Here is a 113730-nt window from a genome sequence, read left to right on the forward strand (position 1 = left end):
TTGATCACGGGGCGCGGTCCAGGTGCCGGGGGTGCAGAACACAGTAGTGCCCGCCAACCGTGACGGGCCGTGCAGTGGCAGCGCGATGAGATTGCCGAACTTCAGGTCCCCGTTGGCTTTGACCGGCGCGAAATCCTGCGTCGGAAACAACCGGTCATAGCTGGCCAGCGCCATCTGGCCGCGGCGGTCGATGGCGTTGCGTAGCAACACCGTTCCCAGCGCCCGCGCCTTGGCTGCGGAAACCGGTGCGGTGAAGAATGTCCACACATGCGCGCCGGCACCGGAACGAGAAATCTCAGCGTAAGCGGGCACCCCGACCTCCGCACACGTAGCGAGGTAGGCTTCCGCGTCGCGGCGCCAGTCGGCACTCTCGTCCTTGCCGTCGAAATCGCAGACCAGCAGCCAGGTTCGGTCGTCGGTGGTGAGTGGATACAGGCCTACGTGGCGGTCCTTTTCTCCTGCGGGCTGCTTTTCGAGATGCTTCTGCACGGCATCGTCGGTCAGGGGCAAGAACACCCGCGGTGCACCGTTCTGGCGCGAGTAACGATCCGTCTCGTCCGGACTCCACCCGACCTTCCCGTTCCTCTTGCTCACCCACCGGTAGGCGTAGACGTCCTCACGGCCCCGGAATAATGTCCGAAACAGCGCGATCTTCTCCGTCCCTGGCGACTGGCCGTTGACGCAGGGCAGCGAATGCTCGTCCGGCTCCGACATCGCAGGCAATATGGCGGGGACCCCGTGGCCGCCACCGACCGGGTCGGTAGTGGCGAGCAGGGCTTGCAACCGTTCGATGCGCCCCGCCAGCACACCGATGTAGGCCTCGGCGGCGCCGAGCAGTCGGCGCAGTTCGTGAGGGTCATAGCAGTCGGACCAGTCAGTCACCACACCGGAATGATCCACAGAAAGCGCCTCGACTGTTCAGCGAATCCGAAACCAAGCCATCGGTTTGAGTCGTCGGATATTCCGACTTCTCCAAGGCGGCGGCTGGTGCGAGTGGGATGCCGCCTTGATCCAGCGGCTGCCCTCCTCCGGTTGGTGTGAATGATGATCGCCGCGCAGGCGCCAGCGGCGGAGCTTTGACATCCTCCCTGTCCGCTCCCAGCGCCGGCGGACCGTCGCGTCGGTCACCGCACCGCATTCGACCTCGGAACCGGCACGGGAACGGGAAGCGCCAACTACCGGCCGACATCGTCGTAGCGACCACCACATCGAATGTCTCTGGCCAGCTCGAATCCCCGGATCGCTCCACATTGAAGTGCACGATCTGGTCGGCCCGCACCCAACCGCGGTTGCAGGTCACCACCCCCCATCCCGACATTCTTACCGACCCCACCGACATACCCCGCCGAAACCCGCTCTGCACCAGCCGATTACGCATGAGTTCGGGCCGGACGTGACCGGTGTCGGAAACGGGTGTCACGATCTGATTCCGCGTCCCGTGGGGAATCACGGCGTCCAGCCCACCGTCATCCTGTCCATCACGTCGAACAGGTACTGACCGTCCAAGGCGTTGTGAGCGTGTTCGGCGTGCTGGCGCTCAAGCGGTACTCACTGTTGCGGCAGGCCTCGGGGTCGCCGCGTGTGGGAGGGCCGACCGCGCCCGCGGCGACCCTGCCGCGGATCTCACGCTGATCAATACCCCAATTGCATACTTTGGACCGGCAGCACCTGGTCGCGAGCATGGTCGCGATTCGGGAGGGGACGATCGTCGCCGTGGATGACGAGCCAGGCCGATGGCGCGGTAATCACACCGAAATCATCGATCTGGCAAGCGGATTCGTCACTTCAGGCTTGGTCGACGGCTCCGTTCATGAGAAGTACGGCGACGTGTTCGACACCCGGTACACATAGGAAACAAGAGGGCTTCGGTGATCGGTATGGGGCAGTACCGTATTCGAAGCAGGAAGCGCGGCCCGGGAGTGTGTGCACCCGTCGGGCCGCCGACTTTTGGTCTTGGGCGAGCTGCGCTGCTCGGCCAAACCATGTACGCACGCGGTGGTCGGCCTCCAGCGCACATGGTTCACTCCTTTGACATCGAACAGTCATGCGATGTCGTGATCGGAGCGGTGCCGCTGATCTGTGTTGCGGCGGCTGGGCCGCAAGAGGGTGAGTTCGGTGGGGGAGAACGCAAGCGCATCGGTCGATCCTGCGGGTCGTACCCGCAAGTAGTCGGGTTCGGCGGGATCGGCGAGCGCAACGACCTTCCCGGATCGACCTTCGGCGATACCGACCGCGTCGGCGGTGAACCAGACGGTGGGTGCTCGGCCCGCGGTGAGTTCTGTGGCGAGTCGCTGAATCTCCTTGTCGGACAGCGAACTCGATGCGGTAGGACGAGGGGGCATGGCGCGCTCCGGGGCGGGGTGTAGCGGTCGGTTACTCCTGAGCATGCCGGAGGCCGCGGTTGCGTGCATCTCGTTGCTGGCGGCCGGGTGCGGAGTGCGAGGTGCGGCGGGACGGTTTTCCCGGCGTGATCGCCTGTAGTGCAGCGGATTCGAGATTCTTGACTCGACTACCGATTGACCGGCTGTGGCCGATGGCTCCGGCACTGTTCCTCGACTTCAGGGTTTCGCCGGATTGCTGAATCGGGCCAGTGATAGGCCACAATCCGGGTGTGACAGATGAGGGCGGCGACGAGTATGGATTCGACGAGATTCCGCTGGCTGAAACAGCACTGGCGGGACAGCGGCACGACCGGCTGACCGTCAGTGAAGCCGACGTCATCCACGCCTACACGTACAACGCGCACGACGACATCAACAAGTCGTTGTGGGGTCAGATCGAGATGACGCCGACCAACGAGCGCCGCATACGCCTGATTAGATCAGGGCTCGCGAAATATCCGCTCGAGACCGCGGTCCGCGTCACCCGCGAAGCCGAGGCCGCGGAGTACGGCATCGTCGATGAGGACTCGTTGTACTCCTTGATCGATGAGGACATCATTCACCACGGGTTCCTGTCGACCTCCGGTTCAGCCAACCCGCCGCACTCGTACACGCGTGTCAACCCGGTGATCTTGGACTTGATCGTTCAGGCCGGTGTCCCGGCCCTGCGCCTGGGGGACCTCGCCGAGGAGCCCGCGGAGCGAGAAGTCCTGGTGATCGACGCGCGCACCCTCTTCGTCGTTGGCGTCGAGTGGGACGAGGCGCGTAGCATGTGGCGAATCAAGGCAATTGTGCGAGGAGGCGAGTGATGAGTGCGTTGACGCAGGGAACAATGCGTGTCACCCGGGTGAAACTCACTCCGGAGCAGATTGCCGAGCGCCGCCGGGAGGCCGAGGCAATCTTGGGCCGCAAGCTGCCGCACCGCACCGCACCGCCCAGCGCGGCCAAGGCATAGCGTCAGCCGACAGTCCAGATGTCACCAGCGACGGCGTTGTTCGCGAACACCAGAGCGCCCACAGCGGCGCCGTCGTTGAAGTTCTGGTCAGATGCTGGCCGTGCACGAGTGCGCGGAGGGGGAGGGGGTGCACCAATTTTGCTGCACCTGAAGGTCTTTCACAGTCCCGAAGATCAACTTCGGCACGAGCGGTGGGGTGCGATGCTATGTCCCGACCGGCGGAGGACGGTCCACGAGACGACTGGCGAAAGGTGACGCTCAGCGTAGGGACACCGCGGGATGATCGAGGGCATCGGGACGTAGACGGAGACTCCGCCGTGCGCCTGCGCGCGCCGATCGGTAGCTCACTTCCGGCGCGACCAAATCCGTTGCACCGGAAGCGCATTCACTCGATCGGTGGAAACCGAGCACACTCACCCATTGCACTGAGTGGTCACAATATGGCCCTCGTCGTGCAAGCCCTGTGAGCTTCCGGCAGGCGAAATGGTCATCGTGTGCAGATCGTCGAGGGCGGCCTGCCGCAAACGGTGGATCCATACCTAAACTACGGTACCGTAGGTTAGGCCACTATGGTCGCGTTGATGTGACGGATCCTCCTGTTGCACACGCGTTCTGGGTGATGGGCTGAACGCCGCTGGCGACATCGCCGCTGGACCTGGACTGCGCCGACCCGATCCCTGGTCGGGGTCCGCCGGTGTGCGGTGGCGGGACGGGTAGTTGCACCGTGACGCGGAGGCCCCCAGCGTCCCGGGGGGTGAGGGTGGCACGTGATGTAAGCCCACCCGTGGCGTTCGAGGACCGCGGACGGGCCCGGTCAGTGTTCGGAGCCTGCCTGTATCGGCGCATCGGCCGTGCAGAGGGTGCGCAGGTCGTGGAAGGCTCGGGAGAGATGCGCGTCCAGACCGTCCGCGGGGTCAGCGATCCAGGCTTGGACCGCGTGTTGATAGGCGGCCCAGCCGGTCCGGGCGGCCAGGCCGGCCGGGCCGGCATCGATACCACGTTGTCTCAGCGCCTCCGCCACGGCATCGGTGAGCCATGCATGCTTGGCCAACTCGCGTTCGCGCAGTGCCGGGGTCACCGCGATGACTTTCCACCGCGGATCGGAGAACGGGCGGTTGCGTTCCAAATTCCGAGCGGATTCCCGGAACGCGCACAGCAGTACCTCGAACGGGCGCAGTCCCTGGGGCGCTTCGGCAACCGCCTGCATCAGCGCGGTGCGTAGGTCGGCTTCGCCGTCGAAGAGCACCTCGCGCTTGTCGGGGAAGTGCCGGAAGAAGGTGCGCTCGTTGACCCCGGCCCGGGCGGCGATCTCTGCCGCTGTGGTCCGGTCGAACCCTCGTTCCAGGTAAAGCTCCAGGGCCGCCTGTTGCAGGCGGCGACGCACCTCTGCTCCGCTTCGTGGCATTGTCCGAGCCTATCGCGATCTGTCAGTGACTGGCATCAAGTTGCGCCAGTTACTGGCGCTACGCGTAGAGTCAGTGACTGGCGCTACTTAGCGCCAGTGAATGGCGTCAAAATGGAGGTTCCATGCATGTCTTCGTCACCGGGGGCTCCGGTCAGACCGGACCTACTGTCGTCACCGAGCTCATCGCGGCCGGTCACACCGTGATCGGCCTGGCCCGGTCGGAGGTCGCGGCCGCCCGGCTGGAATCGTTGGGCGCGACACCGCATCGCGGCTCGCTGGACGACCTGGACAGCCTGCGTCGTGGCGCGGCAGCCGCCGACGGCGTCGTGCACATGGCCTACGGGGGCGACTACGCAGATCCGGATGACCTCATCCGTCGCGACTGCGCCGCGATCGAGGCGCTCGGGCAGACGCTGGCCGGGTCCGGCAAGCCGCTCGTCAGCACCTCGGGCACCTTGGTAACCAGGGCCGGGCAGGTCAGCACCGAACAGGAGGCACCGGACCCTGATTCGGTCGCCGCGTTCCGCATCGCGGGCGAGCAAGCCTGTCTGAGTCTTGCAGGGTTGGGTGTGCGAGCCAGCGTCGTGCGACTCGCGCCGACCGTGCACGGACCCGGCGACTACGGGTTCATTCCGGCTCTCATCGCGGCCGCGCGCAGGGCAGGCGTCTCGGCCTACATCGGCGACGGCACCAATCGGTGGCCGGCGGTCCACCGCACCGACGCTGCGGTCTTGTTCCGGTTGGCGCTGGAGAAGGCTCCCGCTGGCAGCGTGCTCCACGGCGTCGGCGAAAGCGCGATCACGATCAGGAGCATCGCGGAGCAGATCGCGCACGTGCTCGAGATCCCCACCGCTTCGCTGACCCTCGAACAGGCCGCAGCGCATCTCGGGAACCCGTTCCTGGCCCGATTCTTCTCCCTCGACGTCCCGGTCTCCAGCGAGCACACCCGAGCGCTGCTCGGGTGGGCACCGGAACACGCGACACTGCTCGACGACCTGCGGACCGGCGACTACTTCACTCCACAGGCCAGCATCCGGGCCGAACAGGTCTGGCTGCCGCACGGCTCGCACGAGCGCAGCCACAGCTGACCTGCTCCATGTAGGCGCTGAGCTGCCTGAGAAACGAAGCCCCGAACGCGATCCAGCCCTGACAGGCGTTGTCGACGATCACGACCCGGATCGGGTGATCCCCGTTCGGTAGGGCTCGATCCTCAGCCCGTATGGGGTAGTTCCTCGCGGGCAGTGGTCCAGGGTAGTTGTGCGTACAGCCGGAAGCCGCCGTCCGGGGTCGCACCGTATTGCAGTGTGCCGCCGATCAATTCGGTGCGCTCGGTCAGTCCGAGCAGACCGAATCCGGAGTGGGGGAAAGTTGTGGTAGCACCATCGATTCCGGTGTTCAGGACGGTAACCGTGAGCTCGATGCCTGCGGTGCCCGATAGCGTCACTCGAACCCGTTCGCCCGGAGCGTGTTTGCGTACGTTGGTCAGCCCCTCCTGCACGATGCGGTACGCGGTGCGTGCACTGGCCATCGGCACGTCCTCGGTGACAGTGTCGGTGAGAGTGATATCGAGGCCGGAGTCGCGGGCCTCGGCGATCAGGGCGGGCAGCGCTGCGAGGGTCGGTTGTGGGGGTTCCGGCGTGGTGCTGCCGCTGGCGATCATCTCCTGCGCGCGCAGCACGCCGAGGATGTCGCGGAGTTCCTCGAGCGCCTCGTGTGAGTTATCGGCGATGGCCTTGGCGGTGGCGGTGACCTCCTGCGGGGTCAGGTCGGCGCGGAAGCCGAGCACCCCGGCGTACATGGCCACCACCGATATTCGGTGTGCGAGGACATCGTGCATCTCGCGTGCGATGCGATGGCGTTCCATGATGCGGGCTTCGGCGGCGCGGGCGTGCTGTGCGTATTCGGCGGTCTCGGCTCGTTCCTGCAGCGACCGCACCAGCTCGCGGCGCGCACCGATCGCGAATCCGAAGGCGATGAGCCCGCTCATGCTCACCGCTATCAGCCCGAGGCCGTACCAGAGCGATTCGCGTCCCTGCGACGACGGGTACAGCAGGCTGGTGGCCATGCCGGTGAGCACCGCGAACACTCCGACCGGAATCGTTTCGCGGAATCGCCTGCGGGTGGCCAGGGAGCACAGCGCGAGCAGGGACGCACCCGCGGCGAACGCGGAGACCGTGGACAGCGCGATCACGATCACGGCGATGGCGATCGGGTTGCGGCGCCGCCAGGACACGAGCACCAGGCATCCGACCGCGAGGATCGGATCGCCGATCCGCATCCAAGCCAGAACCGTCGGATTCGTATCGGCGGGCAGGCCGGCGTGGGTGACCAGCCAGACGATCACCCCGATGAGCGTCGCGGACAACAGGCGCCAGCACTGCTGCCACCCGCTCAGCCGTGCGGCTGCCGTGTCCGCCTTCATGGATCCGACTGTATACAGCCGAACCCGCGATTCCGGGCCGTCGCGACCTGAGAAGGACGCAGGTCGAGACCAAAGTATGAGACGGATCGAGCCCGGTGGGTGACGCCACCGCAGACCCGTGTATCGCACTATCGAGAGGGCAATTACGAATGCAGCACGAATATAGGAGACCACCGTGAGCAGCAGCGAAGTCTATGCAAGCACTCGACCGGGCACCGGCGACATCGTAGTCAGCACGATGAACGATCTGCCCGGCTACGAGGTTGTGGAAGTCATCGGGGACATCTTCGGGCTGACCGTGCGCAGCCGGCACCTGGGCTCGCAGCTCGGCGCGGGTCTGAAGTCGATGTTCGGCGGTGAGCTCAAGGGGATGACGAAGATGCTGCAGGACAGCCGAATCGAGGCCCGCGAGCGGCTACTCGAAGCCGCCGCGCAGGAGGGCGCGAACGCGATTCTGGCGATGCGATTCGACGCCAACGACTTCGCCGATCTCGGCCAGGAGATTTGCGCATACGGGACCGCAGTGCGGGTGCGCAAGCTGTAGCAGGACCACGCCCAAGGGGTGCTCAACAGCTCAGGAATCCGGTTCGTGCCTACCATATGACAGGGGCGGGCAAGCATCACCCAGGTCGGCCACGGACCCGATCAGAACTACCGCGCCAGCGAGCACCAGAACAGCGCCACGTCTGTCGGCAGTCGCCGCGTTCGGTCGCGGAAATTCCTTCGCCAGCAGGGTGTTTCCCTTGCTGCCACTTGATCGAGTTGCCCTCGTGATCAGGATATTCAAGCGGTGCATCCGCGCCTATCGGGCGAAACCCCGATTTCCTGCAGGAGCCGGGCTTTGCCCAGTGGAGGTGTACATGGCACTGGTCGTGGTGTGCCGCAGAGCAATTCGTCATTGATGGAGGGCTTGCGACAAGCAATCGGCGAGAGGCCGAGGGCTTGGCGCGCCTGCTTTTCGGAGGTCTTGTCGGCCTGCAGTCGTGCCCGTTCCGATTGTGGCTTTCAGCACGACTTTTCGCGAAATCGGGGCAGCGGAGCCAGTTTCCCGGCAAGAAACCGGCTGCTGCACAAGGCATCTCAGAATAGAACGCGCGCTGCGGGAGCTATTACCGCACGCCACTCAGGTGTAGTACTGATTGGGTTCGGCCAGCCCACGAGTCTTATTGCTGCAGCTCGGGAATGGGTTGTTCTTCGAGGACGACGATTTCGCACTGCTCGGCCCAGTGCAGGTGGTGGTGATCGTCGACCATTTCCAGCGCCTCGTCCATGCAGGTGGCCTGGAGGATGGACATTCCGATCACTCCACTGTCGGTCTCGGTGATTCCGGTCGGCGTGATGCGGCGCGCGTTGCCGAGAGGCTTGCCCGCGTCGACGAGGCCGACGCCGATCCGCTTGCTCCAATCCGCCCACAACTGCATGCCTTTCGCGGCTTCCGCGGGTGTGGCCTGGGCGAATCGTTCGGCGACCGAGAGGGGTGCGAGGTAGAGGACTATGTAGCGTTTCATACCCTGGACAATAGGTGACCAAAAGGTCACCTGTCAACGATCATGTGACCGATCGGTCTCGTATAGAGTGGGGCGCGTGGACGAGGACGCGGTGTTCAAGGCGCTGGCAGATCACACCCGGCGGCATCTGCTGGACGCGTTGTTCGTCAAGGACGGCCAGACGCTGACCGAGCTGGAATCCGGGTTGGAGATGACCCGGTTCGGCATCAGCAAGCATCTGCGCCTGCTCGAGGAAGCGGGCTTGGTGACGGCGGTCCGCAGCGGGCGAAAGAAGTTGCACTACCTCAATCCCGTACCGATCCGGCTGATTCACGATCGATGGATCGACAAGTTCACCGAACGGCAACTCTCGGCACTGGCCGATTTGAAGAAGGACCTGGAATCGTGAGCTTCGAGGACGTCCTCTCGCGTGCGCGCCCGGAGACGACGCAGATCCATCGCGTGATCATTACCGCACCGGCCGAGCGAATCTGGGAGGCTGTCACCGATCCCGACTGGACCGTCCGCTACGGATTCGGCGGCCGCAGCGTGATCGAACCTCGGGTCGGTGGCGCGTTTACGGTGTTCGCTCCGTCCGGACCTCGTCCGATCGACAGTGAACCGGAGATCATCATCCGCGGCACGGTCACCGACTACGACCCACCGGCGCTGTGGGGCGCACGCATACGTTTCCTCGGCGACGAAAACCTTGCTGCTGAACCGGAAACCTATCTGCGCTACGAGATTCGTGATCGCGGCGACGGCACCTGCGCCCTGACCGTCATCCACGACGTGGCCGGCGCCCCGCTCATCTCGATCATCATCTCTGGTGATCTGGAACCGGAGGGCTTCGGCGGAGGCTACCCCTTCATGCTCAGCGACCTGAAATCCCTGCTGGAGACCGGGCGGTCGCTACCCGTCACCCGCCCCGCCCGGAAGAGATGATCGCCTGAGCTGCAATCGATTTGGGTCTACAATGAGCGCGCCTCCATCGAACCTCGTCCGGGAAAGGGGCATCGGCGCCGGCCCCGAGTCACCTTTGACCCTCGGCCAAGCACGCTGAGTGAGAAGTCGATGTCCTGAAATGGCGAAAGGTGCTCTTTACTACGATAATTCGACTTGCTGAGGGTCGAAGAAGGCAGTCGACGAGCACCTTTCTGATGAGGGAGTCCAGGTCGTGATACCCGTCGCTGAAAGTTGACGGGGATGGTTTGCAGGTGATGTCGCAGGCTGGAGCGGTCGCGTTGGTACCGACCGCGGCGAGGGTGGGGCTGGATCGGGCGTTGTCCCAGGTGCTGGCATCGTGGTGGTTCCGTGCCGCAGTTCGGCAAGCTCCTTGCGTTCGGTTCTGGTCAGCCCTCGGGCCGTCTTCGTCGATCTCATTGCAGGCCAGCCGGTTCCGTAGATGGGATTCGGAAAACCTCAGGCTATTGGTGAGCCGGCCGACCGGCTTGGCGCTGCCGCGGGCGAGTTCGATCACGCGCTGCCACAACTGCGGGCCCGTGAGCCATAGGCACCCAGACTCCTTCTGGCGGTGAGTATCTCGCCAGTCCTCCGGCGGGAACTTGTTCTCGGAGAGTTTTGCGATTCGCTTGCGAAGCCACGCGCATCGAGCTAATTTGGTCGCACGTCCAGGTGATCTCTGGGGCCAGCGCTCCCATTGATCTGAGAGGGGGGCCTCCTTGGTGCCAGTCCGGGTGACACCCGTGCAGTGGTGCGGCGCAGCCTCTCGGTGATTGCCGGGACGAAACATCCTCGGTACTCGAACTTGCCTGTCCCGCAGAGTAATCGAGCAGTGGGCGTAGCGGCGGAGTGGCAAGCAACCGCCGGGCCCGTGCGTCATGTTCCGCAAGAGCCACACGAGAGCAGCCTTCAATGCGTTACACCATTCTGATCACCGCTACCATCGGCATCGCACTCGCTTTAGGGGCCGGACCCGCCGCAGCCGCGCCGCTCACGGTGGAAGGTCCGGGCGTGACCCCGCCGGACGCCACTACCGCTGTGGCTCTGCCACCGGGCGCGGCCTGCGAGCAGAGTTTCCTCAGCGGCTGGGCCAAATCGGCCGCCACTGGCTCGGTCACCGGTTCCGCGACCGGTTTCCTCGCCGGATCCTCCGCCGGACCGCAGAGCGGTTCTGCTGCTGGGCTGGCCAATGGGATTCTCAGCGCCCTGACCAGTGGTTCCGGGGGTGGACTCGCCGCCTGCGGCCTCGACGAGCTGGCCAACGATGCTCCCGACAGCTTCACCGGCTCGACCAGCGGGCCGGGGCGCGGATACCTGACAGGCTCCGCCAGTGGCTTCGCGTCCGGCTCGAGCAATGGCCTGCCGAGCGGGCTGGGTAGCAGTGTGCTCTCCGGGCTGTTCGGCGCGGTGACCAGCGGCTCGAGTCATTAGCCTCAGGGATTCGTCTCAGCTGAACCGGCAGCGGCGGTGAAATGACGAAAGGTGCTCCGAGCTGCGATGATTCGACTTGTCCAAGGTTGAATCCGCAACACCCGAGGGGCACCTTTCTGGTGCTAGGTTGTGGTACCCGTTGATCATCGACCTGGACGCCACCCTGGTCGACGCACATTCGGAGAAACACGTCGCTCCAACATTCAAGCGCGGCTTCGGCTTTCACCTGCTGCTCGCTTTCGTCGGCCGTGGTGGCGAGGGCAACGGGGAACCGGCCGCCGAGCTGCTGCGCCCCGGCAAGGCCGCCGCCGACCACACGAAAGTTCTGGCCGCGGCGCTCGAACAGCTGCCACGGCGGCCGGGCTGTCGAATCGGGAAGAAAGTCTTGGTCCGCACCGATGCTGGTGGTCGGCACCCACGAGTTCGTCGGCCACTGCCACACCCGCCGGATTCAATACCCGCTCGGGTTCACTCTCACCGATACCCTCGTTGAGGCCGTCGATCACGTGCCCAAACACGGTCGGCGTGCGGCGGCTGATCCTGATCGGCAATAGCGCGAGAATCGCTGGGCCGGGCGATGATTGGTTCACCCGCTTCGTGGTGAAGCGGCCGAGTTGCTCTCGGAACTCGATGCCGACGGTGCCTACACCGAGGGCAATGTCGAGGACTACCGACGCGAGATCTCCGTGTCGAAGGACAAGCGTGCGGATCCGGCGACGATCACGATCGAGAATTCGGTGGGCAACCTCCAGGTGACAGGCCACCGCCGGCGAGCTCGACCGTCATCTCAAATGTCTTGTGGCGCTCGGCCTGCGCCGTAAGGCCAAGCAGCACAAGATCATTCTGCGCGCGATGATGCAGATCGCGGTGGGTCACGGCGCGGCGGACACCCCTGGTATCCGCGCGATGGATACCAGGGGGTGGGCAGTTTTGCCCACTGGGTGGTCAACGGTGGTGCTGAGGACCATAGTTGTGGACATCGGCCGGGAGTTCGCCGTCCGACCAACGCGCATAGGTCATTTCCGGGTTCACGGTGATGACATCGGTCACCTGCACCAGCTCGCCCGGGATATCGCCATCGAAATGCGCGGCCGACGGCGTGATCACCGCTTCGACGGTGCTCATGCGCTCGAGGATCACCTTCAGCCGATACGTCGGCTTGTCGGTGTGCTCGCTGAAGGCGACCGTCTTCCGCAGATTGTAGCCCAATCGCCTTGCCAGAGAACGAATATGGGCCTCATCCCAGTCCTGGTGAGAGCCGGACACATCCGTCCTCAGGTAGCCGATCGCGTCAATCCTCATGTCCGATTCCCCTGCCCGGTTGGTGGTTTGGGTCTGTGGTTTGGGTGGCGCTCGATGCCGGGAAAGGCGCGGGATTCGACCGGCGTCGAGTGCCTGCCTGACAGCGTCGCGCCAAGCAAGGTCGCAGAGGGACAGCGCAGGGACAGCAACAGCGATACGCTCGAATGCATGGAGCACGTGGGGCAGGCCATCGCGTCGGAACGCAAGATTGCCGGGCTCAGCCAGCGCCAACTAGCCGCCCGGTCGAACTACTCCCTGTCCTTGATCAAAGCCGTTGAGCAGGGCCGAGAGCCCGCGTCACCGGGGTTTGTCGCCGCGGTGGCGGCCGCGCTGCGCGTCGACCCGGACCGCCTGCAAGGCACTCCGTACCTCGAGACCCTGGCCGAGGACGGCCCACTCGAAGGGCTCGCGGAGCTGCGCGCTGTGCTCGCCGAAGGCTCCTACGTGCAGCCCCTCGAACCACCGAGCCGGCCAGAGCTGCGCGCGTCGCTCGCCGCAGTGGAGGCCGCGCTGCACAACGACCGCACCCGGCGCGCGATGGCGTTGCTACCCACCCTGATCCGCCAGCTCTACGGCGCTGCCGCCCAAGCGCGCACCGACAGCGAGCGCGCCGAGGCGTACGAGATCCTGTGCGCCGCCTACGTCGCCGCCGAGAACGCCTGCTGCCGGCTCGGCTATTCGTCGCTGACCGCCCTGGTCCTCGACCGCTTGGACTGGGCTGCCTCCCACATCGACGACACCTGCTACGCGGTGCGAAGCCTCATGAAGCGTTCGCGCCTGCTCATGGCCCACGGTTCGACCGAGGTCGCGCTGACACTGGTCGACCGCGGCCTCGACATGGTTCCCGGCGACAGTGAGGGCGAACGCGCGTTGCGCGGGTACGGCAACCTGCGCGGCGCGATCGTTGCCGCTCGAGGCCTGCGCCTGGACCTCGCCGAGAACTACATCGACCACGCCCGCCAGATCGCGGCCCCAATGAAACACGAATCCAACCTGTACACCACAGATTTCGGGCCGGGGAACGTCGAAGTTCATGCATGCGCGGTGGAGCTCGAGGCCGGCGACCCGAGCAAGGCCGCCAAGGACGGTGCCGCGCTGCACCTGCCCGCGGACATGGCCGCCCCGCGCGCCGGCCACCACTGGCAGGACAACGCCCGCGCCTGGCTGATGTCCGGCAAGCCCGACAAGGCCCTCGTCGCGTTGAACAAGGCCCGCGCCGTCGCACCCCAGCAGACCAGACTGCACCCGGCCGTGCGCGAGACCCTGCACGGGATCGCGGCCGCGCAGCGCCGGCAGTCCGACAGCCTGCTCGGCTTCGCGGCCTGGCTCGGCGCACCCCTGTAGACAAGCGAGGGGTACCCGAGCAGGGGACACCATGGCTACCAGTCACGATGATCAACTGTCGATGGACCTCGGCGTCGAGATCCGCCACACCGATCAGGCTTGGCGAGACTGGTCCGACCCGACCCGGCGAGCAGACACAGCAGCCCGGTTTCGCGATCGAATCGGTGTGACCGGACTTCCGGAACTGCCGTGGAGCGAAGACTCGCCCGAACTCGTCCACATCACAACCCGGATCGACGATCTGTTCCCCGACATGACGACCGCGACTGCACCCGAAAACGCCGCCATCACAGATGAATTCGCGTGTTTCCTGGTGGACTGCTATGAGCGATGGACTGGCGCCGAGGTGGCCAACTATCCCGTGGAGGCCCTCGACAAGACATTGTTCCCGAGCCAACCGGACGTGAACCCGCTGCTGACGTGGCCGTTCGAGGCCGAAACCTCCACTGTGTGGGGGCTTCTCTACGTGATGACCAATTACGGATCCGGGTTCGAGTGGCTGGCGTCGGTCCTGGATGAATACTGCACCAGCTATCTCATGTGGTGCGTGGACAATGATGTGGACTCGGCCGTTCGTCGATACGTCTACCCGGACGGTGTGCCCGACCAGTGAGGCAGTCATGCCGGATGACGACGCCGAGAGAGATCGCCGGCAACAAATCGGTGGGCCTTTGCCTCGCGGCAGCGTTGAGCTACAACGTGTCCGACGATGAGACTGATGCCCGCCCGCGATTTGGCACACTCATGTTCGACGAGGCATTCAGTAGATCCGGCGAGTACTTCTCGGCACAGGCACTGGCGGCGTTCGACCAGTTCGGGTTTCAGCTGCTCATCGCGGCGCGGTGCACGGTGCGTACGCGGCGACCACCGACCACGTCACGATCGAGCTGTGGAACGACGGCGAACAACAAAGCGCGGAACAGCTGTCCACGGCACGCATGGGACCGCACTTCAACGCGATGGTGTCGCGGATGTTCGACATCCGGCGGGCCCTGTACGCCGACGAGATCGTCTGGCTGCTACCACGATCCGACTGGGCCGACGTCCCGGACCGGTACCGACCCATCATGGTCATGGGCTGCACAGTCGCTCCCGCCGACATTGACGCGCCGATGATCGGCGTGATCGCGCGTTCTGGGCAGGACTGACGGCGTCAGCAGTTGTTGGGTTCGCCATATTTGACGACGGAAAGGACCGCGTCACCCTCACCGAAAGGTATACCCGGGGAGGGAAATTGAGCGACCACGAGCCAGTTGCGGTCGATGACCTGGTGACGGCCCTTGCCTGTGTAGTCCTTCGATCGGGAGTAGAAGACGCCAGCCGCGTGGATCTTGTTCTGTGCGTCTTGCAGATTCATGCAGACGACGGCGGGCATGACGGCCGCCGGGGACGCCGGGCCAGCTGTCGTCGTGGGAGGAGGCGTTGTCAGGGGCGATAACGTCGGGTCAGGGGTGCTCGATGGTGCGAAGGTCGTTGTTTGCGGGACGGTGGCCATCGGGAGGGATCTCGAGACTGTCGTTGTCGGATGTGCCGTATTGGCGGCGGCCCCGCAACCGGCCACGGCGCAGGCGACGCCGATCAGGACTACAAGGCGACGCGTGAACGGTCCGGCCGAAATGGCATGGTTGTACACAGAACTCCTTGTTGCCGCCGCTGGGAATGTCGGGCCTGGCAGCGAGTCGAGGACGGTACCCGACCCGTCAGGCGGGTCGAGCAGTGGACGAGTATTGCAGAGAATTCGCCTGTGGGAATCGGCTTCCGAATCGGTCAGGGAATCGGAAACCTGTGCGTCGTTCACAACCCTGGCTCAACGCGCTCTCGAGAATGGGGGGCATGCCAGTGAGGAAACTGAATCTCCCCGAAGCTGGCCGGACGGCCCGACCGACGAGGTGCTCGGCGAACTGAGGCTGGGCGCGCTCGAAGAATGCGGCGAGGACGGATCATTCATCGACGGCCGGCAGCTGCGGTCGCCTGCGTGCGCCCGGCTGGATGGCTGGTTCGACCTCCGAAAGGCTGGGGTGCTGGTGGTCCCGTACATCGCGGATCTGCTTGCGCGGAAGCACAACACCACGTCGGAGGCACGCAAGTGACCGAATCCCGCGCACACCCCGCAACGCCTACCCCAATGTTGACGCCTGGCTAGCCGACCTCGACCATGTCGCATGCGGGGCGTGACAGGTCGCGGCGGCTAGGACGCGGTGTGACCTGTTCGTGATCGGGTGCGCTGACAAGGTCACGGGCAGTACCGACTCGATCCACGACAACGGCGCAGCGGCATGGGAAATCACCATCGCTTGCGGCCGGTGCGCGGGTCGGCGTTGTGCACGGCGACGACGGTCAGGGCGGTGGGAGCGTGCGCGATCGTGGACCGTTTGAGGACAGCCTGATAGCCGCCGGCGGCCCACCATCCGTCGGCGGAAAGCCATGGGGCTCAGGAAGCCCAGTGATCCGTGGGGTCGTGTATTGGCTGGGCGGAATAGGCGGAGCCATCGAAGCCTCTCGATCGGGGCGAGTTTGACGGCGTAGAGCACAGCGCGGGCAGCGGCTGGTCGATGACCAGCGTCGGGGATGCGCCTGCCGTCCAGAATGGGCGGGAGATCGAGATGCTCGACCGGGTGCTGGTGGCGCACCGGCGTTCCGAGCATGATCCGGTCGGGGTCAACGACGAAGGCTCCGGTGACCACAACGAAGAAGACGACGAGGCCGAGGAGAAGGCGCACGGCAGGCGATATCCTCGGGCGATGTTTGCCCTTGTGGTGAGGTTCGACCTCCGCGACACCGAGGCCGCGTCAGCATTCGATCAGCTCGTCGCCGACACGGTGAAGGCGATTATCGAGCACGAGCCCGGAACGCTGCTGTACGCGACACACACCGTGGACGGCGAGCCGCTCGCGCGGATCTTCTATGACGTCTACCGCGACCGGGAGGCGTTCGAAGAGCATGAGCGGCAGCCCCACACCCGCCGTTTCCTCACCGAGCGCGACAACTTCGTTCGCGGCGCGCGCGTCGAGTTCCTGTCTCCCGCTGCGGCGAAGGGCTTGCCGGCCGATTAGGTGATGCCACACCAGGCGGCGAACGGTGAAAACTGCGGTGGAGGGAAGGGAGGGACAGAGAGGAGCGGAGTGCGTGGAAAAGGAGCAGACTCGACGACAGAAAGGTCGTCATGCGAGCGATACAGGGCCTGCTCAATGTGGTGTTGGGGATCCTGACGGCCGTGCTCGGCACGGTAGTCGGGTTGCTCGCGACCGTGGTGTGGATTCTCGGTGCGGTGTTGTGCGCGACGATCCTTCTGATCCCGCTGGGACTTCCCGTCATCAGGCTCGGCAGCCGTCTGTTCGGCGCTGCTCGACAGCTGATGCATATCCCCCGACGCACTTTCCCGACGTGAGTCGCCGTCCGAACATGCCGGGGGGTATTCAACGGGCGAGACGCTACTGACACGTTTCGCGACGAGGGACTACTGACATTTCAACGACGAGTCGCAATCGACTGGGTGCGCCGGTACCACCCGCAATCCGGCCTGTGCCGCCAGCGCATGTGGTCGCGGCGAAAGTCAAGATTCGCCCATCGCGGGCGATTCGGCGTTCCAGTTCACAGCGCCCCAGCTGCGATGACGGACACGCGATCTCCGCCTACGGACAGCACGTCTGTGCAGGTGGGAGGCTATTGTTATGACCAGTCCACAGACCAACGGGTTTCCTTCGGGTGAGTTTCGGATCGTCGAGGTGGATTCCGGACTATGCCTCACTACCAAGCCCGGCGTCACCAGCAGGACCGACGGCAACCAGGAGTACAACGAGCGTCACGGCATGGCCACTCAAACCGGGGACCCCGCCGTCGAGGTGCTCTCGGGCACCGGTGAGCCACGACAACGCTGGTACACCGACGGCGCCCTGTTGATCAACACGGTCAAAGAAGACGTCCGCGGAAACTTCGCCCTTCGCATCAGCCCCGATCTCATGAGCCTCGGCGATGGCAACAACCCGGACTACGTGGAGATGGTCGGTATCGGTTCTATCCATGCCGCTCAGCTACAGACCGACGACGGATACATCTACCTGGAGGGTCAGCCCGAGAACGTCATCACCTATGCACCGGGCAATGAAGGACTGTTCGGCAAGACCGAGCTGATCATGGCCCCTCGCGGTGGTACACACCAGCGCTGGCGTTTCGAGCCTGGGAAATAGCGCAGCACTGTCTGGGTCCACCATTGAGAAAGCCGCAGGTCAGCAACCTGCGGCTTTCACTGTCTGCAACGTGTCTGGCGCGCCGTTGCTCGGCCGGCAAACCGAGTGCGCGTCCACCAGTGGGCCGATCGCGCGGGCGGCGGCATTGGGGACTCGAACTCATCGAGGCGCTCGAGGACCAGACGAACGGCCTTCTCGCGAACCTCGGGCGGGTAACGCTTCGACATGATGGTGACCATCTTCCTCAAAGAAGGAAGCGGCCCCAAACCCACGGTTCATCTGACCGGGTGCAGCACGTTCACGCTCGCCCACGCGCACGGTGCAGGGCCGTCGAGAAGCGTCGCCGGCGGGCGGTGGTGAGGAAGGCGTAGAGCCCACCGGCGACGAGGCTGCCTGACAGCCAGGAGAAGTCGGTATCGCACAGGGCTTTGGCGAGGGGGCCTTGCATGGCGGGGACCAGGCCGTATTGCCAACCCCAACTGGCGAGCAAGCCGACCACGACGCTGACCAGGCCGGGGATATTGAGCTTGCCGTAGGCCGAGGACGCGGCATCGCGGTACAGGTCGGGGATCGACAGGGTACCGCGGTGGATCAGGAAATAATCGACGAGCAGGATGGACATCCAGGGGCTGATCCACATGAGGATGGAAACCATCCAGTTGTCGAAGGCGTGGGCGAAGCTGGACGAGTTGATGAAGATGGCCAGAACGACAGAGGCGATCGCACCGGCGAACAGAGTGATCTTCCAGCGGGCGATGCGGATGCCGATGGTCAGGGCCGCCAGCGAGCACGAGTAGAGGTTGAGGATGTTGGTGGCGACCGGGCCGTGCATGATCAGCAGGAGTACGGGGATCGCGAGGGCACCGAAAGTGCCGACGACCAGGGTGGACGGGTCCGCGCTGCCGCCGGCGCTCGCGAGACAGGCGCCGAGGGCAGCGAGCCAGACCGTCGGAATGTACATGCCGGAGGCCGAAGCCCAGAAGACGGTCCGGGCGGGCAGCTTCGGGCGGGCGAAGCGGCTGTAGTCGGCGGCATAGGGGATCCAGGTCAAGCCCCAGCCGACGCCGATGGCGGTGACGAGTTGTGTGATGGCCGTGAGCTTTTCGGCGGGGGTATCGGCCTTGGCAGGTGACCAGTCCAGGTGGGTTCGAGCGAGCGCCACTACCGTCATCACCACCATGACCGCGACGGTGAGTGGCACCGTGTACTTCTCGAAGGCGCGAATGGCGTAGAAGCCGTAGAGCGCGAGGGCGAGCTGCACAGCCATGATGACCGCCGCCACAGCGATTTTCAGCCCCAGACCACCTCGGATGCCTATCTGGTCGAGTACGGCCAGTACCAGGTCGAGCACCACCCAGCTGTTCACCCCGACCCAGGCCATGGTCAGCAGACCCTGCACGATGGCCGGCAGCGCCGCGCCGCTGATACCGAAGGCCGAGCGCCCCAGCACCATCTGATTGACGGCGGTGCGGTGACCGATCACATTGAACAGGCCGAATATCGCGCAGCCGAACAGATTTCCGACCACGACGACGATCAGGGTCTCGAACAGGCTGAGCCCGAGGGTGATGCCGAGCGCGCCGAGTACCCAGTTGATGGGAGCGATATTCGCGCCGCACCAGATCCAGAACAACTCCCAGGACGAGCAGTCGCGCTCCTGGTCGGGGATGGGTAGGACGCCGTGCTCGTCGAAGCGGACGCCGGTATCGGCGGGGGACGTGATCTCAGCGGTGCCGGGAGGTTGCGGAGAGGACATAGCGATGTTCCTTCGTAGTGAGGTACCTCATAACAGCACCGTCACCGCCGAGTAGGGGATGGATGTTCATCCACCAATTACGGGTTCTCCGTGTAAATTCCACCAGGTGTTGACTATTAGCCGACTCGTCGCGGATCCTGCGCTGGGGCTGCGGGTCGTGACGACGGAACTCACCGAATCCTTGGGGGCGGAGATCCACTGGCTGCACACGACGGAGCTCGCCGACCCGTCGCCCTACGTCCGGTCCGGCGAACTCGTGCTTACCAATGGCCTGTGGCTGTCACATGTTTCGGCGGACCGCTTCGTGGCGGCGGTCGCGCGCGCCGGTGCGGCCGGGTTGGTGTTCGGGCTCACGGCGCAAACCCCGTCGCTGCCCGAAGAGCTTGCCGCGCTGTGCCTTTCACACGGTTTGCCGCTCATCGAGCTGTGTGTCGGGGTGCCGTTCGCCGCGCTCACCCGAGCGGCCGCCCGGATCCAGAACGAGGTGTTGCAGGCGGAACTGACCGCCACTGTCCATCGTGGCGACGCCCTCGCCACCGCTCTCTCGCGCGGCAGCGGCGCGGCGGGCGTACTCGAAATCCTGCGCGGCGAAACGGAATTGCCGCTGCTGGTGGTAGACCGCAAAGGTCGCCGCCTGGCCAGTATCGGCTGTGAGCCGACCGACGAGCAGGTGCGGCTGGCCGCGGCCGCGCTCAATCGCACCCCGCCGCCGATCGAGGTCGATCTGCTCGAGCGCGGACCGGCGGTGTTGTATCTCGTGGAGGGCGCGATGGGGGAGATCGACGCCGGGCTCTATTGCCTGGAACCGGCCGCGACTCTCACCGCTGCCGATCGGGAGGCGCTGGCCCAGGCGGCGCGCTTCCTGAGCGTGGAGGTCACCAAACAGCAGGCCGTACACGCCATCGAGGCGCGTTTCGCGACAGAACTATTGGAGATGATCCTCTCCGGGCCGCGAAGCAGCAGTGAGGTGATTCGCCGGCTGCGGGCCTATGGCGTGCCACCGGACCGGCCGCTGGGAGTGCTCGTGTCCGCACCGGTCGCCGCCTCCGACGCCGATACCCTGCCCGGAGATATCGCCCATGCGGTCGGCGCATTCTTCGCCACCCACGGCATACCGGTATTCACTGCGGCGGGAAGCCGGGATGTGGTGTCCATCTGCCTGTGGGAGCGCTCGGCGGACGAGTTGGCGCGCTTCGCCCGCGACCTGGCCGCGGCGGTCGGCAGACGGGTCTCCGCCGAACGGGTCGTGATCGGCGTAGGAGATATCGCCACGGCCGGTGGACTGCGGGAATCGCTGGTGCGCGCCCGCGAGGTCTGCCAGGTCCTGCGAGTTCAGCATGGCCCGGACACCGCTGCCTTCGCCGATATCGCGACCTTCCGGATGCTGCTCGGCCTACTCGACGACCAGGTGCGGCAACGGTTCTCGGAGCAAGTGCTGGGCGTCATCCGTCACCACGACGCCCGCGCCCACACCGATCTCGAACACACCCTGCGCACCTTCCTCGCGCACGACGGCCAGTGGGCGGTCACGGCCGCTGCCCTGCACGTCCACGTCAACACCCTGCGTAATCGCATGGCCCGCATCACCGAGCTGACCGGCCGCAATGTCAATCGCCTCGAGGACACCATCGACCTGTACCTGGCCCTGGTGGCCGAACCTCTGGGCCCAGCCACCTACTGACCGGCCTCGATCCGGATGCGCTCCCACTTCGCCTCACACCCGCGTCGACGTGCGCTCACCTATGTCCGCACTCCGAGCAGAGCAGGACCGACCCGCACAGGGCATTCGCTGCGGATCACGTTCCGGCCGTGCGTTACCGCCGCCGCGGCCCATCGGCCCGTCCCGCCTCGCGCACGAGCAGGGCATCGTCTCCCGCCACGCACGCGTGCTAGTGCGGGTAGACGGCTTCGTCCACGTCGTAGGTAGGCAGGAGACGGGTCGGGGTGTGGGTGTCCTCCCGTGCCCAGGTCGCTACGTCGCGGCAGCGGGCGAAGGTGACGTCTCCGCATTTCTGGGCGTAGGCGATCAGATTGCGCAGGGCCAGCATCCGGCCCGGACGACCGGTCAGGAACGGATGCATGCACACGTTGAACAGACAGCCGTAGTGACGCATGCCGTCGAGCTCGGCCCGCCACATCTGCTCGACCTTGACCGGGGACTCGATGACCGAGCCGATGCGCGGCGCGGGCAGGTACGCGTACTGCTCCCAATCGTCCAACGACCAGTGCACGGGCAGTTCGATTATCGGGCCCTGTGGGGTGTCCACGTGGTACGGCCGATCATCACCCATCAGCGAGGAGTCATAGGCCAGGCCGTATTCCGCTATCAGGGAGAGGGTTTCGTGACTGGCACTCCACATCGCGGCGCGATGTCCGGCGATCTCGATGCCCTGGGACGTGAAGACCTTCAGGGCACGTTCGAAATCGGCGCGCTCGGCGCCGGCGGGCAGCGAGGTGGGCGGCCGGTGGCTGTAGGAGTGGTGCGCGACCTCATGCCCGCGCTCGACAATCGACGCGGCCAGTCCCGGGCGTTGTTCGGCGACCCAACCGGGTACGAAGAACGTTGCGGGAACACCCATCTCGTCGAGCAGGTCGAGAATGCGCGGCACTCCCACATCCGGTCCGTAGGCCTGGTGTGACATCACCATCGGCTGCTCGGCATAGTGCCGGCCCTCGGCCAGGATCGGCGTCTCGGCGTCCACGTCGAAGGTCAGCGTCGCCACCGCGGCCCCGCCGCGGGTCCAGGTCCGAGCGCTCATTTGCCGGCGCGCTCGCGCCATGCCGCAGCGCAGTCCAGGGTTGCCATGGGGTGCAGCATCTCATGATCGAACGAGGAGAGTTCAGCCCCGGTCTCGACCCGGCGCGGCAGGTCCGGATTGGCCAGTGCGCCCGTACCCAGCGACAGGATGTCGGCGTGCCCGCCGGTCAGCACATCGGCGGCCTGGGGCAGATTGTGCATGCCCCCATTGGCGATGACCGGGCGACCGGACACCTCCCGAGCCAGCTGGGTGACGGTCGTGCCGCTGGGGAGTTTCGCGGTCTCGAGGAAATTCCGGCCCTCGCTGGCGATGTGCAGGTAGGTCGCCTCGGTCAAGGCCGCGAAGATGGTGCGCGCGTCGGCCTCACCCGCCGGCCAGCGATAGGTGAAGTCGTTGACCTTGGTCTGCGACAGCCGGACTCCGACCGGGAAGTCTCCGAGGGCGTCACGAATCGCACGCAGCACCCGCGCGGTGAGCCGGATGCGATTCTGCACCGGCCCGCCGTACTCATCGGTGCGCTGGTTGGTGTAGTCGGTCAGGAACTGATCGAGCAGATAGCCGTTGGCCCCATGGATCTCGACGCCGTCGAAACCAGCCGCACGGGCGTTCAGAGCCGCCGCGACGAAACCGGCCACGACATCGTCGATGTCGTGCGCGGTCATCTCTCGGGGCGCGTTCCACGCTCCACCGATACCGCCGTAATCGACCATCATCTGCCCGCGCGGCGCCACCGCGGACGGCCCGATGGTCTCGAAACCGTGCGCATTGCCCTGGGAAATGGCTCCGGCGTGCATCAGCTGCGCGACGATCGGAGTCCCGGCCGCGTGCACGGCGTCGACCACCGCGCGCCAGCCCGCCACGTGCTGTTCGGTGACCAGGCCGGGCTGGTTGAAGTAACCCTGGCTGTGGGCGGCGTCCGGATAGATGCCCTCGGTGATGAGCAGGCCGAATCCGCCCATCGCGTATTCGCGGTAATACGCGGTCATCTGCTCGGTGGGAGTGCCGTCGGGGGTGGCCGAGACCCTGGTCATCGGCGCCACGGCGAATCGGTTGCGCAGTTCCAGGGTGTCCAGACCGAACGGCTCGAGTGCGGGGTGGGCGAGTTCGGTGGTAGTCATCGGTGGTTCTCCTCGCTGGTGGGGGGAAGGACGGTCAGGGCCAGTGGCGTGGGTCGCGCCCCATTGATAGGGTTGTGGTCTTGTGGACAGGCGGAAACCACCACCAGGCAGTCCATTTCGGCGCGGAAGGTGATGGCGTCCCCGGGCGCGGTGGCGGCCTCGAGCCAGGTCAGGCTCTGGTCCGCGGCTACCGGAATGCGCATGAACACATTGATCGGTTGCGGAATGAACGGCGGCGCACCATATCCCAGCTCGGTCACCGTTCGGCGCAGATTGTCGGCGCAATTGGCGTGGTGCGGATCCCCGTACGCCGCATAGCGTTCCGGGTCGCAGGCGGCGATCAGCATGTCGTGCACCCCCGGCGAGGTGTCGTCGGTATAGGTGAGGATCGGTCGCCGCCGGTTGGTCACGAATGACTCGCCGAGTGCGGGAAACAGTCGCGCGGTGTGGGTGCGCGTGTGAGAGGCGCTGTGGTGTTCGGTGAGATCGTGGGCGTTGTAGGCGAACACATCACCCACCTGGCCGCCATCGACATCGGTGATCCGCAACTGCTCACCGGCGCGCAGGGTCACCGCTCGCGCTCGCCTCGCCGGCACTGTAATCGGCTCCGGATGGCTCAACACTGTCATGGATGTCAGTCAACCGAACGACAGGGCGCTGTCGAAATGGATAATCACACAGCATCATTGGCATTCAGTGGATCTTCCTACATGTCGAAGCGGAAATACTTCTCGGTAGCGTCCTGTCCATGACCACCGCCACCGCCATGGCTCAGGCGCTCGCAACGGGCGATACGACCTCGGCCCAACTGGCCGCCGTCGCCGTCGACCGGGCCCAGCAATCGGATTCGACCGCGGTACTCGTCACCGTCACCGCCGAGCGCGCCGGATACCAGGCCCGGGCCGCCGATCGCCGCCGCCTGCGGGGCACCCAACGCGATCGGCTCGACGGAGTCCCGATTGTGTGGAAGGACGTCTTCGATATCCAGGGCACGGTCACGACCAGCGGTTCGGCCAGCCACCTACACGACGAACCCGCCGCCGTGGACAGCCGCCTCGTCCGGCGCGCCCATGACAGCGGGCTGGTCACCATCGGCAAGACCAACCTCAGCGAGTTCGCCTTCTCCGGTCTCGGGATCAACCTCCGCTTCGGCACCCCCGCGAATCCCGTCGACTCGGAACGGGTCCCGGGCGGGTCCTCATCCGGATCTGCGGTGGCGGTTGCGCGTGGCATCGTCCCGCTGGCGGTCGGCACCGATACCTCGGGATCGGTGCGGGTGCCCGCCGCCTACTGCGGAATCATCGGGTATCGCGCCAGCCCGGGGCGCTACGGTGCGAACGACTTCGCGCCGCTGTCCATCACGCTCGACAGCACCGGCATACTCGCCACCAGCGTGAACGACATCATCGCTCTCGACCGGATTTTCGCGCCGAATCGACGCGGCGAGTACGCGCCGACTCGGCGATTCGTCGTTCCCGCCGGCGAGTGGACAGAAGACGTCACGCCCGAGATCGCCGCCGGATTCGAGGCCGCACTTGCCGAAATCCGGTGCGCCGGAGCTGACGTCCGCACACGCGACATGGCATCGCTGAGTGCCGCACAGGAATTGATGGACCGCGTCGGCACCATCGTGGGCGTGGAGGCATACCGCCTGCACCGCCACCGTCTCGACTCCAGCCTTCCGATCGAGCCGGCCACTCGGCGAAGGCTCGAAAGCAACTCGCACACAGCGGATTCCATCGCCCTGGTATACGACGGGATGAGCGCCTTGCGCGCGGAGTTCGCCGCCGAACTCGACGGTGCGACACTGCTGTGCCCTACCGTGCGTCACCCACCGCCGCGCCTGGCCGATCTCCGCGACCCGGCCGACTACGACAGCGCGAATGCCACCACTCTGCGCACCACTATGGTCCTCAGCTACCTTGGCACCTGCGGAATTACGCTACCTGTCGCGACTTCGGCGAGCGGGCCCGCGGGTGGGCTGCTGCTGTCGCTGCCGTCCGGGCGCGACGGCGACCTGCTAGCGCACGCCGAGTGGGCGCGGCGCATCGTGTGAATGCGGAGACATCGCGACGGCCGAGCCGAACTGATCGGGCGATCTGCCAGAAACCCTACGGGCGCTACAACTATGGGGACAGGATGCGGGGATGACGCCCGGACAGAAGATTTCGGCGGCCACTGTTGCGGCGACCCTGTGGGCCGGAGGGGTGGCCGCCTACCTCTGTCCCGTGTCGGTGCACGGCTCTGGTCCACCCCTCGAGTAGCGTTCGCGGTGGCCAAGTCGACACTGTCCCAGCTGATCGAGTACGTCGGCTCAGCCGATCCGCACCGCACGGTGCCGCAGCGGCCGGATACCGCGGCGGTGGCGCGAATCGAGAGTGCCCAGGCACGCGAGGTCGCAGGTATCTCCGAATCAGTTGCGTGAGAATGCCGGACACAACCGGCCCGGCCGGTCGGTGAACCTTCATGGGGTGGAAGTGACCGATCTGATGACCGATTTGATCGGATGGGGTCCCGGACTGCGCGTGAAAGACAACGATAATGGCTTGGCCAGCGGCGTATCTCTGCTGCTCGAGCACGTGCGCGACCGCCGGCGCCGTCTCCTGGGTGGCCTCCCGGCAACACTGCCTCGATGGTGTGCCGATGCCGAGCGTCGTGCCGACCGACGGACACGGTGGTCGGCTGCTCGTCGAATGGCAATGCCAGGCTCCGAGGTACGGGGCCTGGCATTGCTGGGATTCGCCGGTGTCAGGGTGCGATGTGCACAGCCGGTGGGTTCCAGATCCCGTCGAGGGCCTCGATGCCGGGCCAGTACAGACGCAACATGAGATTGAACGTGCCTGTCGCGGGTGCGGGCAGCCAGTTGGATTCCTGCTCCGGGCCGGGGTTCTGGCTTTGAATGTAGATCTCGACCGACCCGTCGGCGTTCACCTGCAGGTCTTCGCCGCGCACCGCGTAGCGGTTCAGATCGTTGGCGATGAAGAAGCCGGCTTCGTTGTACATGGTCAATGACCAGAACCCACCGACCTGCGGCACCTGATCGGCGTCGAACCGCAGAATGTAGTTGTTGTCGCCGGACAGCGGTGCCGATCGGCCGTCGACGTAGGCGGCGGGATAGATCGCATCCTCGGGCAGGTTCGCGCCCAGACCGCCGTAGGCGACCGTCGAGCGGAACAGGTACTCGGTTCCGTAGAAGCCTATCCCGGACCGGATGACCTCCCAGCCGTTCACGGGTGCGGCGTCGAAGGGCACTTCGATCTTGGAAAGCGCTTCTGGCCAGGCCGACTCCCATACCGCACGATCGGCGGCGGGCAGTTCGTCCAGGTTCAGTTTCTGGTCCGGTGTCCAGCCTGCGTCGGCCAGTTGCGTGAGTATTTCCTTGTCCTCGGGGAGGGTCTGTCGGTGCGACAGACTGGAGTAGTACAGGTCCCAGTACTGCTGCGGGGTGAGGCCGGCGATATAAGCGGCGACCTCCTGTCCTGTGGGCCAGTCCGGGTGCAGGTGGGTGTTCTCCGGCGGAACATAGGCGGTCCCGTAAGCGCTGAGCGGCACCGCCGTGAGCCGATCCTGGAGGTCGTTCACGATCGCGACATCCGCAGGCCCGTTGATCTGGATGCGGCCGATGATCCAGCCGCTGTCGGTGGGCATCCGGTACTCGAGCACCCCCTCGGGCAAGCTGCCATGCCAGTCCGGCCCGATGATGGCGAATTCGTAGCCGCCTCGGTCACCGAGCGTGCGGGTGCCGGGCGAGTCCTGCACATTGGTCCACATGTCCATGATCGGGAACAGGTAGTAGCGACCCAGCATGTCCGGCACGCCGATGATCAGCGGTTCGGCGGAGACGTCGTAGAACATCGACGAGTACAAGGTGTCGACGTTCGGGCGCACCACGCTGGTGAACGACGCGTCCGGAACGGTGCGCATGTTGGCGAACTGGTTCATCGGCGCGCATCCGTACTCGTCGGGATAGGGCACGTTCGTCGACTGCCGTCGCGTCACCTCGATAGAAACCAGTGGATATGTGTACACGTAGGCGCTGATCGCCGCGCCCATGCTGACGTCCGACTTATTACTCATCGAAGCCCCCTGCTCGGGATGAATATGGTCGAAATCGATTGCTGCGGTGTCGGTTTCGACTTCGATGCTAGCCCTGGCCGGCTCCCTTTCGGGTGGGAATCCCACGAGCCCGAGGCTCGATTTCGAGTCGGGCGGTCCCGCCGTCCGCTTTCAGCAGCGTGGTCAACGTGTTCACCGTTGTGGTCCTGCCGCGGTTCGGCCCGAGCAGCGAGAAGAGCGTTCCCGCACCGATATTCAGATCAATGCCGTCGCCGATCGTCTTGTCCCCGTATGCCTTCCGCGGCCCCGAGGCCGAGATTGCTGCGCTGTTCATAGCGGCCGAAATGGCCGTGTCAGTAAGGGTTCCGGTGACCTGCTGGTACGCGGTGCGGGGGAGGCCGCAGCCCGGGAACGAGCCGAGAAACCGACGCGAACCGACCCCGCGGTTTCTATTACTGTCATGAAATCGACTGTACTGCTGCGTGTTTCGACATACTCTGACAAGGGCGAGGTGTTGCGCTCCCGGATTCGGAAGGCGCATAACTGCTTTCGTCGCCGGTGGCGCGGGCCTCGCCCGGGCTACCGCACTTCGTTCCGAAGGGGTCAGGCTCATGCCGGTCACGCTCAGTTCCACCATGAAACAGATTTCGCTGATTTCCTATCCCCGAGGAGGCCAGCCCAATCTCTGGGGAGTCGACGACTCGCAGAGCATCTACCGCTACACCGGAGGCAGCTGGACGTAGATCCCCGGCGCACTCTCCCAGGTCAGCACCTCCAAAAGCGGAGCGGTGTGGGGAGTCAACTCATGGGGCGGCGTGTACCGCTATGACACAACCAGTCCCTGGTCCTGGACTCAGATGCCCGGGACGCTGGCCCAGGTCGAGGTGGCGGACAACAACGGGGTCTGGGGACTCGACGCCGCGGGCAAGGTTTTTCGCTACGACGCGACCGCGAACTCGTGGAGCCCGATCGCCGGGACGATGAAGCAACTCAGCGCCTGCTACAACCCCGGTGGCCGAAATTGGTACCTGTGGGGCATCGATACCACCGGGCACGTGTGCGCATACCAATTCAACGACAACACCTGGTACGAGTGCCCGAACAACAACACCAGCGGGACCTTGGTCGGGGTGTCCACGACGGCCGCCATGTATACCTATGCCCTCGATTCGGCGGGCAAGACGTTTGGATATGAAGGAACACCGAACTGGTGGTCAGAAACGATACTTCCGCCGGCGAAATACATGAGCTCGGGTCATGACTATTCCATGGCGGTGATCGACACCTCGGGAAATACGATCGTCTACGACAACTACGGTAACTGACTCGTTCACCGAGCAGGGTTGACCGCTCGGCGTCCCATCGGCCCGGGACCCACTCACTCCAGTGGCGACACCCGGGCCGATGCGCGCCGTTCACGAGGCCGATTGAATTCCGAGCGACAGCGCGTACACCTAGCCTGGACGAGTCGTGTTCGGCCAGGGAGGGGTGCGCGAAATGCGAAGCCTGGAAGAGGAATTCGCCGAATTCATCGCCCAGATGAAGCGAATCGACTGGGGCGCACTGGCCGCCCGGCGTGATGAACTGCGCGAGGAGCTGGCCCTCTTCGACCAGGCGGTCGCCGCCGTCCCCGCCGGCGCCCGCCGGGGTTCCGGTAGTAGTCGCCGAAAGTCCAGCGAAGTTCGCGTAGCGCCTGGGCTGGCCCGGATGAGCTGAACCGCTAGGCCTTCCCGGCGCCGAGTTGGCTTCGGCCCGTGCCGATCTCGGGCACGTACTTGTAGATCGTGGAGCGGGAGACACCCAGCATGCGGGCGATCGAGGACACCGATTCGTCGGGGAGGGTGAGCATCGCGCGGGCCTGGCGGATCTGCTCGGGGTTCATGGCCGGCGGGCGGCCCAGGCGTTGCCCGCGAGCGCGGGCGGCGGCCAGGCCCTCGTGGGTGCCGTCGACGATCAGCTCGCGGATGAATTCTGCCAGCGCGGCGAAGACGTGGAAGACCAGGCGCCCGCCGGGGGTGGTGGTGTCGAGTGCTTCGTGCAGGGACCGGAATCCGATGCCGCGCTTACGGAGTCCGGCGACGATCGTGATCAGGTTTCGCAGGGAGCGGCCGAGCCGATCCAGGGCGGCCGCGACCAGGGTGTCGCCGGGCCGCAGGTACTCGAGGCACTTGTGTGTTCCTCGCGTTCGACGTTCTTGCCGGACTTCTTGTCGGAGAACACTTTCTGGCATCCGGCCTCGCGCAGGGCGAGCAGCCATGACCGAGCCGCAGGCGGCCGGCGCGTCTCGAACCGAGACCCGGGACGGGGCTATCGCAGGCCGCGGACCTCGGGCCAGGCATGCAGGGGGTCGCGGGAGTACCAGTGCCCGTCCACCACACCGAAAGTTCTTCACGGACAGTGAAATCAAGCAGGCGTGGGTCGGCTCTCCAGCGGCCGTTCGGGACCTGCAGGTCCCGAACGGCCGCTAGAGGAGAAGCTAGATCGTGACGACGATCTTCCCGGCGTGGAGCCCCTTCTCGAGGTGGCGGTGTGCCTCGACGACGTCGTCGAGGGCGAACACCTTGTCGATGGCGGGCCACAGTGCGCCGAGGCGTATACCGGCGTTCAAGAAGGCCGCCATGCGCTTCACCACCACGGCGTCGAGGGTGTGCTCGAAGCTGCGGTAGCCGAAGATCGTGAGCGGCGTGCTTGTTGGGAAGGGTGTGGGCCGAGGGTCCAGGAAGCCCGCGGCGACCAGTGTTCCGCCGGGGCGGGCCGCCTTCAGCAGATCCTGCTGGCCGGGGCCCATGACAAGGTCGAGGACAATGTCGGCGCCGGTCCCGCCGGTGTGGTGGCGGACAGCTTCGACCACGTCCATGTGGTCGGTGGCGATGACGGCGGCGGCGCCGGCGGCGATCAGCTCCTGCTTCTTCGCGGTGTGCCGGGTGATGGCGATGGGCACGGCGCCGATCTGATTGGCGATCTGCATTGCCGCCCGGCCGACACCGCCGGACGCGGCAGTGATGAGGACGTGGTCGCCGGGACGCATCCCAGCCTTCTCGACGAGCGCGCCGTAGGCGGTGGAGTACGCGACCCATATGGCCGCCGCTTGCGTGATTCCGAGCCCGGCAGGCCGGGCGACGACCCGGCTGGCGGGGATCGTGGTGTATTCGGCGTAGCTACCCCTGACACTCGCGTCCGGAATGGCCGTGAGGATGACCGGATCGCCGATCTCCAGCCCGGCGACCTCGGGTCCCACCGCGTCGATGCGGCCGGTTCCCTCGACGCCGAGGCGAGCGTGCGGCAAGGCGACGATCGCGGGCGAGGTGCCCGAACGCATCATCTGGTCGAGCGGGTTGACGGCGAACGCTTCGATCCTGACCCGCACTTCGCCGGCCGCGGGCTCGACGACCGGCTCCTCGACGACGTGCATGACATCGGGCCCGCCGAACTCGTCGAACACGACGACTCGTGGCATGGTGATTCCTCCGCATCTGATGTTGGATTCGTTACTCGCGGAAGACGTTACGGAGCCCTCGGTTACCTCCTGGTACCTTCGACTTTCATGCAGAACACGGCTGGACCGGTCTTCCTCGCCGACTGCCCCACACGACTGGCGGTCGAAATCATCTCCGACAAATGGGCCGTGCTCGTGCTCTTCGGACTCAGCCATCAGCCTCGCCGGCACGGTGATCTGGTCGACCTTATCGGCGGTATCTCGCGCAAGGTCCTCACCCAGACACTGCGCCGACTCCAGCAGTTCGGTCTGGTCGAACGCCATGCCGAAGCGCCACGGCGGGTCGAGTACAGCCTTACCGACCTCGGCCAGACCCTCGTCGAGCCCATCGAGGTCCTGACGAACTGGGCGAGGGACTACGGCGGGGCCATCGCCGACTTCCAGGAGGCGGCGCAAGCCGCTAGTTCTACTCATGGTCGCCCGGTGAGTTGATCTCGACGACGGGCGAATTCGCCAACGCGGCGGTGACCTCCGATTTGCGCCGCGGCTCTTCGGCCTGCGGCTCGCCGCGCCACCACCGGAAACCGCGAACCCCTGTAACCGACACCGCTCAGGGGTGGGGAAATTCAGCGAGCACAGCTGGGGAACTTCGGCGAGCGCCGTCACGTCGGCGGGATCCGCATCTCGGCTCGCGACCACCCCGGTCCTGTGCGCCTACCCGTAAGTTGCTCGGCGACTTCCTCGGTGCCGAGCCACACGTCGTCATACGGCATGGTGACCGGTGTCCAAATCTTCTGTTCAGGTACTGATTACGGTCGTCATTCTCGGGAACCTCGCTCACGACTGACGCCTGTTCGTGCCGAACCCCTGGACCACACGGTATCGGTCCTCGGCTCCGATTCCGGGACAGTGACCACCTCGTTGGATCTGGGAGGGACACCGACCGCGCGGCAGCCCTCTCGACGACTCCGCTTACCTCACGTTTCATCATCAGCTGCGCCGACCGGACCGTCTCGGTCAGCGATACGCGGGAACCTGCGCGGACATCCACTGCCGCAACCGGATACAACCCGGCCCAATGGGTCGTCGACACCGACACTCCTGTCCTCTACGTCACCAATCGCGCCGATGAGACCGTGTCGGTGATCGGACGGAGCGGTGTCGAGGCTTCGAGCCCGGCGATCACCCCGACGCCATTCCCCTGACGCTGGGCTTGCGGCGCCGCTGCAGGAGTTGCCCGTCGAGGGAGCGATCTTCTCTACCTACCCCCGCACGACAGTGCTGACCTGCGACACCGTGCCCCAGGGTGTTCATGATGACCAGGGAACGCCTGACGCTGTTGGCGCAGCAGCATGACGCCCGCAACAACTCGAGCGACTCGCGGTCGAATTTTGTCTTCCATCAGGAGAGTTCGTGTAACACGCACGCGACCGACTGCGTGACCAGCGTACAGGCCGGGACTTCCCGCTGGGGCGACCGTAGTTCGGCGTGCCCGTGGGCGGAGCTGGAATCGGTTGAGGGCGAGTTAAACTCACGCTGATTTCCATATCGTGGAAACCGCATTGCGGGCGGTGTTCCTTCGTCACACCATTGATTTCGTTGCCGGAGCAACTGGTTCCACACAAGAAAAATGCGCGATGACGCGCGGTGATGGAACCCGTTGCGATTCTACATGTTCGCACCGGATCGGCCGAAACGCGCTGAGCGAATAATCGAAGAAGGAAGTGGAGATCATGACGAACGTCATCACCGATTCCGTGACGGCAGAAGCCGCGGAGTCGAATTCGCCGGAAATCTCGGTACGCCGGCTCGCCGGTCATATCGGCGCGGAGATATCCGGCGTCGACCTTTCGCAGCCGCTCGATGATGCCGTGATCGCGAAGATTCGCCGAAAGCTGTTGAAGTACAAGGTGGTGTTCTTCCGCGACCAGGAGATCGGGCACGCCGAGCAGATCGCCTTCGCGCGCCGCTTCGGTGAGCTCACCCACGCGCACCCGCACGAGGACGCGCCCCCGGCGGAGTTCCCGGAGATCTTGACGATCGACCCGCGCCGGTACGAGCAGAAGTACGGTGAGAATTTCCGCGAGCAGTACACCAAGCGCCGCTACACCTATTACGCGGGCTGGCACACCGATGTCACCGCGGCGGTGAACCCGCCCGCCGCCTCGCTGCTGCGCGCGGAGACGGTTCCCTCCTACGGAGGCGACACCACCTGGACCAACCAGGTTGCAGCCTACGAGGGACTGTCCGAACCGCTGCGCAAGCTGGTGGACGGGTTGCGGGCCGAGCACCGGTTCCGGGCCGGTCAGGAGCGCGGTGACGAGGACGACGAGCTGTCGCGCCGGATCCAGGCGAACCTGCTGGTGTCCGTGCACCCCGTGGTCCGCGTCCACCCGGAGACCGGGGAGAAGGCGCTGTTCGTCAATCCCGGCTTCACCACCCGCATCCTGGACCTGTCCGCGGTGGAGAGCCGCAAGCTGCTGGAACTGCTCTTCGAGCACCTGACCCGCCCGGAATACACCGTCCGATTCAAGTGGGAGCCGGGCAGTCTCGCGTTCTGGGACAACCGGGCCACCGCGCACCTGGGCCCGCAGGATCTCGACCACCTCGACGTGGAGCGGGTGCTGCACCGCGTGACCCTGATCGGTGACCGGCCGGTCGGGCCGACCGGCTTCACCTCGGAAATCGTTGCGGGCGAGGAATTCCGCGCCACCGCCAACGTGAAGATCGCCTGACGGGCAGCGAGGGCTCGACCCAGATATCCGAGAAAGACCGAAAAACAGTGAGCACGATAATCATTCGGCGTCGAGCCCTCGCCGCCCTCGCGGTCGCGGCCGCCGCGACCGTACTGGTCGCCTGCGGTTCGAGCGGTCCGAAAGGCCCTGTCCTGGCCGCCGACGCACCGCTGCCGACGACTGTGCCGACCGGCACCTCGTTGTCCATCGCCTCGTCCACGGGCCTGCAGGAACTGCAGTTGAAGCTCGCCGGACTCACCTCCGCCCTGCCGTTCACCGTGTCGGCGTGGCCGAACATCGGTGCGGGACCCGATGTGATCAACGCCTTCCGCGCCAACTCCCTCGAGGTCGCCAACAACGCCGGAATCCCACCCATCCAAGCGCATTTCCAGGGTCTGGACGCCAAGATCGTCGCCGTCGACCTGACCCGGAAACCGGGGTACGTCTTCGCCACCAAACCACACAGCGACATCGCCTCGGTCGCGGACTTCAAGGGCAAGAAGCTGGCCTTCTCGCAAGGGCAGGCCCAGGGCGTGGTCCTGTTGCGCGCGCTGAAGCAGGCGGGACTGGACTCGAAGAAGGACGTCACGCTCGTGCCGTTGACGAGCAATCAGTTCCTGACCGCATTGCAGGCCGGGCAGGTGGACATCGCACCGCTGGGAATCCAACAGGTGCCCGCCTACCTCGGGCAGTACGGCAAGGACGGCGCGCACACGGTCGACACCGAGGTGATCGACCGCTTGAACATCCTGTGGGCGCCGCAATCGGTGCTCGCCGACGCCGGCAAGGCCGCGGCCATCGCGGCCTACATCCCGGTATGGGCCAAGGGCCTGGCCTGGAAGTACGAGCATCCCGACCAGTGGATCGACGAGTACTACGTCAAATCCCAAGGGCTGACCGCCGACGCCGGACGCAAGATCACCGAACTCGACAGCAAGCCGCTGCTGCCCGCGAGCTGGGACGAAGCGATCACGTGGGAGCAGGAGACCATCGACTTGCTCGCTGCCGGCGGATTCGTCAAGTCGTTCAAGGCCGATGAGATCTTCGACCGCCGATTCGAGGGCTTGGCCTCGACGGCGGTCCCGAGCGAATACCGGAGCTGATCATGGCGATTGCGCTCAGCACCCCCACCCTGCCGGCCCTGCGCCGCAGCAAGGCCCTGACCGTCGATCGCCGGGCGGCCCGCCGTCTGGGCCCCGGCCGCCGCATCCCCGGCAGCCGGCTCGTCGGCCCGATCGCCGTGGTGGCGATCTGGTCGCTGGCCTCGGCGAGCGGCGCGCTGGACCCGCGCATCCTGCCCGGCCCCTGGGCCGTGCTCGAGACCGCCGGGCATCTGTGGGCCAGCGGCACCCTCGCGACCGACATCCAGACCTCGCTGTGGCGCGCCGCCCAGGGATTCACCCTCGGCCTGGTGATCGGCGTGAGCCTCGCGCTGATCGCCGGACTGTCCCGCTGGGGCGAGGCGTTCATCGACGGCACGGTGCAGATCAACCGATCCATCCCCACCCTGGGCCTGATCCCGCTGTTCATCCTGTGGCTGGGCATCGGCGAGAGCTTCAAGGTGGCCGTCATCGCCATCGTGGTCTACATCCCCATCTATCTGAATCTGCAGGCGGCGCTGACCGGAATCGACGCCCGCTTCGTCGAATTGGCGGAGGTGCTCGGCCAGAACCGCCTGCAGTTCATCCGCCACGTCGTCATACCCGGCGCCCTGCCCGGATTCTTCGTGGGCCTGCGGCTGGCGGTCACCGGCTCCTGGCTCGGCCTGGTCGTGCTGGAGCAGATCAATGCCACGAATGGCCTGGGCTACATGATGTTCCAAGCCCAGAACTACGGCCGCACCGACATCATCGCCGTCGGCCTGCTCATCTACGGAACCTTCGGCTTCCTGTCCGACAACGCGATTCGACTGGTCGAACGGAGGGCACTGTCATGGCGACGCGCACTGAGCAGCTGACCCGTGCGGCGATCCGGGTCGCGGGCCTCACCCGCGCCTACGGCGACCGGGTGATCCTCGAAGGCATCGATCTCGAGATCCCGGCCGGACAGTTCGTCGCACTGCTGGGCCGCAGCGGCTCCGGGAAGAGCACGCTGCTGCGCGCCCTGGCCGGGCTGGACCACGGGGTGCGGGGGACCGGCACGATCACGATTCCCGACCGGGTGTCGGTGGCCTTCCAGGACTCGCGCCTGCTCCCATGGAAACGGCTGTCCGACAACGTGATCCTCGGCGCGAAGGGCAGCCCGGACGCGGGACCGCGCTCACTCACCGCGATTGCCGAGGTCGGGCTGGCGGGCCGGGAACGCGCTTGGCCCCATCAGCTCTCCGGCGGCGAACAGCAACGGGCGGCACTGGCCCGCGCGCTGGTCAACGATCCCGAACTGCTACTGGCCGACGAACCGTTCGGCGCCCTCGACGCCCTGACCCGGATCAAGATGCACGAACTGCTGCGCGATCTCGTGCAGCGGCACCGGCCCGCCGTCCTGCTGGTGACCCACGACGTCGATGAGGCCATCGTCCTGGCCGATCGCGTGATCGTGCTCGACAACGGTGCGGTCGGCGAGGACATCACCATCGACCTGCCGCACCCCAGAGCGTACGGCGATCACCACCTGGCCGAGTACCGCGGGCGGCTGTTGGCCGCGCTGGGCGTCGTACCGGCCGAAGTCTGAAAAGGAACACCCTTGTCACCGAAACACTTGCACCTCAACGCGTTTCTCATGTCGACCGGACACCACGAGGCCTCGTGGCGGCTGCCGGAATCCGATCCGTACGCCAACACCAAGATCGATCACTATGTGGCGCTGGCCCGTATCGCCGAACGCGGGAAGCTGGATTCGATCTTCTTCGCCGACAGCCCGGTGCTCTACGGCGATACCGGCCGCCGCCCCGCCGGCACGCTGGAGCCGACGGTCCTGCTCACGGCCATCGCGGTGCAGACCTCGCGGATCGGTCTCATCGCGACCGCGTCCACCAGTTACAACTCGCCGTTCAACCTGGCGCGCCGGTTCGCCTCGGTGGACTGGGTTTCGGGTGGGCGCGTCGGCTGGAACATCGTGACCACCGCCGGCGCCGACGCCGCACGCAACTTCGGACTCGACGACGTCCCCGACCACAGGCTGCGCTACGAGAAGGCCGCCGAATTCGTCGATGTGGCAACGAAGCTGTGGGACAGCTGGCGCGACGACGCCGTGCTGGCGGACAAGGCATCGGGTATCCACACCGATCCCGACCGGGTCCGCGGGATCGACCACGAGGGCCGGTTCTTCAAGGTCGCGGGTCCGCTGAACGTGCCGCGCCCGCCGCAGGGGTATCCGGTGCTGGTGCAGGCCGGATCCTCCGAGGACGGCAAGGACTTCGCCGCTCGCTACGCCGAGGCGGTGTTCACCGCGCAGCAGACCATCGAGGACGGACTCGCGTTCTACACCGACCTGAAGGGCCGCGCGATCGCTCTGGGTCGCGACCCGGAGACCATCAAGATCCTGCCGGGCATCGTGCCCGTCATCGGCGATACCGAGGAGCACGCCAGGGAATTGGACGCCGAACTGGAGCGGCTGATCTCACCCGAGTACGCCAAGCGGCAGCTGGCCCGTACCTGGGGCATCCCGGTGGAGGACCTCGACCTGGACAGCGAACTTCCCGACGACCTGCCCACCGAGGACGAGATCCAGGGCGCCAAGAGTCGCTTCACCCTCATCGTGAATCTCGCTCGGCGCGAACGGCTCACGCTGCGCCAGCTCATCGCGCGGCTCGGCGGCGGACGCGGTCACCACACCTTCGCCGGCACCGCCGACCAGGTCGCCGACACCATCGAGGAGTGGTTCACCCGCGGTGCCGCGGACGGATTCAACATCATGCCCGCCGTGCTGCCCTCGGGGCTGGAGCGTTTCGTGGACGAGGTGGTGCCGATCCTGCAGCGGCGCGGGCTGTTCCGCACCGAGTACACCGAGACGACGCTGCGCGGGCACTACGGTCTGCGCCGCCCCGCCAACCAGTTCGACGAGGCCGCCGCGCTCGTGGTCGCCGGATGAGTTCGGGCTCGGGCTGTTCCGGCGCGGTGAGTTCGAATACCGGCTCCGACGGGTGGATTCGTTACCTGCTGCGCCGGTGCGCGCGGCATCGGCGGACAGTGGTCCTCGCCTGCGTCGGCGCGTTGGTCTCCAATGTCCTCACCGCCGTGCTGCCGCTGCTGGTGCGGCACGTGGTCGACACCCTGACCACGACGGCGGCCCCGGTGCTGCCGTGGGTGCTGGTGCTGCTCGCCGTGGGACTGGTCCGGTTCGTCGCCGGGTACGGCCGCCGCACCGGCGCGTCCCGGCTGTCGCTGGACGTCCAGCACGACCTGCGCCGCGACCTGTTCGCGGCGCTGCTGCGCCTGGACGGGCGGCAGCGGTCGAGGCTCTACACCGGACAGGTCGTCAGCCGTGCCATCACCGACGTGACGCTGATTCAGATGCTGCTGCAACTGCTTCCGCTGGTCGCGGGCAACGTGGTGCTGCTGGCGGCGTCACTGGTGCTGATGGCGTCGATGTCGCCGCTGCTGAGCGGTATCGCGCTGCTGGTGATCCCGGCGCTGTGGCTGATCACCTCGCGCAGTCAGCGAAAACTGTTCCCGGCCAACTGGGATGCGCAGGCCCGGGCCGCCGACGTCGCGATGCGGGTGGAGGCCGCGGTGACCGGGGTGCGGGTGGTCAAGGGTTTCGGGCAGGAGGCCCACGAGCTCGGGGAACTGGCCGGTTCCGCCCGGGGTCTGTACCGGTCGCGACTGCGGATCGCCCACATCACCAGCCGATTCACGCCGGTGCTGCAGGCGGTTCCGGCGGCGGGGCAGGCGCTGATTCTCATCGTGGGCGGGTTGCTGGCGCTGCGGGGGTCCATCACACTCGGCACTTTCCTGGCGTTCATGACCTATCTCGGATCCTTCGTCACGCCGGTCCGCATGTTCTCCATGCTGCTGACGGTGAGCCAGCAGGGGAAAGCCTCGCTCGAACGGGTCCGCGAAGTGATCGAGACGCCGCCCGCCACGGCGAGCGCCGCACCCCGGCCCGCCGAGTCGCCGATCGCCCCGAACAGCGCACCGCGCATCGAATTCCGTGGTGTGCGTTTCACCTTCGATGATCAGCCACCGGTACTGAACGGGCTGGAGTTGACCGTCGAGCCGGGGGACACCCTCGCCGTCGCCGGTGCGGCGGGGTCGGGAAAATCGGTGCTGGTGCAGCTGCTGCCTCGATTGTTCGACCCCGACGCGGGCCGGATCCTGGTGGACGACATCGATATTCGCGACCTGCCGGACCTGCGCGACCGGGTCGCGATGGTGTTCGAGGACACCGCGCTGATGGCCGATACGGTGCGGGCCAATGTGTCCTACGGCCGCCCGGACGCCACTGACGACCAGGTCCGTCACGCCCTGTGGCTGGCCGCCGCGGATCGATTCGTGGCCGCGCTCCCCGACGGCCTGGACACCCACATCGGGGAACGGGGACAGCGGCTCTCCGGCGGCCAGCGGCAGCGGCTGGCGCTCGCGCGCGCCCTGATCACCGACGCCCCGATCCTCGTGCTCGACGACGCTACCTCCGCCATCGACGCGCAAGTCGAGGAAGAGATCTTCGCCCGCATCGCCGCCGAGGTACGACAGCGCACGACCATCGTGGTGGCGCACCGGATCTCGACACTGGCGCTGGCCGACCGGGTGGCCGTGCTCGACGGCGGCCGCGTCGCCGAACTCGGCACCCTCGACGAGCTGCAGAGCTCCGGTGAACTGTTCCACACCCTGTTCACCCCGCCCGACCCGGTGAGCATCGCCGCCGACCTCGGCGCGGTGACCGACACCGTGCCCACCGCCGGGCTGTGGCTGCACGCCGATGCCGATGCTGACGAGTCCCGCGCCCTCGAACAGATGGCGAAGGCGTTCTCCCAGCGCGCCGCCGGCTCGCCCGGGGCCATGGGCGCTCACCTGGGCGGCGGCATGATCTCGGGCGCCCCGCCCAGCGGCGATGTGCGCGCCATGATCGACCGGCTACCGGCCGCGACCGGGGAACCCGAAGTGCCCGAGAGCTTTTCACACACCCCGGACCCGGGCTTCACACTGGCGCGGTTACTGCGCCCGTTCGCACTGCCACTCGTGGCGGGGCTGGGACTGGTGGCGCTCGATGCCCTGGCGCAGATCCTGATTCCGTTCCTGGTGCGCTACGGCATCGACCGTGGCGTACTGGCGGGTGCGCGTGAGGTACTACTGCTCGCGGCCGCCGGCGCGCTGACGGTCGTGGCCGTGGACTGGGCGATCACCGTCGCGCAGGTCCGGGTCACCGGACGGGCCGGGGAACGGCTGCTCTACGGCCTGCGGGTCAAGGTCTTCGCGCAGCTGCAACGGCTGGGGCTGCAGTTCTACGAGCGAGAACTGGCCGGGCGCATCATGACTCGCATGATCACCGACGTGGACGGGCTGTCCACGTTCCTGCAATCCGGCCTGGCCGTCGCCCTGACCAGCACCCTGACCATCGGCGGAGTGGTCGTTGCGCTGGTGGTGATCGACAGCCGGCTCGCGCTGGTGGTCCTGACGCTGCTGCCCGTGCTGGTGTTGGCCACCGTCGTCTTCCGGCGTGCCTGCGTGCCCGCCTATAACCTGGCGCGCGAACAGGTCAGCGCCGCCAACGCCTATCTGCAGGAGAACGTCGACACGATCGCGGTGACACAGGCCTACCGGCGTGAAGCGATCAATCAGCGCGAATTCGAGCGCCGCTCCTGGGGATACCGCGACGCGCGGTTGCGCAGTCAGACGCTGATGGCGTTGTTCTTCCCGTTCATCGAGATCCTGTCGCTGGTCGCGACCGCCGCGGTGCTCGCCGTCGGCGTCCACCAGATCCGCGAGAGCGTGCTGACCGTCGGCACGCTGATCGCCTTCCTGCTCTACATCGATCTGCTGTTCGCGCCCATTCAGCAGTTGTCGCAGGTCTTCGACAGCTACCAGCAGGCGGTGATCGGCGTGGAACGCCTCGGCGTGCTGATGCGGGAAACCGTCGCCACGCCGGAGGCGCTCGACGCGCGGCCGATCGACCGGCTTGCGGGGGAGATCGAATTCCGCGGTGTCGGGTTCGCCTACGACAACGCCGGAGCGCGGGTGCTGTCCGGAATCGACCTGCGGATCGCGCCCGGACAGCAGGTGGCCGTTGTCGGCGAAACCGGCGCCGGCAAATCCACCCTGGTGAAACTCCTTGCCCGCCTGTACGACCCGACCGTCGGCGCCGTCCTCGTCGACGGCGTCGACATCCGCCGCTATCGGCTGCGCGACTATCGCAAGCGACTCGGCGTCGTGCCACAGGAGCCTTTCCTGTTCGGCGAAACCGTGCACGCGGCCATCGCCTACGGCAAACCCGACGCCATGCCCGCCGACATCGAATGGGCGGCCCGCGCTGTCGGGGCACACGAGATGATCGCCGCGCTCGAGCACGGCTACCGGCAGCCGATCGGGGCACACGGCACCGGCTTGTCCGCCGGCCAGCGTCAGCTGCTGGCGCTGGCCCGAGCTCAACTCGTGGATCCCGACATCCTCATCCTCGACGAGGCCACCGCATCCCTGGATCTGGCGACCGACGCCCGGGTCCGCGCGGCGGTCGAGGTGCTCACCGCAGGCCGCACGACCATCGTCGTGGCCCATCGCCTCGCGACAGCCGCCGCGGCCGACCTCATCGTCGTGCTCGGTGAGGGCCGACTGCTCCAAACCGGCCGCCACACCGAGCTTCTCGCCATCGACGGACCCTACCGGAGGCTCTGGTCGGCCTATGTCGGCCAGACCGTGCCGGTGCGCGGCTGAGAATCGCGTGGAAACAGCAGACCACATTCGCGGGATCAAGGTGGTTTTAAATATCCCGAAAGCTTCGGACATATCCAATGCTGTTCCTGTTCCAACATTTCGACGAAGAGGATAGGACGCACCATCACATGCGTGCACGAAAATTTACCGGTATGGCAGTACTGGTGACCGCTGCAATGGCCCTGACAGCCGGGACGGCCGCGACAGCCGGAGCGAGTCCGGGAAATTCGAGCGAGGGCGTCGTGAACTATACGGCGACCAATACCGCCACGACCGCTGTCATTTCGACCGACGCCGGATCGCTCGAGGTCGACAACGGCGTATTCAAGATAAAGGCCCCGAACGGCGCCACACTGGCCGGAACCGAATTATCCTTCCGGGTCGACGATTTCGTGTTCCCGATCACCGCGGAAATCAAGGACCACACCGCGACATTGACTCCCCGATTCGATCAGGCCCACGCGGTCTACCGGCCGGTGGCCTTGCCGTATCAGGATCAGGCGCCCTGGAAGACACAGTACGACCGCGAACAGGCCGCCTGGAACCGCCTCGTGTCCACCGTCAGTCTGGGCGCCACCATCGGCACGGCGGTCGGCGGCCTGGCAGGCGCGGCGATCGGTTGCGTGCTCGGCGGCGGTGCGGGAGCGGTGCTGACCGGCGCCCTGACCGCGCTGTTCGGCGCCCTTCCCGCCGGCGTCGCGGGCTGCATCGCGGGTGTCGCCGCGGTCGGCTTCCTGGGCACGCTGGTGGGGCAGCTGTTCATCACGGCACCGATCGCGATTCTCGCTGCGGCGCAATACTTCACGACCATCAACGAGCCGCTCACCCCGGCCAAGTAGTCACCGGCGCCCGTCGTGGGACCTCCGGCGGGCGCCGTCCGCGCGCGATCGTTGTTCGACCGCCGCGAACACCTGATCGATCTCGTCGCAGCTGCGCCCGCCGTGGCGAACGTCTGTGCTGCCGATATCGAAACGGCATTCATCGGTGCGAGGAACGGCTGCATATTCTGTCGGCCATCACGATGTTCTGATACACCTTCTCGCCCAGCGGGCGACGCACCCCGATGAGATCGATCGAAACGAGCCGGTTGTGGATGTGGTGGGCCGGCGCGGTGCGTGTGCGACTCGACGCGATGGTCAGTACCGGCCCAATACCGAGAACTGGCTGTCGTCGGCGATCTGCTCGAGGGCCATCAGTGTGCCCTCTGCGGGGACCATGGTTTCGGTGGCACCGAGCACGTTTCGTCGGACGTCGCCTACCTTGCGGGCCGACCGGCAGATCGGGTATCCGGCGCAACCGACTGGGCTTGTGTTGCATGTCGGTACCGACGACGGTGTCGCCAGCACACCGTGCCTGTCGGTGACGCGGGTGCTTCGATCGGCGCATTCTGATCGTCGTGGATACACAGGTATAGGGCGTGGCCTCCTACGGCGCTGATCGATCCGGCCGGCGCGCGGCGCCGGCGGCCGAAATCTGGTGTGGTGCAGAACGTCCGCTTCTGCCGAATCGAGGGCCGTTGTTGCCGAGAAATCCGTTGCCATCGCATAGGTCTGTGGTCACTGTTCGGTATGGCTCCTGATCTGACACAGCACTATTCGGACCTCGCGGAGAACGATCGTCTGGCCAGGACGCCGCACGGCCGTCTGGAGTTCCTGCGTACACAAGAACTGGTCCGTCGCGTCCTGCGACGACCGCTGTCGGTGCTCGATGTCGGTGGCGGGACCGGAGTACATGCCCGATGGCTGGCCGGAGATGGGCATGCTGTCCACCTCATCGACCCCGTGCCCCGCCATATCGAGGCCGCCGCGACTGTGCCCGGGGTGACAGCGCAACTGGGAGACGCGTGCCGGCTACCGGTCACCGACGACAGCGTCGATGCCGTCCTGATGCTCGGACCGCTGTATCACCTCACCGAATCCGTGGACCGGGCAACGGCATTGAATGAAGCCAGGCGCGTGCTCCGGCCCGGAGGCGTCCTGGTCGCAGCGGCCATCAGCCGCTACCTGTCGATCCTGGAAACGGGGACGACCGGACGCCTCGACCAACACCTCGTGCCGTCGCTACAGACGGTGATCGCCACCGGTGACTACGACGGCCACGTCGGCTTTGTGCACACGCATTGGCACACCGCCGAAGAACTGCGCGCCGAGGTTCGCGCCGGCGGCTTCGGTGAGGTCGAGATCTACGGTGTCGAAGGGCCCAGCTGGCCCACGCTCGATCATGCCGGACTCCGCAGCCTTCCCTGCTTGCTCAACGCCGCACTGGACTGTGCGCGACTGCTGGAGCAGGACCCACTGCTGGTCAACGCAAGTGCACACCTGCTCGCGATCGCCCGAACCGATCGCTGAGGAATGCCTTCAACGCGCTCTTCTGTGGCCATAGTGCCAATCCGAACATATTGGTTCACAACAGTTTTCAGTAGCCGTGCTTTTTGTTCCAGTCGATCACGTACCACGCGTAAATGATGTTTCCGAGGCCGGCGGTCAGGAGCAGCAGGGTGAGATGCACGATGAACGACTGCCGCCTGCGACGGCCGTACCCCCCTGCGATTGCAGTGGCCGCCGCCGACGCGACGTTGTTGATCACGATGGGCGGCATGCCGGGCTGTGGCGCGTACTGCGGTGCATATGCGGGATGCAGTGCATATCCGGGATGCGGTGCATACCCCTGCGGCGGTGCGTATCCGGGCTGTTGGCCGTATCCGGGCTGCGGCCGATAACCCGGTGCGGGCTGCTGGAATTCGGTTGTGGTGTGATTCGGCCACAAATGGTTCGAATCCTGCTGTCCTGGCTTGCCGTACGGGTCTGACATCTGCGGTGTTGTTCCCTTCGATTCGATGCCTGGAAGAAGCAGGGACGCTGACATAACCAGGTTGCTCACAGTATGCGCAAGACCATGCGCTGCCCTCTTTGTGACCTTCTGTGCCAACTGTACTGCCAGCTTGAAGCGACGAAGTCGCTCCGGCCGAAACGGCTGGGGGTGATTTGCCATTGCTGTGCGGCGTTCACGCCTCACGACCGATCCAGCTGTCGATGCCATACCCGCGGGTCGGGGTGCCGATTGTGTCCTTTGAAGAACCGTCGCTGGACCGTTCACCATGTCCCTGCTACAAGGCATCGCCCAGAAGCCCAACGGATCCACCGGAAGCCAAGTGCTGGTGGAGAACACCTCGAACGACTTCACCGGCGTGGCCCGACCCGAAGTCCAATACACCCAGGGCAAAGACGTACTCGGCCCGTACGTGAACACCAACGACGGGCTCAAACCCGGACAGCAACAGACAAATTGGATCGATGTAGTCGCCAACAAGAACTCGCCGGGCAGTGGGTTGACGCACAATTGATCAATATGTGGTACAGCGCCGACCCGAGCTCGCCATGCGCCGAACTCGGAGCTCGCTGGGCCCGGAAAAGCAGTGCTCGACAGCAGATCCAGGAGTAACACCATGTTCCGCAAGATCGCAGCCACCACCATCATCGCCGCAGGCCTTGCCGGAGCCGGTACCGGCATCGCGTCCGCCGCAACCAGCCCCGACCCCACACAGCCTGTCGCTACCCCCGTCGCCGCGGGGCAAACCCAGGCAATCCCGGGCGGCCAAATCGGTGCCACCGTCGGAACCGTCGCCGGCGCGGTCATCGGCGTTCTCGCTGGCGGCGCGATCGGATGCGTTGTCGTCGTACCGGTATGCCCCGTCAGCACCGTGATCGGCGCCGGAATCGGTGGTGTCGCTGGCGGTGTCATCGGCGGCTTGATCGGCGCCGGCGTGGGAAGCGCTATCGGCGCGCAGATCCCCGGCTGACCCCGGACACAACGAAAGCTGCCTCGGACCGAAATGGTCCAAGGCAGCTTCGTGTTTCGTCGGCGGACTACAGGGCGTTGATCGCGGCGGCGAGCCGATCGAAGTAGCCCTGCTGTTCATGAACGAGGTTGTGCTGCCCGGAGAGATGGCCGTTGATGTCGTTCGCGGCTTCGTCGTATGGGTTCCACGTCTTCACCGGATGTCGCCACCAAACCCATGACACCGGCTGCCAACGGTACGCCAGTAACCGACCAGCCGAATCCTGTGTCCAGCCACCGAGTTGAGCGAGATTGAACGCCGACACGACGTCGGCCGAGGCATGCAGGCGGTGAGTCCGCAGGGCACGAGGTGATCGCATCCCCGGGTTCGCGCACTCCAGATGCGGGTGTGTGGGGGTGTTGGACCACTCGGAGTCTTCGCGCCGGAAGGTGTTGCGCTGCAGCATGATCCCCCCGGTCGCTTCCTGAGCCGGTCGAATTCCATGCGAGGAGCACTTCGGTGACTGGTTGGCGAATGTCAACGGCACGCCACTTCTGGATCTGGCACGAATTTCGTGATCTCAGTTGTGCGGCTGCGGATTTGGCTCGCTCGTCGATGAAGGAGTTCAGTTTTCTGGTGCCCATCCGGAGGCTTGCGCCCATGTCTGTGCTCGCTGCGTGATTTCGGCGATCAGTGGGCCTTTGGCGTCGGCGTATACGTTCATGTCGGGCCAGTCGCGTTGCGCAAGGCGATGTTTGAGTTCTTCGTATGCGATTCGATCGGGAGTGTCGTGCCTCAACCAATCCCGGAAGAGCAGGTGACGGCGTTCCCATGGACTGCCGAGGGAGCAGATATGGACATGCACGTCGCGGCGCGGGGTCCGGACCATGCGGTGTCCAGGCTCCCGGACCCGGAGCTGGTAGCCCGCCGTGAGCAGCGCATCGAGATACGCTGCTTCGTCCTCGACGTCCGCGACGCTGAGGTCGATGTCGATGATCGGCTTCGCGGACAGGCCGGGTACCGAGGTCGAACCGATGTGGTCGATGCGCCGCGCAGTAGCACCGAGAGCGTCGGAGATGCGGGAACGCTCTTGGAGGAAGCGGTGCGGCCAGGATGGGTCGTATTCGACGATCCGGATGTCGCGCTTCTCTATGCCACCGATCAGTTCTGGTCGATCGCTCACGTTGCCCATCCTTTGGCCGCACCCGTCTGTCGTGCTGTCGTGTTGTTCAGTTGCTCAGCAGGATTCGCTTGTGCAGCAGGTCGGGTTTCGCGCGGCCGAACAGCTGCCTTTTGATCATCTTGATTCGATTGACGTGTCCTTCAACGGTTCCGCTGTTCCAAGGCAGGGCGAGGCCAGCGGTGACTGCGTCTTGGTCGCGGCGTATGCCGCGGACGAAGGAGTGCGGCGCAGGCTGATCATCGGCGTCGACGGCGGCCATCCCTCTTTCCAGATCTCGGCCGCGCAACTCGTTCATGATCGAGGCGAATGCGCGGACGTGACCGATGAGTGAGTCGAGTGTGGGGCTGGCTGCTCGAATGGCGTCAAGGCTGCGCTGGTCGTCGGGGTCGAAGTGGGCGGGATCGGTCATGACCCAGCCCACGACTCGGCAGACGGCTGGCGGCGCGGGTGGCATTGTCGGAATGTGTGCAGCCGTCCGGAACGGATGCAAATAAGCGTGAACGAGATTCGGTCGGCCTCGATAGCCGCGTGCGCTGATCTCCTCGAACAACCGGGCGGCGTTGGTACAGCCCTCGTTGATGAACGATTCGCCGGCCCGCCACCGGCGCCACAACTCCTCCTGGAGACGCGGTAGAAGAACATCTCGTCGGCCGGCCGAGCCGGCCCACCGGGGAATCCGCCCCGCCACTGCGAGAAGTTCAACGGTGTGGCGGGTGGCATCACGATGAAGCCCTGCGGACCATAGAACGCGGCCAAACCTTTGTCTTCGGTGAGGAATTGGCCGTACAGGATCTCCACCCCGCCCGGATATCGGCCCGCAGACAGCGGGCGCAGGTGACCTCCGCACGGGTCGGTTCCGGTGCGGTCGGGGACCATCCGGCGACCCCGGTGTGGCGCAACAACTCCGGCGCTTCCTGCTCTCCGACCCGTTGGCCGAGACTGCCCGCGTCACGACCATCGGATCGGTGACTTTGCGTCATCACGTGTTCATCTTGGGGTGCTAGCCCATTCGTATGGCACGTCCGTCGCCGCTCACGCGGGAGGTCGCTCCTGCGTTACTCAATGTGATTGTGGGACAGGGAACTTTGTTCCGGGTCGCTTATCCGGCGACGATTGTCGATCTCGCGGCGCGCGGGTACTTCGTGATCGAGGAAGACACGTCTGCGCCTCGGGTGCAGTACTGGTGCGCGATGCCGGAGGTGGTTGCGCCTGTCGATGGGCTGACCGAGTTCGAACGGGTGGTGTTCGACGAGATATCCGGGCAGTTGTCGGGCGCTGACCGGGTGCCGTTCGATGCGCTGACAGACGTCGACGACGCGGTATGGGATCGGTTCCGGCGCACGGTCATCGTCTCGGCGCAGCGACTCGGTGTCTGTGGGCACCGTCTGTCCATCCTGGTCATGGTGGGGCTGGAGTTGTGCGCGCTGCCCGCCGCGGGCTTGGTCTTCTGGGTGATGAGCCGAGTGGAAAGAATAATCGACGGGCTGGTATTCGCAGGACTCACGCTCGGATTCTTCGGCGCCGCAATCTGGAATTGGGGTACTGCGAATCGGCCGACGGCGCTGGGGCGCGCGATCGTTGATGCGGCGATGGCGCAGTCGGACCTCGGCGCGGCCGATCTGTGCGATCCCGGGGTGCTCGCGGCGGCGGTGGCGCTGGGCTTTCCGCACCCGATCGTGGACAACGTCGTCGACGTGGGCGCGCCACCGAAATCGGTGTGGTCGGGTCAGGGCGGGCGATGGCGCAGGGTGGAGATCGCCGAGCCGGGTACGCCGATCGGCCAGATGCCGTTGCTGCTGTTGGGTTGCGGCGCGTTGTTCGCCGTGCTGGCGGGTGTGGCGGCGTTCAAGGGCGGCTGGCATCTGCTGTTGACCCTGGGGTGGGGCGTGGTCGCGGTGTCCGAGCTGGTGTGGGGGACAAGGGCGGCGAAGAACGTGTCGGCCATGCCCACTTCGCTCGAGTTCATCGGGGTGGTACTGGCACGCTGGGAAGATCGAGATCCGGAGCAGCCGAGCTTCTACGCCTCGTTCGACGATGGCGCACGCTCCTGGTCGTTCAAGATCGATCCGCGCCATCACGCCGCCCTGCGGATCGGGACGCAGGTTCGGGTCCAGACGAATCCGCGCAATCGCAAGCTGCTCGATCTCGAATGTCTGTGAGCGATATCCATACCCGGTGCCGCCGCTAACCCGATGCCGTCACCGAGGCGATCGTGGCGCGATACAGCGACCCAGGTGAACGCCATCGCGACACGCTGCTGCTGATCACCACCCGCCCGGCACTGCGAGAGGCGTTCCTGGTGCGCTGGAACCCTTGTGGGCTCGGCGGCGGTGAACACCTGGAACGCTCGCCGCAGTCGGCAAGTGGCTGAGCTGATGCCGCGAACAGGGCTCGGACTCGTCCGCGGTCGCGACATCAGTGGGCCGGTCCACCCCATCAGACTCCGACACCCCGGTGCGCTCCCGCGTAGCAGTCGAACCGGCTGATCGGCCGCCGTGACATCCATGTGCGGGAGAAGACGCTGTGGCGGACGCTGTACGAGGCCTGCGCCCGCGCCGAGCAATTGCTGTGGGCCGATTTCGGCGAAATGGGTAGCGCGGCTATGTCATAAGAACACCGGCGATCCGTTGATCCCGATGAGGACGGGACAACGAGTCGTGCCTGCACGAGCCGTGGTCGCCCGAGTCGTACTGAACCCGGTCGCGCAGGACCACGTCAGCGCGGGTCCTGTCGACGTGGAGCGGGCGCCGGGAGCGGCGGAGTTCATGGGCCGACTTCCCGGCACTCTCGACGGGCCTGCCCGAGACGGCGGATCAGCTCGCCGAGTAGTTGCTCGTCCGAACCGAACGTGAGGCGGACATGGGTGTCGGGGGCGTGCATGTCGCCGCCGCGGACCGTCGCGATGCCATGCCGCAGTAGCACGCGGTCGATGTCGGCCGGCGTGTCGCCGAGGTGGGAGCAGTCGACGAGCACGAAGGCGCCAGCCCCGGGTCGCACGGGCTCGGGGAGGCCGACCGCGGCGATGCCCTCGCAGATCAGGTCGCGCTTCGCCTGGTACGTGGACAGCGTCCGGTCGAGCCAGTCGCGAGGCCCGGTGAGGGTGGCGACCGCGGCCCGCTGCGAAACCACTCCGCAGCACACGGCCTCCCATTGGAAGCGCCGCTCGAGCGCGTCGATGATCGGCGGCGGAGCCAGGACGTAGCCGACCCGCCAACTCGCGAGCGCGTAGTACTTGCTGAGGCTGGTGACGGTCACGATGTGTGGCCAGCGATCGGCAAACGCCTCCACCGGCTGGTACCGACGACCGTCGAACGTGAAGTGCTGCCACGAATCGTCGGAAATAACGAGGAGCCCGTGGCGCGCCGCGATGTCGACCACGGCCGCAATGGTCGCAGCGTCGGGGAGATGGCCAGTCGGATTGTTCGGATTGCACAAGAGCACCGCCCGGCTGCGGGGCGTGACGGCGGCCTCCAGTCCGTCGAGGTCGAGTGCCCATCCATCGGTCTCGCGGGACGGGACGTAGGCGGGTGTCGCGCCGGCCTCGCGGATGGCCCCGTCGAAGAAGAAGGTCGGGGTCGGAACGATCACCTCGTCGCCCGGAGCGAGCACCGTGCGCATCACGAGGGAGAGGCCTTGCATAGCTCCGTGGGTGATCAGCACGCGACGCTCGGGGTCGATGCGCAGGCCGTGCTCGCGCTCCAGCTCGGCGGCGATCGCCGCCCGGAGTTCGGGCAGGCCGCGGGTGTCACGGGGGTCGGGCTGGTCCATCGCCTGCACGACCGCCTGTCGCACGTGCTCCGGCATGGGAAGGATGGGTGCTCCTATGAGCGGGAGGACCCGTATGCCGTCGCGCGCGGCCCGCGCCGCGCGGTCATTGGTGCTCATCGCGCCCATTACCGGGAGATCGCTCGCCACATGGAGACGCCAGGAATCCGAGGTGCTTCGCCGCATGGGCACAATATATCACTGAGATATCAATATTGTATTTAGATATCTCTGGACTCCAACAAGTTGGGCCTCTGCTATACCAACGCACCGTGGTAGTACGCTAACTACGTGCGCGATATCTACCCCGTGACCGTGGGAACGCCTCATATCCCCGCTCTGCTGCTGGTCGGCAGGGAAGAGACCGGCCTCGACCGCACCGCCGAGGCGTACCGGGCGATCAGGCGCCAGATCATCGACCTGACGTTGCCGCCAGGCAGCCGCTTCACCGAGACGTCGCTCGCGCAGCAATGGCGCATCAGCAAGACGCCGGTACGCGAAGCGCTCGCACGGTTGCGGCGCGACGGGCTCGTCACTGCGCTTCCACGCGCGGGCTACGTCGTCAGCCCCGTCACACTCGAGGACACCGACGATCTCTGCGCCTTGCGGTCGCTGCTATCGAGCGAGGCGGCCGCCGCCGCAGCGCGCCTGGGAGTCGCGGCGCCGGCGCTCGAACGACTCGAAGAGCTGTCCAAGGTGCCTTTCGCGCTCGCAGCGGGCGAAGCGGAACTGGAGGAGTCGTTGCAGGCCGGGATCGAGTTCGAGGGCATAATCGCCAACTTCAGCGGGAACAACCGTCTCGGCAAGGCGATCGTCGACGTCCTCGACGAGCTCGAACGAGTCCTGCGGATGGCCTCGTTGATCGCTCCCGACATCGCGAGTCCGCCCGGCGAACTGGAAGCCATCTTCGAGCGACTGCGCGAGCAGGATGCCGATGGCGCTCACGATGCGATGCGTCATCGATGCGAGCGCGTGCGTCGCGACGTGCTTCAGGTTCTGGCGAGGAGTACGTCGGTGAGCAGAGCCAACATTGAGCTGCCTACGCCGTTGCTGCCGCGGGCCTGATGCCGTGACCGCACGGTCTGCCCTCATCCCGGCGGTCGTCGGTCCGCGAGCCCGGTGTCGCCGATTGTCTTCCGGGTCCGTCGGCGGGGCCGGGAGTCGCGGCGGGCTCGGGCCGGCGGCCGAGGAGGTCGTGGGGGTGGGGTTCGCACGAGCTGGGGCGCCGGTAGCAGCGATGGCGGCGGTCGGTGTCACCGCCGCGCAGAGGAATCGCGGCGATGGCGATCCGGATACGCATCGAGGGTCCCCGATGGGACACATGGTCTGAGCGGCCCGAACTCGTCGGCCCGCAACACTCGGTCCGGGCGCGTCGGGTCAGCACGAAGACGACCGGCCCCCCGGTCCGGCACGAAGCCGATCCGGGGGCACCGATCCGGTCAGACGGCCGTCGGGAAGTGGAGGTGGCCGCGGTGGTTGCCCGCCTTCGTCTCCTCGGGCCAGCGGGTGGTGACGGCCTTCGCGTGCGTGTAGAACGCGACGCCCTCTGGGCCGTGGATGTGGTGAGCGCCGAACAGTGACTGCTTCCAGCCGCCGAACGAGTAGAACGCCATGGGCACCGGGACCGGGACGTTGACGCCGATCATCCCGACCTGCACCGAGCGCTGGAACAGACGCGCCGCCTGACCGCTGGCGGTGAAGATCGCCGTGCCGTTGGCCCAATTGTTGTCGTTGATGAGGTCGATCGCCTCCTCGAGCGAGTTGACGCGCACGACGACGAGCACAGGGCCGAAGATCTCGTCGCGGTAGAGGTCCATCTCGGGTGTCACGCGGTCGAACAACGTCGGGCCGACGAAGAAGCCATCGCCGTGAACGTCGAGTTCGCGCCCGTCGACCACGAGGTCGGCGCCCGCGGCGATGCCGGAACCGATGTAGCCCCTGATCCGCTCGAGCGCCTCCGGCGACACGACAGGGCCCATCTCGGACCCGGCCTCCAGCCCTGGCCCGACCTTGATCGCCCGCGCCTTCGCGCGCATGAGCTCGACGAGAGGTTCGGCCACGTCGCCGACCGCGAGGGCGACCGAGATCGCCATACAACGCTGGCCCGCCGAGCCGTACCCGCCCGCGATCAGTTGCTCGGCCGCGTAATCGAGGTCGGCATCGGGTAGCACGACGGCGTGGTTCTTGGCACCGCCGAGCGCCTGCACGCGCTTGCCGCTCGCCGTCGCACGTTCGTGTACATACCGCGCGATCGGCGTCGAGCCGACGAACGACACCGCCGCGATGTCCGGGTGGTCGAGGATCGCGTCGACCGCGACCTTGTCGCCGTGGACGACGTTGAACACGCCGTCCGGCAGGCCGGCTTCGGCGTAGAGCTCGGCGACGAAGTTGGACGCCGACGGGGCGCGCTCCGAGGGCTTGAGCACGAACGTGTTGCCGGTCGCGATCGCGATCGGGTGCATCCACATCGGGACCATCGCAGGGAAGTTGAACGGCGCGATCCCGGCGCAGACCCCGAGTGGCTGGCGGAACGAGAACAGGTCGACGTCGGTCGAGACCTGGTCGGAGTACTCGCCTTTGAGCAGGTGCGGGATCCCGCAGGCGAAGTCGATCACCTCCAAGCCGCGGATGAGCTCGCCTCTGGCGTCGTCGAGGACCTTGCCGTGCTCGGCCGAGACGATCCGGGCGAGGTCGTCGAGGTGTTTCTCGACGAGGTTGCGGAAGGAGAACATCAACCGCGACCGGCGCATGACCGAGGTGTCCGCCCAGCCGGGCAGGGCGGCGCGCGCCGCCTGCACTGCGGCGTCGATGTCGGCGGGTTCCGCCAGCACCACGTTGGCCTGGCGCTCGCCGGTTGCGGGGTTCCACACCGGGGCGGTGCGATTCGACCGGCCCGTGGTCTCGCGGCCATCGATCCGATGCTGGACTGTTCTGACTATCCCTGTGCTCATAGAAGAGCTCGCCTTTCTCGTCGGGGTGCTCGGTAGGGGTGGTGGCTGTGTTCCGCGTGCTCGCACGTCTGATCTCCGGGCTGTCGCCTCAGACGATGAGGTCACCGCCGTTGATGTCGACGGCCGCGCCCGTGATGTAGGCCGCGCGGTCGGAGGCGAGGAACGCGACCAGCTCAGCGACTTCCCAGGGGCGCCCGACGCGGGGCACCGGGAACGACCGAGTGACGGCTTCGAGCGCCTCTTCGGGGAGCAGGGCGCGGGCCATCGGTGTGTCGATCAGGCCCGGGCAGACCGCGTTCACCGTGACCCCATCGGCTCCGTAGACCTTTGCCAGGTGCCGGGTGAGCCCGAGGACACCGTGCTTGGCCGTCGTGTAGTGAGCGCCCCCGGCAGTGCTGACGGTCTTGCCGGCAGTGGAGGAGAAGTTGACGATCCTTCCCCAGCGGCCGCTGCGCATCGCGGGAAGTGCTTGCCGGCAGCACAGGAAGGTCCCGTGAACGCTGACGGCCAGCACGCGGTTCCACTCGGCCTCGGTGATGTCCTCGAATGCGGTCGGCGGTGCGATGCCCGCGGCGTTGACCAGGATGTCGAGCCGTGAACGCTCCGCCAGCAGCGCGGCGAACGCGCGGTGTACCTGGTCGCCGTCGGTGATATCCACTGTGGCCGCCACGACGCGATCGGCGGCTACCTCCAGCATCGACGCCAGCTCGACGCGGCTGGGCGCGGCGAGATCGAAGACGGCAACGATCGCACCGCGACGGGCCAGGGCGTGCGCGGTCGCCAGGCCCATGCCGCTCGCGCCGCCGGTCACGACCGCGACCCGCCCCTCGAGCTCGTGACTGTCCGCGGTGATGGGCGCGCGGAACCCCTCGCCGGCGGTCATGAGCCGGCCAGGACTGCGCGTGCCCGACCGAAGGCGGTTGCCGCGAGTTCGAGCTGATCTGCCGTGTGCGACGCCGAGACCTGCACCCGGATCCGCTCCTCGCCGGCCGGGACCACCGGATGCGACAGCGCGAAGACCAGGACGCCCTCGTGACGCAGCGCCGCAGCCACGTCGCGGGCCAGCGAGCCGCCCCGCAGCATGACGGGAATGATCGGGTGATCCCCCGGCAGCACCTCGTAGCCGAGATCACCCAACGCCATACGCAGCCACGCGGTGTTGGCGGCCAGGCGCTCTCGCAGCTCGGGGCGACCCCGCGCGATCCGGACCGCCGCCAGCGCCCCAACGGCCAGCGGAGGGGCCATCGCGTTGGTGAAGATGTACGGCCGCGAGACCTGCCGCAGCGTCTCCACGATCGCCCGATCACCGGCGACGAAGCCCCCGGCCCCGGCGCCGAGCGCCTTGCCGAGCGTCCCCGTCAGCACGTCGACACTGCCCTCCAGGCCGAAGTGCTCGGCCGTGCCCGCGCCGGTCGCGCCCAGCACACCCGTGGCATGCGAGTCGTCGACCATCAGCACCGCGTCATAGCGCTGCGCCAGCGCGCAGAGCTGGGACAGCGCGGCGATGTCGCCGTCCATGCTGAAGACGCCGTCGGTGACGATGAGCCGGTGGCGTGCGTCGGCGGACTCGGCGAGGTGGCGCTCGAGCTCGTCGAGGTTGGCGTGCGCGAAGACGCGTCGTCGCGCCGACGCCAGCCGGATGCCGTCGATCAGGCTCGCATGGTTGAGCCCATCGCTGAGTACGACGTCGTCCGGGCCGAGCAGGGCGTCGAAGACGCCGAGGTTCGCATCGAAACACGAGCTGTAGAGCAGCGCATCCTCGGCTCCGACCAGCTCGGCGATGCCGGCCTCGAGCTGGCCGTGGATCTCCCGTGTGCCGCAGAGCACGCGTCCAGCCGTGAGCCCGAGCCCCATCTCGCGCAGCGCGCGCTGTACCGCATCGAGGATCTCGGAGTCCCCGGCGAGCCCGAGATAGTCGTTGGAGGCGAGATTCACGAGCGTCTCGCCGCTCACGCCGACCGTCGGCCCCTGGGCTCCCGAGACTACGAGATCGCTGCGCAGCCCCGGGCCCCTTCGGCGTTCGTCGAGCTCCGTGCGGAGCCGATGCAACAAAGTGGCGTTCATGCTTGCTGTCCTCGTGTTGTCCAGATGATCGCGCATGCCATCAGGCGGCTTGCCATGTCAAAATTCCTGTCTGATATCTCAGCGTTTGGAGAGGCCTCGCCCTGACGGAGGCGAAGCAGAAGTACGGGCGAGGCCACTTGTTTCCCACGAGTTCCCGTGGGGCGGAGCCCGAGCCCTACTGCCCCTACTTGGCAGGCGGGAAAGGCTGGTTGATGGTGGTGAAGTATTGGACCGCCGCCATGACCGTGATCGGGGCGGTGACCAGCAACTGTCCGGCCAGGGTGCCCAGCGCGCCGACGGCGATGATGCCGCCGAGGCAGCCGACGGCGGCGGCGGGCAGGAACGGGCCGAACAGCCCGATGATCGCCGCGGAAGCCACCGTCGCACCTGCGATTCCGCCGATCACACAGCCGACAGCGCCGCCGGCCAAGCCACCGACGAGAGTGCCGATCGTGGCGCCCGCACTGATGGTGCTGGTCATGCGGTTCCAGGCCGCGACTTCACGGTCGTAGGGGGTCTTGAACGGTGCCTGATCCTCGAATGGCAGCGCCACCGGCCGATAGGTGGCATGCGCGAGATCGAACCGGGGAGTCAGGACCGCGGTGCGATCGTGGATGTCGGCCGCGATCGGAAACAGGAAATCATCGACACGGAACGACAGCTCCGTGCCGGCGAGTACGGTCCCGTCGACTGCTTTTATCTTGAACACACCGTTGTCGTTCACCAGAGAGCCCGCGTCGCTGTTGACGATTGTCGACGTCGGCGTAGTGGTGGCGGTGTAGTTGACGACCCCGGCAGCGTCGGCGGGATCGGCAACCGAGACGGCGGCCGACAGCGATACCGCCGCTGTGGCCAATGCCGTGCAGGTGGAAACTTTTCTGAGCATTGTTCTTGACTTTCTTGCGCGTTCTCTGGTTCGGGGAAATATCGAACTATTTTCGGGAATGGCGGACCATGACCTGTATTCGATACAGCAGGTGAAATCAATGTGCGCAGGGCTTCCCGCTCCTACGATTCAGCCCATTTCCGTCCATACGAAACGGTCAGGACTGTCCCTTCGGTGCAAATACGCGATGGGTCATCGCTTTTCGCCGTGCCATTCAGCGCAGTCCACGACCTCGAATCCCCGGCTGGGGAAGACGGTGTCCATGAAGAAGTCGTGCATCGCCTGATCACCGTCGGCGCAACCGTCGCGTAGCACGGTCACGCGGTAACCACGGTCGGCCGCGTCGTAGCACGTCGCTGCCACCATTGCGCCGGTCGCGACTCCGGCGATCACGACGGTGTCGACGCCACCGGCGCGCAGCACCAGGTCGAGATCCGTGCCGGCGAACGCGCTGGCGCGGCGTTTCAGCACCACGACGTCCTCGTCGGCCACCGGCAGATCGATCTCGGTTCCGGACGACCCCTCGTGAAAGCCCTCCCCGGCTTCGTAGAACGTCCGAAACAAAGCGTTACCCGGCGGCAAATCTGCCCCATTGGCCCGGAAGGCGAAGTGCACGAACGCAACCAGCACACCGGCCGCGCGGGCACGCGGAAGCAGTTCGGTGAGCGGCGGCACGACTTGCCTGGCGAACGCATAGCTACTCGTGATGCTCCGCTGGATATCGCCGATGATCAGTGCGGTGGTCATGACAGGCTCCCGTCCAGCCGCTCCATCCGGCGTCCCACAGTGAGCAGGACAGCCAGTCCGGCGGCCATGATGATCGCGATGGCCAACAGTGCATAGGTGAAGCTACCGGTCGCGTTCGCGATGAATCCGGTGAAATAAGGGCCGATGAAGCCGCTGAGGTTGCTGACGGAGTTGATGAGACCGATTCCGGAGGCCGCGGCGGCGCCGGTCAGGCCGATCGCCGGTATCCGCCAGAACTGGGGCATCGCGGTGATGATCCCGGCGACACTCATACAGACCGCGAGGATGAACGGGACACCACTGTGGGTCGATGTCGCCAGCAGCAGCCCTGTCACCCCGAGGGCCATCGGCACGGCTGTAGCCGTGACGGCCGTGCGGCGGGCGGCGAAGCGAGCCCAGCCCAGCATGACGAGCGCAGCCACCGCGTACGGGATCGCCGACAGCAGGACGCTGCTGACATCGCCGGCGCCGCCGACGCTGTGCGTGATGGACTTGATCATCGTGGGCAGGAAGAACGCCATCGGATAGAGCCCGAACGCGATCGCGAACCACGACACGGCCATCGCCCATACCCGTCGGCTGTGCAGCGCCTCGCGCAACCCCGTCAGCGCACCATGGGCACGCTGTTCGGCGGCCTCGGCGGCGAGGGTGTTCTCGATCGCGGTCTTCTCCTCGTCGGTGAGCCAGCGCGCATCGCGCGGTCGATTGGGCAGGAACGAGAAGATCAAGATGCCGACGAGCACCGTCAGGACGCCCTCGACGAGGAACAGCGACCGCCAGCCCGCGATGCCGAGCAATCGCTGACCCCACGCGAGCAGCGCTGCGGCCAAGGGTGAGCCGATGATCGAGGACACCGGGATCATCAGGATGAAGGTCGTCAATGCCCAGGAGCGCTGCCGGCGCGGGAACCAGAACGTCAGGTAGAGCAGGATCCCGGCGGCCAGCCCGGCTTCGGCGAACCCGAGCAACAGCCGCGCGAGGTACAGCGTGGCCGCCGAATTCACGGCTGCGGTGGCAGCGGTGACCAGTCCCCAGGTGACCATGATCCGGGTGATCCAGGTTCGCGCGCCGAAACGGGTCAGCATCATGTTGCTCGGCACCTCGACCAGGACGTAGCCGATGAAGAACAGCCCCGCGGCCAGGCCGAGCTGGCTGCTGTTCAGGTGGAGCTCACGTGACATCGGTGCGGCGATGTAGCCGACGTTGGCACGGTCGATGTAGCTCGCCACGTAGGCGAGCCCCACCAGTGGGATGATCCGAATGCCAACCTTGCGCCAGGTGCGGGGCGTAACGGCGTCGTGGGTGGTAGCGACGGTCGAACTCATCGCAGTGTCCAATCGGTGAAAAGGGATGGAATCTCTGTGGTGTCAGAGCGCCCGGCCGCGTAATTCGGCGGTGGCGCTCGCGTCGATCACACCGTCTTCGGTGATCACGACGCCGTAGTCGCGTTCTGCTCCCGCACGGCTCACCTTGCCGTCGAGGACGTCTTCGCAGACCCGTTCCGGGGCGCGCTCGAAGGGGCTGCCGTGCCCGCCCCCGCCCGCGGTCACATGTCGGTGACGGGTTCCGGCGGTCATCACGAAATGTGGTTTGGAGTCGAGCACGCGTTCGCCGGGCCCACCGGGGTCGAGGACATTGAGCGAGGGCGTCCCGTGCGCACCGCCGGCCAGCCCGTAGGGCAGGAACTTCCGCCGGTCGGACCTGATCTGGACGCTGGCTTGGGGCGACAACAGCGTCATGTCCCGGAAGGTCGCCAGGCCACCGCGCCAGCGGCCCGCTCCACCGCTGTCGGGGAGATAGCCATATCCGTCGATGCGGATGTGTCCGGAACGTTCGAGCTCCTCGATCGGGGTATTGGTCAGATTGGCGCCCAGTGAGCTGATCCCGTCCACGCCATCGCGGTCGGGACGGGCGCCCCACGCTCCGGCCAGGGGATCCCACAGCACGACGGACTCCCCGTCGGCCCCGACGACGCCGATCGCGATCCCGTCCGGCCCGCCCTCCCCGGCGGCGGGAACCCGATCGGGGAACACCGGGGCGAGGGCCCCGAGCACCGCATCGATGATCCGGAAACCCACGAGGCCGCGGGCACCGCGCGCGGAGGGGCGCCGCCCGTTGAGGATCGAGGCCTGCGGGATGACGAAGGTGAACGGACGGTAGAAGCCACTGTTGGCGGGGACGTCCGAGGCGAGGACACCCTGCAGAGCGGCGTAGGCGGCGGAGCGGGTGAACGAGGCCGTCGCGTTCAGCGCCGAGTCGACCTGCGGGGACGAGCCGGTGAAGTCGAGCTCGATTCCGGACTCGGACAGCGTGACCCGTACGCGGATCGGGATCGGCCCGGAACCGAGGCCGTCGTCGTCGATGTGGTCGGTGAACTCGTACGTGCCCGGGACCGCCTCGGCGAGCGCGGCGCGTAGCAGGGTTTCGGAGTAGTCGAGCAGCTCGTCGTTGAGCGACGCGAGTCGTGCGACGCCGTGCCGCGCTGCGAGGGCCCGCAGGCCCTCGGCCCCGGTGTGGCAGGCCGCCAGCTGGGACTCCAGGTCACCGCGCAGCAGCTCGGGTTCGCGGACGTTGCGCAGGATCAGCTGAAGGAACGTCTCGTTGATCACCCCGGCCTCGGCCAGACGCGACGGCGGGATCTGCACCCCTTCGGCGAAGATGCTCGTCGACTGCACGGCCATGGAGCCGGCCGCCCAGCCACCGACGTCGGTGTGGTTGACGACCGTGACCGCGAATCCCACGAGCGCTTCTCCGGCGAACACCGGGGCGACGGCGAAGATATCGGGCAGGTGCATGCCGCCCCGGGACGGGTCGTTGAGCAGGTAGATGTCTCCTGGTCGGATCCCGTCGCCGAACTCGTCGAGGATTTCCTCCATCGCGTCCGGAACAGACCCCAGGTGCACCGGCAAGGTGTTGGCCTGGGCGATCACCCTGCCATGGGCGTCGCACAGAGCGGCGGAGAAGTCCATGCTGGACGCGACGAGCTCCGAGTGCGCGGTGCGCACGATCGTGATCGCCATCTCGTCGGCGATCCCGGTGACGGCATTACGGAAGACCTCGAAGGTCACGGCGTCGCGGATCATTCGGCACTCCAGGTGATGACGATGTTGTTGAACCGATCGCGGTGTACTCCGGCGCCGGGTGGGACGAGGGTGGTGGCGTCCATGTCCTCGATGACCATCGGTCCGGCGGCCGGCTCGGTGCCGAGGTCGAACCGGCTCACGACGGGCGCGGACACGGTCTCGGCGAACCGGCATTCCCGGGTGGTGGGTTCACGGCCCGCGGCGATGGGGAGGCCCAGCACGTTCGCGATCGACACGGAGGTGGGCAGCCGACCACGTACCCGAAGGTTGACCAGTTCGACGAGCTCGTCCGTGCCGGCTCGGCCGTAGGTGCGCTTGTGCTCGGCATGGAACCGCTCCCACACCTCGGCGAGCAGGTCCTCGGTGAGGGCGCCATCGGGCACCTGGATGCGCAGCTCGAATCGCTGGCCCCGGTAGCGCATGTCCAACAGCCGATCCACGACGGCATCGGCCCCCAGCTCTGTCGTCACCATCGCGGCGAGCCGGTCGAACTCCGCGGCCAGCGCGCTCACCTCGGCGAATTCGGGCCGGTAGGGGGCGAGCTCGTGGCGTTCGGTGTCGGCGACGAGCAGGCCGAGGCTGCTGAACAGACCCGGGTGCACGGGCACGATGACGGTCGAGATACCCAGCTCGCGCGCCAGCTCGGCAGCGTAGAGCGGACCGGCGCCACCGAAGGCGACCATCGTGGCCTCGCGCGGGTCACGGCCCCGTTCGCTCGTCACCGCCTTGACCGCGGTCGTCATGTTCGAGACCGCCACCTGGTATGTGCCGCGCGCGGTAGCCGGAACATCGGCACCGAGTCGCTCGGCGACCGGCGACAGCGCCTTCGCGGCCAGATCGGGGTAAATCGGTACGCGGCCACCGGCGATGGCGTGTGGACTCAGATATCCGAGCGTCACGTTGGCGTCGGTCAAGGTCGGCAGCTCGCCGCCGAAGCCGTAGCAGGCAGGGCCGGGGCTCGCCCCGGCACTGGCGGGCCCCACATGGAGCGCGCCCGCCGCGTCGACGGAGATGATGCTGCCGCCTCCGGAACCGACCTCGGCGATGTCGATCGACGGTGCCCGCACCGGATACCCGGCGCCGGAGCTGAGGCCACGGGCGACGTTCATGCCGCCACCGACCTCATAATCGACCGAGACGAACGGCTCGCCGTGCTCGATCAGAGACGCCTTCGCCGTGGTACCGCCCATATCGAACGCGACCACGCTGGACAGGCCGATCAGCTGTGCCAGCTTCTGGACGGCGGTGACACCGGCCGCCGGACCGGACTCGATGATCTGCACCGGCCGCTGCGCGACGGCGGCCGCATCGAGCAGTCCTCCGCTGGACTGCATGACCAGCAGCGGAGCGCTCACCCGCTCCGCTCGCAACCCGGCTTCCAAACGGGTGAGGTACCCGTGCACTGCCGGACCGACATAGGCGTTGACCGTGGCGGTGCTCGTTCGCTCGAACTCCTGCGGCTGCGGAGAAACATCGACCGACGCCGTGACATAGACATCCGGCAGCTCAGCTCGCAGCAGCTCGGCCACGCGCCGCTCCTCATCGGGGCGGACGTAGGAGTTGATCAGGCACACGGCGACCGCTTCGATCCCGTCCGCGCGGAGCCGCGCGGCCACGGCGCGAACCTCGTCGTCGTCGGCCGGTGGTTCGAGACGCCCGTCGGCGGTGATCCGCTGGTCGAGTTCGTACCGATTCCGGCGCCGGGCGAGGGGCTCGGGCTTGGTCCACGAGAGGTCGTAGAGCACCGGCCGCCGCAGCCGTCCGAGCTCCAGCACGTCGCGGAAGCCGCGAGTCGTGACCACCGCCGTGCGGACGCCGGTCATCGACAAGATCGCATTGGTGGCCACGGTCGTGCCGTGCAGCATCGCGGTCACGGCTTCCGGCTCGGCCCCGGCCAGGGAGAGCACCTGGGTGGTTGCCGCTACCACGCCCGCACCGTAGTCGGGCGGTGTGGACGGAATCTTCATCGGGACGACTTCTCCGGCCGGGCCGAGTGCGATGACGTCGGTGAAGGTGCCGCCGATATCGGCACCGACTCGCCACCCGGCCGGTCGAGGATCGTGACTGGACGCCACTGGGATCTCCTTCGTTGCAAGTAACTGAGATCACAGTAGAAGTGAATTGAGATATCAGCAAGAGCCGTTGATGTTTTTATGGAGGGTGTGATCCAGCAGAACGGTGGTGGGTGCACGCGGCCGGCCGCCACCTGCTCATGCACGGGCCCGCGAATGCATCGAGTCCGATCAGTCGGAGACGACAGCTCCCACAGTCGGGGCTCGATCGGGATCGGTGGCCGGCCGCCGACCCAGCCGATCATCTCGGCGCTGCCGGTGGGTTCGATGCCGCAGTCCCCGCAGGACACTGCCGATGCCCATCGATCGGAGGGAACGCCTGATCGGTTGTGCGGCAACGATATCGGCTCGGCGCCGGGTCGCGGTACGGCGCGTGGTCACAAACGGAAACCGTTGGCTCGCACCATCTTCCAGTTGCACAGGCACGATCGGTCCGAAGATGTCGTCGACGTGGTCGAGGAGCTGATCGAGTTCGTCGAGCACGGCGCACGTCGGAGTGTGGCGCTGGGATGGACCCGAGACCGACATCACCAGGAACCAGCTGATGGTCGCCTACGGAGTAACCGCATCAGGGCGCCGGATCCGTGCGTCGAAGGCCGGGGAAGGCGGCGGGGGTTGCCCAGCCGCGCAGCACGGCATCGATCGTTGACCGGAACGCGGTCTCGGCTGCGGTGCCATCGAGGCTGCCGGCGAGTTCGAGGGTCACAAGCCCGTGCAGGGCGACCCACAACGAGACGGCGATCAGTGTGGTGTCGCCCGCGAGGATATGGTCCGCCACGGCGCGGCCGATCGCCGCGACGAGCGGCCGCACCGGGTCGCGGTCGCCGACCGAGGTCGACGGGGTGAAGGACTGCGCACCACCGAACAACACCGTGTACAGGTGGCGGTGCGCGCGTCCCCAACAGCGATACGCCGCGGCCAGCGCGTACAGATCCTCGAGGGCGGCCTCCGAGCTGGGCACAGCCGTCAGGTCCTGGAACAGGCCGGCGACCGCTTGGTCGCGCACCTCGCGGATCAGTCCGTCCTTCCCCTGGAACAACGTGTACACCGCCGCCGTCGACGTTTCGGCGGCGGCGGCCAGCGCGCGGACTGTGACCGACTCCTGGGGGCGGGTGGCGAACATCTCGGTCGCGCATGCCACGAGCCGTTCTCTGACGGCGGCGTCGTTCGTTCTCGGCCTTCCCACGAGGACCAGTTTACCCACGCTGATAACATTGTTTCAAAACGATGTTTCAAAAAGCCGGAAGAGATCGCCTATGCCACCCTCCGTCATCCGTCCGTGGGGCTTCGTCCGCCGCTCGACCGCGGCTACCGCCGCGGTGGTGGGGCTGGTCGCCTACTTCCTGGCGCTCATCGTCGCAACCGACGGCGCTGGATCGGGGTTCGCCGCGTGGTCCGCGACTGTCGGGGTCGCGGTCGTCGCGGCGCTGTGGCGGGGACGGCGCCGCTCCTGGCGGGGACGGCTGGTGCCGTTGCTGCCAGTGCTCGTCGCAGCGGCCCTGACACTGTCGGTGTGCGTCCCCACCGTCCCCACGACGCGCCGCTACCCGCCCGACCTGGCGTTCGTGACCACCGAACACTGGCGCCTGCCCACCGGCAGCCAGGTCGCGGTCTACCACTACCCGCCCACTGGCGACAGCCCCCGGCATCGCGTTCCGCTCGTCTACCTCAATGGCGGACCGGTGCGCGGCATCTCGCTGCTCGACCACCACTTCCTGCAGCGGCTCGCGGGGCAGGGCTACGACGTGTACGCCTACGAGCAGGCCGGCGGTGGACGCAGCGGCCTGCTGCCCATGGACCAGTACTCGATCACCCGGTCCGTCCGTGACCTCGGCGCCTTCGTCGGCGAGCTCGGCGAGGGCCCCGTCGACGTGCTGGGATTCTCCTCGGGCGCGGCCGTGCTCACCCGCGCACTGGCCGACCCGACCACGGCCGCCCACCTACGCCGCGCGGTCATCGCCGAACCAGGCCCGATGGACGGCCCCACCGCCGCGATCGCGGGGCAGAAGGGCCGACCATCGGCCGGCGGCATCGCACCGGCCACGGCCGGACCCCGCTCCACACACGCCCCGCGATACGCGGTCGCGTTCGGCCTCATGCGGCTCGGGCTGCTCAGCCCGGACAACGGGCTGATAGAACAGGCGGAGGGCGACAATGCCTTCACCGCCGCCGATCTCGGCAGCGACACCGCATCCGCCTACTGCGCGCAAGACGCGCACCGCATCCCGGTCGAGGACACGGCAGGCAACTTCTCCTTCAGTGCTGCCGCCAGCCTCCGCATCCAGCAAACGGTCAGAGATTCCCCCTCCATCGCCTCTGAGCTGAGGCACTCCCGGACACCCGCGATGCTGATGATCGCCGAGTGCTCCTCCCAGGTCCGGCAGTGGGAGACAACCATCCTCGCGAACGACCCCGCCATCCAGCGCACCCAGTACATGCCCGGCGTCGGCCACCACATGTGGAATGGCCTGGATGACAACGACCAACGAGCAGCAGCCGTCATCACCGCATTCCTCCAAGACGAGCCCGCACCGCTGCCCGACTACCCGACCCCGGCCGACATCCCGGCCTTCCTCCGCGACCACAAGTAAGTGGGCGGCCCCTGGGCGACACACCCAAGTTGCACGGATGAGACCGGTTGACCTTGTTCGTGAATCCGGGTGCTGTTGTCGCGCTGGTGGTTTCATGTTCGGCTGTACGTGATGAGACGGTCGTGCGATGCAGGAGACACGCCTCCACGGGGCCAGCCAGTGGCTCACACTGGTCACGGACAACTTCCGCGCGCTGGGCAGTGCAAGCACGCGATAGCCGGATTGTGTTCCGAGGCAATAGAACACGAAGTGTGTCCCAAGCGAAGGACGCTCTCACCGGGCGGCACGATCTCCAGTTCGCGGCGGTCGCCGCGGCCGCGGGCGAACAGTCGTTCGTCGTCTGCGGTGACGATGCCGAGCGACGCGCCGGTTGCCTTCGTCGGGTCGATGGCCGTGATGGTCATGAGGCCGGGAGAGGAGCGGTGATCGCAACCGTCGTGACATGAAGTTCAGCAACACGGCCCCGAAGAACCGAGGGAGGGGGAGATCTCGGTGGTTCGGTTTTGGATCGGCGGGTGCCTGTGTGTGGCACCCGCCATGAGGAATCAGGCGGTGGCGAGGATTGCTCGCAATGCCGCGCGGCCGGATTCGTCGAGTGGCAGCAGCGGAGGTCGGGGATCTCCGGCGTTGGTCCCGAGGATGTCGAGTCCGGCTTTGACGGTGGTCGGAAGTCCGCCGGCGACGATGAACTGCAGCAGCGGTTTCAGCTGGTCGCAGAGGGCCGGCCTGCTCGACCGTGCACAGGCACCACACTGACATGTAATTCACCTCCTCGGCTATCCTCTTTCGAGGTTCTCGTGGGGATCGGAACCGCTGTCCTGGTTCGCGATTCGTCTCCGTTCGGCGGGCGGGTCCCGTTCGTCTGAACCCACGGTGTGGGGCCCGAAGTTCGGGGTTGTTGCCCGTTGGCCTTTTGCCTGACTCAAATGTCCCGCAGGTCGGGGGCACGTTTGTCCGGTCCGGATCGGACAAACGGACCCGGACAAGATCCGCTCTACTTGAGAGACCACGAGGTCGTTTGCAAGGTGATGGTTGTAAGCCTTACTCCTGCTGGACGGGCGCTAGCCTCGCCGAAAGGACCCGCGACCGGGAGACTGACCCTGGAGTCCAGGTCGTCGTCGTTCAGATCCAACCGATTTGGGGTTCCTGCCAGTCACCCAATGACCGCCGACGACTGCCTACGCTTAGAACGCACCGACAACCGTGTCCTGCAGAAGGTTCCGGCCACTACAAGCCCGACTACTGATCGACTGAGCCGAGGGCGGGGGACATGCGGGATACGCGTTATTCCGGGAATCTACGCCACCGTCCAGCCGAGCATCGGGGTTGTTGATCTCCGCCGATCAAGAATCCCCGATCGGGTGGATAGCAACGACTTTCGGGGGTACAGGTCGTCGATGGCGTGGCCACGGCACATGCCACCGCGGAGCGCCTCACGTCGGTCATGACTTGCCGCTGGGGGCGTTGAGCAATCGAGCTTGGAGTGCCAAGTAAAGCACCGCCGCCTTGGCGGGCACTGTGAACGTGGAGCCGGTGAGCTGCTCTATGCGCTTGAGACGGTGCAATACCGTGTTGCGGTTCAGATGAAGCCGCTCTCCGACAGCGGAGGTCGAGCCGCCGAGTTCGTACCAAGCCAGGGCTGTCTGTACCAGTGCATCGGCGTCGTCGGTATCGAGCTGGTCGAATGCGCCGAGCCAATCGGAAAGGACGTCCGCGGCGAGTTCGGGATGGGCCGCGATCAAGGCACGTGCTGGGGACGAGGCGTAGATGTGGATTCCGGTGTCTGTCGCGCTGAGACACCGGAACGCCAGGCGCGCCTGCTCGAGCGCGGCGGGAGCGGACATGAGGTCGGCGAAGGGTTTGCTGGCGCCGGCTGGCGTGCTGACTGCGCGTAGGGCGTGGTCGAGCGTTACGGGGGAGGTCGCAGCGGCGAGGCTCACCCAGTCGTCGACATAAAAGGTACGTAGCGTGGTCACTCCGGTCGCAGCGAGGTGGACGTCGCCGACCATGACGGCGAAGATGCCTCGGGCGGGTAGGCGCATCTTTCTGGACAAGTCCGCGCGCTGCGTCTCTGGAATATCGCGATCGAGCAGTGCCCGCAACAGCCGCTGGTCGGGTTGCTCGTCAGCGGTGACGCCTGCGCTCCGGTAGGCGTCGGCCGCTGCGACGGAATACTCGTCGATGGTGGCCCACACCAGTGTGGACAGCTGCGGTAGGGCCGGGTGGGCGTCGTGTTCCGCGCGTTCGACGATGACCTGCCAGAATGCCCGTCCCGCGACGCGGAAGGCGTGCAGCAGGCTGTCGAGCGGTATGCCTCGCTCGGCCTTGAGGCGTCCCGCTCTGCGAGCGGGCTCGAGCGAAAAAGGGGCGTCGGAAATGGCGTCCATCAACGCGGCGAGGCTGTCGGTGACGAGAGTAATCAATTCGTCGTGACCGAGTGCAGCGTCGCCGTAATCCTTCTCGTCGTGCTCGATTCTGGCGGTCACGATCTTGGTGATTGCAGCCATGTCGGTGCGCAGCTCCACCAGCAGGCGGGAGCGCTCGATGTGCGTGTCCTGGGTCACCGTCATGAACCGAGTTTCCGTTGTGCGTGCGCACAACGGAGGTGCCCGAAGTGGTTGCGCACGCCTGTCGCCACGAAAGACGGTCCACCGCGACACTTGATTTCTCTGATCAATGCGGATGGAGACGTCGTGACCACAGCCCCAGACCACATTCACCCCGACGGGGTGCTGAGCGAGGCCGACCTCGCCGCGTTGGATCGCGCAGTCGGGCAGTTACAGCAAGGAGCCCAGCGTTGGGCGCGACTCGGGCTCTCCGAGCGCGCCGACCTGATAGAACGCACTCATGTCTCGATCCTGGCGAACGCCAGCCGCTGGGTGCGGGCAGTTGCGGCAGCCAAGGGCATGCCGGCAGGGTCCTGGGAGGGCGAGGAATGGATGTCGGGCCCCTATGTCGTGCTGGCGAATTTCGGTGCGGTAGCCCGAGAACTCGACCTGCTTGCGACCGGTCGGTCGTCGCTGGATGGCCTCGAGATCGGAACAGCGCCGGGCGGGCGGATCACGTGGAAGGTCCTGCCCGCCGATATGAGGGAGTCGATACTGCTGCACGGATTCTCGGCCGAGGTCTGGATGCCGCCGGGGATCACCGCAGAGCAGGTGCGTGCGACGGCGGGTCTCGGTGCGAAACGAGCCGGCGCGGACGTCGGATTAGTCCTGGGCGCGGGCAATGTCAGTTCCATCGGACCACTGGATACTTTGTATGAATTGGTGGCCCACAATCGGGTCAGCATTCTCAAGCTCAACCCGACTTTTGCAGGACTGCGCCCGGTACTCGAGGACGCGTTCGCGCCGCTCATCGAGTTCGGTGCCCTGCGTATCGTGAATGGTGGCGCAGCAGTCGGCGGATACTTGACTCATCACCCCGCGATCGTGCACGTGCATATCACGGGCAGTGATGTCACCCACGACGCAATCGTTTGGGGTGTCGGTTCGGATGCACAGGCTCGGCGGGCTGCGGGCACACCACACCTGACCAAGGAGATCACCAGCGAACTGGGCGGGGTCTCGCCGATCATCGTGGTTCCTGGCCGGTGGTCGAAGGCTGATCTGCGCTATCAAGCCGAGCACGTCGCGACCCAGCGGCTGCACAACGGGGGCCATAATTGCATCTCTGGTCAAGCCTTGATTCTCAGCAGCGACTGGGATCAGCGCACGGAATTCCTCGACGCGCTCCGCGACGTGCTCGACACGCTCCCCGACCGTGCGCCGTGGTATCCCGGCAGCGAGCGCAAAATGGCACTCGCCGAGGATGCGTACCCTGCCGCCGAACACCGTTCGGGGCGGCTCCTGGTCGAGGTCGACGAGTCGACGTCGCAGGAATTGCTCACCACCGAATACTTCGCTCCGGTACTGGGACACACGGCCCTACCCGGCACCGGCGCGGCCTTCTTGCGTGCCGCGGTGACCTTCGCGAACGACCGGCTGTGCGGCACCCTGGGCGCCAGCCTCATCGTCGCCCCCGCCGACCGCGCAGCCATGGGGCGAGATTTCGACAGCGCCATCGCGGAACTCCGCTACGGCACGATCGGCATCAACGTCTGGAGCGCCCTGGGATTCCTCGTACCTGGCCTTCCGTGGGGTGCCTACCCCGGCCACACGCTCAATGCGGTTGGCAGCGGTATCGGTGTGGTCCACAACGCGCATCTGATCGACGGTCCCGAACGGGCCGTCCTCAGCGGCCCATTCCGGCCCTTCCCTCGCTCGATCGCCAACGGCGAGTTCGCACTCTCGCCGAAACCGTCCTGGTTCGTCACCGCCGAAAGCGCTGTGCAGACCTCCCGGAGACTCACTGCCTACTCGGGCCGGCCGAGTTGGCTACGTGTCCCCGGGATCATCGCCGCCGCTTTCCGCGCTTGATTGCCGGGAGGCTTCGGCTGCCCACCAACGAAGGGAGACGACCAGCGACGTAGCCAGTCACCTCATTCAGAGTGATTCCCGCACAATATCTTTCAGGTCGAATTGCGGACAACTACATGTACAACGATCGGAGCTTCCCATCATGACCACTGAAACTCGCGAACTGTTCGAGCGCTATCACGCGTGCTGGGTGGACCGCGACCCGGACCGAATCGTCGAACTCCACACCGCCGACTCGATATTCCACCTACATTCGGGCCAGGAACCTGCACGTGGCCGGGCAGCCATCCGAGAGGCCGCGGTGGGCACCTTCGCCCTGCTTCCCGACCTCGCCTTCCACCAGATCTCGTGGCGCGGTGGAGAGGATTTCTGGGCGGTGCAGTTCCAGATGATCTGGACCTCGGCAACCGGCAATCGTGTGTGCGTCGACCTCGCGGATTATGTTCTGATCGAGAACGGCGCAGTCAAGGAGAAGCACTCCTACGTCGACGGGGTCGCCATGCAGGCCGCTCTGGGCTGAACCCCCGGGCGGATTCGGCGTGCCTGTGGTCGACGACATAACAGTCGATGCAGGCCACGCCAGATGCGTCGCTGCCGGCGCTGAGCGGCCGGCCATCGGTCGATAGCCCGGACAAGCCCGTACCGCGAGCGACATGAATACCATGTTTCGAGACTCCTATGTCCGTCGCAACCGTGGTGCTGCGATGGACGTAGGAGTTTTCTCGATTGGTAGAGCTGGTACTGCGCACAAGATCCACGGCGTCCAGATCGCCGAGCCTGCGCGCATGTGCGCCGTCATCCGATACAGGAACGTTCGCGAAGTTCGTCGTCCTGAAAATGCGTGGTCCGCCCGGCCAAGCGTGAGCGACGTCAATTTCCGTCAATGAAGAATCTCCCACCGGGTGGATAGCGACGACATTCGGGGGTACCGATTTTCGGTGGCCTGACCGCAGCGTGTTGGAGTCACTACGGATAAAGGAGTCCATATGCCGAAAACAGAAACACCCGGTGCGGCAACCGATCTGCCTTACCTGAACAGCGCGCGGACGGTGTGCGATCTTCTGCTGGCTACTGCGGCGGTCAATAAGGACAGGATTGCATTGCGATCCTATGAAGATGGCGTCCAGTGGACATACGGAGAGGTGATGGCTCGCATTGGGGCGATTGCCTCGCGGCTACAAGCTGTCGGTGTGACACACGGCGTGCCGGTTGCTCTCATGCTGCGGAACCGACCTGAGTTTCACGTCGTCGACGCTGCCGCGATGCTGCTGGGTGCCGTGCCATTCAGCATCTACAACACCTTGGCTCCCGACCAGATTCGTCATGTGTTATCCGATGCCGGACCGGACATCGTAGTCACGGAGTCGGTCTTCGTTCCCGCCCTGCAGGCTGCACGAGAGTTGGGGGCCCCGTTCGGCCGCTTGTTGGTCATCGACAAGGCGGTCGACGGCTGCGTGGATCTGACTGCGGAACTCGAGGCCGAGGAGACAGATTTCGACTTCGGCATAGCCGCGGACGTCGAGCCCGACGACCTGCTGACTCTGATCTACACGTCAGGTACGACCGGCCCGTCGAAGGGCGTCGAACTGACACATGCAGGAATGCTCGCGCAGCTTCGAGGTGTCCATATGGCTATGCCATTGCCCAGTCGCGGACGGCAGGTCAGCTTCCTTCCCGCTGCTCATGTGGCGGATCGATGGACATCTCACTACTCAGCGTTCATGACATACGCCAACACCGTCACCTGCGTCGCGGACTTGGACAATCTGCCGACCGCTGTCGGCAAGACCAAGCCGACAGTGTTCCTGGCAGTACCCCGCGTTTGGGAGAAGTTCAAAGCGTCGATCGAGGCGGCCTATCCAGATGACCTCACGGCGGACGCCGTGGAACCGGACCTCGCGGCCAGCATGCGACAGAAACTGGGACTTGCCGACGCCGCTTGGCTGATCACCGGGGCTGCCCCGACACCTCGCGCGGTGATTGACTTTTTCGTTCGTCTCGGCCTTCCTCTGTGTGAAGGACTGGGGATGTCCGAGACATCGTGCGTCGTCACCGCGAACACGCCCGGATCGCTGCGCCCCGGAAGTGTGGGCCGGCCGATCGAGACCGTCGAGGTGTCGCTGACCGAGGATGGCGAACTCCTGATTCGAGGCCCGCAGTTGATGCGTGCCTACCGCGGCCGGCCCGAGCAGACCGCTGAGGCGATCGATGCCGATGGATGGCTCCACACCGGCGATATAGCGCGCATCGATGCGGACCGATTCGTATGGATCGTGGATCGGAAGAAGGAGCTCATCATCAATGCGGCGGGCAAGAACATGTCGCCGGCGAACGTCGAGATGGCGATCCGTTCGGCCGGCAACATGATTGCCCACGTTTGTGTAGTCGGTGACGCGCGCCCGTACAATGTTGCCTTGATCGTATTGGATCCTACGACCACCGGTCCGCTGAATGCCGGCGATCCGTCGCTCCACCCCCACGTCCGTGAGCAGATCGAGCGCGCCAACATTACGCTGGCCCGGGTCGAGCAGATCAAGAAGTTCCTAATTCTGCCGCGGGAGTGGAGGAATGGTATCGAGCTCACTCCTACGGGGAAGCTCAGACGCCGTGTCATCACCGAGATGTACGCATCCGAAATCGAGGACCTCTACAGTTCAGCGATCGAGTTTTCCTGGCCCAAATATCGCGCCGCACCAACGAAATCTCAAGGGGCGGAACTCCCGTAACACCGACGCAAAGGCGGACAAAATCTCGCCCTGAGGGGCCGGAAGGATTTCGGACAGCGGATCTTTGGTTTCTCTACGCTGCCTGGTTCCGTTCGAACCACTCGGACTCTACTTCGTTGGGTGTCCGATAGTCAATTGCCGAGTGGAGCCGAATCTGGTTGTAGCGCAACTCGATATAGCGTGTAATGTCGCGTCGAGCGTGTTCACGGGTCGGATACTCGGTGCGGTTCACCCGCTCGTTCTTCAGGGTCCCGTTGAACGATTCCGCCCAGGCGTTGGTGTGTCCTGATAGGTGATAGGGAGGTCGTGATGTAGAAGCGCGAATCTTGTTGTTGCCGTGCTGTTGTGGAGATGAAGGTAGGTCCTTCGGCATCGGTATGCAGGTGCAGGTGTCAAACCGCCCCGAGCTGCTGCGGTGAATGAGTCGTGGTGGTGAGCGTCGTGGGAAAAGCCTTGCAAGACAGGGCAGGTAGGGGCCGAGAAGGCGAACGCGAGTGAACCACTGATGACGTGTCGTTAGGCCAAGTGACATCGAAACCGGGGCCTTAATGCTGTTCCGGGATGAGCCAGACGGGTGCCTGCTGATTGGTCTGGTGGTGTCCGGCATGAAGGTGGCGCGAGCTCGGTCCGGGCTTCACAACGGAACAGGAGAACTCCTCGACATGAAATGGTGTCCGCTGGTTGAGGTGGACGCGAGACGGGTGCAGAACCCGGTGGCCTGTCAGGAGGGCGGAACGCCCCGTAGTAGTGATGAAGCTCCTGTAATGGGGGCGGAGCGAAGGGGGCGTGTTGTTGGGTTTCGATCGATGATCAACCAGTAATGGGAGGAATCTGATGACCGAGACGAGATCGGTAGGCAAGCCGTTCGATATCCCGAAAACTCTGGTGTGGAACGCATATCAGAGGGTCAAGGCCAACAAGGGAGCGGCTGGTGTGGATGGGCAGTCGTTGGCGGAGTTCGAGCAGGACGAGAAGAACAACCTGTATCGGCTCTGGAATCGGCTGTCTTCGGGAAGCTATTTTCCGCCGCCTGTTCGGGCGGTGGAGATCCCGAAGCATGGTGGTGTTCGGACCCTTGGGGTTCCGACCGTCGCCGATCGAATCGCTCAGACTGCGGTGGCCATGGTGCTGAATTCCGAGGTGGAGAAGGTGTTTCATCGGGATTCGTATGGTTATCGCCCGGGCCGGTCGGCGTGGGAGGCGGTGGAAACATGCAAGCAACGGTGTTGGCGACAGCCTTGGATTGTCGACCTCGATATCCAGGGATTCTTCGACAACGTTCCGCATGATCCCATCGTCGCCGCTGTCGAGAAACACACCGATCTGCCGTGGGTTCTGCTGTATGTGAAACGGTGGCTGATCGCGCCGATGCAGCAGGCCGACGGGACGCTTCTATGGCGGGACAAGGGGACTCCGCAGGGATCCGCGATTTCGCCGTTGTTGTCGAATCTGTTCATGCACTACGCTTTCGATGCCTGGCTGGATCGGGAGTTTCCGTCGATCAGGTTCGAGCGGTATTGCGACGACGCTGTAATCCATTGCGCCAGTGAGAAGCAAGCGGAGTTCGTCCGTGATGCGATCGGGCGCAGGTTGGGTCAGTTCGGTTTGAGTCTGCACCCGGAGAAGACCCGGATCGTGTATTGCAAGCAGGAGGGTCGTGATCTGGATTTCCCGGTCACGGAATTCACCTTTCTGGGGTTCACGTTCCGGTGCCGGGCCGCTCGCTTGCGGGACGGGAGGCTGAAGTCAGGCTTCCTGCCCTCGGTGAGCAAGCAGGCGAGGAAGAACATGGCCGCGGCCATCCGGAACTGGCAGTTGGGTCGCTGGACCGCGCTGAGTTTCAAGGAAATCGCCGCGATGATCAACCCCGTTGTGGCTGGCTGGATCAACTACTACGGGCGCTTCTACAAGTCCGATCTGATCCGGTTCCTGGAGCGACAGATCAACCCGTTTCTGGTGAAATGGGCAGTAAGGAAGTACAAACGGTTCCGCCGCGCACCCAGGAAAGCTCGGAAGCAACTCGCCGAGATAGCGTCGGTTTATCCGGGCATGTTCGCGCACTGGAAGCACGGCGCATTGCCTACCGGTTCAGCAGCGGGAGCCGTGTAACGGGAGACTGTTAAGCACGGTTCTGAGAGCGGCGGTGGGTGCGATTCCCGCCGCCGACTCACCTCAAAGCACGTACCGGTACGGCCTACAGAACGCAGCACGCCGAGTTCCTTTGCCGCGGTGGCGAATTCGGAGGAAAGATATTGACTGCCGCGGTCACTGTGGAAGATTGTCATCCCTGGGGTGAAGGTCGAATTCTTCGCGGCCATATGCAAGGCGTCGGTGACGAGTTCGGTGCGCATGTGATCGGCCATCGCGTAACCGACCACTTTCTTGGAGAAGCAATCGAGCACCGTCGCCAGGTACAACCATCCTTCCCAGGTGCGGATATAGGTGATGTCGCCGACCAATTTCGTCCCGGGAGCATCGGCGGTGAAGTCGCGGCGCACCAGGTCCGGCAGCTCGGCCGCATCGCCGGCGAGGGTGGTGACCGGCCGGAACGGGCGTGGCTGGCACGGCACCAAGCCCAGCTCCCGCATGATCGCGCGGACCGTGCCCGGGTCCACGACCGTGCCCCACCGGGTCAGTTGGGCGTGGATGCGCCGATAGCCGTAGGTGCCGTCGGAATGTTCGAAACAGAACTGGATTTCGGCGGCGAGGATTTCGCGGCGCTGCGCGGTGGCCGAGGGCTCGCGCCGATACCAGTCGTAGTAGCCCGATCGCGAGACCTTCGCCCACCGGCACATGTCCACGACGGAATAATTGCCTTCTTCGGAGGCGATGAACGCGTACTTGACACTCACCGGTGCTTCTTCGCGAAGAAGGCCACCGATTTTCCCAAGAAGCGGTTCTCCTCCTCCAACTCCCGCACCCGCCGCTCCAGCTCCTTCAACCGGGCACGCTCGGAGATCGACAACTCCGAATCGGTGACATGCGCACGCCGGAAATCGCGCACCCAGTTCCGGATCGTCTGATCGGTCACCCGCAATCGCGAGCGACATCGGCGACCGCCCGCGACTTCTCCACCACTTCCCGGGCCGCAGTCTCCCGAAACTCGGGACTGAACTGCCGCGACTTCGGCGACTTCTTCTGTGCCACAAACAACTCCGTTCAGTTCCCCAGATTCTACTTTGGGGGCACTGTCCGAAGATCTTCAGGCACCTCACCCATCGTCTCCCGCGTGATCACCAGCCGCGACAACAGCTGCCCTTCGACGGCCAATTGCTCGGACAGCTATCCGATCCGTTCTCGCGGCTGCTCGGCCCGATCCCGGGTCGTGGCCTCCCGCCGCTACAGCTCCTCCAGCCACGACGTCGGCGACTCGTTCTAGCTCTTGCCGCGGCTTTCCGCTCGGCTCGAGAGCCGTTCGGGTACCTAGCCTCGATCTTTCTCGGGGTGTCCGGCCTGGTCTGATCGGTTTCGGATTGGTCTTGGGCCGCTGATCAGCGACCGGTGGGCAACGCAGGGTAGCCCGGTCAGCGGGTGGCTGCCGGGTTCCACGGGCCCGGGAGGAAGTCCTTTCGGTGATCGTAGGGATGGTTTGTGCTGGTCATCCTGGTTGCAGGCGGTTGAGGGCGGTCAGTAGCAGGCCGGTGCCGCGGTGATGCTTGGACAGGCGCAGGTGAACGCGGCGGGCGTGGCGGGCGAGCCGGGCGGGGATCGAGAACAGTTGCAAGCGAAGTGTTTTCGGTTCCCAGCGCCGGGCAGCGTGGTCGTGCAGACCGATGGTCTGCAGCCAGGCCGTCAGATCGAGGGCGAGTGCGACGATCGCGACCCAGATCCGATTCGCGTCGAAGGATTTGAACGGCAGGTTGCGTAGCCCGGTGGCTTTCGCGCCGCGGATGCGGTCCTCGCAGCGGGCGCGGCGGCGGTGTCGTAACTCCAGGTCGGGGAGCTGGCCGCGGCGGGTGTTGGTAACGAACGCGGTCAGTCGCAGCCCGTCGACGTCGGTGAACCGCAGCTGCGCGCCGGGGTGCGGACGCTCTTTGCGGACGATCAGTCGCATGTCGTCGGGCCAACCGTCGAGGTCGAGCATGTCGGTGACCTCGGCGACCCAGGCGCCGTCGCGGACGTCGCCGTCGGCGTCGTAGGCTGGGGTCCAGACATCAGCGGGGATCTCGTTGACCGCTTCGACGATGGTGTCGGTGAGGGTGAATCCCAGCGAGTACTGGACTCTGCGGGCGGTGCAGTAGTCGACGAAGTCGTGGGTGCCGCCGCCGGAATCGGTGTGCACCAGCACTTTCCGGCCGACACGGTAGTCCGGCCGCCAGGGTAGTTGCGCGATCGCGGCGGCGAGGACCCGTTTGTGGTCGGCGGCGGTGTTGGCGCCGGCGTTGCCCGGTCGCAGCAGCTCCGCGAGGGGCTCGCCGGTGCCGTCGAGTCCGTGATCGGCGAACGCCAGCAGCGGGTGGAAGCCATAGCCCTTCTTGTATGTCGGTGCCGCGCATTCCTTTTCCGAATGCGAGTCGAGCAGGGTGGCATCCAGATCGATGGACAGCGGGTCGCTGGCGGTGATCGCATGATCCGGCGCCCGATCACCGGCGGCCTGCCAAGCCGCCGCGCGCGCGGCGGCGCGAGCAGAAGCGATGGCGGCCAACGCTTTCGGCGCATCGGCGGCCAGTGTGCTGATCAGCCGGTGCACGGTCGGGTCCGAGGCGACGTGCCCGAACACCTCCGGCTCGCCGCGCAACAACGCCACATCGGCGCCACAGTCGCCGCCGATCGCGACCATCACCGCCAGGTCCAGCAGGATCTTCCCCGGATCATGGACGGACAACGGCTTCCGCCACGGCACCAGGACCTGCGACAACGCCCGATCGAGGCCCACTTTCACCGCGGTCCGCAGCAGCGCCACCGCTCCCGCCTGCGACACCACACCTGTCCCGTTCCCGCCAATTTTCAGCGACGGGTACCACGACGTAGACTCCCTCACCAGAAGGGTGCTCCTCAAACTGCGTATTCGGTCCTAAGCAAATCGAATTATCGCAGCTCAGAGCACCTTTCGCCATTTCAGAAGACCATCCGAGCAGAACAGCATGATCGGTCGAGGCTAGTAGGACTTTGTTAGGTCGAAGTATGTGTGGTGGCAGAGCGGGCAGGTTCCGATCCAGATGGCAAGTGCGCGTTGGAGTTTGCGGAGCATGCCGTAGAGGGTCAGTCCTGCCCGCCTGCTTTTGGGGCGGTGAGCCGCAGGGTGGTGAGGAACAGGTGGGCGGCGGTGGTGAGGGTGGCGTGATGATGCCAGCCGAGCCAGGAACGGCCTTCGAAGTGGTCGAGACCGAGGGCGTCTTTGAGTTCGCGGTAGTCGTGCTCGATGCGCCAGCGGATTTTGGCGAGTCGGACGAGGTCGGTGATGGGTGTGTCGGGTGGCAGGGTGGACAGCCAGTAGTCGGTGGGTTCGCTTGCGCCGGTGGGCCATTCGGTCAGCAGCCAGAGCTCGGGGAGGGTGCCGTCGGGGTCAGCGGTGATGGTGCGTCCCGGACCCCGATGGTCAACGGTGTAAGAGCCTGGTGACAAAGGGTTTGGTCGGTAAGGGCCGGCTCGCCGAGATGCCTTGAGCGGGAGCGTGTTCGGAAGAATCCGGGCGATCAACCCGTGAACGAGGCGGGCTCCTGGTAAGCGAGGTGTTGTCTACGCACAACGCCGCCCAGGAGCCCGCCTGTCTGTCTACACGCCAACGCCCCCAAGCGCCAGCGGTTGTGCCTCACCGGGCTGTCGATGCCACGCCCGGACACGGTCGTATCCATCGGATCTCACCGACACCGAATGGGCGGTCCTCGAGCGCGAGGCGCGGGCGGTGATGACCGAACTCGTTCGCGTGTCGGGTCGCCCGATGGTCCACGATCTGCGAGCCACACTCGACGCGATCGGCTATGTCGCCCGCTACGGCATCGAGTGGCGCGCCCTGCCGGTCGATTTCCCGCCGTACCCGGCGGTGTACGCGTTCTTCACCCGCTGGTCCGATCGTGGCCTGCCCGAACGCCTGGCCGGACGGCTCCGCGGCCGGATACGTGCCGCCCTCGGCCGCGGTGAACTGCCCACCGCCGCATGCATCGATTCCCAGACCGTGCGCGCCGCCGAGACCGTGTCCGCCGGGGCGTGCGGGTACGACGCGGGCAAGAAGACCAAGGGGCAGAAACGGCATATCGCGGTCGACACCCTCGGGCTGCTGCTGACGGTCATCGTCACCGCGGCCTCGGTACAGGACCGCGACGGCGCCCACCCGCTGCTGGCGCGGCTGCGGGAGAAGTTCTCCGCCCTCACCCTGGTGTGGGCAGACGGCGGCTACGGCGGTCGGCTCGGAGTATGGGCGAATTCCGTACTGTCACTGACGGTGTCGATCGTGAAACGTACCGACGACGTGGCAGGGTTCGTGGTGCTGCCGCGCCGGTGGGTGGTCGAGCGGAGTTTCGCGTGGCTGACCCGATACCGGCGGCTGGTGCGGGTCTACGAGCGTGACCCGGCCCATCACGAGGCGATGATCTGGTGGGCCACAGTGCATCACATGACACGGAGGTTGACCCGGGAACTGGCCGGCATCCCACCAGCGCGCCGGTGGGGTGCCGGTCCACCGCTACCGGAGCTGGTCAGTGCCGACGCGCGGGGCAAGGTGGTGGAACTGATCGCCGCGCAACCGTGGCGGGCGTGGAAGGGCACGGAACTGGCCGCGATTGTGGGTGTCGACAACGTCAACAGTTTCCGGGTCCGGTTGTCGCAGTGGTCACATCAGGGCCATATCAGAAAGCTCGGGCCGGCCCTCTACGGGCCAGCCCTGGCCACCATTTAACCCTTTGTCACCAGGCTCTGAGAGTTGGGGTGCATGCGCATGTTCATTGCCTCAGGTTGTGGTGGCTGATTGCAGAAGTCGGCGTCGCGAAGCCCAGGCTGATCATGAGAGATGTTGCAGAGCAGAGGTTTTGCGCGCATTCCGGCGTGATTGCAGGGCGAGAGGTGTCGTAGATCAAGGGTGTGAGCAATGATGTCGACACCCTCGCCACTGCACTGTATGTCACTACCGACGACCTGTTGACCGTCACCACTCGGGCGCGTCACGGCTTGCTATAGTTGTTTGCTATAAATTGGTATCGGCGTAAGCGGGCGGCCGTGGCCGGTACCGGCAACCGGTCTGGTAAGGGAGATTCCTTGGCCTGCAACGACTTCGACCGATGTCTCTGCCGAGGAAGCCGCGAACGTCCTCATCGATATCTGGTACCCGGCCCTGCAGACCCCCGGAAACTGGGGGCACACCTATCTGAAGCGGTGTCATTTCAAATGATGTGACCGGCAGATAGGCTGCCGACACCCCGCGACGATCCGGAACAGGCAAGGAGATCTACCCCCGATGAACGTGAAAAGGTTGTCCCGCAATGGATTCAGCATCGCTGCCGTAGCGGCCGCCGCCACGGCCGGGCTTGCGATGGGAGCAGCCCCCGCCTCGGCCACCCTCGTCTCCACCCGGACGGATTGCCAAGGTGGTGCGATCGACGGATGCTCCGGAGCATTCATCATCGTGCAAGCGACGACTTCGGCTCCCGTAACGATCGTGGTCAACGGAGTCACGCTGGGAGGCAGCCCCTTTGCGTTGACGCCGTGCTGCAACGGCGTCAACGGCGCCAACTACGGTGTCGTCGTCCAAATCGCGGCCGTGAACGGAGACCAGCACGTTGTCGTCACGCAGAAGGACTCCGATGGCACAACCAGTCAGGAGTCGGCCGACTACGACTACATTCGCAACATCCACATCGCCGGAAGCTCCGCCATAAATGGAATCGACACGTTCCTGAATGGGTTTCAGACCGGCAGCAGCGGTGGCCACGTCGTTCCCTGGCAGATGTAGTTCACAGCTCGACCGAGCCGCTCGTGCGGGCAGCGTTGTCCGAGGATCCGCCGGCAGTTGCAGACGCGCTACGGCAGCAGGCGGGAGATGGAGCGGCCGGGCCTGCCGCCGCCGATGTATCCGGACGCCCGTGTTCGGAAAACGATGCGCGACACCTCCGGTGCCGGGATGCGAATCGGCAGGTTGTGGCCCGAGTCCGGGTGTCGAGAAACGTGTTTCGCGGTGGGCTGTCGTTTTTCGGTACCTCGGCACCACACTCCGACGTGACGCCGAAAAGTGTGACTCGCAGCGGTAGATGGCAATGTTGTCAAACCCTCAGGTGGCGCCGGCACCCGGAACCTGGTGCGGCGCAGAACGTCCGCTATTGCCTAATGCCGCGTGCCGAATCGTGCGCAGGCGAGCTGATCGTGGTGCACGTAGCCGCTCGACTCCGATCATGGAGGGCCACAGTGGAATCGGCTGTCACGCACCTCCAGGCCGTGTCAGAGGCAAGTGCTACGGTCTGGTCCGGTTACTGAACGGATGGGGAAATCGTGGGTGCCAGCATGCAGGCCTACAGCGTCGACGCGAAGGCGTTAGGTCGGATGATCGGCAGTGCCAACCGGGAGTTGTTGGAAAACTTGCTGAATGAACTCGCAGGTGAACTCGACTATCTGGATGATGCAGCCAAGGCGTGGGGGGAGCTGGTCGCCGCCCGGCAAGCATTGACGAAGATGATCCTCGAGCCCAACTACTTGAATGACATCCCCGATCTTTCCGACGACGCCGCGATATACATCTACGTCTTCAAGATGTTGTGTGATCGCTACGGCACATCGCTGGACAGCGGCGCATACACCATGAGCTCCGACTGGCTCGGCACAGTGGAGGAAGAGCTCGGCGCCGTAGGTGTGTGCTGCGAACCTAACGAATACTTTGCGGGCGGAGCGGATTTGCCGCTGCCCCGCGCGTTCCCCTTCCCGATCGCCGGATGCATCGAGTTCGATGCAATGGCCGAGATGCGCGAGGAGATGGAACGGGCACTGTCCGCAGACGTCGATTCCGACGTGCTCGAAACCGTTGCTGAACTATCCGAGTGGGCATACGAGTGCCTGAAGGAGCGCCGGGATCTCGTCTGGTTCTTCTTCTGACCTTCACATCCCCGGGCTGCCTCACTGGCAACGTACTCATCTGCCGCATACCGCGCTGACCGAACCGGCCAGCGCGGGGCGCCGGCGGCCGGAACCTGGTGCGGTGCAGGACGTCCGCTATTGCCGAAGAGGGCGTGTCGCATGGCGGGGCTTTGCGATTGCGTGATCAGGCGGGTCGCTCGGCGGCGAGGAAGGGCGTCATGAGGTTGAGCAGTTGCTGGGGCCGGTCCAGCGGGATGATGTGACCGCAATCGGGAATGACGTGCGCGGTGAGGTTTTCGGCGATGGGGCGTAGCTGTCGCGCGAGCGCGTCGCCGACCGGGTGGGCGCCGAGCGCCAGGGTGGGTGTGGTGAGCCGGCCGGTCGCCGCGGCGTGGTCGATCTGGTGGGCGCTGGTCGGTAGCGCACGGTAATAGGAGAAGGCGCAGCGTAGGGATTCGTGTCCGGTGTAGGCGTCGACGAACGCGTCGCGGATATCGGCCCGCACGCCCCGGCCGCAGGTGCCGGTGGTGAGAAACCATTCGATATACCGTGCCTCTTGGCCGAGTAGGACCGTTTCGGCGAGGCCTGGGACGGCATGGAATCCGAACCACCACGGCGGGCCCGCGGCGAGGAAGTCCTGGGCGCCGGGGAGTGCGCCCAGCAGTGCTTCCATGACCACCAACCGTCGTACTCGGTCGGGGTGGCGCAGGGCAAGCAGGACCGCGACCGGGGTGCCGGCATCGATCGCGATCACGGCCGCGGTGGGTTCGCCGAGGGCATCGAGGATCCCGGCTGTATCGGCGGCCAGTGTGCCGACGTCGTAGCCGTCCGGCGCACGGCTGGTGTCGCCGAATCCGCGGAGGTCCGGGGCGATGACCCGGTAATGCGCGGACAACGGCCCGATGATCTCGCTCCACAGTCGCCAGGTGTGCGGAAAGCCGTGCAGCAGAACGACCGCGGGACCGGTGCCGGCAACGGCGACATTGGCGCAGATGCCGTTGGTCTCGATCCGGCGCAGCTCGATCGGCGCGGCATGAGGCGGCGTGCGGGACATGGAACCTCCTAGCAGTTACCATCTGTTACCAGCGAACGGTAGGTAACCGCAGTTGTGCTGCCAAGACGGCACTTTGGCTACAGGTGGTGAGGTCCAGGTGACTACTCGATCAGTGCACGCGAGCGCCACCTATCGCGGTGATCTGTTCGATTGCCGATGCCCGACACGTCAATTGCTGGACCGCATCGGCACGAAATGGACGTCGATGGCGGTCAGGGTCCTCGCACAGGCTGCCCCGGACGAGGTTCGGTTCGCCGAGCTGCGACGGCGAATGCCCGGTGTGTCCCAGAAGATGCTGTCAGTGACTCTGCGCAACCTGGTCCGGGACGGTCTGGTCGTCCGCCGAGTGGAGCCGACCGTGCCACCACGAGTGCATTACCGTCTCACCGAACTGGGCTTGTCCCTGGAGGTTCCGTTGGCGGCACTGCGGACCTGGGCGGAGGACCACATGGCCGAGATCGACCACGCCAACGCCGTCCACGACGCACAAGCCGACCTCGTCGCCAGCGAATAACGCTGCCTGTTTTCCAACGCACGCTCATGCCGTATCGCGCTGACCGATCCGGCCAGCGCGGGGCGCCGGCGCCCGGAACCTGGTGCGGCGCAGAACGTCCGCTATCGCCGATGACAGCGCATCTGTCGTACGCCGCGAACTTGGACTGATCAGCCGCACTCATCGTCGTCAGGCAGTTCTGGCGTGAACGCAAGCGACGTGCCACGGCCTGCTCTCCGACCAGGTCGCCATCACCGCCAGACCCGATCGGCGATGTCCGGTCTCCTCGTCGACTCGGCAAACTGCACCGTCGCAGTGATGAAAACCCTGGCCGACCATCGGAGCTCATGGGCCCCGATCACCACCATTCACATCGCTGACGGGAAGGTCGTCAATATCCGAGAGCACGGATAGCTGACTCGCGGACACAACGAACCACCCGACACGAGTAGGGGTTCCTCCATCAGCCAGTGTGGCATCTGCAGCACTTGGCCTACAGTCAGCACTGTCCCGGGCCTTGCAGACGACGGTGAACAATTCGGGTCAACCGTGGGCGGCCTCGATCATGGCCCGGCCCGCGATGAACCACCACACGATAGACAGTGCGGCAGTTCCCAGGGTTGCGGCCAGGATTCGCCAGAGCGGACCTGGTTCTATGACGGGCCGGTCGTCTGGAATCCCACGGAGTTGGTTCCACCGCCACCGTCGGTGCGCCCGTGCGGAATTCACCGCCGTCTCGGGAAACAGGCCGAGCGTCAACCCGAATCCGCGGGTCGCGCCGATCCCGCCGCCCCCGACCCACGCGACGCCGATCGCAACCTGGCCTATCGTCGCCACGCCGATCGCCCACTGTCCCACGGCAATTCCGCCCCGAGCGAGTTGCCCTATCGCGACAACCCCGGTCGATGCCTGACCGAATGCGATGAAGCCGGTCGCGATCTGGCCGATCGCGATAACGCCGGTACCCTGCCGGCCCACCGCCACCACTCCGAACGCCATCGGCCCCGAAGCGAGAAACCCATACGCACCAGGGGCAACCGCGAACAATTGCACGACCGGAGAATACGAGGCCAGACGCGCCGTCGCGCGTCGTCGCCCTGGGCCCGCGGGCCGTTGCCCGACATCGCGGTGCAGAAAAGGTTCCGGTAGTAATCGTCGAGAATCCAACGAAGTTCGGTATATCCACTGGTAGAGGCGATCTAGCGCTGGGCCTCCTCGGACCCGGCGTCACAACCGATAGCGCCCCCAGCTGCGGTTACTCCGCATATCCGCCCGATTTTCGGCGAGTACTATGGCGACTACGAGTGGCGACGGCAACCTCGAAGTTGACATCGATCCTGTCCGGTGGGCTACGGTGTGAGGCGATGACTACCGGGACGGCGTTGCGCCACACACGGATTGGTTACCCGGTGCTGTTCTGAGCGCCGCGCGGGCCGGTGTCGGCCCGCTTGTCGATCGAGGATTCTGCGGTATTGCGCGGGCTCCGCCTTCGTCGTGTTGATCACAGGACATCAACTACGACAGAAGGATTCAACGATGACTGCAACGCACGGTATCTCGGTAGACGTGCAGACACCCGATGGTGTCGCCGATGCGTATGTCGCCTACCCCGACGACGGCGCCGCCCATCCGGGAGTACTGGTGATTCAGGACGGTTTCGGACTGCGGCCCAGCCTGCGGTCGCTGGCCGATCGTATTGCCGCCCACGGCTACACCGTCCTGCTTCCGAACGCCTATTACCGGCACGGGCGGGCGCCGGTGATCGAGCTACCGGACTTCATCGATCCGGTACAGCGGCCGGAGATCTTCCAACAGGTCTTCCCGATGATCCGCGAACTGACACCGGAGCTCCTGCGTTCGGATACCGGCGCCTATCTCGGATGGCTGGCGGCGTCGCCGCAGGTCTCCGAGGGGAAGGTCGGCCTTACCGGCTACTGCATGGGTGCGCGGCTGGCGGTGCTGGCCGCCGCCATGTTCCCCGATCGGGTTGCGGCGGTGGCCGGATTCCATGGCGGACCGCTCGTCACCGACACCCCGGACAGTCCGCACCTGACCGTTGGAAACATCACGGGGGAGCTGTATTTCGCACACGGCGGTGAGGATCACCACATGACTGCGGAGCACATTGCCCAGTTCGACAAGGCACTCGGTGCCGCCGGCGTCCGCTATCGCACCGAGGTCTACGAAGGTGCCCAACACGGTTACACCCAGGCCGATACTTCCGCCCACGACCCCGCGGCCGCCGAACGGCACTACCACGAGTTGCTGGCCCTGTTCGACCGCAATCTGCGCCAGTAGCCGAGGAAATGGGGGAGCGATGTAAGCGCCGGATCCTCGAGCAGTTGCACCACTACGCCCGAAGTGAACCCGCGGCCGCGAAACCGTCTACAGCTGGATCTCGTAACCAGCGCTTACACAGGACTCTGAGCGACTCGTGTGCGAGCTGTCCGCTGACGTTCCGTTTCGCCACCCAACTCGATCGCGCGGCGTAGGTCGTCGACGTAAGCTGCGGGCTGTTCCCAGGCGGCGAAGTGGCCGCCGGCTGGGTGTTGCACGTAGTCGGCAATGTTCAGGAAGGCTTCGGCGTAGCTGCGTGGCTCCGGTTTGAGGTCGTGCGGGAACACGGAGAGCACGGTCGGTGTGTCGATCCGGACGGGAAGCGTGCCCGGTTCGGTGTAGGTGGCGAACGACGTGCCGATCATGCCGGTGATCCAGTATGCGTTGACCCAGGTGAGCAGTTCGTCGGTGGTGAAGGCGGATGCGTCGGACCAGGATTCGAGTTTCTCGATGATCCACGCCGCGAGCCCGGCGGGTGAGTCGCCGAGGGCGACGGCGAGGGTGTTCGGACGCGTCGACTGTGTCGAGATGTATCCACCCTCGGTCCGGAACCATTGCGCCGCACGGTCGAGGTAGGCGACCGCGTCGGGCGAGAGCTTCGCCCGGTCGGCGGTGAGCGCACGCAGCGGGGCAATGTTGGTCAGGTGCAGGGCGGCCACTCGATCCGGATGTTCGCCGGCCAGGATTTCCGCGACCGTACCGCCCACGTCGCCGCCGGACACCGTGTATCGCGAATAGCCGAGCCCATCCAGAGCGTTCGCGACGATCGCGGCAATGCGATTGACCGACATACCGGCTGTGGTGAGCGGGGTGGCGAACGGGAACCCCGGCAACGCGGGAACCACCACGTGCATGTCCGCGAGCAACGGCAGGACGCGCTCGAACCGCAACACCGAATCCGGCCAACCGTGCAGTAGCACGACAGCAGGGGCATCGGCGTCCGCGGACCGCTGGTGGATCACCCGCAGTTCGGTATCGTCCACTTGCACTGTCACCCAAGGGAACTCGCCGATGCGGCGTTCGTGGGTATCCCAGTCGTACCCATTCGCCCAGCGGTCGAGCAGTTCATCGAGTCGAGTGCCGGTGATGCCGCGCGTTCCGTCGTCATTCCACGGCGTCGTGACCCGCCGCGTCCACCGGAGTCGTTCCCGCGCCTCATCGATCATGTGTATCAGTGTACACATAATGTGTATCCTCGTACACATGACTCTTCGCAATGCGGCCGCTACCAGGCAGCGGATCTTGGAGCACGCGCAACGCCAGTTCGCCGAGCACGGGTTCACGGCGGTCACGGTCAAGGGCGTGGCCGACGCGGCGGGTGTGTCACCCAACCTCATCACCCGCTATTTCGGCGGCAAGGACGGCCTTTTCCTTGCGGCAACCCAGGTGGAGATCCCGGTCTCGGACTCGTTCGACGGCGACCGCGCCACCCTGGGTTCGCGCCTCGCGGCGAGCATCGTCCAGCGCTGGTGCGATGCACCAGGGCAGGACCCGCTGCTTGTGCTGCAACGCGCGTCCGGCGAACGCCCCGAGGCGGCAGAAGCATTGGCCGCGTTCCTCGATTGCAACTCGCTGGAGCCGCTGCACCGCTACCTGCGCAACAGCGGCCTGGACGACGCGGACGCCCGCAACCGCGCCGCCGCGATCGATGCCTTTGTGCTCGGCGTCTCGACCCGCCGCCGAGTCCTGCGAGCCGAACTCGGCGACCCCGCCGATCTCCAGGCTTGGCTCGGCTCAACCATTCAACGCCTCGCTGACGGGTGATGCTGCACAACAGTCGGATTCACGCGCCCGATAACCCCGGTCAGCCGTCGGCTGGACTCCTCCGACAACTCGCGACAGTTGAATACGAGATCTCACCGGTCCGGAACCCCGCCCTGTCACGGCGAGGGCCGCCACGCCCCGCGCGACCCCGAGCGACGTTGACCGTTCAACCAACCGTCCGTGCTGCGATGTGACCGTGCGTGCCCGGTCATCGAGACCGGCTGTTGCTCGGGGTGGCCACCGACATCTCAGTCATCGTGTGGGTGTCCGGATCGCGCAGGAGCCTGGTGAGCACCAACAAGCTCAGAAGCAGTACGGGAATGTGCACTTGGATGGATCATTGGGGCCGAAGATCGCTGTGATCAGCCCGTTGATCACAGCGTCGGCCACTCCTGATCCCGTACTGAGTGCGACGTTCCGTGCGCCGACAACGGTCTCGGTAGCAACCTCGGGCTGTGCGGCGGCCCCGGCGGTTGCGGTCGTCGGGGCGGCGATCACGATCCCTGCCGTGATGACCAGTATTGTCTTTCGAATCATTGTGCGCCCTTTCGTTTTTCACTCGGTATATCCGCTGAGGCCGATGGTGCGGTCAGGGCAGTGACCTGAACAGGGCGGCTCCGACCCGATTCGCATCGGCGCAAGGGTCGCCCACGTCGGTCTGCACGCGCGTGTTGTGCACCAGGAACTCGATGCTGCCGAATGCGGCCGGTGTTCCGACATAGCAGCCCTGCTTGTGGGTGTCCTGCGCCGCTCGGTATTGGATCACCTGCCGGCCGTAGTATTCGGTCCTGCGCACATCCTGGTATCGCGCGGGTTCGAGCTCGACCGGCAGCGGCCTGTCGTAGGCGGTGATGAACAACTCGAAGGTCCGGTCGGCGGATTGCCACTTGCAGCTCCGCCCGGATGCACGCTCCTTGGTCGCCGTGTCCAATCCTGCTGCGGCGAGCGCAGATTCCGACAGCGAGCAAGCGTCCCACACGGTACTTGTCGCGGAAGCCGTAGTGGTGGACGGACTTTCAGCCGCAGTGGTGACGGGCGCGGGCGTGCCGGGTGCGGCGTTCGCGGGTTTGGTGGCGCCATCGTCGCCCGGACCGGGTTGCGGCGCAGCCGATGCCCCGTCGGTACGGGTCGTGGTGGTGGCAGCGGCACCGGTCGCCGACGTAGATCCGCCAGGGCTGTGCGAGTTGTCCACGGAGGTGGTGCCGCAGCCCGCGAGCAGCACGACCGCACCACATGCCAGGGCTGCGAGATAGCTCCCGACAGACTTGCTTGTCATCGCGGATTCCTCCACCGCCGGGGTTGTCGGCACTCTGCGGGGCCTTGATTCGGCATGATCAGCCGCAGGATGGTGCACACGCGAAACTCGATTCAACGTGAAAATGCCTTTCGTGCAATGGTTGACGGTCGGCCGATTTCTCGGCCTGGGACACTGCTCAACAACGTGGTGTATCGGTCCCGCAGACTGCCTCTGGGCCAACGGGCCAGCGATCAGGCATCAACCTCGGATCTGCCTGCGTCACCCTCCAATTCGCTACACCACTGACTCGCGGCAGCCGGGTACCTCCGGCGTGACCAGCGTCGGTCCCGCAACCGCGAACATGACACCAGCGCGCACCGAGAACTGTTGAAAACTCAGACTTTTCGGACCCACGGTCGATTCGTCGGATGAACCGCGGCAACCGTTAGCAACATGTGCTGCCCCCAAAACTCGGGGCATGCGGCGGGAATCGCGGACGAGAGATCACCGTGTCCCGGTGGAGCTTTCGGCACGGGTACCAGTATTCGCACCGCGAAGAGGGCGGGGTTCCGGTAGTAATCGCCGAGAATCCAACGAAGTTCGGCATATCCCCTGGTAGGGGTGATCCAGCGGTGGTGCCTCTCTAGACCCGGCATCACGACCGATGGCACCCTGAGCTGCGGTTACACACCTGGTCATCCGACTCGCGAGATCTGTCGAGGTTTCGTAACTAGGACAGGGCAGCCCCGGCATCCGTGACGGTAGAGCGATGGTCGGTGGAGTCGGCGGAGCCGTCATCGGCTGCCCGATCGGAGCGGTCACGGGTGGTTTGGCCGCTGTGCCGACCACAGCGGCGACGCTGTCGCTGCCGGCCGCGGCGCTCGGCTGCCTGATCGGTGCCGGAACGATCGGTGGCGTCGGTGCCATCGTCGGAGGTGCGGTCCTCGGACACTGCCCGAACCGGGCCCCGCGCCACCGACCGTGGCGCCTTACTTCACGGCAGGGGCCAGGGGCCTCTCGCCGGGTCCCGGTTCTGCTGGGCCGCAAACAGTTCCGCGGCACCTGCCGGGAAAGGGGTAGCGGCCTGGCCGGAGCGCACCCTGAACCGAACCCCAAAGGGTTTATCGCAGGCCGTGGACCCCGGGCCAGGCTCACCGGCTACCGCGAGGAAGTGGCAGACACGGTCACCCCCAAGGGGGGTTCCGGTCCAGTTCGCGGTGCGTGTGGTCGTCGATTCCCTCGGCGGGCCGCAGCCAGTGCACCGGGACACGCAGGGGCTCGGGTAACCCCACGGGTCGGTCGTGGTCGTCGAGCAACCGTCCGCGCACGCGGTAGTCGCCAGAGGGCAGGCCCAGCGCAGTGAGCGCGGTGACCTGCTCGTCGGTCAGCGCGACCTCGATGCTCGGGCTTTCGGTGATCGGTCGCCCCGCCACCATGGCCGGGCTGCTGGTCGAGTCCACTTCGGTGACGGTGAGCCGGAAACGGGTACCGGTCATCCACCACCACGCCGACGCCGGCGTGCCGGGTTGTTCACGGTCGGGATCGCGCCCCTGCGAAATCCGGTGCGGAATCAGCACCACATAGGTTTGCCCGACCACGACGTCGCGGGCCCGCATGCATTCAGCCTGCGCGTCCACATCACTGCTGGTCAAGCCATTGTCGTTGGTTTGCGCGCGATGACTACCGGGAGCCTCGTCACACCGGCGCGATGCCCGCCACCGTCGGCGGCGGGGAAACCGTGATCGGTGTGGCGGCCGGAAGGCCGGGTCGTTCGGCCGGCCGGCCGGCCGGCCCCTCGAGTTCGTCGGCGCCGGGTGTCCAGTGGCCGCGGCGGGCGTCGATGCCGTCGAGGCGGCGGTGGGTGCCGTCCTTGCTCGGGTTGAGACCGACATCCCTGCACGGCACGCGGGTGCTGGTCCAACTCGCCGATGCTCTGGATGGGCCCGCCCGTCCGGAGCATCGGCCGGAGACTCAATTGCTCGGCGGGAACTGCCCCTTCGCCACCACCTTGCCACCCGAGAGGGTGAAGGTTACCACGCTGGGGCCGCCGCTCGGGCAGCACAGGGCGTCACTGGGTTTCGCCCACTTGTACTGCACCGAGACGGTATTCGCGGTCTTGCCGATGACTTCGGTGTAGCCGTAGGGGTTGGATGTCGCGGTGCCCAGGTAGGTGCCGTTGGTGAAGAACAGGACATGGGTGTAGGGGTGAATGTTGCCTGATTCCACCGTCATCCACGACAGCACGCCATCGCAGCCCGCCGAGATCGGGTCATTGCTCGCCGACGGATTGCCCCATCCGCCGTTCGTGGTCGGGGCGAGACTCTTGATCGCCGAGTTGGCGAGCCCGGAATTGAGGTCGAAGCACAGTCCGTGGCCGCTGCCGTTGGGTGCCGGATCTGTGGTCGCCGGCACGATCGTGGGCTGCGGCGTGTCGGTCGCGGCACTGGTGGCAGGGGCGGGCTGCGGCGAATTGGCGTCGCCCGCAGGCGGATTGCCGTCCTGGCCGCCCGGGGCCTGGGCGGGCGGCGGAGCCGACTGGTTGCCCTGCGCCGGTACGGTCGTCGCCTGGGATGCGGCGACTGTCGTGCTCGCTGTTCCCGCCTGGGTCGACGAGCTGCCCGAGCATCCGCTCGCGGCCGCCATCAGGGCGGTGGCGAACGCGGCGAACAGCACTGATCTGGCCTTCATATTTCTCCTCGCATCGATACGCCATCCCCGACTTCCATCCACACGGAAGGACAAACTGGTCATCGGGTCCAGTCGGGCAGGCGTTATCTGCGCTGTGCGGGCGGGATGCCCCAAAAGCCAGGGGCACGAACACAATTCACCCACACCGCTGGGCCGGGCCCAATCTCCCGTCCTGACTCGATCGTCTCTCGGTACCACACCTTCCAGCCGCCCGCGGGGCTGGCCGGCCAGGTATCGCAGTTCGGCGTCGGTGAAAACGATGGTGTCGCTTCGGTGCGGGTGCGGGTGAGGATCGGCGCCGTTGCCGCCGATCCTGCGGTGTCATTGCCGGGGTGTGAGGCGGATGATGGGCAGTTGCCGGTCGGTTTTGCGTTGGTATTCGGCGAATCGCGGCGCGGCGGTGACGATTTGTTGCCAGGCGTGTTCGCGTTGCGCGCCGTGGAGTTGTTCCGCGGTGACATCGTGGGTGTGCCCGGCCAGTTCGATGCGGACTCTGTCGGGGTTGGCGGCGATGTTGTAGTACCAGGCGGGGTTCTTCGGCGCGCCCGCGGCGGAGGCGACGATCAGCCAGGTGTCGTCCTCCCCGGGGAACCACCCGACGGGGGTGTGGCGTTCGGCGCCAGTTTTGCGGCCGACGGTGGTCAGCACCAGGGCGTTCATGCCGCCGAAGAACATGCCGCTTCTGCGGATGCGTTTCTCGGCGAACCGGTTCAGCCATCGCATCAGCGGCCCGGCGCCGGGCTGGCGGGCACCGGTGGTGCCGTTGTGGGTATCGAAACTCATTGCGGCCCTGCCTTTCTTCCTGGGTCGTATGGGTCTGTCGAGTCCCGGCGGCCCCGGGGAACCGGGTGTGGCTTTCCGTTGCGCTGCCGGTCGCGGCTCGGGACGCTTGGCCGCAGTGACCAGACTCAACCCTCTGTCCAGCCTGATCAGAGGCTGTGCCGAGCATGCCGAGGAGCCGAATACCTGCCAGCTCCATCACTCGCAGGGTCGATGCGCCTGCCCGCGCCCATCCTTCGGACACCGCAATCCGGACACGTGTGCAAGCCCATCGCAACACCACACGGTGTGACATCACAAGATGTGACAGAGGGGTGTCATTGCTCGGATGTGAGGCCGACCGCCACCGGCATCGACCCAGTTCCACTAAGCGAACCTTTAGCAATCTATCGGGAAGGGCTGATATCCGCCTATATCCTCCATTTTCGTCGAATTAGAGAAGGTATGGTCCATGCGGCGGGTAATCAGCTATCTTTCAGTGCATGGATGTTCTGCTCAAGGTGCCGGTTCTGGCCTCGGGGGAGGACACGGGTTTGACGGTGGACGTGGCCGAGGTCGGTATCGAGCGCCCGGCCATCACCGGCAGGGTGTATGTACGTCTGCTCGATGGGTCGTCCTACCACTTGCCCGACGCGCTCACCGGTTGGGCTATGGCCCTTCTCAGTGTTCAACACGACCAGCACGCGCACACCACGTCGTTGTTTCCCTGCAAGGTCGAATTCGGTGTCCGCGAGGGTCGCATGTATGCCCAGATCCTCGGACAGACCTGAAGGCCGCCGGCTGCGCCGCAGCGGCAGGGCCGCTGGCAGGGAGTCCGGTTGCTCTCGAGCCTTTTGCCCACGCCCACGCCGTCAAGCGCCAGGCGGTGCCGATCTTACGAGGTGCCACGGTGAACACGGCGCCGGTCTGCGTCACCCACCCGCCGCGAAGGGTGTAGGAGAAGGTCGCCACAACAACGACATACCCGTAGTCGACCGTGACATCGACCTGCCGTGGTCGACGAAGATCGATGCGATGGTCGCAAGCCCCGACGCGCTCGCGTTCTGCGAACGCACCAGCCACCAGTCCTCACCGGCTGGTGCCCCCAGTGCGGCGGCGGCGCCTGGAAGCAGGCGGCCAACCCGTGGTGCCCCTGTCGCTCACACTCACCAGAGCCGGGGGGCTGCTGATCGGAACCGTGGACGGACGGATCCTCGACTGTTCGGTCGAGTAGGGCTTCCCGCAGCCATCGCAGGTTCCTCCTCCGGCGAACAATCCGTGCCGCTACCGACCCTGTCTCCACACATGCTGGCCGACAGTCAATCTCACGAACGCACGCTAGCCGCATACCGCGCTGACCGAACCGGCCGGCGAGGGGCATCGGAAGATCAACTGGCCGTATCGATCCGAGGCCGGCGGAACGTCCGCTATTGCCGAATTGAGTGTTTTTCGGGAGGTCGGGCGTCGGTCCCGTCTCATCTGGTGGAGGTCGCCGCCGTGGTGAGTACCTTGCCGGCGGTGTGCAGAAACCGTGTGCTCAGCCGACTTCCGGCTCCGACTCCAACAGCAGGAGTGCGAGTGTGTTCGTGAGCCATTGCTCGTACTCGGCGGGCTTCCAGCCTGCCTCGGTCACCAAGCTGTGATAGACGTCGTCGGTCATCAACGCGACAGCCACGTCGGTGCCGTGGGCTCCGACGTGCTGGCCGGTTTCCCGGATCTTCACGATCATCACGTCGATCGCGATGCGGTTGCGCTGCATGGCATCAGCCCTGGCGTTCGCGATTTCAGCGTCGATACTCGCACCGGAGTGCAGCAGGGCAAGGATGTCGCCGCACCGCTCGCGAACTTGACGGCTTCCTCTGGCCATCAGTTCGATCAACTCCATGGCGTCGTCGAGGTTTTCGGACTCGGCACGCAAGTCGAGCAGTCCCGCTTCCTCCTCGAGCAGGTCGATCAGCCCGCGCAACACTCCGGCCTTGGAACCGAAGTGCGAGTAGATGGTTTGCGGCACGACCCCGGCCTCGCGAGCGATGCTGCGAACGGACGTGCCGGTGTATCCGCCTTCCGCGAAGAGTCGGCGCGCGGTGGTCAAGATGGTCCGTAGCGTCAGCTGTTCACGCCGCTCACGCAAGGGGACCACGCCGGACTGCTCCGCTGACATCTCCGCACCTTCCTGTTGACCAACCTCACCTGCGACGTGTCAGCGTATCGAGCCCCTCGGTGCCGACCTGCTCGTACCGCGCCGACCACAGGCGAACGTTGGTCTATTTATTAGATCATTGTTCCATTTGGCTGTCATCTGTTCTAGTGTGATCGGCATGGTGGCCGACCGGCCGGAAGGATCGGACCGGGCTGCCTACGGATGGACCACTCCGACAAGGACCTCGATGAAGCAGCTCTACTACGCAGTGACCCTCTACACCGCGCTCGGACTGGTATCCGGGTTGTTCTATCGCGATTTCACCAAGGCCCACAATTTCACAGGAAAGACCGAACTCGCGATCACGCACACTCACCTCCTGGCGCTCGGCACTTTATTCTTCTTGATTGTGCTGGCACTGGAGAAGCAGTTCACGCTTTCTGCGGAGCGACTCTATGGCTGGTTTTTCTGGACATACAATGTCGGCGTCCTGTGGTCGGTGGCATGCATGACCGCAATTGGCATTCGTACCGTACAGGGTCATTCGCCCGAGAGCGGGCTGCTGGCCCACATGGCCGGTGGCGGTCACATCCTCTTGACCGTGGGATTCGTTGTCTTCTTCATCTGCCTGTACAGGCCGGTGACGGCTCGCCAGGAAAAACCGGCCCACGTGTAGACGATCGATCCCAACGCGGTGCAGATGCCCCAAGCTTGCGAACGAAGCAGAAATGAAAGGTTGAAGGAAGATGATTCAGTTCGGAGCGCTCGATACTGCGGTTCCGCTCCCCGTCCAGCTGCAGGAGAACGTCGGGCCGATTACGGTGATCAACACATTTTTCGTACCGGCCGAGTTGGCCGCTGACTTCTTGAAGATTTGGGCCGAGGACGCTGCCTTCATGAAATCGCAGCCGGGGTTCGTCTCCACCCAACTCCATCGTGGATTCGGTGGCAGCCGGCTGTTCGCCAGCATTGCCGTGTGGGAATCCTCCGCGGCGCTGTTGGCCGCCTTGTCCAACCCCGAGTTCCAGCAGGGTGCGGCGAAGTATCCCGACGGAATCGTGACCTACCCCTCCGCCTTCCAGAAGGTCGCCATGGAGGGGATCTGCGGCGCCTGACGAGGGAGCTCGCCTCTGGGGCAGACCGTGTCAACGGTCCGCCCCAGAGTTGTCAAGCCTTCGCCGACCTCGCCACCCCGGCTCCCCGCGACCCGAGGAGGCCGCGTGAAGACGCTCTTCGTCTCCTGCCGCGTCACCGACCTGGACCGCTGCCTCGGTGTCTACACCACCCTGGGCGACGTCGAGCTGGGCAGGGCCGACAGCGGCGACGGGAGTCAGCTCGTGATCCTCGAGTTCCGTTCAAGAAACGCGTGATTCTGTTTCTTGACCTGCCGGGTTGCCCCGGCGGGGTTGGCCCGCGACCGTGGTTTCGGGTCTTCCCGTGGCGATACCACCGCCGCGCGAGCGCGGTCTTACACGGTTTCCGGCGGGCATGTTTACCGTCCCGACGCAACTCGCCGTGGACACCGACGCCGCCAGATTGCGGGCGGCGTTCAGATCGCGATCCAGCACGAAACCGCACTGGTCGCAACGGAATACACGCGTGGGGCCATCGGGCACGGCCGGATCGGTAGAGCAGCACGTTGGCCGACCCGGGCCAACAACACGATCCGCGGGTGTCACCACTGCTCGCCGAGGATCTGCGCGGGCTGCCACCCGCCTACATCGCGACCGCGGGCTTCGACGTCCTGCGCGACAAGGACGAGGCCTACACACACAGACTCGCCGCCGCCGGAGTACCGGTCGCACTGCGCCGCCACAGCAGCATGGCCCACGGAATGATCGGTGCCACCGGCACCTCCCGGTCCGCCCGAGACGCCCTCCACGAAGCCGCCGGCGCCATCCGGGTCAGCCTCGCCTTCCACACGAGCCCGAGGACGGACACCGCGAAAACGACATCGGCCCGATAGCCCGCGACCGCGGGCAACATTGAGCCCCGCAGCAGCCCAGGATCATCATGGACCGTTGGTGTCTGCCGAACCTGCTCTACTGGCACATACCGCGCTGACCGAACTGGCCAGCGCGAGGCGCCGGCGCCCGTAACCTGGTGCGGCGCAGAACGTCCGCTATTGCCGATTATGTGATGTGGCAGGTGTCAGGATTGCTTCCTGCAGGATGCGCGACTCCACCGTTCGAATCTGCTGGCCATGCGGCCACGTGATACCACAAGTCGGGCACGACGACGACCCAGCAACACGCGAGAATGAATTCCCGGTACACCAATTGATTTCAGCAATCACTGCTGTACCTGGGTTCATTCAGATCTCGAGCGTCACGCACCCAACACCGGAGTTCTCAGGCGTTCACTCAGATGCACCAGACGACACTGCCGAGGGGGATGCACCACGTAGCTGATCCGAACGATCCGTCGACCGGAGTGGCGGAGGGCGACGGAGGTGCTGCGGTAGTCGAATCGGCAGTGGCCGCGGGCGCGACGAGGACGAGCAGGGGCGCGGCAATAACAGTCGCGACTAGGGTTTTGATGATCTTGCTAGACATTTTGCTTCCTTACAACGAGCTTTGCGACGTCCGGGTACTGGGCTGCGCTGCCGAGTTACCGGACTGGGTCTGCGGGTGCGTCGCGTACCGAATCAACTTTGCGGCACCCGATTCGCTCCTTGGTGAAGTTCATGATGCGTTCCGAGGGGAACGCACGTTCGGGCTGGCCGACAGCTGCAGCATCGACTGGACCGGACAAGACGTCGTTTGGTTTCGCGGAAGACGTCACCAATAGTTTACCGCTGGCTACCAAGCGATTCGGCCGAGGGAGGCTGCTGCACGACCGGGTGACAGCGTCTAGCCATGCAGCAGCCCCGGATGACTGCATAGCCCCTCGCTGCTTCGTCGACGCCGTTGCACCGACGCCGACCGGGCACTTACCTGAACCTCGTTGGATTTTCGGCTGGTCCGGAACCCCCAGACTCATCAGTCTTATTCGAATGCGCATTCGAGTGTTGCCGGGCTTCGAAACGGCTGTAGAGGGCATTGAAGAAGTGGTCGTCGGGGTCGCCGAACCAGGGCAGGTCGGTCCACGTGCCATCGGGGGACTGGCTGGCTATTTCGGTGGCAGGCCAAGCACCAGTGAGTACTTCCTCGAGCAGGATGTGCAGCAGTGTCGTGTAATCGGGTGCACAGAGGAAGTGGCGCTTCTCGTCGCGGCCGAAGTTGATGATCTGGCCGTAGGTTCCGTTGCGGTCGGGGTCCAGGTCCAGGCCGATGCCATCGTTTCTGACCGGATCGGACCACAGTGGGATCCAGCCGGGCGAGAAGTACAACGGTTTCACCTTGCCCGCCGCTGCGGGAAAGACATCGCCCATGTCCTGGAGTTCATCGGCGTCGGGGGCATCGAGAAGATCGTTCCAGAAGTCCCAGAGTTCCTGGATCAGGGTGGTCGACAGGAACGACAATGTGTGCAGACATGGTGTGGCGTACTCGATTCGCGAAGCGGTATCGGTCGACTTCTGGCCGTTGTGAACGGCCAGGATTGCCTTCGCCTCGACCGGTAGTTCCCGCCCGATATGGGACTCCAACGCATCCAGTTCGAGGGAAGGTTCTCCAGTCGGAAGGGGCCAGCTGGAACGCACTATTCTGCCGCATAACGCGCTGACCGAACCGGCCAGCGCGAGGCGCCGACGGCCCAAACCTGGTGCGGTGCAGAACATCCGCTATTAGCCGATTTGAGTGTTGGTGGGCTGATCCGTCGTAAAGACACTCGGCGACCGGTCAGGGCTATGGCAACGACACCGCCGAGACAGCGGGCACGCCGGAACCGCGTGTATTACGCCCTGCAGTAGTAGACGGTTACTCTGGCCGACGTGCTGTACAACTAGCCCCTGAGTGTCCGCCCAATGGAGACCAGTGGACCGCGCGCTGCGGGTATGGTCGCAGGTGGTGGCCATCTGGGGCGAGAGGCGCGACCATGAACGACATTCCCGTCAACGAGGTTGGCCGACGGCTGCGCGAGATTCGCGCGTGGCGAGGGCTGAGCCTGGAGACAGCCGCCGGATTGGCAGGTTTCTCCTTCGGCTACCTGGGCCGCCTCGAGCGTGGAGAGCAAACCCTCACCAACCGTCGCACCCTCGAAGCGTTGGCGCAGGCGCTGCGGGTCGCGCCGTCGGAATTCACCGGCCGCCCTTGGGAAGTACCCGACGGATTGGGCGCCGACGTCTACGCCGGTGTCGTCGCGGTCGAGGAAGCCCTCGACATCTGCGAACTCGGCGACGATCCCGGCACGCCTGTCCGCGAGTGGGCGCTGATACATGCGGATCTGTTGCAGCTGGAGCATTTCCGGGGCACGGGGGACTATCAGGCCATCGGCCGGCAGGCGCCGGCACTGCTGATGGAACTTCACACCCTGTACGTGCGTAGCCCCGAGCGGCGCCGGCCCATCCTCACCGGCATGATCGGCTGCTACTTCGCGGTCATGGTGATGGCCAAGCATCTCGGCGTCCGAGGCCTGCCACTGCTGGCAGCCAAGGACGCGCAGACCTGCGCCGAAGAGCTCGATTCGCCCGAGTGGCGAGGTGCCGCGATGTGGATGCGCGGCAACGTGACTGGTTCGCTGTCGCGGCAGCGGCAGTACAGCCGCGCCGTGGGCCTGGCCGACGAACTCACCGGCAGCTTGGACAATCAGCGGGTGTTGCAGGCGTACGGGATGCTGCACCTGTCGGCATCGCTGGCGGCCGCCGTGCAATCCGACCGCTCGACCGCGGAAACCCAACTCGACGAAGCTGCGGCCGTCGCCGGGCGCATGCACGAAGACGTCGGGGAGTTTGCCCGGATGTGGTTCGGACGCATCAACGTCGGCATCTGGCGGGCCTCGATCGGACTGGAGCTCGGCGACGGACCGAAGGCGATCGAGGCGGTACAGGGCCTCGACGTCTAAGCGATCCCGGATCCTGCCCGGCTGGCCGGCTTCTATGCCGAGGCCGGCCGGGTGATGTTGGCCGAACCGACGTCGCGTGAGGATGGTTTGGCGCTGCTGCTGAAAGCTGAGATCCTTGCCCCGCAACGGGTTCGCAGTGACCTGTTCGTCCGGGAGGCCGTCGCTGACCAGCTGCGCAGCGCGCGACGCGATGCCGGCGGCCGCAATCTGCCTGGCCTGGCCTGGCGGTTGGGCGTGGCGCCGGAGGCGGGTTCATCATCGAACTGATGCGTTTGTCCTTCTTGGACAGGACGCGTCTTGCCGCCTCCTTAACGTCGGAGACGGGCCACCGCTGCCGGGTGGAGTCCTTGCCCGTTTTTGGACTCCCCGGTGGTAGGAGCCTCCTCGACTACGAGAAGGGGCATACCGTGACGAAACCGCCGACTGCCATCGGCTTCCTGCGCCGGGATATCTCCGGCACCCGCCAACAGTGGGACGAGACCCAGATCCGTAGCCTTGCAGCACGATTCGGGTATGACCTGGCCAAGATCCTGGTGTTCGGGCCTGATACCGATCGACCGGTCCATCGGTTGCGAGTGGCTGTGAGCCGGACAGGGGCTGCGGCGGTGTTCGTACCGGGCCCCCGCCATTTCGATGATGCCCGGGTGCCGGCCGCTCTGGTGGCCGCCGCTGACGTGGTCACGGTGGACACCGAGCAGACCTACGCCCGCACGTCTGCCCCGACGCTGGGGGAGCAGCGATGAACAGCGTGAAGCGCAACTCGGGGCGGGAGGAGGCCCGATGGGGTTCGGGCAGTTCACCGGGATGTGTGACCGTGATGTGCTGTGTGAAAATGGGTATGTGAAGTTGGCGGAATGGGCGCGGGGGCAGGGGGTGTCGTTTCGGACGGCGCTGAACTGGTTCCACGCGGGCATCTTGCCCGTCGCGGCTCGTCAATTGCCCAGCGGCACAATCCTGGTCGACCCGCCTGCGGTCCCGGCTGGAAGGACCGTCGCTTACTGCCGTGTTTCCTGCGCCGACCGACGTGGCGACCTCGAACGGCAAGCCGGACGTGTCGCCGAACAATGCGGGCAGCGCGGCATCGGCTTGGACGCGAGGGTCACCGAGATCGGATCGGGACTCGACGCTCACCGTCGGAAACTTCTCGCCGATCCGACCGTCACCGTTGTCGTTGTCGAACACCGATCGCTGGTCGTGCTGAACCCTGACCAGGTGAAAGACGACCTCGTTGAGGACATGGTTCAGGACATGATCGACGTTGTTGCCTGTATGTGCGCGCGTCTCTGTGGTCGTCGCTGGGCTCGGCGTCGGGCTGAGGTGGCGGTCAGGGCTGCCGCCGGGGCTGGCGAGTGACCCCCGCTGTTCAGGGGTATCGGTTCGCGTTGGATCCGACCTATGATCAGGAACAGGCGTTGCGATCTCATTGTGGTGCACAACGATTCGCCTACAACTGGGGTCTGGCCCGGGTGAGGGCGAATCTCGAGCAGCGCCGCGCCGAAGCCAGCTACGGTCTCACCGGCGAGGACCTCACCCCGTCGCTGGACTGGTCGGCATATGGCCTGCGCAATGCCTGGAACCAGGCGAAGGGCGAGGTCGCACCGTGGTGGGGTGAGAACAGTAAAGAGGCGTATGCGTCCGGGGCGGGCAACCTCGCTGCTGCCCTGAAGAATTGGATCGACTCCCGCACAGGCGAACGCGGCGGACCCGGAATCGGGTTTCCCCGGTTCAAGGGGAAGCGGGCGCGGGTGTCGTGCCGGTTCAGTACCGGCGCGTTCGGTCTTACCGATGATCGTCGGCATGTGCGGCTTCCGCGGATCGGGGCTGTGCGGACGTGCGAGTCGACGCGCAAGCTTGCACGGCGCGTGGAGGCCGGGCGCGCCCGGATTCGCTCGGCGACGCTGTCGCGGCGGGGCCGCCGCTGGTTCGTGTCGTTGTCGGTGGAGGTCGAACGCGCCGACCCCGGCCCGGCCCGGCCCGAGGCAGTGGTCGGGGTGGATGTCGGGGTGAAGTTCCTCGCTGTCGTGTCGACCGGCGAGGTGATCGCGAACCCGAAGCGCTACCAGAAGGCGCACAAGCTCCGGCGTCGGTTGGCGCGGGCGCGGTCCCGCCGCCGCGGCCCCGACCGGGAGCGTGGCGTCGTGCCGTCGCGGCGGTGGGAGCAAGCGAACCGCACAGCGAACCGTCTGGAGAATCGCACGGCCGCGATGCGTCTCGATGGCCTGCACAAGCTGACCACCCGCCTGGCCCGCGAGTACGGCACTGTCGTGGTCGAGGATCTGAACGTGGCCGCCATGGTGCGGAATCGATGCCTCGCGACATCGATCTGGTCGGCCGGATTCGGTGAGTTGCGGCGTCAGCTCACCTACAAGACCAGCTGGCGCGGCGCGACCCTCGTGACGGCGGACCGCTTTTTCCCTAGTTCCAAGACATGCTCGTCCTGTCAGGCAGTGAAAGCCAAGCTGCATCTCGAGGGGGCGTGTATTCCGTTGCGACCAGTGCGGTTTCGTGCTGGATCGCGATCTGAACGCCGCCCGCAATCTGGCGGCGTCGGTGTCCACGGCGAGTTGCGTCGGGACGGTAAACATGCCCGCCGGAAACCGTGTAAGACCGCGCTCGCGCGGCGGTGGTATCGCCACGGGAAGACCCGAAACCACGGTCGCGGGCCAACCCCGCCGGGGCAACCCGGCAGGTCAAGAAACAGAATCACGCGTTTCTTGAACGGTACCCGAACTCGGTACCCCCAAACGATGTTCGGGGAGGGCTGAGCCGCCTCGGACGAGTGGGCAGCGGCGCTCGTGTCCATACGTCCCTGCCCACTTTCTGCCCACAATTCCGCGAGAAATCGTCATCCCGATCCACGACAGGGATCTCAACGAATCTCCCAACTCCTGGCAGGCGCTGCATCTCATCTGCGAGCGCAAAGGTGCCGGTAAGGGGTCCCGGAGTTGAGCAAATGACCGAAAAGCCGGATCGCGCGTGCGGGGTTGGCAGCGTCGTTGAGATGAGCTCCACGAGCAACCCGCCAGATATCGATTCCCCACCGATCCGGATGTCCCAGCAAACTTTCCGCGTACGCTTATGCGCTGGATCGATGACGAACGAAGGCATTGCTGTTCGGCGGTAACCAACCGGTAGAGGAGACGGGTATGGACCAGCGGCAGTTCATCGCCACCCGGCGGGAGTTCGACGAGATCGATACCGACCACGACGGTTTCATCACCTTCGACGATGCAGTCCAGTGGGGTATGGCCCAGGACCCGGAAGCGCGGGAGATCGTTGGGCGCCGTATTCAGGAAGAGCGCATGTGGACGGATGGTCAGGTCTCCTTCGAGGCGTTCCTGCGCTACAAGGAGCTGATCGACCACTCCTAGCCCGCGTGTGGAACGTCGCCCAGCGCCCCCGATTCGGCCCGAAAGCACACGGTTGGCGGCACCCCGCTGCGGAACTGGACCGCCGCGAGGGCCGCTACGGCCTGGGGTCCCTGTGCATTTGTGCAGTTCGCGTGTCGGGCACGTGCTCGAGACCGGCGAACCGATTGCGGTCGGGCTGACCGGGTATGTTGGGCGCATGAGCGGCGTCTCCAGGCGATCGCTGGGCCGAGCGGCGGCCACGACGGTGGTCGCGGGGGCAATGGCCGCGTGTGGCGGGCCTTCCCCGTCGAGGGGGCCCGTCGTCGGGCCAAATGTCGGAATGGTGCTGTCGCACGAGCAATTTCCGACGTCTGTGCTGGTCGATCAAGCACAGCGGGCAGAGGCAGCAGGGTTTCGATACGTGTGGGCCAGTGATCATCTGCAGCCGTGGCAGGATAACCAGGGCCACGCGATGTCGCCGTGGCTGACGCTGGCGCTGGTCGGCGAGCGCACCACGCGACTGTCCTTCGGAACCGGCGTCACCTGTCCGATATATCGGCACCATCCCACCGATGTCGCACAGGCGTTCGCCTCGTTGGCTGTGCTGTCGCCCGGGCGGGTGTTTCTCGGGGTGGGTACGGGGGAGCGGCTCAACGAACAGGCCGCGACAGGAGAATTCGGTGTCTATCGCGAGCGGCACGACCGCCTGGTGGAAGCCATTGAATTGATGCGACAGCTGTGGGCCGGTGGACGGATCTCCTTCCGCGGCACATACTTTCGGACTGAAAAGCTGAAGCTCTACGATCTGCCGGCGGCGCCGCCACCGATCTATGTCGCGGCGAGCGGTCCGCGCAGTGCGCGCCTGGCCGGACAGTACGGTGACGGCTGGATCAGCCAGCCTGCCGGGGTGACCGACCCGACATTGTCGGCCGCCTTCGCTGCGGGTGCGCAGGCCTCGGGCCGTGACCCGGCGCGATTGGGCAAGCGGGTCGAATTGTTTGCGGTGGTCGGCGACCGCGACGAGGTGGACCGGGCCGCACAGCTGTGGCGGTTCGGGCCGTCCGGGTCGGTTATCGACCAACCCGATCCGGTCGCGATCGAGCGAGCCGCCGCGGCAACGCCGCTCGAGGAGGTCACCTCCGCGTGGGCCACCGGTAGCGATCCGGCGCCGCACGTGGCGGCGGCACAGCGTGTTCTGGATTCCGGCGCGACGCCGTTTCTGCACTTCCCGCAGCACGATCCGGTTGCCGCGATCGACTTCTATCGCGATCACGTACTACACGCACTGCACTGATTCGCATCATCGGTGACCGTCGTCGTCGGGTTCGTGAACCCGGCGCTGTGCCGCCGCTCGTCCCGAGCCTGTGGTCACGGGCCGGTAGCTCGTGAGTTCTCGCCGAGGTCGGCCGACGTCGAGGGCCCGGTGGAGGCCGCGGCGATCGCGGCGCACTGATACCGCAGGTAGGCGCCCGGGAGTAGGTCGTCGGCGGTGGCGCGCCAGCGCCGGCGGATCCGATCGGGGATGGTCGTGAAATCGGCGGTGCGGCCGACGATTTCGGCGTCGCAGAGTTGGCGGCGGTTCCCGATATCGGCCTGGATCAGATCGGCGCCACCGTCCAGACCGGTCAGCGACGGCCACAGTTCGGGGTAGCGGTCATACAGCTCATCACAGATGGCGATCATGGACTGCCACCGATGAATTTGGGCATACAGCACGTACACGTCTACGAGGCGGTCCATGCGGTCACCGCCACCGGAACCCGGCGCCCTCGCCCGGCGGCGCGCATCCGCCGGGCATTCATAGCTGCTCATAGCACATGACCACTTCCACCGTGACAGTCGGAATTGCTGCTCAGGCCGGATGGATCACAAGAGTCTGCGGGCCGATCCACCCGGCCGCCGAACACGATGCACCGTCCGAGTCGGCGAGCGGTGCATCGATTCCGGAGCCGTCCGACTATGACCCCGGCCGGATGATCCGACGTGAGAGTGCGGCGCGGTAACCGCACCCGGATCCCCGCCACGCCCCACGATCAGCTCAACCACCTCGCACGGTACGGAGATCGGGTGCCGCAGCGGCCGGATATCGCGCTGGTGGCACGAATCGAGAGTGCCCAGGCACGTAAGGTCGCAGAGATCTCCGAATCAGTTGGGATTCGATGGATCGAAGACCTGGGGTCGCGACGAAGCGGTGGCGGTGTTCGCGGAGGAAGTCGGTGAATGTCTGCGGCGTGCGGCCGATAGCCTCGGTGAGTGCGGTGGCATCGATCGGCGGGGTGGAGGGAAGCGGGGAGAAGATCGTACCGATGGTCGAAATATGCTGTGCCATCGCAAGGTTGACCGATGATTCGGTCGAGTTCCGAAGCGGATCAGCCTCTGCGAAGAAGTAGAGCAGCGCGCGTATCGCTGCTGGTAGAGACTCTACTGAGCCCCCATCCGGTATCCGGGTGGTGGCTCAGTCGTTTTGCCGGCGCCGAGCGTTGACCGATTCGGCCAGCGCGGTATGCGGCTGATATGTGGGGCGGCCGACGTCAAGGCCGTGGCCCCGGGTGGCCGTCTGGAAGGCTTTACCGTCCAGCGCAAGGCCGCCAGCGGCTCCGGCTGCGTCTACAGTGCTGGAACCTACATCCCGCCCACAGCGTAGCCCGCCGCAGTAAGAACCCCTGGTTCAATTCCCTTGAGCCGGGGGTCTTTTGTGTCGTGCGGACTGGAACCCGATTACGCCGACACATCAGCCGCAAGAAGACCGAGGTTAGTGATCGCTCTTGCCGTGAATGATATCGGCGCTCACTCGTCGAGCGGCCTGCAACCATAACTTTGGGGCATCCGGTACCAAACGGGCCTCGGGCATTTTTCGGCGCATACCGAACATCTGATGCGCCGCGGCTCGTTCACAACAAACTTATTTCCGATGAACGTATGTACTATCAACGACTTCGAGTGGCTCGCATCCACCAGGGCGGTGAATACGAAATCGTACATGGTAAGGATACGCCCACATCTGGATACAACCCTTTCAAGGTAGTACTCATCATTGGCCAGAACGCCCTCCTTCAAGTCGAGAAGGCGCTCCATCTTCGCTATATCCTCATCATCTGATTTCGTGAACTTCGTTTGATCTCTGAGCTCCGCTATGCTCGGCCCTAAACGTTCGAATTCCTCGCGGGATAATGAAACGACATTGTTGTAGTCAGCCATTGTTGCCTCCAGGTTCGGATTGTGGTCTCTCCGGCTACATCAACCCCTGAGGAGGGGGTGAAACATTATGCGTCACCCTGCTACGAATTGATTGTGCCGTAGGATGAGTTGTCCGGTCTACCGGTTGTGCGGACGCCCTCTACAGCCGCGACTTCCCGGAGCTGTTCGAGAGCGTCCAGACCTTCAAGACCCGGACCTGCGCCGACATTGGGGCGGCCTGCTCTCGTCTTCGGCCTCAGAGTTGATCTCGTAGAAGTCGCCGTCGAGCAGTTCGGCCGGCCTTGTAGTCCGCTCTGGCGCGCACGATCCGGTCGCGCTGTCCTCGCAGTTGCGCTGTGATCCGACCGATTCGCTCATCGTCTGTCGCCGACAGGGCGGATCACAGGCACGGCGCCCGAAAGCGCAGCGGCAATCGCTCACAGTGATGAACCGTTCGCGAAGGCGGTGAACATCGCGAGGACGGCTTCCACCTCGGTGGCAGTGATCTCGCCGTTGAGGGTGTATCCAGTGACCCCGCCTGGTGGGGCGGGCGTCTGCTCAGCCAGGCGATGCAGCCGGAGGGGCGGTCCCGAGGCGGTGCCGGTGGCGGTTGGAGCGCCGAGTCGTGTACAGAGGTTATTCGGCTTCGGAACGTGAGTTGAGCTCTGAAAAGGACCTTTGACGTGCGGACATTGGATGTCGAGGGGTTGAATTCCGAAGCGGATTAGCCTCAGCGAAGAAGTAGGGCAGCGCATGAATCGCTGCTGGTGTCCGGGTGGGGGCTCAGTCGTTCCGCCAGCGCCGCTGGCCCGTTCAGCTTCACCGGGTGTCGGCACGTCCTAAGGTTTGGTGACCGTTCAGGGTTTGTGTGCGAGCCACCAAGTGAGGACAGCGACTTCGAACGGGGCGAGGGCCACCACGGCGTTGGAAAGCCGTGTTGGGAGTCCGACGTCGAGACCGATGAGCTGCATCATGCGTGCTCGCCCCTCGATCCAGCCCTCATCCGGCTTACCTGTTTGCGGCGTCGGGTATACCGCGTCGACGAGCTGGCGCGCTCGGCTGCGCCAAGCCAGAAACGTGGGTATGTACACCGCAACGAAGACAGCAGCGAGGAGCGCGCCAATCAGGACGACGTCCTGACTCTGAAAGCCAAGGAATTTCGACAATCCGGCGACCACGACCACCGCGGCAGACAGTGCGAGGCTCAGTGCGCCAAGCGTGGCCATGGAACACCCCCACAGCGTGCGCAGCTCGTCAAATCGTTGCCCTGCCGAATCGGAGGTGTTGATCTGGAGCAGGTCTTGGGTCCACTGCAGCGCCTCGGCTATCAGCCATAGAGCGACCACGGACGGCACAGTAGCGATGACTCCGACAAAGACGACCACCTTGACACGTGCGTCGAAGTGGGCCTCGAGGGGGCCATAGTAGGGGTTAGTGAGCGATCCGCATGCGGCGACCAAGATGCTCCCGATCGCCACGGCGTACACCGCGGCGAGCGCGAACATCACGGGCTGGGGGATAGCGGGAACAGCCGTCGGAAAAAGCGCCCGGACGGTCCCGACCAGGCTGAGGCTCCGCACGCCGAGGGCGATCCATATCGCAAAGGTGCATCCGACCCAGACACTCCACGCGTTGAAGCTATCCAAATTAGCCAGTAACAACGGGTTGTTGCCTTTCCCGACCTGAAACAAAGCAAACCCTGCGACAATCGGAAGTAGCACCAGCAACGAGCGCGCAGCTGGTGACCGCAGCCACGACGCAATCAGCGAGGGCCAGCCTTCCCGGTGCCAGCCACCTGGAGTCGCAGGGTGCTTCGCCACGTCGCCACTGTGCCATCGACTCAACCCGGTTGCCCGACAACACGCACATCCCGCACCCTCGGGTTTTGGGAGGTGCAAAGCACTGGCGTGATCGGTTCACCAGAGCCAGCCTGGCGGTGCGGCCGGAGGGTCGGATCTCACGAGGTGACCCCACCGGTTGGATTGGGGTGCGAGGCGCAGAGGTTATTCGGCTTCGGAACGCGTCGAGGTGCGAGCAGGGCGTTTGACGTGCAGATATTGGACGTCAAGAGAGTCGAGTTCGGATCAGCGTCTGCGAAGAAGTAGTGCTGCGCGCGTATCGCTGCTGGTAGAGACTCTATGAGCCCCCATCCGGTACTTGAGTTCTAGTGGTCGTCGCAACACCCCAGCTCGAGGGGTGCGCCAGCGGGGACGATGTGGCCGGGGGATCGATCTCGCGGCGGCGCCGGCGCGCCTCGGGCTCGAGCAGGCCGACCGGTTCGAGATCTCGTATGGCCGGTGTCCGCGCCTATGCTTGTTGAGAGGTTTCTGTTGCCGGTGCGGGTACCCGAATGGAGGGCTGGGTGTTTGCTGGTCGGGTGTCGGTTTGAGGGTGTTCCCGGAAGGGAGGGGTCCTCAGCGATGGGTGCTGCGTTGGAGTCGGGGGGAGTGTTCGCCGGTTATCGGATCGTGCGTCGGCTCGGTGCGGGCGGTATGGGCACGGTGTATCTGGCTGAGCATCCGAATCTGCCGCGCCTGGTCGCTTTGAAGCTGCTCAATCGTGCTCTGACCGATGACGAGGATGTGCGTGCCCGGTTCCTGCGGGAGGCCGATACCGCTGCCCGGCTGGACCATCGCAATATCGTCGCCGTCTACGACCGCGGCAACGAGGGTGGTCAGCTGTGGATCGCGATGCAGTATGTCGACGGCAGTGACGCGGCCGAGCTGCTGCGGGGTGGGGCTTTGCCGGTCGGGCGGGCGGTGTGGATCATCACCGAGACCGCGGCTGCGCTCGATTACGCCCACGGGCACGGGGTGTTGCATCGTGATGTGAAGCCGGCCAACATCTTGCTGACCGACGCGTCGCGCGGTGAGCCCGAGCGGGTGTTGCTCGCGGACTTCGGTATCGCCAAGGCTCTGGATGAAACCGGCGGTTTTACTCGCAGCGGGATGTTGCTGGCGAGTCTGCAGTATGCCGCGCCCGAACAGTTCGATATCGGCGCGGCGATCGATCACCGTGTCGACGTGTATGCCCTGGGTGCGACTCTGTACCGGATGCTGACCGGGGCTCTGCCGTATCCCGGGAGCACTCCCGCGCAGCTGATGTACGGGCATGTGAGCCTGCCGGTCCCGAAGCCCAGCAGGCACGGCGGAGTGCGTGTGCCCGAAGGTTTCGATGCGATCGTCGAACGCGCCCTGGCCAAGGACCGTGAAAGCCGATACTCCAGTTGTGGTGAGCTGGCCGCGGCCGCCAACGACACGCTGGCAGCGGCATCGAAGGAGGTCACCGCGACCGTCTCATCGTCGCCCGTACCGCCGAAATCCGAACTGGTGACGCAGGGCGTCGCGGCAGTCGGAGGCGCCGAGCATGCGCACACGATGGAGCCGGCGGTGGTGCCGGGGGCTCCGGTCCGAAAGCGCCGCGTCCGCCGCCGGTTGCTTGCGGTTGTCGCGGCGGCGGTCGCGATCATCGCTGCGGTCGCCGTGGTCCTGATGTGGCCGAAACCGCCACCGCACGGCTCGCCGGCCTTCACCGTCAGCCCCGTCGCCGTCGGGAAGAACCCGCAGGGCGTCGCGGTCGATGCCACGACACACACCGTGTACGTCGCGAACTATGACAGCGGTACCGTTTCCGTTCTCGACGGCACCACCCGCGCTGTCACCGCCACCATTGAAAACATTCCGCACGCGATAGGTGTGGCGGTCGACCCGCAAACCCGCACCGTGTACGTGACCGACTACGGAGACGCCGGCAAGGTGTTCATGATCGACGCGCACACCAACACCGTCGCCGCGACCATCGACGTCGGGGCCAACCCGGACAACATGGCGGTCGACCCCCGCACCCATTTGGTGTATGTCACCAACGCCACCGTCGATCCGCTCGCGGAGGGCCAGACCGGTGCACGCACTGGGTCGAAGCCGGGTTCGGTGTCGGTGATCGACCCCCGCGCCCGCGCCGTGACCGCCACCGTCGGGGTGGGTATCCGGCCAATAGGGGTCGTGGTCGATGTCGATCGCTCGCGGCTCTATGTCGGCAACGACGGCGACAACTCGGTGTCGGTGATCGACCTGTCGACCAACACCGTGGCCGCGACCGTCGCGGCGGGCCGGGGGATAGAGGGTCTCGCGCTCGACCATCGCTCCGGCACCCTCTACGTCGCGAACAACTTGGGTGACTCGGTATGGACGATCGACACCCACACGAACCGGGTCACCGGCATCATCCCCGTCCACCGCCCGAGCATGATTGCCATCGACGAGGATCGCCGCATCCTCTACGTCGGGGTGCTGCTGGCGAATGGTGACCCGACCACGCTCGACCTGACGCCGATGGCGATCGACGCCGACACCAACAAGGTCACCCCCATCCCCGGGTCCGGCGGGGCTACAGCGGCGGCCGCGGTGGACCCCGGCACCGGTGCCGCCTACCTCGTCGACAACGCCGACAATACGGTCTACGTGGTCAGACCCTGACCGATTACCTTGTGGCACGGGCGGACTCGCAGTCATGACCGTCTCGCGCTGGGGGCGACCCTAAGTGGTCCCGCCCCTATCGAGCGGTTCCGTAATTGGTCGAGGGGGAGTGCTGGAGTGCAGATGTTCATCAGCGGCCGGGTCAGCCGCTGCGCTGGTGAGGCCCATGTCTCATCAGTGCAGCCTGGCCGGTCGCCGCTTGTGCGGAGTTTTCCACCCGAGTGTCTTGCGCGGTCGGCTGTTGAGGGCGGTGGCGACGGCGTTGATGGCCTCGTCCGAAACCCTTGACCAACACCTACTCTCACTCCAACAAACCGGTGTTGCGACGACCCCTTGAACCCACGCCGGCGATGACGGTCATCATCGGGATGGATCCGCACAAACTCGGCCACCATCGAAGCCGTCGACCCGACCGGGAAGGTTCTGGCCACCGGCCGATACGGCACCGACACTGCCGGATACGCGGAAATTATCACCGCCACACAACGATTCACCGACCGGATCTGGGCGGTGGAAGGATGCAACGGAATCGGCCGCCACCTCGCGCACCGCCTGGTTGTGGGGCCCAGGGCGTCGCGGGCCTGGAATGGCCTGTCCAGCGCAGGTTATTCGGCTCCGGAACGCGAGTCGCACGCTGACCACCGCGTTCGACGTGCACCGATTGGATGTCAATTGGGTGCCGTTGTGCGCGTATCCGAGGGTGCAGGGGAAGGCTTGACCCTGACGCTGCGTCGGGGTTGCAACCTTGCTTCATGACGAAGAACATCGCTTCCGCTGCTCGGCCCGCTCCGCCGATCGGAGGGTTCCAGGAGGTCGACGGCCGCCGGGTTTTCATGCATCGGTTGGGCAGTGGCGGGCCGACCGTCGTGTTCCTGCCGGGCGCGGGCGCGGCCGGTCTGGACTATTTCGCTGTTCAGCAAGGGGTTTCGCAGTTCGGCACCGCAATGGTGTACGACCGTGGCGGCAGCGGCTACAGCGATCCGGTCCCGCTGCCGCGCACCGCCGCCGCAGTCGCGACGGAACTGCACGAGTTGCTGCACGCCCAGGGCCTCGCCGGCCCGTACGTCCTGGTCGCGCACTCCCTCGGCGGCGCCTACGCGCATCGGTTCACGCAGTTGTACCCGCGGGAGGTGGCCGGGCTGGTCTGGTTGGACGGCTTCCACCGCGACTGGGAGGACTTCATGCCCGCTGCGGCAAGCCCGGCTGCCGACCAGCAGATGGCACCCGGTCCCGAGCAGATCCGGCAGATGCGTCCAGCCCTGCGCGGGATGTTCGCCGAACTGGTGGCGGACTACCCGCAACCCATGCGGCAGCCGCTGATCGAAGCCCATGTCAGCGACGAATGGCTCCGGGTCGGCATCGCTGAGCGGGGCAGCTTGGTCGCACTCGCCGACGAACTGCGTGCCGGGTCGGACATTCCCGATGTCCCGGTGGTCGCGCTCACCGCCGAGGGCACCGACTCAGGCCCGCAGGCGGCGATGCCGGAGCACACGGAACGTGCGATACACGAGGGCATGAGGAGGATGGCCGCGGCCGTGGTGAGCACGGTGTCGTTCGGGGAACATCGCGTCGTCCCCGACGTCGGCCATAACCAGTTGTGTTTCACGCGTCCCGATGTCGTGGTCCAGGCGATCCGCGATGTCGTCGACCGGGCGGCTCGCGCATAAACTCGGCTTGGCCACGTTTCCTGAAAACCGGAGGCAGACGGTGCTCACGATCGGCCAGTTGGCCGCGACCGCCCGCGTGACTGTGCGCACTATCCGCCATTACCACCAGGTCGGCCTGTTGCCCGAGCCCGCGCGTGATGCCTCCGGATACCGCCGCTACAACGCGCAGACGGCGGTGGATCTGGTCCGGATCAGGACTCTTGCCGATGCTGGAGTGCCACTGGCCCGCATAGACGCGTTGCTGCACGCACAACCAACCGAATTCGCAGCTGCCATCACCGATATCGACACCGCATTGCAGGCCAAGATCGACCGGCTCACCGAGCATCGCCGCCGGATCGCCGAATTGGCAAGCGGCGAAGAGCTTGTCCTGCCCCCCCGAGATGGTCGCCATACTGAACCGGCTGCGCAGTCTCGGAGTCAGCGAACGGACGGTCCGACTCGAGCGCGACTGGTCGATCCTGATGCAGGCATCGGACCCGCACGCGGTGCCGCAGTGGATACAGGACAAGAACGCCGGCTTCGAGGACCCGGAGAAGATGCGCCTGTATCTCGCATGTGATCGATCGGTCGACTGGGATCCGCACGATCCGCGCGTGGATCGGCTCATCAACGACCTCGAAACATGGGAGATCGAACACGAAGGCAACACCAGCAGGCCACAGAACCCGACGCCGGTCTTTTCCCTGATCCTCAGGGAATCACCGGCATGGCAGCGAATCATCGATACACTCACCCGCCGCGCCGAACGGCGCCGAGCCACCATGCCCGACAGCTGACCGTCGCCCGCATCAGGCCCCCGGTGTCACAAAGCTGTGGGCCGATCATGCACCTCCTATTCCGCCAGGTCCGACAACGTCGAAGTTGATCCGGGTGGTGGATATGGCTCCGCATCCACCGAATACGGCAGACCCGAGACCGAGGACGATCAATCCGTGGCCCCTGGACATGGACACACTCAACTTGGCAATAGCGGACGTTCTGCGCCGCACCGGGTTCCGGGTGCCGGCGCCATCTGAGGGTGCGACAACACCGCCATCTACCGCTACGAGTCATATTCTTCGGCTTATTCAGAGGGGTCGCGCTGGCCGGTTCGGTCAGCACGGGTGTATCGGCGGATGTCCACTGCAGCCCCAGCTCCCTGCGTGAATACGCCGAATACTTCCGCGCCGCGCAGCGAGATCAGTTGCTGGACAAATACTTTGCCGAAATCGGGTCGCGCTCGGCTATCCCGCTGGGGTATCGCGGGATAGCACCTGCCCGATCCCTCCCAGCGAACTGCGCGGTTCCGGCCGACGGCAACGGCGGGTCCAGGAACGCGCCGACCACCGCACTCGTGCCCGACAGCCGTTGCTTCCGGCGTTGGTCGAGCACGCCGAGAAGTCATACGAGCAGGCCCGCGCTCTGCTTGCCGCCGAGGAGAAGGTCACGATCGGTTCAGAGGTCCTCCACGGGCGCGGCGATACGAGCGGGTCGGATCCCGCTACGACTCGCAACAGCCCGACCACATTCCGGCCAGACTCCATGACCTGCACACCGGCGAGACCACGAATATCACTGTCCTCGAGGATCTCTGCTTGTGGCGGTGGGCCGTCATCGAGATTCTGCTCCTTCCGGGCGCTCCTCGACGCACCGCCGTCGTGTGCAGGACAGGGAGTTCGAAGGGCTTACCCCCGGCTTTGCCAGCCGGCGGTGTCCCATAGGCGGACCAGACCACTGGCCTCATCCGCAGTCGCCAGGAAGGCACCGTCAGGACTGAAGGCGATCGCGTTGGCGGGTGTGTCCAGCTCTCCGATCAGGGACCCCGTTGTCGGGTTCCACACTCGTACTCCGGCATTGAACCAGTAGTGGCGCCGGGCAGTCGCTACTAGGTGGCCGTCGGGGTGGAAAGCGACCGCGTCCGCGCCGCCGCGATCGCCCAGGCGTTGGACGCGCTCCCCGACGATGTCCATCAACCACGCCCCGGAGTCGCCGGCGACGGCAACGAGACTGCCATCGGGAATGAAGGCGAGGCTTCGGACGGGTGGATGGCCTTCGATGTGGAGATCGCGGAGGTGCTCGCCCGTGGCCGGATTCCACAGCTGGACAGTCGGATTCCATTCCCGGGTCCAATCGCTGTGCACGGTCTCGGTGCTGATTGCCAGCATCTGATCGTCCGGGCCGAGCGCGACGGCCACGACCCGGACGCCGTAACCGACGGCTGGTTCGTCGGCTGCCTGTTGGCCCGATGTCTGCCCAGCGCGTCTCTCGGCGTCGGCGGAACCACCGCCCAGCGCGAGTAGGCGCTCGCCTGCGGTGATGTCCCACAACGTACATCCGTCGACGAGCGTGCGATCGGCGATGAAAGCAACGCCGCTGCCGTGGCGGATGTGCGAGCCCAGATCTCGCAGGTGCTCGCCAGTGGCCGCGTTCCATACCGCTGCTTGACCCCAACCGTTGGCGGCCAGCAGCGTGCCGTCGTTACTGAACGCGATGGCGCCTATCCAGGCGGACGTGCGCAGCGTGTACGAGGGTCGGCCGGTCTCGAGGTTCCAGACGATGATCGTGTGGTTGTTCCCGTCGCACGTGGCGAGCATGCCGCCGTCCGGGCTGAACGCGACCGCACGGAAGTCGCCGGCGCAGTGCTCGAATGCTCGCAACTCCAGGGCAGGTCGCTCACGGCGTAGCACCGCGCTCAATATTCCTTCGGCGGCGCGGTCTCCGTTGACGGTCAGCGACCGGAGTTCTGCCGCCGCCTCGTCATAGCGTCCTTGTGCAAGCAGCAGCCTCGCCCGCACCCGCCGGAGCGTCGGGTGGGCGACAGCGCCCAGCAGCTCGATGGCTTCATCACGAAGGTGGAGCC

109 protein-coding genes and 6 pseudogenes (2 of these 115 only partly in view) are annotated in these 113730 nt (G+C 65.6%); 63 read left to right on the forward strand and 52 right to left on the reverse strand.

Features of this window, described 5'->3' with window-relative positions; translation table 11 throughout:
• Positions 1–885, reverse strand: partial view of a TOTE conflict system archaeo-eukaryotic primase domain-containing protein gene (locus ACQP1O_RS18045; RefSeq protein WP_433566914.1) — the beginning only. Its footprint begins 1770 nt before the window's first position; only the first 885 of its 2655 coding nucleotides appear in the window; it begins with the start codon at positions 883–885; its stop codon lies off the left edge, out of view.
• A gap of 768 nt (positions 886–1653) precedes the next feature.
• Here ACQP1O_RS18045 and ACQP1O_RS18050 point away from each other — a divergent pair.
• A complete protein-coding gene (locus ACQP1O_RS18050) occupies positions 1654–1851 on the forward strand; it encodes a hypothetical protein (RefSeq protein ID WP_433566915.1) in 198 nt (65 codons plus the stop codon).
• A gap of 191 nt (positions 1852–2042) precedes the next feature.
• Here ACQP1O_RS18050 and ACQP1O_RS18055 read toward each other — a convergent pair whose 3' ends face one another.
• Positions 2043–2342: a hypothetical protein gene (locus ACQP1O_RS18055; RefSeq protein WP_433566916.1), complete on the reverse strand. Its 300-nt coding sequence runs from the start codon at positions 2340–2342 to the stop codon at positions 2043–2045.
• A 269-nt stretch (positions 2343–2611) separates the two neighbouring features.
• Between ACQP1O_RS18055 and ACQP1O_RS18060 the strand changes: the two genes are divergently transcribed.
• Both ACQP1O_RS18060 and ACQP1O_RS18065 read left to right on the forward strand, forming a co-directional pair.
• A complete protein-coding gene (locus tag ACQP1O_RS18060) occupies positions 2612–3190 on the forward strand; it encodes an ADP-ribosyltransferase (RefSeq protein WP_433566917.1) in 579 nt (192 codons plus the stop codon).
• Complete coding sequence (locus ACQP1O_RS18065; protein WP_433566918.1) at positions 3190–3336, forward strand: hypothetical protein; 147 nt, start codon at positions 3190–3192, stop codon at positions 3334–3336. The genes ACQP1O_RS18060 and ACQP1O_RS18065 overlap by 1 nt, the downstream gene beginning before the upstream one ends.
• 814 nt (positions 3337–4150) lie before the next feature.
• Here the strand turns inward: ACQP1O_RS18065 and ACQP1O_RS18070 are convergent.
• The gene (locus ACQP1O_RS18070; protein ID WP_433566919.1) at positions 4151–4741 is read right to left on the reverse strand and encodes a TetR/AcrR family transcriptional regulator; all 591 of its coding nucleotides are present in this window, start codon (positions 4739–4741) and stop codon (positions 4151–4153) included.
• Positions 4742–4863: 122 nt separating this feature from the next.
• Between ACQP1O_RS18070 and ACQP1O_RS18075 the strand changes: the two genes are divergently transcribed.
• On the forward strand, positions 4864–5829 hold the full coding sequence (locus ACQP1O_RS18075) for an SDR family oxidoreductase (RefSeq protein WP_433566920.1): 966 nt from the start codon (positions 4864–4866) through the stop codon (positions 5827–5829).
• A 122-nt stretch (positions 5830–5951) separates the two neighbouring features.
• On the opposite strand, the gene ACQP1O_RS18080 is transcribed toward ACQP1O_RS18075, so the two are convergent.
• Positions 5952–7163 (reverse strand): sensor histidine kinase, encoded by a 1212-nt coding sequence (locus tag ACQP1O_RS18080; protein ID WP_433566921.1) that lies wholly within the window; start codon positions 7161–7163, stop codon positions 5952–5954.
• A gap of 223 nt (positions 7164–7386) precedes the next feature.
• On the opposite strand from ACQP1O_RS18080, the gene ACQP1O_RS18085 reads away from it, so the two are divergent.
• A complete protein-coding gene (locus tag ACQP1O_RS18085; protein WP_433567720.1) occupies positions 7387–7707 on the forward strand; it encodes a YbjQ family protein in 321 nt (106 codons plus the stop codon).
• A gap of 619 nt (positions 7708–8326) precedes the next feature.
• Here ACQP1O_RS18085 and ACQP1O_RS18090 read toward each other — a convergent pair.
• Positions 8327–8671: a hypothetical protein gene (locus ACQP1O_RS18090; RefSeq protein ID WP_433566922.1), complete on the reverse strand. Its 345-nt coding sequence runs from the start codon at positions 8669–8671 to the stop codon at positions 8327–8329.
• 76 nt (positions 8672–8747) lie between these two features.
• On the opposite strand from ACQP1O_RS18090, the gene ACQP1O_RS18095 reads away from it, so the two are divergent.
• The 4 genes and pseudogenes from ACQP1O_RS18095 to ACQP1O_RS18110 form a co-directional block, all read left to right on the forward strand.
• Positions 8748–9059, forward strand: coding sequence for an ArsR/SmtB family transcription factor (locus ACQP1O_RS18095; protein ID WP_433566923.1), 312 nt, complete (start codon positions 8748–8750; stop codon positions 9057–9059).
• Entirely contained in the window at positions 9056–9595 is a 540-nt protein-coding gene (locus tag ACQP1O_RS18100; RefSeq protein ID WP_433566924.1) for an SRPBCC domain-containing protein, read from the forward strand. The genes ACQP1O_RS18095 and ACQP1O_RS18100 overlap by 4 nt, the downstream gene beginning before the upstream one ends.
• A 930-nt stretch (positions 9596–10525) precedes the next feature.
• On the forward strand, positions 10526–11044 hold the full coding sequence (locus ACQP1O_RS18105; protein WP_433566925.1) for a hypothetical protein: 519 nt from the start codon (positions 10526–10528) through the stop codon (positions 11042–11044).
• A gap of 136 nt (positions 11045–11180) precedes the next feature.
• Positions 11181–11544, forward strand: a pseudogene (locus ACQP1O_RS18110) (transposase); the annotation flags it as partial.
• A gap of 445 nt (positions 11545–11989) precedes the next feature.
• On the opposite strand, the gene ACQP1O_RS18115 reads toward ACQP1O_RS18110, so the two are convergent.
• Complete coding sequence (locus ACQP1O_RS18115) at positions 11990–12346, reverse strand: hypothetical protein (protein ID WP_433566926.1); 357 nt, start codon at positions 12344–12346, stop codon at positions 11990–11992.
• A gap of 168 nt (positions 12347–12514) precedes the next feature.
• On the opposite strand from ACQP1O_RS18115, the gene ACQP1O_RS18120 reads away from it, so the two are divergent.
• From ACQP1O_RS18120 to ACQP1O_RS18135, 4 genes and pseudogenes are all read left to right on the forward strand, one after another.
• Positions 12515–13690: a helix-turn-helix domain-containing protein gene (locus ACQP1O_RS18120; protein ID WP_433566927.1), complete on the forward strand. Its 1176-nt coding sequence runs from the start codon at positions 12515–12517 to the stop codon at positions 13688–13690.
• Positions 13691–13721: 31 nt separating this feature from the next.
• Positions 13722–14303 carry a hypothetical protein gene (locus tag ACQP1O_RS18125; protein ID WP_433566928.1) on the forward strand — a complete coding sequence of 194 codons (582 nt, stop codon included), beginning with the start codon at positions 13722–13724 and terminating at the stop codon, positions 14301–14303.
• Positions 14304–14317: 14 nt separating this feature from the next.
• Positions 14318–14488: pseudogene (locus ACQP1O_RS18130) on the forward strand (SbcC/MukB-like Walker B domain-containing protein); the annotation flags it as partial.
• Between the two features lie 44 nt (positions 14489–14532).
• Positions 14533–14838 carry a hypothetical protein gene (locus tag ACQP1O_RS18135; protein WP_433568030.1) on the forward strand — a complete coding sequence of 102 codons (306 nt, stop codon included), beginning with the start codon at positions 14533–14535 and terminating at the stop codon, positions 14836–14838.
• A gap of 5 nt (positions 14839–14843) precedes the next feature.
• Here the strand turns inward: ACQP1O_RS18135 and ACQP1O_RS18140 are convergent, their stop codons facing one another.
• A complete protein-coding gene (locus ACQP1O_RS18140; RefSeq protein WP_433566929.1) occupies positions 14844–15065 on the reverse strand; it encodes a calcium-binding protein in 222 nt (73 codons plus the stop codon).
• Between the two features lie 223 nt (positions 15066–15288).
• On the opposite strand from ACQP1O_RS18140, the gene ACQP1O_RS18145 reads away from it, so the two are divergent.
• From ACQP1O_RS18145 to ACQP1O_RS18160, 4 genes are all read left to right on the forward strand, one after another.
• Complete coding sequence (locus ACQP1O_RS18145) at positions 15289–15780, forward strand: hypothetical protein (RefSeq protein WP_433566930.1); 492 nt, start codon at positions 15289–15291, stop codon at positions 15778–15780.
• A gap of 462 nt (positions 15781–16242) precedes the next feature.
• On the forward strand, positions 16243–16743 hold the full coding sequence (locus tag ACQP1O_RS18150; RefSeq protein WP_433566931.1) for a putative quinol monooxygenase: 501 nt from the start codon (positions 16243–16245) through the stop codon (positions 16741–16743).
• Positions 16744–16853: 110 nt separating this feature from the next.
• Entirely contained in the window at positions 16854–17078 is a 225-nt protein-coding gene (locus ACQP1O_RS18155) for a hypothetical protein (protein WP_433566932.1), read from the forward strand.
• Between the two features lie 283 nt (positions 17079–17361).
• The gene (locus tag ACQP1O_RS18160; RefSeq protein ID WP_433566933.1) at positions 17362–17877 is read left to right on the forward strand and encodes a hypothetical protein; all 516 of its coding nucleotides are present in this window, start codon (positions 17362–17364) and stop codon (positions 17875–17877) included.
• Positions 17878–18175: 298 nt separating this feature from the next.
• Here the strand turns inward: ACQP1O_RS18160 and ACQP1O_RS18165 are convergent, their stop codons facing one another.
• Positions 18176–19633, reverse strand: coding sequence for a purine-cytosine permease family protein (locus ACQP1O_RS18165; protein WP_433566934.1), 1458 nt, complete (start codon positions 19631–19633; stop codon positions 18176–18178).
• 106 nt (positions 19634–19739) lie between these two features.
• Between ACQP1O_RS18165 and ACQP1O_RS18170 the strand changes: the two genes are divergently transcribed.
• Positions 19740–21314 carry a PucR family transcriptional regulator ligand-binding domain-containing protein gene (locus ACQP1O_RS18170; protein ID WP_433566935.1) on the forward strand — a complete coding sequence of 525 codons (1575 nt, stop codon included), beginning with the start codon at positions 19740–19742 and terminating at the stop codon, positions 21312–21314.
• A 208-nt stretch (positions 21315–21522) separates the two neighbouring features.
• On the opposite strand, the gene ACQP1O_RS18175 is transcribed toward ACQP1O_RS18170, so the two are convergent.
• Genes ACQP1O_RS18175 through ACQP1O_RS18185 form a run of 3 tightly spaced genes read right to left on the reverse strand, consistent with a single transcriptional unit; the run spans position 21523 to position 24139 of the window.
• On the reverse strand, positions 21523–22392 hold the full coding sequence (locus tag ACQP1O_RS18175) for a polysaccharide deacetylase family protein (protein WP_433566936.1): 870 nt from the start codon (positions 22390–22392) through the stop codon (positions 21523–21525).
• Positions 22389–23510 (reverse strand): NADH:flavin oxidoreductase, encoded by a 1122-nt coding sequence (locus ACQP1O_RS18180; RefSeq protein ID WP_433566937.1) that lies wholly within the window; start codon positions 23508–23510, stop codon positions 22389–22391. The genes ACQP1O_RS18175 and ACQP1O_RS18180 overlap by 4 nt, the downstream gene beginning before the upstream one ends.
• Entirely contained in the window at positions 23507–24139 is a 633-nt protein-coding gene (locus ACQP1O_RS18185; protein WP_433566938.1) for a DUF1989 domain-containing protein, read from the reverse strand. Before ACQP1O_RS18185 ends, ACQP1O_RS18180 begins: the two co-directional genes overlap by 4 nt.
• A 119-nt stretch (positions 24140–24258) precedes the next feature.
• On the opposite strand from ACQP1O_RS18185, the gene ACQP1O_RS18190 reads away from it, so the two are divergent.
• Together ACQP1O_RS18190 and ACQP1O_RS18195 are read left to right on the forward strand one after the other, a co-directional pair.
• The gene (locus tag ACQP1O_RS18190; RefSeq protein WP_433566939.1) at positions 24259–25566 is read left to right on the forward strand and encodes an amidase family protein; all 1308 of its coding nucleotides are present in this window, start codon (positions 24259–24261) and stop codon (positions 25564–25566) included.
• 216 nt (positions 25567–25782) lie between these two features.
• Positions 25783–25935, forward strand: a complete 153-nt coding sequence (locus tag ACQP1O_RS18195) for a hypothetical protein (RefSeq protein WP_433566940.1) — start codon at positions 25783–25785, stop codon at positions 25933–25935.
• A 323-nt stretch (positions 25936–26258) separates the two neighbouring features.
• On the opposite strand, the gene ACQP1O_RS18200 is transcribed toward ACQP1O_RS18195, so the two are convergent.
• A complete protein-coding gene (locus ACQP1O_RS18200; RefSeq protein ID WP_433566941.1) occupies positions 26259–27587 on the reverse strand; it encodes a DUF1254 domain-containing protein in 1329 nt (442 codons plus the stop codon).
• A 722-nt stretch (positions 27588–28309) separates the two neighbouring features.
• Here ACQP1O_RS18200 and ACQP1O_RS18205 point away from each other — a divergent pair.
• Together ACQP1O_RS18205 and ACQP1O_RS18210 are read left to right on the forward strand one after the other, a co-directional pair.
• Complete coding sequence (locus ACQP1O_RS18205; protein WP_433567721.1) at positions 28310–28891, forward strand: tectonin domain-containing protein; 582 nt, start codon at positions 28310–28312, stop codon at positions 28889–28891.
• A gap of 172 nt (positions 28892–29063) precedes the next feature.
• Positions 29064–29282: a hypothetical protein gene (locus ACQP1O_RS18210; RefSeq protein ID WP_433566942.1), complete on the forward strand. Its 219-nt coding sequence runs from the start codon at positions 29064–29066 to the stop codon at positions 29280–29282.
• A 4-nt stretch (positions 29283–29286) separates the two neighbouring features.
• On the opposite strand, the gene ACQP1O_RS18215 is transcribed toward ACQP1O_RS18210, so the two are convergent.
• Both ACQP1O_RS18215 and ACQP1O_RS18220 read right to left on the reverse strand, forming a co-directional pair.
• Positions 29287–29796: a recombinase family protein gene (locus tag ACQP1O_RS18215; protein ID WP_433566943.1), complete on the reverse strand. Its 510-nt coding sequence runs from the start codon at positions 29794–29796 to the stop codon at positions 29287–29289.
• Between the two features lie 246 nt (positions 29797–30042).
• A complete protein-coding gene (locus ACQP1O_RS18220; RefSeq protein ID WP_433566944.1) occupies positions 30043–31023 on the reverse strand; it encodes a zinc-dependent alcohol dehydrogenase family protein in 981 nt (326 codons plus the stop codon).
• Positions 31024–31110: 87 nt separating this feature from the next.
• On the opposite strand from ACQP1O_RS18220, the gene ACQP1O_RS18225 reads away from it, so the two are divergent.
• The 9 genes from ACQP1O_RS18225 (at position 31111) to ACQP1O_RS18265 (ending at position 43893) form a co-directional block, all read left to right on the forward strand.
• A complete protein-coding gene (locus tag ACQP1O_RS18225) occupies positions 31111–31494 on the forward strand; it encodes a winged helix-turn-helix transcriptional regulator (RefSeq protein WP_433566945.1) in 384 nt (127 codons plus the stop codon).
• Between the two features lie 1241 nt (positions 31495–32735).
• The gene (locus tag ACQP1O_RS18230; protein WP_433566946.1) at positions 32736–33737 is read left to right on the forward strand and encodes a TauD/TfdA dioxygenase family protein; all 1002 of its coding nucleotides are present in this window, start codon (positions 32736–32738) and stop codon (positions 33735–33737) included.
• 47 nt (positions 33738–33784) lie between these two features.
• Positions 33785–34840, forward strand: a complete 1056-nt coding sequence (locus ACQP1O_RS18235; RefSeq protein WP_433566947.1) for an ABC transporter substrate-binding protein — start codon at positions 33785–33787, stop codon at positions 34838–34840.
• A 2-nt stretch (positions 34841–34842) separates the two neighbouring features.
• Positions 34843–35694: an ABC transporter permease gene (locus ACQP1O_RS18240; protein ID WP_433566948.1), complete on the forward strand. Its 852-nt coding sequence runs from the start codon at positions 34843–34845 to the stop codon at positions 35692–35694.
• A complete protein-coding gene (locus ACQP1O_RS18245) occupies positions 35670–36407 on the forward strand; it encodes an ABC transporter ATP-binding protein (protein ID WP_433566949.1) in 738 nt (245 codons plus the stop codon). Before ACQP1O_RS18240 ends, ACQP1O_RS18245 begins: the two co-directional genes overlap by 25 nt.
• Positions 36408–36419: 12 nt before the next feature.
• Positions 36420–37766 carry an LLM class flavin-dependent oxidoreductase gene (locus ACQP1O_RS18250; RefSeq protein ID WP_433566950.1) on the forward strand — a complete coding sequence of 449 codons (1347 nt, stop codon included), beginning with the start codon at positions 36420–36422 and terminating at the stop codon, positions 37764–37766.
• Positions 37763–41545, forward strand: a complete 3783-nt coding sequence (locus ACQP1O_RS18255; protein ID WP_433566951.1) for an ABC transporter ATP-binding protein — start codon at positions 37763–37765, stop codon at positions 41543–41545. The genes ACQP1O_RS18250 and ACQP1O_RS18255 overlap by 4 nt, the downstream gene beginning before the upstream one ends.
• A 77-nt stretch (positions 41546–41622) precedes the next feature.
• Positions 41623–42384 (forward strand): hypothetical protein, encoded by a 762-nt coding sequence (locus ACQP1O_RS18260; RefSeq protein ID WP_433566952.1) that lies wholly within the window; start codon positions 41623–41625, stop codon positions 42382–42384.
• Positions 42385–43113: 729 nt separating this feature from the next.
• Positions 43114–43893 carry a class I SAM-dependent methyltransferase gene (locus tag ACQP1O_RS18265; protein ID WP_433566953.1) on the forward strand — a complete coding sequence of 260 codons (780 nt, stop codon included), beginning with the start codon at positions 43114–43116 and terminating at the stop codon, positions 43891–43893.
• 67 nt (positions 43894–43960) lie between these two features.
• Here the strand turns inward: ACQP1O_RS18265 and ACQP1O_RS18270 are convergent, their stop codons facing one another.
• Positions 43961–44425, reverse strand: a complete 465-nt coding sequence (locus tag ACQP1O_RS18270) for a hypothetical protein (RefSeq protein ID WP_433566954.1) — start codon at positions 44423–44425, stop codon at positions 43961–43963.
• A gap of 217 nt (positions 44426–44642) precedes the next feature.
• On the opposite strand from ACQP1O_RS18270, the gene ACQP1O_RS18275 reads away from it, so the two are divergent.
• Positions 44643–44888, forward strand: a complete 246-nt coding sequence (locus ACQP1O_RS18275) for a hypothetical protein (protein ID WP_433566955.1) — start codon at positions 44643–44645, stop codon at positions 44886–44888.
• 102 nt (positions 44889–44990) lie between these two features.
• The gene (locus ACQP1O_RS18280) at positions 44991–45344 is read left to right on the forward strand and encodes a hypothetical protein (protein WP_433566956.1); all 354 of its coding nucleotides are present in this window, start codon (positions 44991–44993) and stop codon (positions 45342–45344) included.
• Positions 45345–45411: 67 nt separating this feature from the next.
• Here ACQP1O_RS18280 and ACQP1O_RS18285 read toward each other — a convergent pair whose 3' ends face one another.
• The 3 genes and pseudogenes from ACQP1O_RS18285 to ACQP1O_RS18295 form a co-directional block, all read right to left on the reverse strand.
• Positions 45412–45789, reverse strand: coding sequence for a hypothetical protein (locus ACQP1O_RS18285; RefSeq protein ID WP_433566957.1), 378 nt, complete (start codon positions 45787–45789; stop codon positions 45412–45414).
• A gap of 159 nt (positions 45790–45948) precedes the next feature.
• Entirely contained in the window at positions 45949–46506 is a 558-nt protein-coding gene (locus tag ACQP1O_RS18290) for a GrpB family protein (protein ID WP_433566958.1), read from the reverse strand.
• Positions 46507–46552: 46 nt separating this feature from the next.
• Positions 46553–46723, reverse strand: a pseudogene (locus ACQP1O_RS18295) (ISL3 family transposase); the annotation flags it as partial.
• Positions 46724–47576: 853 nt separating this feature from the next.
• Here ACQP1O_RS18295 and ACQP1O_RS18300 point away from each other — a divergent pair.
• Both ACQP1O_RS18300 and ACQP1O_RS18305 read left to right on the forward strand, forming a co-directional pair.
• On the forward strand, positions 47577–48665 hold the full coding sequence (locus tag ACQP1O_RS18300; protein WP_433566959.1) for a hypothetical protein: 1089 nt from the start codon (positions 47577–47579) through the stop codon (positions 48663–48665).
• Positions 48666–48718: 53 nt separating this feature from the next.
• The gene (locus ACQP1O_RS18305) at positions 48719–48877 is read left to right on the forward strand and encodes a hypothetical protein (protein WP_433566960.1); all 159 of its coding nucleotides are present in this window, start codon (positions 48719–48721) and stop codon (positions 48875–48877) included.
• A gap of 392 nt (positions 48878–49269) precedes the next feature.
• Here the strand turns inward: ACQP1O_RS18305 and ACQP1O_RS18310 are convergent, their stop codons facing one another.
• Positions 49270–50391 carry a pyridoxal phosphate-dependent aminotransferase gene (locus ACQP1O_RS18310; RefSeq protein WP_433566961.1) on the reverse strand — a complete coding sequence of 374 codons (1122 nt, stop codon included), beginning with the start codon at positions 50389–50391 and terminating at the stop codon, positions 49270–49272.
• A 171-nt stretch (positions 50392–50562) separates the two neighbouring features.
• Between ACQP1O_RS18310 and ACQP1O_RS18315 the strand changes: the two genes are divergently transcribed.
• Positions 50563–51336 (forward strand): GntR family transcriptional regulator, encoded by a 774-nt coding sequence (locus ACQP1O_RS18315; RefSeq protein ID WP_433566962.1) that lies wholly within the window; start codon positions 50563–50565, stop codon positions 51334–51336.
• Positions 51337–51710: 374 nt separating this feature from the next.
• Here the strand turns inward: ACQP1O_RS18315 and ACQP1O_RS18320 are convergent, their stop codons facing one another.
• From ACQP1O_RS18320 to ACQP1O_RS18360, 9 genes are all read right to left on the reverse strand, one after another.
• Positions 51711–53222, reverse strand: coding sequence for a CoA-acylating methylmalonate-semialdehyde dehydrogenase (locus tag ACQP1O_RS18320; RefSeq protein ID WP_433566963.1), 1512 nt, complete (start codon positions 53220–53222; stop codon positions 51711–51713).
• A gap of 88 nt (positions 53223–53310) precedes the next feature.
• On the reverse strand, positions 53311–54105 hold the full coding sequence (locus ACQP1O_RS18325; protein ID WP_433566964.1) for an SDR family NAD(P)-dependent oxidoreductase: 795 nt from the start codon (positions 54103–54105) through the stop codon (positions 53311–53313).
• Positions 54102–55286 (reverse strand): glycine C-acetyltransferase, encoded by a 1185-nt coding sequence (locus ACQP1O_RS18330; RefSeq protein ID WP_433566965.1) that lies wholly within the window; start codon positions 55284–55286, stop codon positions 54102–54104. Before ACQP1O_RS18330 ends, ACQP1O_RS18325 begins: the two co-directional genes overlap by 4 nt.
• Positions 55287–55470: 184 nt before the next feature.
• Positions 55471–56172, reverse strand: a complete 702-nt coding sequence (locus ACQP1O_RS18335) for a hypothetical protein (protein WP_433566966.1) — start codon at positions 56170–56172, stop codon at positions 55471–55473.
• Between the two features lie 192 nt (positions 56173–56364).
• Positions 56365–56919, reverse strand: coding sequence for a cysteine hydrolase family protein (locus ACQP1O_RS18340; RefSeq protein WP_433566967.1), 555 nt, complete (start codon positions 56917–56919; stop codon positions 56365–56367).
• The gene (locus ACQP1O_RS18345; RefSeq protein WP_433566968.1) at positions 56916–58244 is read right to left on the reverse strand and encodes an MFS transporter; all 1329 of its coding nucleotides are present in this window, start codon (positions 58242–58244) and stop codon (positions 56916–56918) included. The genes ACQP1O_RS18340 and ACQP1O_RS18345 overlap by 4 nt, the downstream gene beginning before the upstream one ends.
• A 42-nt stretch (positions 58245–58286) precedes the next feature.
• Entirely contained in the window at positions 58287–60002 is a 1716-nt protein-coding gene (locus ACQP1O_RS18350; protein ID WP_433566969.1) for a hydantoinase B/oxoprolinase family protein, read from the reverse strand.
• Positions 59999–62077: a hydantoinase/oxoprolinase family protein gene (locus ACQP1O_RS18355; RefSeq protein ID WP_433566970.1), complete on the reverse strand. Its 2079-nt coding sequence runs from the start codon at positions 62075–62077 to the stop codon at positions 59999–60001. The genes ACQP1O_RS18350 and ACQP1O_RS18355 overlap by 4 nt, the downstream gene beginning before the upstream one ends.
• A gap of 565 nt (positions 62078–62642) precedes the next feature.
• Positions 62643–63215, reverse strand: coding sequence for a TetR-like C-terminal domain-containing protein (locus ACQP1O_RS18360; RefSeq protein WP_433566971.1), 573 nt, complete (start codon positions 63213–63215; stop codon positions 62643–62645).
• A 115-nt stretch (positions 63216–63330) separates the two neighbouring features.
• Here ACQP1O_RS18360 and ACQP1O_RS18365 point away from each other — a divergent pair, with 115 nt between their 5' ends.
• Positions 63331–64665, forward strand: a complete 1335-nt coding sequence (locus ACQP1O_RS18365; protein WP_433566972.1) for an alpha/beta hydrolase — start codon at positions 63331–63333, stop codon at positions 64663–64665.
• 173 nt (positions 64666–64838) lie between these two features.
• Here ACQP1O_RS18365 and ACQP1O_RS18370 read toward each other — a convergent pair whose 3' ends face one another.
• The 3 genes and pseudogenes from ACQP1O_RS18370 to ACQP1O_RS18380 form a co-directional block, all read right to left on the reverse strand.
• Positions 64839–65069 (reverse strand): hypothetical protein, encoded by a 231-nt coding sequence (locus ACQP1O_RS18370; protein ID WP_433566973.1) that lies wholly within the window; start codon positions 65067–65069, stop codon positions 64839–64841.
• A 141-nt stretch (positions 65070–65210) separates the two neighbouring features.
• Positions 65211–65384: pseudogene (locus ACQP1O_RS18375) on the reverse strand (dihydrodipicolinate synthase family protein); the annotation flags it as partial.
• Between the two features lie 723 nt (positions 65385–66107).
• A complete protein-coding gene (locus tag ACQP1O_RS18380) occupies positions 66108–67235 on the reverse strand; it encodes a PucR family transcriptional regulator (RefSeq protein ID WP_433566974.1) in 1128 nt (375 codons plus the stop codon).
• 48 nt (positions 67236–67283) lie between these two features.
• Here ACQP1O_RS18380 and ACQP1O_RS18385 point away from each other — a divergent pair, with 48 nt between their 5' ends.
• From ACQP1O_RS18385 to ACQP1O_RS18395, 3 genes are all read left to right on the forward strand, one after another.
• Positions 67284–69083 carry an aldehyde dehydrogenase family protein gene (locus ACQP1O_RS18385; protein WP_433566975.1) on the forward strand — a complete coding sequence of 600 codons (1800 nt, stop codon included), beginning with the start codon at positions 67284–67286 and terminating at the stop codon, positions 69081–69083.
• 142 nt (positions 69084–69225) lie between these two features.
• Positions 69226–69603 (forward strand): nuclear transport factor 2 family protein, encoded by a 378-nt coding sequence (locus ACQP1O_RS18390; RefSeq protein WP_433566976.1) that lies wholly within the window; start codon positions 69226–69228, stop codon positions 69601–69603.
• A 466-nt stretch (positions 69604–70069) separates the two neighbouring features.
• Complete coding sequence (locus ACQP1O_RS18395; RefSeq protein ID WP_433566977.1) at positions 70070–71809, forward strand: AMP-dependent synthetase/ligase; 1740 nt, start codon at positions 70070–70072, stop codon at positions 71807–71809.
• A gap of 73 nt (positions 71810–71882) precedes the next feature.
• On the opposite strand, the gene ACQP1O_RS18400 is transcribed toward ACQP1O_RS18395, so the two are convergent.
• A complete protein-coding gene (locus ACQP1O_RS18400; protein WP_433566978.1) occupies positions 71883–72416 on the reverse strand; it encodes an integrase core domain-containing protein in 534 nt (177 codons plus the stop codon).
• Between the two features lie 227 nt (positions 72417–72643).
• On the opposite strand from ACQP1O_RS18400, the gene ltrA reads away from it, so the two are divergent.
• The gene (ltrA, locus tag ACQP1O_RS18405) at positions 72644–73918 is read left to right on the forward strand and encodes a group II intron reverse transcriptase/maturase (protein WP_433560408.1); all 1275 of its coding nucleotides are present in this window, start codon (positions 72644–72646) and stop codon (positions 73916–73918) included.
• Here ltrA and ACQP1O_RS18410 read toward each other — a convergent pair.
• The 5 genes and pseudogenes from ACQP1O_RS18410 to ACQP1O_RS18430 all read right to left on the reverse strand — a co-directional run.
• Positions 73849–74661, reverse strand: a complete 813-nt coding sequence (locus tag ACQP1O_RS18410; RefSeq protein ID WP_433560407.1) for an IS3 family transposase — start codon at positions 74659–74661, stop codon at positions 73849–73851. The two genes, ltrA and ACQP1O_RS18410, sit on opposite strands and share 70 nt — an antisense overlap.
• A complete protein-coding gene (locus tag ACQP1O_RS18415; protein WP_433560406.1) occupies positions 74658–74840 on the reverse strand; it encodes a hypothetical protein in 183 nt (60 codons plus the stop codon). The genes ACQP1O_RS18410 and ACQP1O_RS18415 overlap by 4 nt, the downstream gene beginning before the upstream one ends.
• Positions 74837–74956, reverse strand: a complete 120-nt coding sequence (locus tag ACQP1O_RS18420) for a transposase (protein ID WP_433560405.1) — start codon at positions 74954–74956, stop codon at positions 74837–74839. Before ACQP1O_RS18420 ends, ACQP1O_RS18415 begins: the two co-directional genes overlap by 4 nt.
• Positions 74957–75407: 451 nt before the next feature.
• Positions 75408–76790 (reverse strand): IS1380 family transposase, encoded by a 1383-nt coding sequence (locus tag ACQP1O_RS18425; RefSeq protein WP_433566979.1) that lies wholly within the window; start codon positions 76788–76790, stop codon positions 75408–75410.
• A 181-nt stretch (positions 76791–76971) separates the two neighbouring features.
• Positions 76972–77311, reverse strand: a pseudogene (locus ACQP1O_RS18430) (transposase); the annotation flags it as partial.
• Between the two features lie 205 nt (positions 77312–77516).
• On the opposite strand from ACQP1O_RS18430, the pseudogene ACQP1O_RS18435 reads away from it, so the two are divergent.
• The 3 genes and pseudogenes from ACQP1O_RS18435 to ACQP1O_RS18445 form a co-directional block, all read left to right on the forward strand.
• Positions 77517–78377: pseudogene (locus ACQP1O_RS18435) on the forward strand (IS5 family transposase); the annotation flags it as partial.
• Positions 78378–79199: 822 nt separating this feature from the next.
• Positions 79200–79694: a hypothetical protein gene (locus ACQP1O_RS18440; protein WP_433566980.1), complete on the forward strand. Its 495-nt coding sequence runs from the start codon at positions 79200–79202 to the stop codon at positions 79692–79694.
• A 545-nt stretch (positions 79695–80239) separates the two neighbouring features.
• Entirely contained in the window at positions 80240–80824 is a 585-nt protein-coding gene (locus ACQP1O_RS18445) for a DUF7691 family protein (RefSeq protein WP_433566981.1), read from the forward strand.
• A 166-nt stretch (positions 80825–80990) separates the two neighbouring features.
• Here the strand turns inward: ACQP1O_RS18445 and ACQP1O_RS18450 are convergent, their stop codons facing one another.
• On the reverse strand, positions 80991–81860 hold the full coding sequence (locus ACQP1O_RS18450) for an alpha/beta fold hydrolase (RefSeq protein ID WP_433566982.1): 870 nt from the start codon (positions 81858–81860) through the stop codon (positions 80991–80993).
• A 112-nt stretch (positions 81861–81972) separates the two neighbouring features.
• Here ACQP1O_RS18450 and ACQP1O_RS18455 point away from each other — a divergent pair, with 112 nt between their 5' ends.
• Positions 81973–82374, forward strand: coding sequence for a winged helix-turn-helix transcriptional regulator (locus ACQP1O_RS18455; RefSeq protein ID WP_433567722.1), 402 nt, complete (start codon positions 81973–81975; stop codon positions 82372–82374).
• A gap of 1515 nt (positions 82375–83889) precedes the next feature.
• Positions 83890–84651 carry a dienelactone hydrolase family protein gene (locus ACQP1O_RS18460; RefSeq protein WP_433566983.1) on the forward strand — a complete coding sequence of 254 codons (762 nt, stop codon included), beginning with the start codon at positions 83890–83892 and terminating at the stop codon, positions 84649–84651.
• Positions 84652–84764: 113 nt separating this feature from the next.
• On the opposite strand, the gene ACQP1O_RS18465 is transcribed toward ACQP1O_RS18460, so the two are convergent.
• Positions 84765–85856: an epoxide hydrolase family protein gene (locus ACQP1O_RS18465; protein WP_433566984.1), complete on the reverse strand. Its 1092-nt coding sequence runs from the start codon at positions 85854–85856 to the stop codon at positions 84765–84767.
• A 37-nt stretch (positions 85857–85893) separates the two neighbouring features.
• Here ACQP1O_RS18465 and ACQP1O_RS18470 point away from each other — a divergent pair, with 37 nt between their 5' ends.
• On the forward strand, positions 85894–86454 hold the full coding sequence (locus ACQP1O_RS18470) for a TetR/AcrR family transcriptional regulator (RefSeq protein WP_433566985.1): 561 nt from the start codon (positions 85894–85896) through the stop codon (positions 86452–86454).
• Positions 86455–87043: 589 nt separating this feature from the next.
• Here the strand turns inward: ACQP1O_RS18470 and ACQP1O_RS18475 are convergent.
• From ACQP1O_RS18475 to ACQP1O_RS18500, 6 genes are all read right to left on the reverse strand, one after another.
• The gene (locus ACQP1O_RS18475; RefSeq protein ID WP_433566986.1) at positions 87044–87730 is read right to left on the reverse strand and encodes a DUF3558 family protein; all 687 of its coding nucleotides are present in this window, start codon (positions 87728–87730) and stop codon (positions 87044–87046) included.
• Positions 87731–88421: 691 nt separating this feature from the next.
• Positions 88422–88643 carry a hypothetical protein gene (locus ACQP1O_RS18480; RefSeq protein WP_433566987.1) on the reverse strand — a complete coding sequence of 74 codons (222 nt, stop codon included), beginning with the start codon at positions 88641–88643 and terminating at the stop codon, positions 88422–88424.
• A 232-nt stretch (positions 88644–88875) separates the two neighbouring features.
• Entirely contained in the window at positions 88876–89343 is a 468-nt protein-coding gene (locus tag ACQP1O_RS18485; RefSeq protein ID WP_433566988.1) for a hypothetical protein, read from the reverse strand.
• A gap of 43 nt (positions 89344–89386) precedes the next feature.
• Positions 89387–89596 carry a hypothetical protein gene (locus ACQP1O_RS18490; protein ID WP_433566989.1) on the reverse strand — a complete coding sequence of 70 codons (210 nt, stop codon included), beginning with the start codon at positions 89594–89596 and terminating at the stop codon, positions 89387–89389.
• Positions 89597–89662: 66 nt separating this feature from the next.
• Positions 89663–90379, reverse strand: a complete 717-nt coding sequence (locus ACQP1O_RS18495; protein WP_433566990.1) for an LppP/LprE family lipoprotein — start codon at positions 90377–90379, stop codon at positions 89663–89665.
• Between the two features lie 321 nt (positions 90380–90700).
• On the reverse strand, positions 90701–91162 hold the full coding sequence (locus ACQP1O_RS18500; RefSeq protein WP_433566991.1) for a nitroreductase/quinone reductase family protein: 462 nt from the start codon (positions 91160–91162) through the stop codon (positions 90701–90703).
• Positions 91163–91641: 479 nt separating this feature from the next.
• Between ACQP1O_RS18500 and ACQP1O_RS18505 the strand changes: the two genes are divergently transcribed.
• Complete coding sequence (locus tag ACQP1O_RS18505) at positions 91642–91929, forward strand: hypothetical protein (protein WP_433566992.1); 288 nt, start codon at positions 91642–91644, stop codon at positions 91927–91929.
• Positions 91930–92675: 746 nt separating this feature from the next.
• On the opposite strand, the gene ACQP1O_RS18510 is transcribed toward ACQP1O_RS18505, so the two are convergent.
• Positions 92676–93299, reverse strand: coding sequence for a TetR/AcrR family transcriptional regulator (locus tag ACQP1O_RS18510; RefSeq protein WP_433566993.1), 624 nt, complete (start codon positions 93297–93299; stop codon positions 92676–92678).
• Between the two features lie 226 nt (positions 93300–93525).
• Between ACQP1O_RS18510 and ACQP1O_RS18515 the strand changes: the two genes are divergently transcribed.
• The 3 genes from ACQP1O_RS18515 (at position 93526) to ACQP1O_RS18525 (ending at position 94648) form a co-directional block, all read left to right on the forward strand.
• Positions 93526–93954 (forward strand): DUF2871 domain-containing protein, encoded by a 429-nt coding sequence (locus ACQP1O_RS18515; protein WP_433566994.1) that lies wholly within the window; start codon positions 93526–93528, stop codon positions 93952–93954.
• A gap of 70 nt (positions 93955–94024) precedes the next feature.
• Entirely contained in the window at positions 94025–94393 is a 369-nt protein-coding gene (locus ACQP1O_RS18520; RefSeq protein ID WP_433566995.1) for an antibiotic biosynthesis monooxygenase family protein, read from the forward strand.
• A gap of 105 nt (positions 94394–94498) precedes the next feature.
• A complete protein-coding gene (locus ACQP1O_RS18525) occupies positions 94499–94648 on the forward strand; it encodes a hypothetical protein (protein ID WP_433566996.1) in 150 nt (49 codons plus the stop codon).
• Here ACQP1O_RS18525 and ACQP1O_RS18530 read toward each other — a convergent pair.
• Entirely contained in the window at positions 94634–95050 is a 417-nt protein-coding gene (locus ACQP1O_RS18530) for a zinc ribbon domain-containing protein (RefSeq protein WP_433566997.1), read from the reverse strand. The genes ACQP1O_RS18525 and ACQP1O_RS18530 overlap by 15 nt on opposite strands.
• Here ACQP1O_RS18530 and ACQP1O_RS18535 point away from each other — a divergent pair.
• Complete coding sequence (locus ACQP1O_RS18535) at positions 94951–95244, forward strand: alpha/beta hydrolase fold domain-containing protein (protein WP_433566998.1); 294 nt, start codon at positions 94951–94953, stop codon at positions 95242–95244. The two genes, ACQP1O_RS18530 and ACQP1O_RS18535, sit on opposite strands and share 100 nt — an antisense overlap.
• A 966-nt stretch (positions 95245–96210) precedes the next feature.
• Here ACQP1O_RS18535 and ACQP1O_RS18540 read toward each other — a convergent pair.
• Positions 96211–96996, reverse strand: a complete 786-nt coding sequence (locus ACQP1O_RS18540; protein ID WP_433566999.1) for an SMI1/KNR4 family protein — start codon at positions 96994–96996, stop codon at positions 96211–96213.
• 257 nt (positions 96997–97253) lie between these two features.
• Between ACQP1O_RS18540 and ACQP1O_RS18545 the strand changes: the two genes are divergently transcribed.
• The 7 genes from ACQP1O_RS18545 (at position 97254) to ACQP1O_RS18575 (ending at position 102863) form a co-directional block, all read left to right on the forward strand.
• Entirely contained in the window at positions 97254–98219 is a 966-nt protein-coding gene (locus tag ACQP1O_RS18545; RefSeq protein ID WP_433567000.1) for a helix-turn-helix domain-containing protein, read from the forward strand.
• Between the two features lie 51 nt (positions 98220–98270).
• On the forward strand, positions 98271–98486 hold the full coding sequence (locus ACQP1O_RS18550) for a hypothetical protein (protein ID WP_433567001.1): 216 nt from the start codon (positions 98271–98273) through the stop codon (positions 98484–98486).
• A gap of 140 nt (positions 98487–98626) precedes the next feature.
• Positions 98627–98962 (forward strand): hypothetical protein, encoded by a 336-nt coding sequence (locus tag ACQP1O_RS18555; protein WP_433567002.1) that lies wholly within the window; start codon positions 98627–98629, stop codon positions 98960–98962.
• 37 nt (positions 98963–98999) lie between these two features.
• On the forward strand, positions 99000–99572 hold the full coding sequence (locus ACQP1O_RS18560; RefSeq protein WP_433567003.1) for a hypothetical protein: 573 nt from the start codon (positions 99000–99002) through the stop codon (positions 99570–99572).
• Positions 99569–100984, forward strand: a complete 1416-nt coding sequence (gene tnpB, locus ACQP1O_RS18565) for an IS607 family element RNA-guided endonuclease TnpB (protein WP_433567004.1) — start codon at positions 99569–99571, stop codon at positions 100982–100984. The genes ACQP1O_RS18560 and tnpB overlap by 4 nt, the downstream gene beginning before the upstream one ends.
• Positions 100985–101365: 381 nt before the next feature.
• On the forward strand, positions 101366–101590 hold the full coding sequence (locus tag ACQP1O_RS18570; RefSeq protein WP_433567005.1) for a hypothetical protein: 225 nt from the start codon (positions 101366–101368) through the stop codon (positions 101588–101590).
• A 196-nt stretch (positions 101591–101786) separates the two neighbouring features.
• On the forward strand, positions 101787–102863 hold the full coding sequence (locus ACQP1O_RS18575) for a F420-dependent hydroxymycolic acid dehydrogenase (protein ID WP_433567006.1): 1077 nt from the start codon (positions 101787–101789) through the stop codon (positions 102861–102863).
• Between the two features lie 74 nt (positions 102864–102937).
• On the opposite strand, the gene ACQP1O_RS18580 is transcribed toward ACQP1O_RS18575, so the two are convergent.
• The 3 genes from ACQP1O_RS18580 to ACQP1O_RS18590 all read right to left on the reverse strand — a co-directional run bounded on the left by ACQP1O_RS18580 (position 102938) and on the right by ACQP1O_RS18590 (position 106566).
• A complete protein-coding gene (locus ACQP1O_RS18580) occupies positions 102938–103309 on the reverse strand; it encodes a hypothetical protein (RefSeq protein ID WP_433567007.1) in 372 nt (123 codons plus the stop codon).
• Positions 103310–104356: 1047 nt separating this feature from the next.
• Positions 104357–104767 carry a hypothetical protein gene (locus ACQP1O_RS18585; RefSeq protein WP_433567008.1) on the reverse strand — a complete coding sequence of 137 codons (411 nt, stop codon included), beginning with the start codon at positions 104765–104767 and terminating at the stop codon, positions 104357–104359.
• Between the two features lie 836 nt (positions 104768–105603).
• The gene (locus ACQP1O_RS18590; RefSeq protein WP_433567009.1) at positions 105604–106566 is read right to left on the reverse strand and encodes a hypothetical protein; all 963 of its coding nucleotides are present in this window, start codon (positions 106564–106566) and stop codon (positions 105604–105606) included.
• Positions 106567–107166: 600 nt separating this feature from the next.
• On the opposite strand from ACQP1O_RS18590, the gene ACQP1O_RS18595 reads away from it, so the two are divergent.
• The 4 genes from ACQP1O_RS18595 (at position 107167) to ACQP1O_RS18610 (ending at position 111667) form a co-directional block, all read left to right on the forward strand.
• Positions 107167–109221, forward strand: a complete 2055-nt coding sequence (locus tag ACQP1O_RS18595) for a protein kinase domain-containing protein (protein ID WP_433567010.1) — start codon at positions 107167–107169, stop codon at positions 109219–109221.
• 752 nt (positions 109222–109973) lie between these two features.
• Positions 109974–110888 (forward strand): alpha/beta fold hydrolase, encoded by a 915-nt coding sequence (locus tag ACQP1O_RS18600; RefSeq protein ID WP_433567011.1) that lies wholly within the window; start codon positions 109974–109976, stop codon positions 110886–110888.
• On the forward strand, positions 110860–111450 hold the full coding sequence (locus tag ACQP1O_RS18605) for a MerR family transcriptional regulator (protein WP_433567012.1): 591 nt from the start codon (positions 110860–110862) through the stop codon (positions 111448–111450). The genes ACQP1O_RS18600 and ACQP1O_RS18605 overlap by 29 nt, the downstream gene beginning before the upstream one ends.
• A gap of 34 nt (positions 111451–111484) precedes the next feature.
• Entirely contained in the window at positions 111485–111667 is a 183-nt protein-coding gene (locus tag ACQP1O_RS18610) for a hypothetical protein (protein ID WP_433567013.1), read from the forward strand.
• An 888-nt stretch (positions 111668–112555) separates the two neighbouring features.
• Here ACQP1O_RS18610 and ACQP1O_RS18615 read toward each other — a convergent pair.
• Positions 112556–113730 carry the 3' portion of a tetratricopeptide repeat protein gene (locus ACQP1O_RS18615; protein WP_433567014.1) on the reverse strand. 541 nt of this gene lie beyond the right edge of the window, so the window shows 1175 of its 1716 coding nt (coding positions 542–1716); the start codon falls outside the window, past its right edge; the stop codon is at positions 112556–112558.

Origin of the sequence: Nocardia sp. CA-151230 (assembly GCF_050942175.1) — a bacterium.
Lineage (GTDB): Bacteria > Actinomycetota > Actinomycetes > Mycobacteriales > Mycobacteriaceae > Nocardia.

Excerpts from the sequence above, each read along its gene's own strand:
- ACQP1O_RS18055 (WP_433566916.1), bottom strand. The coding sequence starts at position 2,342 with ATGCCCCCTCGTCCTACCGCATCGAGTTCGCTGTCCGACAAGGAGATT.
- ACQP1O_RS18065 (WP_433566918.1), top strand. The coding sequence starts at position 3,190 with ATGAGTGCGTTGACGCAGGGAACAATGCGTGTCACCCGGGTGAAACTC.
- ACQP1O_RS18070 (WP_433566919.1), bottom strand. The coding sequence starts at position 4,741 with ATGCCACGAAGCGGAGCAGAGGTGCGTCGCCGCCTGCAACAGGCGGCC.
- ACQP1O_RS18075 (WP_433566920.1), top strand. The coding sequence starts at position 4,864 with ATGCATGTCTTCGTCACCGGGGGCTCCGGTCAGACCGGACCTACTGTC.
- ACQP1O_RS18080 (WP_433566921.1), bottom strand. The coding sequence starts at position 7,163 with ATGAAGGCGGACACGGCAGCCGCACGGCTGAGCGGGTGGCAGCAGTGC.
- ACQP1O_RS18090 (WP_433566922.1), bottom strand. The coding sequence starts at position 8,671 with ATGAAACGCTACATAGTCCTCTACCTCGCACCCCTCTCGGTCGCCGAA.
- ACQP1O_RS18105 (WP_433566925.1), top strand. The coding sequence starts at position 10,526 with ATGCGTTACACCATTCTGATCACCGCTACCATCGGCATCGCACTCGCT.
- ACQP1O_RS18115 (WP_433566926.1), bottom strand. The coding sequence starts at position 12,346 with ATGAGGATTGACGCGATCGGCTACCTGAGGACGGATGTGTCCGGCTCT.
- ACQP1O_RS18120 (WP_433566927.1), top strand. The coding sequence starts at position 12,515 with ATGGAGCACGTGGGGCAGGCCATCGCGTCGGAACGCAAGATTGCCGGG.
- ACQP1O_RS18125 (WP_433566928.1), top strand. The coding sequence starts at position 13,722 with ATGGCTACCAGTCACGATGATCAACTGTCGATGGACCTCGGCGTCGAG.
- ACQP1O_RS18140 (WP_433566929.1), bottom strand. The coding sequence starts at position 15,065 with ATGCCCGCCGTCGTCTGCATGAATCTGCAAGACGCACAGAACAAGATC.
- ACQP1O_RS18150 (WP_433566931.1), top strand. The coding sequence starts at position 16,243 with ATGACCAGCGTCGGGGATGCGCCTGCCGTCCAGAATGGGCGGGAGATC.
- ACQP1O_RS18155 (WP_433566932.1), top strand. The coding sequence starts at position 16,854 with ATGCGAGCGATACAGGGCCTGCTCAATGTGGTGTTGGGGATCCTGACG.
- ACQP1O_RS18160 (WP_433566933.1), top strand. The coding sequence starts at position 17,362 with ATGACCAGTCCACAGACCAACGGGTTTCCTTCGGGTGAGTTTCGGATC.
- ACQP1O_RS18165 (WP_433566934.1), bottom strand. The coding sequence starts at position 19,633 with ATGTCCTCTCCGCAACCTCCCGGCACCGCTGAGATCACGTCCCCCGCC.
- ACQP1O_RS18175 (WP_433566936.1), bottom strand. The coding sequence starts at position 22,392 with ATGAGCGCTCGGACCTGGACCCGCGGCGGGGCCGCGGTGGCGACGCTG.
- ACQP1O_RS18180 (WP_433566937.1), bottom strand. The coding sequence starts at position 23,510 with ATGACTACCACCGAACTCGCCCACCCCGCACTCGAGCCGTTCGGTCTG.
- ACQP1O_RS18185 (WP_433566938.1), bottom strand. The coding sequence starts at position 24,139 with ATGACAGTGTTGAGCCATCCGGAGCCGATTACAGTGCCGGCGAGGCGA.
- ACQP1O_RS18190 (WP_433566939.1), top strand. The coding sequence starts at position 24,259 with ATGACCACCGCCACCGCCATGGCTCAGGCGCTCGCAACGGGCGATACG.
- ACQP1O_RS18200 (WP_433566941.1), bottom strand. The coding sequence starts at position 27,587 with ATGAGTAATAAGTCGGACGTCAGCATGGGCGCGGCGATCAGCGCCTAC.
- ACQP1O_RS18210 (WP_433566942.1), top strand. The coding sequence starts at position 29,064 with ATGCGAAGCCTGGAAGAGGAATTCGCCGAATTCATCGCCCAGATGAAG.
- ACQP1O_RS18215 (WP_433566943.1), bottom strand. The coding sequence starts at position 29,796 with ATGCCAGAAAGTGTTCTCCGACAAGAAGTCCGGCAAGAACGTCGAACG.
- ACQP1O_RS18220 (WP_433566944.1), bottom strand. The coding sequence starts at position 31,023 with ATGCCACGAGTCGTCGTGTTCGACGAGTTCGGCGGGCCCGATGTCATG.
- ACQP1O_RS18225 (WP_433566945.1), top strand. The coding sequence starts at position 31,111 with ATGCAGAACACGGCTGGACCGGTCTTCCTCGCCGACTGCCCCACACGA.
- ACQP1O_RS18230 (WP_433566946.1), top strand. The coding sequence starts at position 32,736 with ATGACGAACGTCATCACCGATTCCGTGACGGCAGAAGCCGCGGAGTCG.
- ACQP1O_RS18240 (WP_433566948.1), top strand. The coding sequence starts at position 34,843 with ATGGCGATTGCGCTCAGCACCCCCACCCTGCCGGCCCTGCGCCGCAGC.
- ACQP1O_RS18245 (WP_433566949.1), top strand. The coding sequence starts at position 35,670 with ATGGCGACGCGCACTGAGCAGCTGACCCGTGCGGCGATCCGGGTCGCG.
- ACQP1O_RS18255 (WP_433566951.1), top strand. The coding sequence starts at position 37,763 with ATGAGTTCGGGCTCGGGCTGTTCCGGCGCGGTGAGTTCGAATACCGGC.
- ACQP1O_RS18260 (WP_433566952.1), top strand. The coding sequence starts at position 41,623 with ATGCTGTTCCTGTTCCAACATTTCGACGAAGAGGATAGGACGCACCAT.
- ACQP1O_RS18265 (WP_433566953.1), top strand. The coding sequence starts at position 43,114 with ATGGCTCCTGATCTGACACAGCACTATTCGGACCTCGCGGAGAACGAT.
- ACQP1O_RS18275 (WP_433566955.1), top strand. The coding sequence starts at position 44,643 with ATGTCCCTGCTACAAGGCATCGCCCAGAAGCCCAACGGATCCACCGGA.
- ACQP1O_RS18280 (WP_433566956.1), top strand. The coding sequence starts at position 44,991 with ATGTTCCGCAAGATCGCAGCCACCACCATCATCGCCGCAGGCCTTGCC.
- ACQP1O_RS18285 (WP_433566957.1), bottom strand. The coding sequence starts at position 45,789 with ATGCTGCAGCGCAACACCTTCCGGCGCGAAGACTCCGAGTGGTCCAAC.
- ACQP1O_RS18310 (WP_433566961.1), bottom strand. The coding sequence starts at position 50,391 with ATGAGCACCAATGACCGCGCGGCGCGGGCCGCGCGCGACGGCATACGG.
- ACQP1O_RS18320 (WP_433566963.1), bottom strand. The coding sequence starts at position 53,222 with ATGAGCACAGGGATAGTCAGAACAGTCCAGCATCGGATCGATGGCCGC.
- ACQP1O_RS18325 (WP_433566964.1), bottom strand. The coding sequence starts at position 54,105 with ATGACCGCCGGCGAGGGGTTCCGCGCGCCCATCACCGCGGACAGTCAC.
- ACQP1O_RS18330 (WP_433566965.1), bottom strand. The coding sequence starts at position 55,286 with ATGAACGCCACTTTGTTGCATCGGCTCCGCACGGAGCTCGACGAACGC.
- ACQP1O_RS18335 (WP_433566966.1), bottom strand. The coding sequence starts at position 56,172 with ATGCTCAGAAAAGTTTCCACCTGCACGGCATTGGCCACAGCGGCGGTA.
- ACQP1O_RS18340 (WP_433566967.1), bottom strand. The coding sequence starts at position 56,919 with ATGACCACCGCACTGATCATCGGCGATATCCAGCGGAGCATCACGAGT.
- ACQP1O_RS18345 (WP_433566968.1), bottom strand. The coding sequence starts at position 58,244 with ATGAGTTCGACCGTCGCTACCACCCACGACGCCGTTACGCCCCGCACC.
- ACQP1O_RS18350 (WP_433566969.1), bottom strand. The coding sequence starts at position 60,002 with ATGATCCGCGACGCCGTGACCTTCGAGGTCTTCCGTAATGCCGTCACC.
- ACQP1O_RS18365 (WP_433566972.1), top strand. The coding sequence starts at position 63,331 with ATGCCACCCTCCGTCATCCGTCCGTGGGGCTTCGTCCGCCGCTCGACC.
- ACQP1O_RS18370 (WP_433566973.1), bottom strand. The coding sequence starts at position 65,069 with ATGACCATCACGGCCATCGACCCGACGAAGGCAACCGGCGCGTCGCTC.
- ACQP1O_RS18380 (WP_433566974.1), bottom strand. The coding sequence starts at position 67,235 with ATGACGGTGACCCAGGACACGCACATCGAGCGCTCCCGCCTGCTGGTG.
- ACQP1O_RS18390 (WP_433566976.1), top strand. The coding sequence starts at position 69,226 with ATGACCACTGAAACTCGCGAACTGTTCGAGCGCTATCACGCGTGCTGG.
- ACQP1O_RS18395 (WP_433566977.1), top strand. The coding sequence starts at position 70,070 with ATGCCGAAAACAGAAACACCCGGTGCGGCAACCGATCTGCCTTACCTG.
- ACQP1O_RS18400 (WP_433566978.1), bottom strand. The coding sequence starts at position 72,416 with ATGCCGGACACCACCAGACCAATCAGCAGGCACCCGTCTGGCTCATCC.
- ltrA (WP_433560408.1), top strand. The coding sequence starts at position 72,644 with ATGACCGAGACGAGATCGGTAGGCAAGCCGTTCGATATCCCGAAAACT.
- ACQP1O_RS18440 (WP_433566980.1), top strand. The coding sequence starts at position 79,200 with ATGAACGTGAAAAGGTTGTCCCGCAATGGATTCAGCATCGCTGCCGTA.
- ACQP1O_RS18445 (WP_433566981.1), top strand. The coding sequence starts at position 80,240 with ATGCAGGCCTACAGCGTCGACGCGAAGGCGTTAGGTCGGATGATCGGC.
- ACQP1O_RS18450 (WP_433566982.1), bottom strand. The coding sequence starts at position 81,860 with ATGTCCCGCACGCCGCCTCATGCCGCGCCGATCGAGCTGCGCCGGATC.
- ACQP1O_RS18460 (WP_433566983.1), top strand. The coding sequence starts at position 83,890 with ATGACTGCAACGCACGGTATCTCGGTAGACGTGCAGACACCCGATGGT.
- ACQP1O_RS18465 (WP_433566984.1), bottom strand. The coding sequence starts at position 85,856 with ATGATCGATGAGGCGCGGGAACGACTCCGGTGGACGCGGCGGGTCACG.
- ACQP1O_RS18470 (WP_433566985.1), top strand. The coding sequence starts at position 85,894 with ATGACTCTTCGCAATGCGGCCGCTACCAGGCAGCGGATCTTGGAGCAC.
- ACQP1O_RS18475 (WP_433566986.1), bottom strand. The coding sequence starts at position 87,730 with ATGACAAGCAAGTCTGTCGGGAGCTATCTCGCAGCCCTGGCATGTGGT.
- ACQP1O_RS18495 (WP_433566990.1), bottom strand. The coding sequence starts at position 90,379 with ATGAAGGCCAGATCAGTGCTGTTCGCCGCGTTCGCCACCGCCCTGATG.
- ACQP1O_RS18500 (WP_433566991.1), bottom strand. The coding sequence starts at position 91,162 with ATGAGTTTCGATACCCACAACGGCACCACCGGTGCCCGCCAGCCCGGC.
- ACQP1O_RS18505 (WP_433566992.1), top strand. The coding sequence starts at position 91,642 with ATGGATGTTCTGCTCAAGGTGCCGGTTCTGGCCTCGGGGGAGGACACG.
- ACQP1O_RS18510 (WP_433566993.1), bottom strand. The coding sequence starts at position 93,299 with ATGTCAGCGGAGCAGTCCGGCGTGGTCCCCTTGCGTGAGCGGCGTGAA.
- ACQP1O_RS18515 (WP_433566994.1), top strand. The coding sequence starts at position 93,526 with ATGAAGCAGCTCTACTACGCAGTGACCCTCTACACCGCGCTCGGACTG.
- ACQP1O_RS18520 (WP_433566995.1), top strand. The coding sequence starts at position 94,025 with ATGATTCAGTTCGGAGCGCTCGATACTGCGGTTCCGCTCCCCGTCCAG.
- ACQP1O_RS18540 (WP_433566999.1), bottom strand. The coding sequence starts at position 96,996 with ATGTTCTGCACCGCACCAGGTTTGGGCCGTCGGCGCCTCGCGCTGGCC.
- ACQP1O_RS18545 (WP_433567000.1), top strand. The coding sequence starts at position 97,254 with ATGAACGACATTCCCGTCAACGAGGTTGGCCGACGGCTGCGCGAGATT.
- ACQP1O_RS18560 (WP_433567003.1), top strand. The coding sequence starts at position 99,000 with ATGGGGTTCGGGCAGTTCACCGGGATGTGTGACCGTGATGTGCTGTGT.
- ACQP1O_RS18570 (WP_433567005.1), top strand. The coding sequence starts at position 101,366 with ATGGACCAGCGGCAGTTCATCGCCACCCGGCGGGAGTTCGACGAGATC.
- ACQP1O_RS18575 (WP_433567006.1), top strand. The coding sequence starts at position 101,787 with ATGAGCGGCGTCTCCAGGCGATCGCTGGGCCGAGCGGCGGCCACGACG.
- ACQP1O_RS18580 (WP_433567007.1), bottom strand. The coding sequence starts at position 103,309 with ATGGACCGCCTCGTAGACGTGTACGTGCTGTATGCCCAAATTCATCGG.
- ACQP1O_RS18585 (WP_433567008.1), bottom strand. The coding sequence starts at position 104,767 with ATGGCTGACTACAACAATGTCGTTTCATTATCCCGCGAGGAATTCGAA.
- ACQP1O_RS18595 (WP_433567010.1), top strand. The coding sequence starts at position 107,167 with ATGGGTGCTGCGTTGGAGTCGGGGGGAGTGTTCGCCGGTTATCGGATC.
- ACQP1O_RS18600 (WP_433567011.1), top strand. The coding sequence starts at position 109,974 with ATGACGAAGAACATCGCTTCCGCTGCTCGGCCCGCTCCGCCGATCGGA.
- ACQP1O_RS18605 (WP_433567012.1), top strand. The coding sequence starts at position 110,860 with ATGTCGTCGACCGGGCGGCTCGCGCATAAACTCGGCTTGGCCACGTTT.